The 115,343-nt window shown below is 54.5% G+C and carries 106 protein-coding genes and 3 tRNA genes (1 of these 109 running past the window's edge); 51 read left to right on the forward strand and 58 right to left on the reverse strand.

Annotation, left to right across the window (positions count from 1 at the left end; genetic code table 11):
• The 9 genes from QHG98_01625 to tmk all read left to right on the forward strand — a co-directional run.
• A partial coding sequence (locus tag QHG98_01625) for an IS630 family transposase (GenBank protein MDH7596432.1) occupies positions 1-145 on the forward strand: 145 nt, incomplete at its 5' end.
• A 665-nt stretch (positions 146-810) separates the two neighbouring features.
• Positions 811-2,208, forward strand: a complete 1,398-nt coding sequence (locus QHG98_01630; GenBank protein ID MDH7596433.1) for an aspartate kinase — start codon at positions 811-813, stop codon at positions 2,206-2,208.
• A complete protein-coding gene (gene purM, locus QHG98_01635; GenBank protein MDH7596434.1) occupies positions 2,205-3,203 on the forward strand; it encodes a phosphoribosylformylglycinamidine cyclo-ligase in 999 nt (332 codons plus the stop codon). The genes QHG98_01630 and purM overlap by 4 nt, the downstream gene beginning before the upstream one ends.
• A gap of 272 nt (positions 3,204-3,475) precedes the next feature.
• On the forward strand, positions 3,476-3,934 hold the full coding sequence (locus tag QHG98_01640; GenBank protein MDH7596435.1) for a DUF296 domain-containing protein: 459 nt from the start codon (positions 3,476-3,478) through the stop codon (positions 3,932-3,934).
• On the forward strand, positions 3,931-7,263 hold the full coding sequence (locus tag QHG98_01645; protein MDH7596436.1) for a DNA polymerase II large subunit: 3,333 nt from the start codon (positions 3,931-3,933) through the stop codon (positions 7,261-7,263). Before QHG98_01640 ends, QHG98_01645 begins: the two co-directional genes overlap by 4 nt.
• Before the next feature lie 115 nt (positions 7,264-7,378).
• Positions 7,379-8,758, forward strand: a complete 1,380-nt coding sequence (locus tag QHG98_01650; protein ID MDH7596437.1) for an FGGY family carbohydrate kinase — start codon at positions 7,379-7,381, stop codon at positions 8,756-8,758.
• A gap of 211 nt (positions 8,759-8,969) precedes the next feature.
• A complete protein-coding gene (locus tag QHG98_01655; protein MDH7596438.1) occupies positions 8,970-9,443 on the forward strand; it encodes a response regulator in 474 nt (157 codons plus the stop codon).
• A gap of 84 nt (positions 9,444-9,527) precedes the next feature.
• Entirely contained in the window at positions 9,528-10,457 is a 930-nt protein-coding gene (locus QHG98_01660; GenBank protein MDH7596439.1) for a hypothetical protein, read from the forward strand.
• Positions 10,458-10,616: 159 nt separating this feature from the next.
• Entirely contained in the window at positions 10,617-11,243 is a 627-nt protein-coding gene (gene tmk / locus QHG98_01665; protein ID MDH7596440.1) for a dTMP kinase, read from the forward strand.
• Between the two features lie 29 nt (positions 11,244-11,272).
• Here tmk and QHG98_01670 read toward each other — a convergent pair whose 3' ends face one another.
• The 10 genes from QHG98_01670 to QHG98_01715 form a co-directional block, all read right to left on the reverse strand.
• Positions 11,273-12,412 (reverse strand): DJ-1/PfpI family protein, encoded by a 1,140-nt coding sequence (locus QHG98_01670; GenBank protein ID MDH7596441.1) that lies wholly within the window; start codon positions 12,410-12,412, stop codon positions 11,273-11,275.
• 726 nt (positions 12,413-13,138) lie between these two features.
• Positions 13,139-13,771: a molybdenum cofactor guanylyltransferase gene (locus QHG98_01675; GenBank protein ID MDH7596442.1), complete on the reverse strand. Its 633-nt coding sequence runs from the start codon at positions 13,769-13,771 to the stop codon at positions 13,139-13,141.
• The gene (locus tag QHG98_01680) at positions 13,768-14,346 is read right to left on the reverse strand and encodes a DUF2121 domain-containing protein (GenBank protein ID MDH7596443.1); all 579 of its coding nucleotides are present in this window, start codon (positions 14,344-14,346) and stop codon (positions 13,768-13,770) included. Before QHG98_01680 ends, QHG98_01675 begins: the two co-directional genes overlap by 4 nt.
• Positions 14,343-15,185 (reverse strand): tetrahydrofolate dehydrogenase/cyclohydrolase catalytic domain-containing protein, encoded by an 843-nt coding sequence (locus QHG98_01685; protein ID MDH7596444.1) that lies wholly within the window; start codon positions 15,183-15,185, stop codon positions 14,343-14,345. The genes QHG98_01680 and QHG98_01685 overlap by 4 nt, the downstream gene beginning before the upstream one ends.
• Positions 15,186-15,200: 15 nt before the next feature.
• Entirely contained in the window at positions 15,201-16,451 is a 1,251-nt protein-coding gene (gene glyA, locus QHG98_01690) for a serine hydroxymethyltransferase (protein ID MDH7596445.1), read from the reverse strand.
• Positions 16,452-17,317: 866 nt separating this feature from the next.
• Positions 17,318-18,634: a DNA primase DnaG gene (gene dnaG / locus QHG98_01695; GenBank protein MDH7596446.1), complete on the reverse strand. Its 1,317-nt coding sequence runs from the start codon at positions 18,632-18,634 to the stop codon at positions 17,318-17,320.
• Between the two features lie 373 nt (positions 18,635-19,007).
• Positions 19,008-20,042: a 60S ribosomal export protein NMD3 gene (locus QHG98_01700; GenBank protein MDH7596447.1), complete on the reverse strand. Its 1,035-nt coding sequence runs from the start codon at positions 20,040-20,042 to the stop codon at positions 19,008-19,010.
• On the reverse strand, positions 20,039-20,398 hold the full coding sequence (locus QHG98_01705) for a DUF424 family protein (protein ID MDH7596448.1): 360 nt from the start codon (positions 20,396-20,398) through the stop codon (positions 20,039-20,041). Before QHG98_01705 ends, QHG98_01700 begins: the two co-directional genes overlap by 4 nt.
• A 7-nt stretch (positions 20,399-20,405) precedes the next feature.
• Entirely contained in the window at positions 20,406-21,308 is a 903-nt protein-coding gene (locus QHG98_01710; GenBank protein ID MDH7596449.1) for a hypothetical protein, read from the reverse strand.
• A gap of 9 nt (positions 21,309-21,317) precedes the next feature.
• Positions 21,318-22,517 (reverse strand): methionine adenosyltransferase, encoded by a 1,200-nt coding sequence (locus QHG98_01715; protein ID MDH7596450.1) that lies wholly within the window; start codon positions 22,515-22,517, stop codon positions 21,318-21,320.
• A 187-nt stretch (positions 22,518-22,704) separates the two neighbouring features.
• Here QHG98_01715 and QHG98_01720 point away from each other — a divergent pair, with 187 nt between their 5' ends.
• Complete coding sequence (locus QHG98_01720; GenBank protein ID MDH7596451.1) at positions 22,705-24,324, forward strand: NAD+ synthase; 1,620 nt, start codon at positions 22,705-22,707, stop codon at positions 24,322-24,324.
• Positions 24,325-24,883: 559 nt separating this feature from the next.
• Here QHG98_01720 and cas4 read toward each other — a convergent pair.
• The 7 genes from cas4 to QHG98_01755 all read right to left on the reverse strand — a co-directional run bounded on the left by cas4 (position 24,884) and on the right by QHG98_01755 (position 31,786).
• Positions 24,884-25,402 carry a CRISPR-associated protein Cas4 gene (gene cas4 / locus QHG98_01725; protein ID MDH7596452.1) on the reverse strand — a complete coding sequence of 173 codons (519 nt, stop codon included), beginning with the start codon at positions 25,400-25,402 and terminating at the stop codon, positions 24,884-24,886.
• Positions 25,395-25,658 (reverse strand): hypothetical protein, encoded by a 264-nt coding sequence (locus QHG98_01730; protein MDH7596453.1) that lies wholly within the window; start codon positions 25,656-25,658, stop codon positions 25,395-25,397. Before QHG98_01730 ends, cas4 begins: the two co-directional genes overlap by 8 nt.
• A 226-nt stretch (positions 25,659-25,884) precedes the next feature.
• Positions 25,885-27,045, reverse strand: a complete 1,161-nt coding sequence (gene dnaJ, locus QHG98_01735) for a molecular chaperone DnaJ (protein MDH7596454.1) — start codon at positions 27,043-27,045, stop codon at positions 25,885-25,887.
• 14 nt (positions 27,046-27,059) lie between these two features.
• Entirely contained in the window at positions 27,060-28,904 is a 1,845-nt protein-coding gene (gene dnaK / locus QHG98_01740) for a molecular chaperone DnaK (protein MDH7596455.1), read from the reverse strand.
• Positions 28,905-28,946: 42 nt separating this feature from the next.
• Positions 28,947-29,483, reverse strand: coding sequence for a nucleotide exchange factor GrpE (locus tag QHG98_01745; GenBank protein MDH7596456.1), 537 nt, complete (start codon positions 29,481-29,483; stop codon positions 28,947-28,949).
• 31 nt (positions 29,484-29,514) lie between these two features.
• Positions 29,515-31,131 carry a thermosome subunit alpha gene (gene thsA, locus QHG98_01750; GenBank protein ID MDH7596457.1) on the reverse strand — a complete coding sequence of 539 codons (1,617 nt, stop codon included), beginning with the start codon at positions 31,129-31,131 and terminating at the stop codon, positions 29,515-29,517.
• 487 nt (positions 31,132-31,618) lie between these two features.
• Entirely contained in the window at positions 31,619-31,786 is a 168-nt protein-coding gene (locus QHG98_01755) for a hypothetical protein (GenBank protein ID MDH7596458.1), read from the reverse strand.
• A gap of 514 nt (positions 31,787-32,300) precedes the next feature.
• Between QHG98_01755 and QHG98_01760 the strand changes: the two genes are divergently transcribed.
• Positions 32,301-33,590, forward strand: coding sequence for a hypothetical protein (locus tag QHG98_01760; GenBank protein ID MDH7596459.1), 1,290 nt, complete (start codon positions 32,301-32,303; stop codon positions 33,588-33,590).
• Positions 33,562-34,587 carry a class I SAM-dependent methyltransferase family protein gene (locus QHG98_01765; GenBank protein ID MDH7596460.1) on the forward strand — a complete coding sequence of 342 codons (1,026 nt, stop codon included), beginning with the start codon at positions 33,562-33,564 and terminating at the stop codon, positions 34,585-34,587. The genes QHG98_01760 and QHG98_01765 overlap by 29 nt, the downstream gene beginning before the upstream one ends.
• Before the next feature lie 154 nt (positions 34,588-34,741).
• On the opposite strand, the gene QHG98_01770 is transcribed toward QHG98_01765, so the two are convergent.
• From QHG98_01770 to nifU, 5 genes are all read right to left on the reverse strand, one after another.
• Positions 34,742-35,476 carry a Dna2/Cas4 domain-containing protein gene (locus tag QHG98_01770; protein MDH7596461.1) on the reverse strand — a complete coding sequence of 245 codons (735 nt, stop codon included), beginning with the start codon at positions 35,474-35,476 and terminating at the stop codon, positions 34,742-34,744.
• A gap of 4 nt (positions 35,477-35,480) precedes the next feature.
• Positions 35,481-36,818: a hypothetical protein gene (locus QHG98_01775; protein MDH7596462.1), complete on the reverse strand. Its 1,338-nt coding sequence runs from the start codon at positions 36,816-36,818 to the stop codon at positions 35,481-35,483.
• Positions 36,815-37,237 (reverse strand): hypothetical protein, encoded by a 423-nt coding sequence (locus QHG98_01780; protein MDH7596463.1) that lies wholly within the window; start codon positions 37,235-37,237, stop codon positions 36,815-36,817. The genes QHG98_01775 and QHG98_01780 overlap by 4 nt, the downstream gene beginning before the upstream one ends.
• Before the next feature lie 402 nt (positions 37,238-37,639).
• Positions 37,640-38,050, reverse strand: coding sequence for a hypothetical protein (locus tag QHG98_01785; GenBank protein ID MDH7596464.1), 411 nt, complete (start codon positions 38,048-38,050; stop codon positions 37,640-37,642).
• 60 nt (positions 38,051-38,110) lie between these two features.
• Positions 38,111-38,500: a Fe-S cluster assembly scaffold protein NifU gene (gene nifU, locus QHG98_01790; protein MDH7596465.1), complete on the reverse strand. Its 390-nt coding sequence runs from the start codon at positions 38,498-38,500 to the stop codon at positions 38,111-38,113.
• Positions 38,501-39,092: 592 nt separating this feature from the next.
• On the opposite strand from nifU, the gene QHG98_01795 reads away from it, so the two are divergent.
• Positions 39,093-39,377, forward strand: a complete 285-nt coding sequence (locus QHG98_01795; GenBank protein MDH7596466.1) for a non-histone chromosomal MC1 family protein — start codon at positions 39,093-39,095, stop codon at positions 39,375-39,377.
• A gap of 79 nt (positions 39,378-39,456) precedes the next feature.
• Here the strand turns inward: QHG98_01795 and QHG98_01800 are convergent, their stop codons facing one another.
• The 3 genes from QHG98_01800 to lysA all read right to left on the reverse strand — a co-directional run bounded on the left by QHG98_01800 (position 39,457) and on the right by lysA (position 42,859).
• Positions 39,457-39,966, reverse strand: a complete 510-nt coding sequence (locus QHG98_01800) for a rubrerythrin family protein (protein MDH7596467.1) — start codon at positions 39,964-39,966, stop codon at positions 39,457-39,459.
• 44 nt (positions 39,967-40,010) lie between these two features.
• Positions 40,011-40,673: an NAD(P)/FAD-dependent oxidoreductase gene (locus tag QHG98_01805; GenBank protein ID MDH7596468.1), complete on the reverse strand. Its 663-nt coding sequence runs from the start codon at positions 40,671-40,673 to the stop codon at positions 40,011-40,013.
• Positions 40,674-41,575: 902 nt separating this feature from the next.
• Positions 41,576-42,859 (reverse strand): diaminopimelate decarboxylase, encoded by a 1,284-nt coding sequence (lysA, locus tag QHG98_01810; GenBank protein ID MDH7596469.1) that lies wholly within the window; start codon positions 42,857-42,859, stop codon positions 41,576-41,578.
• Between the two features lie 83 nt (positions 42,860-42,942).
• Here lysA and QHG98_01815 point away from each other — a divergent pair, with 83 nt between their 5' ends.
• A complete protein-coding gene (locus tag QHG98_01815) occupies positions 42,943-43,884 on the forward strand; it encodes a HEAT repeat domain-containing protein (GenBank protein MDH7596470.1) in 942 nt (313 codons plus the stop codon).
• 4 nt (positions 43,885-43,888) lie between these two features.
• On the opposite strand, the gene mscL is transcribed toward QHG98_01815, so the two are convergent.
• A complete protein-coding gene (gene mscL, locus QHG98_01820) occupies positions 43,889-44,341 on the reverse strand; it encodes a large-conductance mechanosensitive channel protein MscL (protein MDH7596471.1) in 453 nt (150 codons plus the stop codon).
• A gap of 211 nt (positions 44,342-44,552) precedes the next feature.
• On the opposite strand from mscL, the gene QHG98_01825 reads away from it, so the two are divergent.
• Positions 44,553-45,326 carry an alkaline phosphatase family protein gene (locus tag QHG98_01825; GenBank protein MDH7596472.1) on the forward strand — a complete coding sequence of 258 codons (774 nt, stop codon included), beginning with the start codon at positions 44,553-44,555 and terminating at the stop codon, positions 45,324-45,326.
• Positions 45,327-45,501: 175 nt separating this feature from the next.
• On the opposite strand, the gene QHG98_01830 is transcribed toward QHG98_01825, so the two are convergent.
• From QHG98_01830 to larA, 4 genes are all read right to left on the reverse strand, one after another.
• The gene (locus QHG98_01830; protein MDH7596473.1) at positions 45,502-46,089 is read right to left on the reverse strand and encodes a YkgJ family cysteine cluster protein; all 588 of its coding nucleotides are present in this window, start codon (positions 46,087-46,089) and stop codon (positions 45,502-45,504) included.
• A gap of 59 nt (positions 46,090-46,148) precedes the next feature.
• Positions 46,149-46,808 carry a phosphoribosyltransferase gene (locus QHG98_01835; GenBank protein MDH7596474.1) on the reverse strand — a complete coding sequence of 220 codons (660 nt, stop codon included), beginning with the start codon at positions 46,806-46,808 and terminating at the stop codon, positions 46,149-46,151.
• Positions 46,809-47,064: 256 nt separating this feature from the next.
• The gene (locus QHG98_01840) at positions 47,065-47,247 is read right to left on the reverse strand and encodes a hypothetical protein (GenBank protein ID MDH7596475.1); all 183 of its coding nucleotides are present in this window, start codon (positions 47,245-47,247) and stop codon (positions 47,065-47,067) included.
• A 157-nt stretch (positions 47,248-47,404) separates the two neighbouring features.
• Positions 47,405-48,610: a nickel-dependent lactate racemase gene (gene larA / locus QHG98_01845; protein ID MDH7596476.1), complete on the reverse strand. Its 1,206-nt coding sequence runs from the start codon at positions 48,608-48,610 to the stop codon at positions 47,405-47,407.
• 812 nt (positions 48,611-49,422) lie between these two features.
• Between larA and QHG98_01850 the strand changes: the two genes are divergently transcribed.
• A complete protein-coding gene (locus QHG98_01850; protein ID MDH7596477.1) occupies positions 49,423-49,671 on the forward strand; it encodes a hypothetical protein in 249 nt (82 codons plus the stop codon).
• Between the two features lie 299 nt (positions 49,672-49,970).
• Here QHG98_01850 and QHG98_01855 read toward each other — a convergent pair whose 3' ends face one another.
• Positions 49,971-50,342, reverse strand: a complete 372-nt coding sequence (locus QHG98_01855; protein ID MDH7596478.1) for a winged helix-turn-helix transcriptional regulator — start codon at positions 50,340-50,342, stop codon at positions 49,971-49,973.
• A gap of 614 nt (positions 50,343-50,956) precedes the next feature.
• Between QHG98_01855 and QHG98_01860 the strand changes: the two genes are divergently transcribed.
• Complete coding sequence (locus QHG98_01860) at positions 50,957-53,191, forward strand: DNA topoisomerase I (protein MDH7596479.1); 2,235 nt, start codon at positions 50,957-50,959, stop codon at positions 53,189-53,191.
• 382 nt (positions 53,192-53,573) lie between these two features.
• Here the strand turns inward: QHG98_01860 and QHG98_01865 are convergent.
• From QHG98_01865 to lonB, 3 genes are all read right to left on the reverse strand, one after another.
• Positions 53,574-53,648: transfer RNA gene (locus tag QHG98_01865), tRNA-Ile, on the reverse strand.
• Between the two features lie 348 nt (positions 53,649-53,996).
• Complete coding sequence (locus QHG98_01870) at positions 53,997-55,310, reverse strand: TldD/PmbA family protein (protein MDH7596480.1); 1,314 nt, start codon at positions 55,308-55,310, stop codon at positions 53,997-53,999.
• 8 nt (positions 55,311-55,318) lie between these two features.
• Positions 55,319-57,199 (reverse strand): ATP-dependent protease LonB, encoded by a 1,881-nt coding sequence (gene lonB / locus QHG98_01875; protein ID MDH7596481.1) that lies wholly within the window; start codon positions 57,197-57,199, stop codon positions 55,319-55,321.
• A gap of 367 nt (positions 57,200-57,566) precedes the next feature.
• Here lonB and QHG98_01880 point away from each other — a divergent pair, with 367 nt between their 5' ends.
• Genes QHG98_01880 through QHG98_01890 form a run of 3 tightly spaced genes read left to right on the forward strand, consistent with a single transcriptional unit; the run spans position 57,567 to position 60,704 of the window.
• On the forward strand, positions 57,567-57,797 hold the full coding sequence (locus tag QHG98_01880; GenBank protein MDH7596482.1) for an Lrp/AsnC ligand binding domain-containing protein: 231 nt from the start codon (positions 57,567-57,569) through the stop codon (positions 57,795-57,797).
• Positions 57,797-59,638 carry a DNA topoisomerase VI subunit B gene (locus QHG98_01885; protein MDH7596483.1) on the forward strand — a complete coding sequence of 614 codons (1,842 nt, stop codon included), beginning with the start codon at positions 57,797-57,799 and terminating at the stop codon, positions 59,636-59,638. Before QHG98_01880 ends, QHG98_01885 begins: the two co-directional genes overlap by 1 nt.
• Positions 59,631-60,704, forward strand: coding sequence for a DNA topoisomerase IV subunit A (locus tag QHG98_01890; protein MDH7596484.1), 1,074 nt, complete (start codon positions 59,631-59,633; stop codon positions 60,702-60,704). Before QHG98_01885 ends, QHG98_01890 begins: the two co-directional genes overlap by 8 nt.
• A gap of 67 nt (positions 60,705-60,771) precedes the next feature.
• Here the strand turns inward: QHG98_01890 and QHG98_01895 are convergent, their stop codons facing one another.
• The 3 genes from QHG98_01895 to QHG98_01905 are packed head-to-tail and all read right to left on the reverse strand — an operon-like array spanning position 60,772 to position 63,223.
• Positions 60,772-61,623 (reverse strand): CBS domain-containing protein, encoded by an 852-nt coding sequence (locus tag QHG98_01895; GenBank protein ID MDH7596485.1) that lies wholly within the window; start codon positions 61,621-61,623, stop codon positions 60,772-60,774.
• 3 nt (positions 61,624-61,626) lie between these two features.
• Positions 61,627-62,070 (reverse strand): universal stress protein, encoded by a 444-nt coding sequence (locus QHG98_01900; GenBank protein ID MDH7596486.1) that lies wholly within the window; start codon positions 62,068-62,070, stop codon positions 61,627-61,629.
• A gap of 4 nt (positions 62,071-62,074) precedes the next feature.
• Positions 62,075-63,223: an amidohydrolase family protein gene (locus QHG98_01905; GenBank protein MDH7596487.1), complete on the reverse strand. Its 1,149-nt coding sequence runs from the start codon at positions 63,221-63,223 to the stop codon at positions 62,075-62,077.
• 1 nt (position 63,224) lies between these two features.
• On the opposite strand from QHG98_01905, the gene QHG98_01910 reads away from it, so the two are divergent.
• The gene (locus QHG98_01910; protein ID MDH7596488.1) at positions 63,225-63,893 is read left to right on the forward strand and encodes a 2,5-diamino-6-(ribosylamino)-4(3H)-pyrimidinone 5'-phosphate reductase; all 669 of its coding nucleotides are present in this window, start codon (positions 63,225-63,227) and stop codon (positions 63,891-63,893) included.
• Here the strand turns inward: QHG98_01910 and QHG98_01915 are convergent.
• Positions 63,880-64,578, reverse strand: a complete 699-nt coding sequence (locus QHG98_01915; GenBank protein MDH7596489.1) for a DUF169 domain-containing protein — start codon at positions 64,576-64,578, stop codon at positions 63,880-63,882. The genes QHG98_01910 and QHG98_01915 overlap by 14 nt on opposite strands.
• A 219-nt stretch (positions 64,579-64,797) precedes the next feature.
• On the opposite strand from QHG98_01915, the gene QHG98_01920 reads away from it, so the two are divergent.
• On the forward strand, positions 64,798-65,223 hold the full coding sequence (locus tag QHG98_01920) for a lamin tail domain-containing protein (protein ID MDH7596490.1): 426 nt from the start codon (positions 64,798-64,800) through the stop codon (positions 65,221-65,223).
• A gap of 529 nt (positions 65,224-65,752) precedes the next feature.
• Here the strand turns inward: QHG98_01920 and QHG98_01925 are convergent.
• Complete coding sequence (locus QHG98_01925) at positions 65,753-65,935, reverse strand: pseudouridine synthase (protein MDH7596491.1); 183 nt, start codon at positions 65,933-65,935, stop codon at positions 65,753-65,755.
• Positions 65,936-66,076: 141 nt separating this feature from the next.
• Entirely contained in the window at positions 66,077-66,673 is a 597-nt protein-coding gene (locus QHG98_01930; GenBank protein MDH7596492.1) for a thermonuclease family protein, read from the reverse strand.
• Between the two features lie 189 nt (positions 66,674-66,862).
• On the opposite strand from QHG98_01930, the gene trmY reads away from it, so the two are divergent.
• Entirely contained in the window at positions 66,863-67,453 is a 591-nt protein-coding gene (gene trmY, locus QHG98_01935; GenBank protein MDH7596493.1) for a tRNA (pseudouridine(54)-N(1))-methyltransferase TrmY, read from the forward strand.
• A gap of 45 nt (positions 67,454-67,498) precedes the next feature.
• On the forward strand, positions 67,499-68,470 hold the full coding sequence (locus tag QHG98_01940; protein ID MDH7596494.1) for a flavodoxin domain-containing protein: 972 nt from the start codon (positions 67,499-67,501) through the stop codon (positions 68,468-68,470).
• Between the two features lie 99 nt (positions 68,471-68,569).
• Here the strand turns inward: QHG98_01940 and QHG98_01945 are convergent, their stop codons facing one another.
• A complete protein-coding gene (locus QHG98_01945; GenBank protein ID MDH7596495.1) occupies positions 68,570-69,823 on the reverse strand; it encodes a tRNA(Ile)(2)-agmatinylcytidine synthase in 1,254 nt (417 codons plus the stop codon).
• A gap of 551 nt (positions 69,824-70,374) precedes the next feature.
• Here QHG98_01945 and QHG98_01950 point away from each other — a divergent pair.
• Together QHG98_01950 and QHG98_01955 are read left to right on the forward strand one after the other, a co-directional pair.
• Positions 70,375-70,998 (forward strand): ArsR family transcriptional regulator, encoded by a 624-nt coding sequence (locus QHG98_01950; GenBank protein ID MDH7596496.1) that lies wholly within the window; start codon positions 70,375-70,377, stop codon positions 70,996-70,998.
• A gap of 20 nt (positions 70,999-71,018) precedes the next feature.
• Entirely contained in the window at positions 71,019-73,184 is a 2,166-nt protein-coding gene (locus QHG98_01955) for a CDC48 family AAA ATPase (GenBank protein MDH7596497.1), read from the forward strand.
• A 665-nt stretch (positions 73,185-73,849) separates the two neighbouring features.
• Here the strand turns inward: QHG98_01955 and QHG98_01960 are convergent.
• The 3 genes from QHG98_01960 to QHG98_01970 all read right to left on the reverse strand — a co-directional run bounded on the left by QHG98_01960 (position 73,850) and on the right by QHG98_01970 (position 78,107).
• The gene (locus tag QHG98_01960) at positions 73,850-74,065 is read right to left on the reverse strand and encodes a hypothetical protein (protein ID MDH7596498.1); all 216 of its coding nucleotides are present in this window, start codon (positions 74,063-74,065) and stop codon (positions 73,850-73,852) included.
• A gap of 937 nt (positions 74,066-75,002) precedes the next feature.
• Complete coding sequence (locus tag QHG98_01965; GenBank protein ID MDH7596499.1) at positions 75,003-76,847, reverse strand: citrate/2-methylcitrate synthase; 1,845 nt, start codon at positions 76,845-76,847, stop codon at positions 75,003-75,005.
• Positions 76,848-76,850: 3 nt separating this feature from the next.
• A complete protein-coding gene (locus tag QHG98_01970) occupies positions 76,851-78,107 on the reverse strand; it encodes an ATP citrate lyase citrate-binding domain-containing protein (GenBank protein ID MDH7596500.1) in 1,257 nt (418 codons plus the stop codon).
• 294 nt (positions 78,108-78,401) lie between these two features.
• On the opposite strand from QHG98_01970, the gene QHG98_01975 reads away from it, so the two are divergent.
• Positions 78,402-79,202, forward strand: coding sequence for a methyltransferase (locus QHG98_01975; GenBank protein MDH7596501.1), 801 nt, complete (start codon positions 78,402-78,404; stop codon positions 79,200-79,202).
• On the opposite strand, the gene QHG98_01980 is transcribed toward QHG98_01975, so the two are convergent.
• From QHG98_01980 to QHG98_01990, 3 genes are all read right to left on the reverse strand, one after another.
• Positions 79,203-79,277, reverse strand: a tRNA-Pro gene (locus QHG98_01980). It lies immediately after the preceding gene.
• Between the two features lie 207 nt (positions 79,278-79,484).
• Positions 79,485-79,934 (reverse strand): tetratricopeptide repeat protein, encoded by a 450-nt coding sequence (locus QHG98_01985; protein MDH7596502.1) that lies wholly within the window; start codon positions 79,932-79,934, stop codon positions 79,485-79,487.
• Between the two features lie 65 nt (positions 79,935-79,999).
• Positions 80,000-80,788, reverse strand: coding sequence for a DUF166 domain-containing protein (locus QHG98_01990; protein MDH7596503.1), 789 nt, complete (start codon positions 80,786-80,788; stop codon positions 80,000-80,002).
• Between the two features lie 416 nt (positions 80,789-81,204).
• Here QHG98_01990 and QHG98_01995 point away from each other — a divergent pair, with 416 nt between their 5' ends.
• Complete coding sequence (locus QHG98_01995) at positions 81,205-82,161, forward strand: TerC family protein (protein ID MDH7596504.1); 957 nt, start codon at positions 81,205-81,207, stop codon at positions 82,159-82,161.
• Between the two features lie 5 nt (positions 82,162-82,166).
• Complete coding sequence (locus QHG98_02000) at positions 82,167-84,689, forward strand: cation-translocating P-type ATPase (protein MDH7596505.1); 2,523 nt, start codon at positions 82,167-82,169, stop codon at positions 84,687-84,689.
• Between the two features lie 124 nt (positions 84,690-84,813).
• On the opposite strand, the gene QHG98_02005 is transcribed toward QHG98_02000, so the two are convergent.
• From QHG98_02005 to folP, 3 genes are all read right to left on the reverse strand, one after another.
• Positions 84,814-85,545: a DUF128 domain-containing protein gene (locus QHG98_02005; GenBank protein MDH7596506.1), complete on the reverse strand. Its 732-nt coding sequence runs from the start codon at positions 85,543-85,545 to the stop codon at positions 84,814-84,816.
• Between the two features lie 549 nt (positions 85,546-86,094).
• Positions 86,095-87,288 carry a coenzyme F420-0:L-glutamate ligase gene (gene cofE, locus QHG98_02010; GenBank protein ID MDH7596507.1) on the reverse strand — a complete coding sequence of 398 codons (1,194 nt, stop codon included), beginning with the start codon at positions 87,286-87,288 and terminating at the stop codon, positions 86,095-86,097.
• A 1-nt stretch (position 87,289) separates the two neighbouring features.
• A complete protein-coding gene (gene folP / locus QHG98_02015) occupies positions 87,290-88,534 on the reverse strand; it encodes a dihydropteroate synthase (protein MDH7596508.1) in 1,245 nt (414 codons plus the stop codon).
• Between the two features lie 515 nt (positions 88,535-89,049).
• Between folP and QHG98_02020 the strand changes: the two genes are divergently transcribed.
• A complete protein-coding gene (locus tag QHG98_02020) occupies positions 89,050-89,469 on the forward strand; it encodes an NUDIX hydrolase (GenBank protein MDH7596509.1) in 420 nt (139 codons plus the stop codon).
• A 46-nt stretch (positions 89,470-89,515) separates the two neighbouring features.
• The gene (locus tag QHG98_02025) at positions 89,516-91,210 is read left to right on the forward strand and encodes a glutamate--tRNA ligase (protein ID MDH7596510.1); all 1,695 of its coding nucleotides are present in this window, start codon (positions 89,516-89,518) and stop codon (positions 91,208-91,210) included.
• Between the two features lie 503 nt (positions 91,211-91,713).
• Here QHG98_02025 and QHG98_02030 read toward each other — a convergent pair.
• Together QHG98_02030 and QHG98_02035 are read right to left on the reverse strand one after the other, a co-directional pair.
• Positions 91,714-93,480, reverse strand: coding sequence for a chloride channel protein (locus tag QHG98_02030; protein ID MDH7596511.1), 1,767 nt, complete (start codon positions 93,478-93,480; stop codon positions 91,714-91,716).
• A gap of 1,033 nt (positions 93,481-94,513) precedes the next feature.
• Complete coding sequence (locus QHG98_02035) at positions 94,514-95,965, reverse strand: hypothetical protein (GenBank protein MDH7596512.1); 1,452 nt, start codon at positions 95,963-95,965, stop codon at positions 94,514-94,516.
• A 248-nt stretch (positions 95,966-96,213) separates the two neighbouring features.
• Between QHG98_02035 and QHG98_02040 the strand changes: the two genes are divergently transcribed.
• Both QHG98_02040 and QHG98_02045 read left to right on the forward strand, forming a co-directional pair.
• Entirely contained in the window at positions 96,214-96,942 is a 729-nt protein-coding gene (locus QHG98_02040) for a hypothetical protein (protein MDH7596513.1), read from the forward strand.
• 663 nt (positions 96,943-97,605) lie between these two features.
• Entirely contained in the window at positions 97,606-97,890 is a 285-nt protein-coding gene (locus tag QHG98_02045; protein ID MDH7596514.1) for a DUF211 domain-containing protein, read from the forward strand.
• On the opposite strand, the gene QHG98_02050 is transcribed toward QHG98_02045, so the two are convergent.
• Positions 97,887-98,168 (reverse strand): signal recognition particle subunit SRP19/SEC65 family protein, encoded by a 282-nt coding sequence (locus tag QHG98_02050; GenBank protein ID MDH7596515.1) that lies wholly within the window; start codon positions 98,166-98,168, stop codon positions 97,887-97,889. The two genes, QHG98_02045 and QHG98_02050, sit on opposite strands and share 4 nt — an antisense overlap.
• A 511-nt stretch (positions 98,169-98,679) precedes the next feature.
• Here QHG98_02050 and QHG98_02055 point away from each other — a divergent pair.
• The 5 genes from QHG98_02055 to QHG98_02075 all read left to right on the forward strand — a co-directional run bounded on the left by QHG98_02055 (position 98,680) and on the right by QHG98_02075 (position 103,608).
• Positions 98,680-98,880, forward strand: a complete 201-nt coding sequence (locus tag QHG98_02055; GenBank protein MDH7596516.1) for a hypothetical protein — start codon at positions 98,680-98,682, stop codon at positions 98,878-98,880.
• Between the two features lie 301 nt (positions 98,881-99,181).
• Positions 99,182-99,583, forward strand: coding sequence for a hypothetical protein (locus QHG98_02060; protein ID MDH7596517.1), 402 nt, complete (start codon positions 99,182-99,184; stop codon positions 99,581-99,583).
• A 54-nt stretch (positions 99,584-99,637) separates the two neighbouring features.
• Positions 99,638-101,371, forward strand: coding sequence for a glycine--tRNA ligase (gene glyS, locus QHG98_02065; protein ID MDH7596518.1), 1,734 nt, complete (start codon positions 99,638-99,640; stop codon positions 101,369-101,371).
• Positions 101,368-101,994, forward strand: coding sequence for a hypothetical protein (locus tag QHG98_02070; GenBank protein MDH7596519.1), 627 nt, complete (start codon positions 101,368-101,370; stop codon positions 101,992-101,994). The genes glyS and QHG98_02070 overlap by 4 nt, the downstream gene beginning before the upstream one ends.
• Before the next feature lie 261 nt (positions 101,995-102,255).
• Entirely contained in the window at positions 102,256-103,608 is a 1,353-nt protein-coding gene (locus QHG98_02075) for a pentapeptide repeat-containing protein (protein MDH7596520.1), read from the forward strand.
• A gap of 286 nt (positions 103,609-103,894) precedes the next feature.
• Here QHG98_02075 and argJ read toward each other — a convergent pair whose 3' ends face one another.
• The 4 genes from argJ to QHG98_02095 form a co-directional block, all read right to left on the reverse strand.
• On the reverse strand, positions 103,895-105,061 hold the full coding sequence (gene argJ / locus QHG98_02080; protein ID MDH7596521.1) for a bifunctional ornithine acetyltransferase/N-acetylglutamate synthase: 1,167 nt from the start codon (positions 105,059-105,061) through the stop codon (positions 103,895-103,897).
• A complete protein-coding gene (locus QHG98_02085) occupies positions 105,058-105,573 on the reverse strand; it encodes a CBS domain-containing protein (protein MDH7596522.1) in 516 nt (171 codons plus the stop codon). Before QHG98_02085 ends, argJ begins: the two co-directional genes overlap by 4 nt.
• 72 nt (positions 105,574-105,645) lie before the next feature.
• On the reverse strand, positions 105,646-106,671 hold the full coding sequence (gene argC, locus QHG98_02090; GenBank protein ID MDH7596523.1) for an N-acetyl-gamma-glutamyl-phosphate reductase: 1,026 nt from the start codon (positions 106,669-106,671) through the stop codon (positions 105,646-105,648).
• Positions 106,672-106,710: 39 nt separating this feature from the next.
• A complete protein-coding gene (locus tag QHG98_02095; protein MDH7596524.1) occupies positions 106,711-107,670 on the reverse strand; it encodes an ADP-ribosylglycohydrolase family protein in 960 nt (319 codons plus the stop codon).
• A gap of 32 nt (positions 107,671-107,702) precedes the next feature.
• Between QHG98_02095 and QHG98_02100 the strand changes: the two genes are divergently transcribed.
• Together QHG98_02100 and QHG98_02105 are read left to right on the forward strand one after the other, a co-directional pair.
• Entirely contained in the window at positions 107,703-108,521 is an 819-nt protein-coding gene (locus QHG98_02100) for a class I SAM-dependent methyltransferase (protein ID MDH7596525.1), read from the forward strand.
• 78 nt (positions 108,522-108,599) lie between these two features.
• The gene (locus tag QHG98_02105; GenBank protein ID MDH7596526.1) at positions 108,600-109,004 is read left to right on the forward strand and encodes a hypothetical protein; all 405 of its coding nucleotides are present in this window, start codon (positions 108,600-108,602) and stop codon (positions 109,002-109,004) included.
• Between the two features lie 8 nt (positions 109,005-109,012).
• On the opposite strand, the gene QHG98_02110 is transcribed toward QHG98_02105, so the two are convergent.
• Positions 109,013-110,062, reverse strand: coding sequence for a hypothetical protein (locus QHG98_02110; GenBank protein ID MDH7596527.1), 1,050 nt, complete (start codon positions 110,060-110,062; stop codon positions 109,013-109,015).
• Between the two features lie 87 nt (positions 110,063-110,149).
• Here QHG98_02110 and QHG98_02115 point away from each other — a divergent pair, with 87 nt between their 5' ends.
• The 11 genes from QHG98_02115 to QHG98_02165 form a co-directional block, all read left to right on the forward strand.
• Positions 110,150-110,488, forward strand: a complete 339-nt coding sequence (locus QHG98_02115) for a helix-turn-helix domain-containing protein (protein MDH7596528.1) — start codon at positions 110,150-110,152, stop codon at positions 110,486-110,488.
• A gap of 539 nt (positions 110,489-111,027) precedes the next feature.
• On the forward strand, positions 111,028-111,390 hold the full coding sequence (locus tag QHG98_02120) for a 50S ribosomal protein L18e (protein MDH7596529.1): 363 nt from the start codon (positions 111,028-111,030) through the stop codon (positions 111,388-111,390).
• Between the two features lie 5 nt (positions 111,391-111,395).
• A complete protein-coding gene (locus QHG98_02125) occupies positions 111,396-111,806 on the forward strand; it encodes a 50S ribosomal protein L13 (protein MDH7596530.1) in 411 nt (136 codons plus the stop codon).
• Positions 111,807-111,817: 11 nt separating this feature from the next.
• On the forward strand, positions 111,818-112,216 hold the full coding sequence (locus tag QHG98_02130) for a 30S ribosomal protein S9 (GenBank protein MDH7596531.1): 399 nt from the start codon (positions 111,818-111,820) through the stop codon (positions 112,214-112,216).
• Between the two features lie 6 nt (positions 112,217-112,222).
• Positions 112,223-112,408: a DNA-directed RNA polymerase subunit N gene (locus QHG98_02135; GenBank protein MDH7596532.1), complete on the forward strand. Its 186-nt coding sequence runs from the start codon at positions 112,223-112,225 to the stop codon at positions 112,406-112,408.
• 8 nt (positions 112,409-112,416) lie between these two features.
• A tRNA-Pro gene (locus QHG98_02140) sits at positions 112,417-112,491 on the forward strand.
• A 27-nt stretch (positions 112,492-112,518) separates the two neighbouring features.
• Positions 112,519-112,701, forward strand: coding sequence for a DNA-directed RNA polymerase subunit K (locus tag QHG98_02145; GenBank protein ID MDH7596533.1), 183 nt, complete (start codon positions 112,519-112,521; stop codon positions 112,699-112,701).
• A 9-nt stretch (positions 112,702-112,710) separates the two neighbouring features.
• A complete protein-coding gene (gene rpsB / locus QHG98_02150) occupies positions 112,711-113,331 on the forward strand; it encodes a 30S ribosomal protein S2 (GenBank protein ID MDH7596534.1) in 621 nt (206 codons plus the stop codon).
• A 2-nt stretch (positions 113,332-113,333) separates the two neighbouring features.
• Positions 113,334-114,143, forward strand: coding sequence for an MEMO1 family protein (locus tag QHG98_02155; protein ID MDH7596535.1), 810 nt, complete (start codon positions 113,334-113,336; stop codon positions 114,141-114,143).
• A gap of 7 nt (positions 114,144-114,150) precedes the next feature.
• Positions 114,151-115,113, forward strand: a complete 963-nt coding sequence (mvk, locus tag QHG98_02160) for a mevalonate kinase (protein MDH7596536.1) — start codon at positions 114,151-114,153, stop codon at positions 115,111-115,113.
• Between the two features lie 2 nt (positions 115,114-115,115).
• A protein-coding gene (locus QHG98_02165; GenBank protein MDH7596537.1) for an isopentenyl phosphate kinase crosses the window boundary here: on the forward strand, positions 115,116-115,343 show its start. Its footprint extends 546 nt past the window's final position; 228 of the gene's 774 nt are visible here — the first part of the coding sequence; it begins with the start codon at positions 115,116-115,118; its stop codon lies beyond the right edge, outside the window.

Below are 115,343 nucleotides of genomic sequence, written 5' to 3' on the forward strand. Positions count from 1 at the left end.
AATACCTGACATCAACAAACTGAGAGACGAAATCAATATCTGGCAACAGGAACGAAATGCAATCCGCGCAACTGTACAGTGGAAGTTCAGCAAAGATAACGCCAGAGCAAAACTCAAACGACACTACAATACGGTTAAAAATTAATGTTACGGAGCACTCCAACAGCAAACTCCGATCGTCAGGATTCTCTACCATACTTTTACAGCAATTTCGGCACGCTGCCCTCAGCAAGAAACAGCACGACATCTCATGCATTCTTGAAAAGAGTCCTGAGCATGTGTAAGCCGGAGGAGATCTTTCTGGACAAAGGACCATCGTACAGAGACGCACTCTGCCGGCCTGGCATAAAAGTCGGATACGAATCTTTTGGGGCTTCAACTTTGTTGAGGCCTCTCGACGACAGTCGAGAGTGATCGAAGCCTCGTGGAGTCTGTATTCCCTCCTTCAAGCAAAGAGCAAACGCTCTTATGTATTCAGCAACTTGAAGGATATGCATACTGGTTGCTGAATGCACTCATTCGCTCGTCACGAGCGCACAGCGCGACTGGTGCCTCTTCGGGCAAGTTATCAGATTGATAAGAGCGAGAGCAAAAATATTCTTCTGCTCCATAACCGTGAACTTCAAATGCAAGGATAAGAAACCTGGAAGCCTGCGATGGACAAGAGCTATAGAATGCTGGAACAACTTCTTTAAAATGTTTATGTTCTACTACAACGCCGCGAGAAGTTAATAATGTTATTCGGACAGGTCCCCCTGTCATATCCTAAAGCTTATATCGTTGTATGGCTGGTATGGGGCAGGGTTCCAGATGGCACGCTTGGTAATGAAATTCGGCGGGGTTTCTGTAGCTGATGGCAGGCGGCTCAGAAACGTTGGGGAGCTTGTGAGGGGATTCAGCTCAGGGAATGAAATCGTGGTGGTGACCTCTGCCCTCCAGGGGGTCACCGATGATCTGCTGGAATGTGCGAGATCCTCTGCGAAATATGGCAGGGTCTCCGACGTCGAGGATTTCATAAAGAGGCTTGCTGAGAGACACGAGCAGGCAATCAAAGATGCGATATCAGATGATGCGATCCGCGAGGAGATCAGATCAGACATATGCAAGAAGATCGACATGCTTGAGAAGGCCTACGTTGGGATATGCTATCTCGGAGAGCTCACGCCGAGATCCATAGACTACATATCAAGCTTTGGCGAGCAGCTCTCAGCCCCGATACTCTCAGGCGTCTTCAGGGATCTGGGAATTGAGTCGAAGTACTATACAGGCGGAGACGCGGGGATAATCACAAACAGCGATTACGGAAATGCGAAGCCTCTCGAGAAGAGCTACGCGCTCATAGGGAAGAGGCTGCTGCCCATAAAGGGAATACCTGTTGTCACAGGATTCATAGCAAAGGATGAGAACGGCATAACAACAACACTCGGGCGCGGCGGGTCAGACTTCACAGCATCGATAATCGGCGCTGCGATAGACGCGGATGAGATCTGGTTCTGGAAGGAGACCTCTGGAGTCCTGACAGCAGACCCCAAGATAGACCCGTCTGCCAAGACCATACCCACTATATCCTACATAGAGGCTATGGAGCTCTCCTTCTTCGGAGCGAAGGTGCTTCACCCAAGGGCTATCGAGCCGGCAATAAAGAAGGGCATACCTGTAAGAGTGAAATGCACATTCGATCCCGACAGCCCGGGCACACGCATAGTACAGGAGGAGGAGCTGAAGGACGGGGTCATAAAGGCTGTGAGCCTCTCCACAAATGTCGCACTGCTCAACGTCTCAGGTGCGGAGATGATCGGCACCCCTGGAGTCGCGGCCAAGGTATTCTCAGCCCTCGCAAACTCTGGTGTGAACATAATCATGATCAGCCAGGGCTCGTCAGAGGCGAATATATCGATGGTAGTGGAGGAGAAGGACCTCGACAGGGCAGAGGAGGCCCTGAGGCGTGATCTCCCCAGGGAGATCGTGAAGGATATCACCCACAACAAGGACGTCTGCGTAGTCGCAGTTGTCGGATCTGGCATGGCAGGCACCCCTGGTGTAGCCGGCCGCCTCTTCAGCGCCATGGGGAGAGCAGGGATAAACGTGAGGATGATCAGTCAGGGCTCGAGCGAGCACAACATATCATTCGTAGTCGCATCGAAGGATGGAAAACGTGCTGTGCAGGAGATACACAGGGAGTTCAAACTCAATGGTGAGCACGCATGAAGGGGATGACCTACTCCGAGGCCGGCGTTGATATCGAGCTGGAGAACAGGTCCATCGATGCGATGAAGCGGAGGCTCACATTCTCCAGAAAGGGTTTAGGCGCACCTCTTACCGGTATAGGACATTATGCTGGCCTGATCGACATGGGCGAGTTCGCGATAGCGATGACGACCGATGGCGTTGGGAGCAAGATACTGATCGCAAATGCGATGCGCAAGTGGGACACCATCGGGATAGACTGTATCGCTATGAACGTGAACGACCTCCTCGCTATAGGCGCTGAGCCGCTGGCTTTTGTTGATTACCTCGCTGTGGAGAGGGTCGATCCTGAGGTCTCAGAGCAGATAGCTGTGGGGCTCGAGAGGGGCGCTGAGATCTCCAACATCAGCATAGTCGGCGGGGAGACTGCATCGCTGCCTGAGATGATCAGGGGCCTGGATCTGGCCGGCACAGCAATAGGCTATGTGAAGAAGGATAAAGTGATCACTGGCGAGAAGATCCGCACCGGAGATGCTGTGGTGGGGGTGCCAAGCACGGGTCTGCACAGCAACGGTTACACCCTCGCAAGGAGGATAATCGAGAGCTCCGGTTACACATACTTCGATAAAATGCCGGGCGATTCCAGAAGCATAGGCGAGATCCTGCTGACACCCACCAGGATATACATAGAGGTCCTGGAGCTCCTCCAGAGATGCGATGTTCATGGCCTTGCACACATAACAGGCAGCGGACTCCTCAAGCTTCACCGCATAACAGATCTCGGCTTCGAGATAACAGACCCCATCGAGCCGCAGCCCGTATTCCGGTTCCTCCAGGAGCTGGGGGGAGTGGATGATGCTGAGATGTACAGGACGTTCAACATGGGCATGGGTTTTGTCGTGGTGCTCCCTGAGGAGCAGGCAGATGACGCGTGCAGGATAATGGGACCTGGCTCGAAGGTCATCGGCAGGATAGTCGAGAGCGGCCTGAGGGCAGGCAGCATCAGGCTCCAGTAAGGGTGGCTTTGGGGGAGAGGACGAAACTTACGCTCTTATATTCAGCAGCGTTTGCCGAACACTCGTTCCATCGCTAGGCCTTCGGCCACGTCGAAGATAAGTCGAAACAAGTGCACAGCATGACTGCTATCTTCGGGCAAGTCATTCGACGGATAAAAGCGGAAACTTAAAGCCCGCATGAATTCAAACACGCTCGAGACGCCTCAACTGGCCTGAACTCTCGAGCGCTGTTGTGGCGGTCAGCAGCTCCTGCCTGAAGACCGGAGTTTCCGATGCCCTGCGCCCTGGCAGGTTCTGTGAAGATCCACAGGAGGTGGAGGTACATGCCGAAGATGGTGATGGTTGGGCTGCAGCACGGCTCTGATATAATGGAGGCGATAGGAGAGATGGCTGCGGCTCTATTCATAAATGCGGGATTTTTCAGCGTCATAGGAGCGTTATCGTCAGTTGATCTCGCCTACTACGATCAGAAGGAAAAGGCGTACAGGCAGCGCAGCTTTGAGGGGGCATTCGAGATCGCATCCTGCACCGGTAACATCTCTTTAAGGGACGGGCAGAGATTCGTCCATGCACACATCGCCCTCGCAGATGAGAACTACAATATGATTGGAGGGCATCTGCTCGGCGGCAGGGTCTTTGCTGCTGAGCTTCACATCACAGGTCTTGATGGAGAGCCCCCTGTCAGGGAACACGATCCCGTGACAGGTCTGTTTCTCTGGAGGAGGAGTTGAGCGCTGAGTACTTCGAGTATCTTGAGAAGGCCCTGAGAGAGGAGATGGAGATCGCCCGGAGGGCGAGATCGAAGGGCCTCGATCCGGAGCTTGATGTCGAGATACCCATAGCTGTTGACCTGGCTGAACGGGTCGAGAAGCTCGTCGGCATACCAGGAGTCGCAACCAGGATAAGAGAGCTTGAGGCGCAGGGGCTCAGCAGAGAGGAGGCGGCGCTCGCCATTGGCAGGGACTTCGCTGAGGGGCGTCTGGGGGGGAAAGGCACGAGCAGGCTCGATGCGATAGATATGGCAATAAGGACCTCCGTGGCGCTTCTCACTGAGGGGGTGGTTGCGGCGCCGATTGAGGGCATAGCCAGGGTCGGGCTGGGGAAAAATGATGATGGCAGCGAGTACCTGAAGGTGTACTACGCAGGCCCGATACGCTCAGCGGGCGGAACCGCCCAGGCGCTATCTGTGCTTGTCGCGGATTACGTCAGGAGGAGCATGGGCATCGCCCCGTACAGACCCACAGAGGAGGAGATAGAGAGGTACGTCGAGGAGATCGGACTTTACAAGCGGCTTCAGCACCTCCAGTACACGCCATCCGATGATGAGATCAGGATGATAATCAGAAACTGTCCCGTGTGCATAGATGGCGAGCCCACCGAGGAGGAGGAGGTCTCCGGCTACCGGGACCTCCCTAGGGTTGAGACGAACAGGGTTCGGGGCGGCATCGCCCTGGTCTCCGCAGAGGGCATCGCTCTGAAGCGCCCGAAGATCAAGAAGCATGTCTCAAAGCTCGGGATTGATGGATGGGGATGGCTCGATGCGCTCGGCGGTGAGAAGAAGGATGGCGGGGGATCCAGCGAGAAGTTTCTGAGAGATCTGATAGCGGGCAGGCCTGTGTTCTCCCACCCATCCAGGCCAGGTGGCTTCAGGCTGCGCTACGGGAGATCCAGAAACACAGGTCTTGCAGCTGCTGGCATAAATCCGGCCACAATGATGGTGCTGAATCACTTCCTCGCGCCCGGAACCCAGATCAAGGTCGAGCAGCCCGGCAAGGCTGCTGCCGTAGCCCCGGTTAGCAGCATAGAAGGTCCCACTGTCAGGCTGGTTAACGGCGATGTCGTGCGCATAGACGACACGTCAGCGTTTCCCTGGATATCGAGCCCTGAAGCACTAAAGAGAAACATCTCCAGGATCATAGACCTGGGTGAGATCCTGATCAGCTTTGGGGACTTCATGGAGAACAACAGGCCGCTTGCGCCCGCATCCTACACATTCGAGTGGTGGGCGGAGGAGTTCAGAAGGGCGGGCGGTGATCCTGAGGGCATGGAGCACACTGATGGAAGAACAGCGATACAGCTCTCCAGAGATCTCGGCGTGCCGCTCCATCCCGATCACACATACCTCTGGCATGATATAACCCTGGATGAGCTGGATCTGCTTGCGGATGCAGCATCAGAGGGGACAATCGATGGGGATATCCTCCTCATGGATCTGCGCGAGGATACAAAGGAGATCCTGGAGAAGCTCCTCGTCCAGCATAAAATCAGGGATGGGAGGATAATGGTGGAGGATGCGCGCCCACTTCTGCTCTGTCTGGGCGTGGACGAGAGCGGCAGGCGCTGGAGGAGAGAGGATCTGAATGCAGGTGATGCGCTGAGCGCTGTCAATCAGCTCTCCGGTCTTGTGATCAGAGCGAGGGCGCCCACCAGGATCGGATGCAGGATGGGTAGACCGGAGAAATCAGACAGGAGGGAGATGCGACCTCCACCGCATGTGCTCTTTCCGACAGGCTCTGAAGGGGGGAAGAGCCGTCTTGTGAACGAGGCTGCAGAGCATGGATTCATAGAGGCGGTTGTGGAAAGAAGAAGATGTCCATCCTGCGGGAAGGAGGGTTTCGCGTTCAGATGTGAGTGTGGAGCTCATACGGAGCGTGTGCGTGCGTGTCCATCCTGCGGGGTGCGCGCTGAGGAGAAATGCCCGAGGTGCGGCACGGAGACGAGCGCAGCCACACGGATGAGGATAGACGTGAAGGGAGCCCTCTCAAGAGCCCTGGAGTCCCTCGGGGAGCGTGCTGATAACATCAGGGGCGTCATGGGGCTCACGTCCAGGGACTCCACGCCGGAGCCGCTCGAGAAGGGTGTGCTGAGAGCAAAGCATGGCGTGTTCATATTCAAGGATGGAACCTCAAGGTACGATCTCACAGACCTTCCTCTCACCCACTTCCGCCCCAGGGAGATCGGCACCAGTGTGGGTGTCCTTCTCGATCTCGGGTACACGCATGACATCCACGGAATACCACTTGAGAGGGAAGATCAAATCCTGGAGCTCAAGGTCCAGGATGTTGTGCTCTGCAGGGATGCCGGCGACTGGCTTCTCAGGGTCTCGAGGTTCGTGGACGATCTTCTCGTCCGCTTCTACGGACTGGAGCCGTACTACAGAGCTGAGAAACCGGAGGACCTGATAGGGCGACTCATGATCGGTCTTGCCCCGCACACATCCGCAGGAGTTCTCTGCAGGCTGATCGGTTTCACGAGGGCGAGCGCTGGATACGCGCATCCCTATTTCCATGCTGCCAAGAGGAGAAACTGTGATGGCGATGAGGATTGCGTGATGCTGCTCATGGACGCGCTGCTGAACTTCTCCAGGTCCTACCTGCCGGAGAAGAGGGGCGGGAAGATGGACGCGCCTCTCGTCCTTACAACAAGAATCAATCCGGCAGAGGTCGACAAAGAGGCCCACAATCTCGATCTCTCCTTCAGGTATCCCCTCGAGCTCTACGAGGCGAGCCTGAGAAGCGCGAACCCAAAGGACGTTGAGGGGCTTGTCGATCTTGTCTCCAAGCGGCTTGGAGGCGAGGGGCAGTACTCTGGCTTCGGCTTCACTCATGATACAGATGATATCGCTGGGGGGCCGAAGAACAGCTCCTACAAGACCCTTGAGACGATGATCGACAAGATGAAATCTCAGCTGGAGCTCGCGCGGCTGATAAGGGCGGTTGATGCTACCGATGTGGCTGAGCGTGTGATAAACTCGCACTTCCTGCCAGATCTGATGGGGAACCTGAGGGCGTTCTCGCGCCAGAGCGTGCGATGTGTGAAATGCAACGCGAAGTACAGGAGGCCTCCGCTCAGCGAACTCTGCCCGAAGTGCGGGGGGAAACTGGTGCTCACGGTCCATGAGGGGAGCGTCAGAAAGTACCTCGAGGTCTCGATGAAGGTCGCGGAGGAGTACGGCGTGTCGAGCTACACGCGCCAGCGGCTCGAGCTGATCAGGATGGAGATAGAATCTTTATTCAGATCAGATAAGGTGAAGCAGACCGGTCTCGCGGATTTTGTGTGAATCGATCCCGGCACAGCAACCCCATGCAGGGCCGGTCCAGAAGCACTCATTCAGCTCGCACAGGCGCATGGCCGTAAGAATGCCTTTACAAGCAGGTTGAGATTGTGGTGTGAATATGTATCTCGGCATCGATATCGGCACCACCTCCGTCAAGGCAGGGCTGTTCACGCACGAGGGAGATCTGGTGAGGGGCGCTGTAAACCGGTACAGGCAGTTCAGGAGCCATGAGAGTTTTGTGGAGATCAACCCGGAGGTGTTCTGGAATGCGCTGTGTGAGGCGCTACGTGCGCTGAAACCACCATCCGGGATATCAGGAATATCGATCGGCGGCCACGGCCCATCCCCAGTATTCCTCGACGCATCAATGGAGCCGATCGCCCCCTCGATACTCTGGCTGGACAGAAGGGCTGAGCGGGAGGCATCTCAGCTCTCAGAGCTTCTTGGAAGACCTGTGCAGCCGTCGTGGTATGTCCCGCAGACGATGTGGCTCAGGAACCACAAACCTGAGATCTTCACAAGGTTGAGAAGAGTGCTTCAGCCGATGGACTATATCGCATGGAAGCTCACCGGCTCCTTAACAGCATCTATCGCCTCAAGTGAGATACTTCCCTGGAGCGATGAGGAGATCGATGCAGCAGGCCTGGATCCCGGGATCTTCCCGGAGCAACATATCATGGGAGAGCTGATAGGGTGTACAGGACCGGATCTCTCGCGGAGCTCCGGACTGCCTGGCGGCATTCCGGTGTTCGCAGGCGCTCCCGACTTCGTGGAGGCGATTCTAGCGACCGCATCTTTCGAGAGGGGGATTGTGTGCGATAAGGCCGGCACCTCTGAGGGCATCGAGCTCTGCTGGGATGCCCCAATCGAGGGGTTCTACACAGCTCCTCACCCGCTGGATGGAGCTCTCTGGCACACAGGAGCGTCGCTCTCGACGACGGGCCTGAGCATGGAGTGGATGGCAGCTCTTGTCTCAAAGCATCCATGGGAGCTGGCAGCAGAGGCCGGGACCTCGCCTCCGGGATCAGGCGGTCTGACCTTTCTGCCGTATCTCTCCCGCGAACGCCACAGCATCTCCGCGATGGGCGCGATGCTCAACATCTCCTTAACTCACGGACTGCCTGAGGTATCCAGAGCGATCATGGAGGGGTGCGCATGCGCGATGCGGCTGGTGATCGACAGGTTTAAGGAAATGGGCGCATACATTAAAGAGATAAGAACGACAGGAACACAGTCGGTCTCGAAGCTCTGGAACCAGATGAAGGCAGATGTAACAGGCCTGCCGGTTGTCTCACAGAGGGTGCCAGAGGGAGAGATGCTGGGCGCTGCGATGATAGCAGCATATGGGTCTGGTGATTATCACAGTCTCAGAGAGGCCTCACGATGCATGGCCCATCCGAGGGAGAGGTTTGAGCCGGATAGCATGACGGGAGACAGGATATTCGAGCAGTTCATGAGATCGGCTGGCGGCACCGTACATTCCGGAAGCATCAAATAAATATGCTGCAACGTCTGTCTCAGCCGAGACTGCATAAAAGAGATTGTCGTGTAAGATCATACGCGTCGTGCACCTGAGAAAGCCACTGAAGGATCTATCGGGAAGAGCAGAGTCGTATCAGGCATCATCATGAAATGGTAGAGAAGCAAAGGGTGCAGGCTCTGGTTCAGGGCATGCGGGAAGTCACCAGAAGTGTTGAAGTGGGTGTGATATGTCATCGGTATTGCTTGTGGAGGACGACGAGAACCATGCGTCACTCTTTATAAGATCCTTTGAAGAAATGAACATGGGAAGGATCTACTGGGTGAGTGATGGAGAGCAGGCGCTCGATTTCCTGCTCCATCGTGGCAGATATGTGGACAGCAGCATCAGCCCCAGGCCGGACCTCATCCTTCTCGATCTCAGGCTTCCGAGAATGGATGGCATGGATCTCCTCAAGGAGATCAAGCGTTCTGAGGATCTTAGGAGCATACCGGTGGTGATACTGACCACATCAAAGAACAGGCATGATATCAGAAACGCGTACATGAACCATGCTAACAGCTATCTCATAAAGCCGCTTGGATTCAACAAGTTCCAGGAGCTGGCGAGAACTGTGTGCACGTACTGGCTCACGTGGAACACCCTGCCGCCAGGGAACGATGCGCCCAACAAAAGCGCTGCAGAGAACGCCTCTTTGGCATGACTCTCTGGCGCAGACCGGATTGTCCATGCGGAGTGTAGCTGTGAGACCGAATATGGGAGTGATACCGTGATCAAGCATGTATGTATGTGGGTGTTGGTTGGGGTATTCCTGATCAGCGGTCTGGCTCTTGGCGGATACGACCTCAACCCCGGCGCAGGCGTTGTGAATATGAGCCTGCAGGATTTCAAGTCTCTTCTGCAATCGTCTGGAGCAAAAGAGGTATCTGTACCGATTCCCCAGGCGGCTGGATCCTCGGCGGTGGAAAGCGCGGTTTACACAACCCAGGCCCCGCCAGAGACTGATTTAGGTGAGCTGCTTGCGTTCGATGATATGGACCAATCGTCTTACGTCTACTACGGCGGCAGCTACATGCCCTGGGGGAGGTTCAGCGCGATCTTTCCACAGGACACGCCCCTGATGTGGATCAGACGGCATAACGGGTGGTCGTGGTATGCCACAATGCCTCTTGGCACGTGGTCAGAGATGCTGATGTTCATTCCGGATGCATCGCCTGTTTACATCTACGAGATATACCCACAGGGGTTCGTGTGGAGGTACGATTTTGGATATGTGGACCCTGGCTTCTACCGCATCTGGTACTATGCAGATATCCCTGGAAGGCATGAATGTCTCCTCTACTCAGGGGGCATGTTCAGCAACCGCGTGGTTGTTGATGTTTTCCATCAGTGGATCCCGCCGGAGCCGTCACCAGGCCCCTCTCCACGGGAGGTCTGCGAGAGCAACCCCCAGTGCAGCTGGGTCAACGGGAAGTGCTACTGTCGCGGCCTGATTCCTCCAGACGATCCGGAGAAGCAGCGATGCGAGCAGAACCCGATGTGCCAGTGGGTCAACGGGCAGTGCCTGTGCACAGGACTGATTCCAGATGATCCGGAGAAGCAGCAGTGCGAGCGCAACCCCATGTGCCGCTGGGTCAACGGGCAGTGTCTGTGCACAGGGCTGATAGGGACAGAGGCAGATGATGGCATGATTGGATCTGCACTGCCGGAGCAGTGACCTGTATGAGCTACACCCGTACACCTTGAGCCCGGATGGTGATCAGGCTCGAATGATGGATCGGAAGAGGCGTTGCGGAATCATGGATTCTGTGATGCCTCTTTTCGCGCCTCGAATGATATCGCACCGAAAATAAAACCTATCAGCAGATCCACAGGGATGCGGATAATGCGGGCTGACAGAGGTCTTCTGATCACCCTCGAGGGGATTGATGGTGCTGGAAAGACGACCATCGCAGGAATGCTAAAGATGAGGTTTCCGGATTTCGTCTTCACCAGAGAGCCGACTGAGGGGCCTGTTGGAAAAATGGCCAGGAGAACAGAGGAGCCGCTCGAGCAGCTCTTTTTATTCATGGCGGACCATGCGAACCACCTCCGCTCATGCATACTCCCGTCCATAAGCAGCGGGAAGGTGGTGGTATCAGACAGATACATAGACTCGCGCGCCGCGTACCAGGGCGCTCTTCTCAGGGAGATGATCCCGATCGATTGGATATACGATCTTCACAGGCCCTGGTCGCTGATGCCTGATATGACTCTGCTCTTCCGGATAGATCCGTCAGTTGCTTTGGAGAGGTGCACGAAGCGCGGCGCGACCTCGCTCTTCGAGATGGAGACGCTCCTGAGAGAGGTGAGCAGGAACTTCGATATCATGGCCTCGAGGGAGCCTGAGAGGTTCGTGGTGATAGATGCGGAAAGGGGGATCCCGGAGGTTGCAGAGCATGCAGCCTCCGAGATCTTGAAGCTGCTCCGGCGCAGGGACAGCCAGGGTGGAGATCTGCTGTAGACCCCCGTGCCTTATCCTCTCTGAGAGCATCACGCACGCACGAACCTATCCTTCGCAGCGCCACACTGCGGGCACCTCCAGTCTGCCGGCAGCTCATCGAAGGGCGTCCCTGGCTGGATCCCCTGGCTCGGATCCCCGACCGCTGGATCGTACTCGTAGCCGCAGACCGTGCATCTGTAATTTGGAGATGCTGATGCGCCTATACCCACAAGCGTAAGCGCGCCGCTACTTTCCTCCACCCTTCCTGTTGTGTACTGCAACTCCGATAGGGCTGATATGATGGTCTCTGCGAACTCCGATGACGCCCCGGGGTCCCTGCCTGTTATTATCGCGCCGTCTCTGACAACAGGCGCGTCTGTGTAGTTCACGTTCTTCTGGATCAGATACGTGCTGTCCGCACATGTCGCATTTCTGTTCGTCAGCAATCCTGCGCTCGCAAGTATGTTCGGAGCCAGGCAGATCGCGGCCACGATCATCCCTCTGTCATATGCGCTCCTGGCCAGGTTCACATAATCGCTGTCCTGGTGGAGCTTCAGCTCCTCTATGCCGATTCCCCCGACGAAGACGACCGCTCTGTACTTTGATAGATTCACATTTCTGATGTCGACATCCACAGACACATTCTCACCGCCCATAGAGGTGGCGGTGGTGATGCCCTTCGAGCCCACATCCACATCCAGCCCGCGCCTCTCAAATGCCTCCTTCGGGATGTTCAGCTCAATTTCCTGGTAGTTTCTGGGAGCAACGACCATCAGGACGCTGCCACTGAGATTGTAGAGACCTGCCGCATCGCTCTGCGCATGCGAGCCCAGCTGGGATGTCTCGAGCGTCTGAACAGGAGCCATCTCCTCGCCGGTATCCTCGGTGACATATCCAGTCTGTTCTGTGAGACCCTCGCATGGAACGAGCACGAAGTTTCCAGCGAAGGTGAGCGTTCCGAGAGTGTAATAGCATGTAGGACAGTACCAGTCAGGGTTATTCGGATCTAGGCTCATTATGCTTCCCAGAGCTGTCTGGTAGTACTGAGCCCCGGCCGGCACGCTGACTTCGAGCGAATAAACACTGCCGCATACAGGGCACACCCAGCATGATGTTGTGCCAGAGATCTGTCCAGATGCGGACACGATAAGAGCCGCCATGACGGCCATATGGAGAAGAGCGTATCTCATGTGAGGTCCTCCCTTAGGGAGCAGCAGGATTCGAAAGGTCAAACAGATAAGATCCTTCCTTCCCGCCCTGGCCCGGCAGTTCAGAGCCACAGCCATCATCAGCCTTTGTAGTATGTGCTGTAACCTCCCTGAGGGACAGGGCTCCCTGATTGTCTCTTTGGAGATCGAGCTACATATACTTTTTTGGATGTCACATGCCATCCATGCAGCATTGTGCCAGTGAATGCTGAGTTCTGAGAGCACATCAGTTTATTCGAGCACACGAGCATGAAAAAGAAGCTGTTCCATGCGTCATCGGTTAAGATCGACATGTGTAGAATTGGACTTAATAGTCTTATCTCGCCTCAGTACTGCTATCAGGACTCAAGTCCACAGGCTGTCGATTTGAATCAAACTCTCCACTATGGGGAGATCTCAATTTGTCAAATTTCATGATCACTATATTTTCATAAAATCCTTAACCGATGACCAATGGAAGCTGTTCTGGTCCTGGAAATAGCTTTCATGTATTCAGCAACTTGGAGGTCATTCGGGAGGTTGCTGAACACACTCATTCGCTTGTCAGGCCTTCGACGCAGTCGAAGATAAGTCGAAACGAGCGCATAGCATAACTGATGCCTCTTCTGGCAGGTCATCAGATGATAAGAGCGCTGGGAATTTCATACCAACCCCCGATCTTCGGAAAACGAGACGCACCACCATTTGAATATTCTCCCGATGTCTTCGTCACAGCAGACTGATGCGCCTCTCAGCGGTCCTCCCTCTCAGGATGCTCTCCGCCCTCCTGAGATCATCGGGAGTATTGACGTTGAAGAAGCTCAGGAGCTCAGGATCCACACCTCTGAAGATACCAGCATCCACAAATCTGATGTCAAGCCATGCCAGCGGCGCTGATACCCTGCGCGCACCTCTCACGATCGCGATTCTGCATGCCTCCTCGAGCTGTCTCGCGAGGTAAACCGCATGGAGCCTCTCAGGAATGTCATTAAGAACAGGAACTGCGCCGTCGTGGCCATCAGCGAGTGAGAAGAGACCATCTATTATATCAGAATTCAAAAAGGGCATGTCGCAGCCTGCTGCGAATGCGTAGCGTCCGCGCGCTGCATCCATTCCGGCCTGGAGGCCTGCGATCGGCCCCACGCCATGTGCGCGATCTATCACCACCCTGCAGCCGGAAGTCGCACATTCAAGCCTCGCAGCCTGCGCCTCATCTCTCATGACAACAATGAGATCATCGACCACATCAGATATTCTCTCGATCACATGCTCGATAAGGGGTCTGTTGCAGAGCATGACGGACGCCTTCTCTGCGCCCATCCGTCTTCCTTCTCCTCCGGCAAGTATAACAGCAGACCTCATAACCTCCAGCCCATCTTCTCGCAGTCCCTCGAGAAGGTCTGCATGAGAACGGATGCTGGGTCTTTATGAGACGCAGTCACCCTCAAAAGCGTGTGCTCTCTGCTCATGGTCGCGGTTCCTGCGCTGACCTCCTTCATCACTCTCTCTATCGCATCAGCGTTGATCCTCCCCAGTCCCTGAAGCGCCCTTCCAGCAGCATCTCTTGTGTACCTGTTCCCCAGAACGATGAGCGAGGCACCACCCCTCCCGGAGATCCTGGCGTTCCCGTCGATCACATCCACGATGAGATACGCGCCGGATGTGACATACACCCTTCTGCGTTTGCTGCTGGAGACTGAGACCTCAGTCACCTCTCCAGCAAGCACATCCCCCTCACGCCAGACCTTCTCCCTGCCGTCAGATATGTATATCGTCGCAGAAAGCTCTCCGGCCCTCCTGAGCAGCTCCTCATCATCGCGTATCCTGCCAGAGTACAGCTCCTCCTCAAGCGACCTGCAATCACCGGCGAATGCTATGCTCCTCTTGTCGCCTGCGATCACCGCCTCCCTGCCGGAGAACGCGATAATCAGGCTCATGATCTCCGCCTCTTGAGCGAGAGCTCTGCAGCCATCACGGTCTGACTCATGAGCATTGCGACGGTGAGCGGCCCAACACCGCCTGGCACCGGCGTTATCCCAGCTGCCTTCTCCCTGACGGCATCAAAATCGACATCTCCTACCGTCTTGCCATTCACTTTATTTATGCCCACATCGAACACGTATGCTCCATCTCTGACCATATCTGCCTTTATGAGCCTGGGAACCCCTGCAGCGACCACGAGTATCTCAGCATCTCTGGTGTGCTCTTTCAGATCCCTGGTGTAGACATGGCAGACCTGGACTGTAGCGTTCCTGTTCAGGAGCATGGCTGCAAGCGGCTTTCCCACAACGTTGCTGTGCCCAACGATGACAGCCTCTGCACCCTCGATCTTCACTTCCAGCCGCTCTAGCGCATATATTATCCCTCTGGGGGTGCATGGAACAAGCCGCTCCGAGCCGAGCAGCAGCGCGCCCATGTTCTCCGGATGGAAGCCATCTGCGTCCTTCTCAGGAGCTATCGCCATCATCGCCTTCCTCGGATCGAGGTGCCCCGGCAGCGGCAGCTGTAGGAGTATCGCATGCACATCCTCTCTGCCGTTCAGCTCCATGATCGTTTTTATGAGGGTGTCCTCATCCGTATCCCCGGGAAGCACGATGTTCTCCGATCGTATGCCAACACGCTCGCATGCAGCATGTTTAATTCTCAGGTACATCTGAGAGGCAGGGTTGTCCCCGACGAGTATCGTGGCCAGGCCCGGAGTGAAGCCGAGCCTCCCGACCCTCTCCCTCACCCCGGCCTCGATATCTGACGCCAGCGCCTTTCCATCTATTATCAAGAGAGGATCACCTCATCAGAGCTCTGGATACAGCGGGAACCTCTCGCACAGGGCCCTGACCCTGGAGCGGACCGACTCTATGGTGGCGGGGTTCCTTATGTCCCGAATGACCTCTGTTATGAGATCCGCTATCTCCCTCATCTCGTTCTCCCTCATGCCTCTGGTTGTGACAGCTGGCGTGCCGATCCTGATCCCGCTTGTCACGAATGGAGTTCTCGGATCGAATGGAATCATGTTCTTGTTCAGAGCGATGCCAGCGCTCTCTAGGGCCTCGTCTGCCTCCTTTCCGGTTATGTTCTCCTTCAGAAGCTTGACCAGCATTAGGTGGTTATCTGTGCCTCCGGATACGAGATCAAATCCGTTCTCGATGAGCCTGCCGGCGAGAGCTGCTGCGTTCCTCACTATCTGCTCCTGATATCTCCTGAACTCAGGTGTCATCGCCTCCCGGAATGCGACGGCCTTCGCAGCTATCGTGTGCATCATCGGTCCGCCCTGTATTCCCGGAAAAACTGCTCTGTCTATCGCCTGGGCGAGCTCTTCCCTGCACATTATCACGCCGCCTCTCGGCCCGCGGAGGGTCTTGTGTGTTGTGGTCGTCACGATATCTGCATACGGTATCGGGCTTGGATGGACACCCGCAGCAACCAGACCTGCGATGTGTGCGATGTCGGCCATCAGGAGAGCTCCGACCTCGTCGGCGATCTCACGCATCGCTTTAAAATCTATGATCCTCGGATACGCAGAGGCGCCGCATACTATCATCCTCGGTCTGCATTTCCTGGCGATCTCCAGGACCTCTCCGTAATCCAGCATCTCCGTCTTCCTGCTCACCCCATATGGAACAACACGATAGAGCTTTCCTGAGAAGTTGACAGGGGATCCGTGAGAAAGGTGACCACCATGATCGAGGTTCATGCCCATTATGGTGTCCCCGGGGCTGAGCGTGGCGAAGTACGCGGCCATGTTCGCCTGAGAGCCGCTGTGCGGCTGTACATTAACGTGCTCAGCGCCGAAGAGTTCCCTGCATCTATCCCTTGCAAGGTTCTCGGCCTCATCCATGAATGTGCAGCCGCGGTAGTACCTCTTTCCCGGATAGCCCTCAGCGTACTTGTTGGTCATCACACAGCCCTGTGCCTCCATCACCGCAGGGCTGGTGAAGTTCTCCGCGGCGACAAGAACCAGGGTGTTTCTCTGCCGGTCCAGCTCCTTGCGTATCACCACTGATATCTCCGGGTCGACATGATCTAAGAGGCTCAATCGAATCACCATTATGGTTTTGATGGCAAATACGCTATGCAGATATAAGTCTATCTAGTGCTCAGCGACAAACTCGAGGAGATGGATGGCCGAGAGATCGAACGCTCTCATCCATCTGATGACCTGCACGAAGAGGCATCAGTCATGCTATCGTTCGTTTTGACTTAGTCGAAGGCGTGGCAATGAATGCTTTCAGCGACCACGTTGCATGATCTATAAGTTGCTGCTTACATAACTTTGACATTTTCGCTCTTATGTGTTTGGCAACTTGCGGGTCGTGCAATATGGCTGCTGAAAGTACTTATTCATTTACCTGGAATGTATAGCAAGCCCAGTGCTTCTATTGGGCAAGTTAACATATGGATAAGAGCGAAGCCAGAATCTCTGCCAGAGAATCGCATCATCGAAGATCTGCAGCATCGTCCTCTAAATAGTAGTCATTTGTCATCGGTTAAGGATTTTATGAAAATATATTGACCATGAAATTTGACAAATTGAGATCTCCCCATAGTGGAGAGTTTGATTCAAATCGACCGCCTGTGGACTTGAGTCCTGATAGCAGTACTGAGGCGAGATAAGACTATTAAGTCCAATTCTACACATGTCGATCTTAACCGATGACGCATGAAATAGTAGTAGGAGATGACAATGTCAGGTTATTCATCTGGACTAAGACGGCATATTCAGCCATTCGCGCCCGCGCCTGTGAACAGAAGCAAAAGCCAGTGGGACGATGGGCATCCCCGCATGTATGCAGTATCTGAGGGCAGAGGAGCAGCTCAATAGATGGTGAAAAGGAGATCCGGGCAGAATCTCCTGGATAGAGAGCAGCAGGGAGCAAACTCCGGTCTCCAGGCCGGAGTAAGCCTGTGTGATCACTGACCACTTGTTATGACCTTTACCCCCACAGGGGTCTTCGCTATGCTCCCCATCTTCGCTCCAATCAGATAGTCCAGGCCTTTTTCAGCCGCGATATCGAGAAGCCTCTGGGTGACCACTCCATCGAATATCACGCCATGGACGCTGCCGTTTGACTCCTTCAGCTCTTTTGCGAGGTCGCGCACAGCCACATCCCTTATCGGGTTGTTGTTTCTGTCGAAAAGCCTTGCCGTGAGCGTCCCGTCGAGCTCTTCGACGTGATGCTTGAACCACTCCCCGGCCTCCTCGGCCTCGATCTCCGGCTCCTCGTAGTGCTCATGGGCATCCTTCTGAAGCGCTCTGGTCTGGATCTCTGGCGGTGGAGCTATCTCAGCACGGTGCGCTATTGGGACCACCTGGGCGACAGTCCTGACAGAGACAGGTCTCTCCTTTATCAGGCTCTTACGCTTGGTCACGATCTCCCGCTTCTTTCTCGCAACCGGCTTGATCTTGTACATGTCCATGACCTGCTCGACCGGGATCTTCTGGCGGAGTGCGCGAATGATCTCCTTCTGCGTCAGCTCCTCCACGCACTTGCCCTCCGGCGCACGTGCGACGTAATCTATATCCGCGACCTGCAGAAGCTCCTTGACGATGAGCTCCCCGCCGCGGTCGCCATCTGTGAATGCTGTGGCGATCTTCTTCGAGCAGAGCTCTGTGATCGTGGGAGGTATGTTCGTACCGCCAACAGCGACGGCGTTCTTTATGCCGTACTTGAGAAGGTTCAGGACATCAGCCCGTCCCTCAACAACAAGAATCGCATCTGAGTCCAGCACGTTCGGACCCGCCGGCAGGTTGTCCTTGCCTATGTAGGTGATCTCCTCCACCCTCACAGACTGCTTGATCTCCTCAGTGATCTGCTCAGTCTCAAGGATGTTCTCATCGAACATCTCCACCAGTATCCTCTTCGCCCTGTCGATGATGTACTTCCTCTTCGCGGCTCTTACATCCTCTATCTTTGTAACCTGTATCCTTGCCATGCAGGGCCCAACCCGGTCTATGGTCTCAAGAGCTGCAGCCAGGATCGCGGTCTCGACCTTATCGAAGCTTGAGGGTATGGAGATCGTGCCCATCGACTTCCCGCCACTTGAGGATATCTGGACGTCTATCCTGCCGAGCCTTCCAGTCTTCTGCAGATCCCTGAGATCGAGATCGCTGCCCAGCAGCCCCTCCGTCTGGCCGAATATCGCTCCCACAACATCGGGCCGCTCCACTATGCCATCTGCAGTGATATCAGCGTAAATTATATATTTTGTTGTGTCAACATTCTGCATATAAGACACTCCAAATTTTAAAATAGTCAGATAAAAGTCACGCAGACCTTCACCGCCCGACAGGTCGACCTACCCACACTGTATCGGCGTCGCCCAACTGCTTCACCCTGCACAGTCCTTCAGCCAAAATACCCTTCAGGTGCCCTTCCTATCGAGCTGTAATGATCATGAACGTGCATTTATCCAACTATTCCCATGCTCATGTATCAGCTTTATGGATTATGTGATAACTGCCCACTGTGGTCCTACCGAGCTCTCATGTGAGATACAACGCTCTTACAATAGCTCCCACGCGAGCATCTATCAAAAAGTAAGGGGCAAAACTAGTTTAATAACTTTTTGGTACCACCCGATCGGCATACAATTTATAATACTAATACAATAAAAACATACCCCTGTCTGTATGCAATACTTTCACCTCTGCTCCAGACTCGAGCTTCATTCCAGCCGGGCGAATCGTGAGCACGGTCCGGTAGCTCTCCGGATCCAGAACCTCCACCACGCTCTCGTCAACGGAGATCACCACGCTCTTCCTGGCCTTCGAGCTGTCTCCTATGATCTCCGCAGCATCAGCCTCATCCTCAGATATGAAGAATCGCTCGCCCTTGTCCAGAGAGACAACCGCCGTCCTTCTCCCCTCAAACCCCACCACCTCCATCACCGTACCCTTTGAGTATATCACATCGCCCTTCCTGAGCCTGGGAAGGCGCACAAGCATGGTTGTCCGGAAGATGTCCTTCCCGTCCCTGCATCCCACAAGCTTCACAGATTCCTGGACCCTGCCGCCGAACCTCTGAGCGATGGTTTTTGCTATATGCCTTCCAAGCTGTGTGGAGCCCACAATGATGTCTATGCCTCCCCTGACGTCCTTTATGTCCTGTATGAATGCGAGCCGGTCGCCCTTCTTATATCCAGCCGCTGCAAGGCTCTGGGCGATCTCCCTCGCCTCTGAGAGATCGCTCTCTTCCGGCGGCCTCTCACTCCTCCTCACCTGGACTATGCCCTCAAAGTATCTGCCGGAGATCCTGCTGCACCTGTCGCATGTGCGTCTTGATACCCTTACCCTGATCTGACAGTCAGAATGCACGATAGCGCCCCTGAACATGCCGCTCAGATGGACATCTGCCACAAACCTCGTGGATCCCCTTGGATGCAGGAGGATCTCCAGCTCGACATCCTCAAGCTCATGGTGTACAGAGATCTTCTTGAAGAGAGCATCTCTGATGAGCTCATCCAGATCCGAATCTGACTGCCTCCACCTTCCCCTGTCCAGGATTGAGCCGCAGACCGGGCAGACGACAAGCTCGATCTGATCCGGGCAGACCATGAACTCTGTCGTCTCGAGAATGCAGGAGAGGCAGAGCCCGTCATCAGATGCCCCACCGCATCTGGGACATATGCTCTTCACATTCGCACCATCTGGGCGCACGGAACCCCATCGATATGCAGAACGTTCTCGCTATCGACATACTCGAATGCTATCGCCCATGCGACCGCTCTCTCGCCGACGAAGTTCGCCATCGTCGCCTCCTCGAGAGCTCTCTCGAGCATCGCCGCCGATGCCAGCTCCTGACCGAAAAAGCTCACGCTCACCTCGAGCTGGAGCTCGTTCTCCGTGAACCGCTGTCCGAGCAGTTCGCTGTCGCAGACAGCCACCAGGACCTCCCCGCCGATCGTGTACGTCCTGAGACACATCGACATCTCATCGTAATCGCCTGGTGCTCCATCGTTTCTCATCATACCATCAATCCCTTCATTTGTCATGCCTGATTTATATCTCCTCCTGCGCGCCAGGTGTTTCCAGGTAAACAAAGCCGTGGTTTGTGACCCTGGTCGTGAGCACTATATCAAGAGAGCCGCCCGGGCTGGATGTGTTTCTTGTGAAGCTCCTGGACTCGCCAGGGCAGAGCCGGAACATCTCGCCCATGTGCGTCATGTGCACACAGCCATCCTCAATGCCCAGAATACCGAACCGATCGGTCTCGTTCGTCTCCATCGTTGATACCTCTGCTGTGTACGGCAGCTTCACAGCATTGAGAATGCTGCTTGCACCTCCGCCGAGATCTCCGGAGAGCGATATGCCCGTCCCGACTATGATATCTGCATCCTCCACGCCATCGAGGGGCATCATCGATCTGAGCGTGCCATCATCCAGCGAGTATGTGGGGAAATCGATCATGATGCGCGGGCCTGGCCCTGTTCTGGCGATGCCGTGCTCAACTGTCCATATCTCGAGAAAGAGATGCCTCCCCGTGTTTACCGTCAAATCCTCTCCATGCCTGCCTATTCCGAGCACCCCACCATCGACCGCGACAAAGATCTGATCCCCAATAGCTGCTATCGATCCCGGGTTGTTGAGACCTCCTGCAATATCACGGATGCTTTCGCCCCTGATCGAGGTTATCCTGTCCGAATGTGAGACCAGCAGCTCACCATTGTTGAAGGCAAGCCCTCTGACACGCCCGTCGACCTCAAATCGGCCCAGAAGCTCCCCATCAGGAGATATCCTCAGGATCTCCGTTGTATCATTGCCGGCTCTGTAGACCGCAGCATAGATCTCATCGCCGGAGCTTGTCAGCACATCCGGCCTCTCTCCGCTCCAGATCAGTGTGCCCGCGGCATATGAGATCTGTGGTATAAGGACAAAAAGAAGAGCCATGGCCAGCGCTCTCATAACTCCACCTCAGTATGTCTGGAGCTCCCCGCGGAATATCATCTGCTGCACCCTGGGGATGTCCTCGAGCCACCTGTCGGTTATCTCCTGCGCCCTGGAATGTGCCGAATTCATACTCACCCCCTCCTTCAGGACGAGCTGCACAGATGCGATGTGCGGCTGGCTTATTGGCTTGCCGATCTGTGAGAGTATCTTCACGTAAACCTCCTCCACACCCTCCACCTCCTCAGCGATCTCCTTTGCTATGAGGTTTGAGAGGAGGTTGTAGATCTTGCCGACGTGGTTGATCGGGTTCTTCCCTGACGTGGCTTCCAGGCTCATCGGTCTGTTCGGTGTTATCAGGCCATTTGCACGGTTGCCCCTGCCCACAGCGCCGTCATCCCCCATCTCTGCAGAGGTGCCTGTGACAGTGATGTACACAGAGCCGGTTGCTATGTTATCGCCCACGTTCATCTGCACGCTGACCCTGCGCCTTGTCATCGACTGCGCCTTGGCGGAGATCGCCTCCACGATCTCTTTCTTCGTCTCCACGTAGTGATCCAGATCATCTATGTACCTGTCGACCATCGCGCATGCGATCGTCAGATAGATCGTATCGTCATCCCTGAGACCCATGACCTTTATGTCCTCGCCTATCGCGGGTATTCTGCTCCTGAGCGAGAGAAGCTCCTGCTCTGTGCTGTACACTATCCTCTCGGTCTCAGATAACGGAGCATATCCCACACCGTATGATGTATCATTCGCGCTTGGCACAGTGGTAACATCTCTGTCGAATATATCACACAGATCTGCAGAGCCTGTGCCTATCTTGCAGTCTATGATGACATGTGTATCCAGATCGAGGTTTCTCAGAGCTCTCCTGAGGTGGTTTCGTGCTGTTCTCAGCGCTATTGCGTCCACAGGCACCTCAACATCTCCGCATGTCCGCGTCGCTCTGCCTGTGAGCAGTATGTACTGGGGCTGGATGACCTCCCCACCGCCGAACGCCGGCCTGGAGCGTCCCGCCACTATCTGTATCTTGTCGGTGTTGTGGTGAAGCACCCTGCCGAACCTCTCGATGTACTCTCTGCAGAGGGCCCGGCTGATCTCCTCCGCGATGCCATCTGCAACGCTGTCCGGATGCCCCAGTCCCTTGCGCTCCACAACCTCTATCTTCTGCTTCTCAACAGGCCTCTGGGTTAGCTCCTCGACCCTGATATTTCTGGTCATGACCCCATCCTCGGTTCAGATCTTCGAGCTCAGATCCACCAGCTCCCTATTAATACTTTGGTCGGTGGAATGGAACTCCGGTTGGCTCATTCATTGATGAAGATGCCAGCTGGTTTTAATCATGCCTGAAGAGCAGCTCGCTCGATCCAGATTGGTATATATAAGAGATGTGCCATACGCTGATCCGATGAGAGCAGCTCTTCTACAGATCAACACAACCGTCGGGGATCTCGAGGGCAATGCGTCTCTTATCAGAAAAGCTGTGGAGTCGCTTGATGCAGACCTGGCGATAACCCACGAGATGTCCCTGCTGGGATATCCTCCGCGCGATCTTCTTCTCATGCCCGGCTTTGTGAGCAAAGCCTGGGATGTTCTCAGGAGGCTCGCGCTCGATCTCAAAGATTCTCCGCCCGTGCTCGTCGGGATACCGGAGCCGAATATATCCGATACCGGGAGAACACTCTTCAACTCTGCTGCCCTTTTAGCAGATGGATCTGTGAAGCAGATCTTCCGCAAGACTCTGCTCCCAGCATGGGATCTCTTTGATGAGGAGAGATACTTTGAGCCTGCATCAGGACCTCAGATGCTGAACATAAAGGGGAGAACGTTTGGGATCTCGATATGCGAGGACATCTGGAACGACAGATCTCCCTTCGGGCGCAGAAGGTACCAGAGGGACCCGCTGGAGGACCTGCGCGGAGCTGACTGTTTTATAAACATGTCCGCATCGCCTTTCACTGCGGGAAAGCACCTCAGAAGAGAGATGATGCTCAGCACCATCGCCCGCAAGTACGGAGTACCTCTCATCTATGTGAACCAGGTCGGCGGCAATGACGATCTGGTCTTCGACGGCAGAAGCTGTGCTTTCACACCTTCAGGAGAGCTGATGGCGAGAGCTGCGGCGTTTGAGGAGGATGTGCTGGTAGTGGATATGGATTCCCACAGCGGACATGTCTCCAGAGACGACTTCTCTCCGGAGTCTGAGATATGGAGGGCGCTTGTGCTAGGCACCAGGGATTACGTTCGCAAATGCGGGTTCACATCGGCTGTGATCGGGCTATCCGGCGGCATTGACTCGTCCCTCACAGCTGCGGTTGCCGCTGAGGCGCTCGGCCCCGAGAATGTGACTGGCGTTCTCATGCCATCTCCATACACCAGCAGGGAGAGCATGGAGAATGCCCTGGAGCTTGCAAGGAACCTCCGTATAAAAACCATCACCATACCGATAACTGAGATAATGATGGCATTCGAGCGCACCCTGGAGCCGGTTTTCAGGGATGTGAAGAGAGATGTGACAGAGGAGAACATCCAGGCGAGGATACGGGGGAATATACTCATGGCACTCTCGAACAAGTTCGGGCATATCGTTCTGTCGACGGGAAACAAATCCGAGCTTGCAGTTGGATACTGCACGATCTACGGGGACATGTCAGGTGGTTTTTCCGTGCTATCAGACGTCCCCAAGACCATGGTCTACAGGATAGCGAGGTGGATCAACAGGAGAGGAGCTGTGATACCCCCGAGGGTTCTTGAGAGGGCGCCGTCTGCTGAGCTCAGGCCTGGGCAGAGAGACCAGGACGTCCTTCCCCCATACGAAATCCTGGATGAGATTCTGCACAGGCACATAGAGCAGCACCAGTCTGAGGAGGAGATCGCGAGCGCCGGTTTTGATCCTGAGCTTGTGAGATACGTCCTGAGGATGATCAAAACCGCGGAGTTCAAGCGGAAGCAGGCGCCACCAGGTATTAGGGTCACAGACCGCGCCTTCGGGAGCGGTTGGAGGATGCCGATAGCCTGCAGGATGTAAGCCAGATTTCTGCCGCAGTAAACCTCCGGGCACAAACGGCCGGGTATTCATGCCAGCCTGCCCCATGAATTGTGCAGGTGTAACACTCGTGCTTACCTGCTGGAGGATTGAAACATATGAGGGGATCTCCTTCACGGCTTGACCAAAAGCCCATCACACATGGAGAATCACAGGCTCTCTGGCGCCAAGTACTTGATTGCAAAGGCCACAACCTATAGTATTCCGTATAAGTTGATATAATATTGCACGTCACATAAAATCATCTGTGAAGTATGACACATCCAGTAAATTTTAAATGGATTTACATGAAGTGACGCAAAAGGCTATAATTGGTTGCTCTCCGGCATGATCGCTCTTATGTGCTTAGCAACTTTGATGCCCGCAAGCCCATTGCTACCAGTCCTCATTTATAGTCCTTTGCGTCACTCCATGTAAACTCATTTAAAAGCTACTGGATATGTCATACTTCATAGACGATTTTATGTGATATTCTATATTATAGCAACTTATGCGGAATATTATATTCGACAGGCGTTCCCGATGCCATCGTATCAAGGCGTCAAAGCGCCTGTTTGCAGCCCCTGCGAAAGGAGCACCTCAAGCATCTCGCCTTCTGGCTGTGATTCCTCTTAGCATGCCCCCTTATCAGCGCGCGCCTCATCTCATCCAAAGCGCTCAGGACCTCAGCCCTAAGATCGTCATTGAGCTCTATCCTGTAGCGCCTGTTCCTGTAGACGATATACCCGTACGGAACATATGTTCTGTAGATCTCTTCCATGATCAGGCCGTAGGCTGCAAGCTGGAGCTGGTGGCTCCTGTACGGCTTTTCTGCCAGGCTGCTCTTGACCTCTACGGGTATCAGATTCCTGCCCTCTTTTATTATGTAATCTGGCTTTCCTGAGAGATGGTAGCGCTCGGAACGCAGGACCCTTCCAGATCCGGACAGATCTGAGTAGAGGGCATCTCCATCCAGCAAACCGTATCTCACTTGTAGGGATCTCGCAGCCGAGGATATCTTGATGGACAGAAGCAGAGATGCAGTGCCCAGAACAAAGAGGAGCGGCGTGATCTCATTCATGAACAAACCATCCAATAACTGATAAAAGCATCATAAGCCCTCCTGCGATCCGCAGGATACCCGAGATCCTTTTCAGAAGATGCGATCTCGACAGGGACGCGCCTGCTGCTCTGTGCATCTCCCTCCCCTCCATCATCTCCCTGCGCACGTGTCCGGAAGGTCGCATTCCCATCCTGCTCTGGTACCAGGCCACAGGACAGTATGCGTACTCCGCAACCTCGGATGCCGATATCCACTCCCTCTTCCGGCGGAACATCGCTTACTGAGGTCAGACCGTTTATTTATAAAATTGACGGTATGCTCAACAGGTGGCCTGTTGATCTGAGCCATCTGATACATACAGAGCTGCAGCGCGCCGGTTATCCCGGAGCGCTGGGCGCTGCTCTCTTCAAGGAAACAACGACAACCACCGGATTTTTCCCGCAACGCCTGATTGATCAGGAACTGAAATGTCAGGCGCTTTGGATCTCCTGAATCAGATCCTACCGCACAGCGCCCTTTACCTCATCAACTATCTTCTCGAAAAAACCGGATTTCCCATGATGTCTTCTGCCCTCTGTCTCGCCGAACTCCCTTGCGAGCTCCTCGAGGAGCTGTCTCTGCCTGGGCGTCAGCGATGTGGGTATCCTCACGTTCGTTCGCACCAGAAGATCCCCTGTGCCCGTGCCATGGAGCCTTGGCATGCCCTTGCCCTTGATCCTGAAAAGCGATCCGCTCTGCGTTCCTGGAGGTATCTTCAGGTGTGCTCTTCCATCCAGGGTTGGAACATCGAGCTCTGTGCCGAGGGCAGCCTGCGTCATGCTGATGTTCATCTCGTGAATCAGGTTGTCGCCATCCCTGAAGAACAGCGGGTGCGGCCTGACGTTGATGAATATGTACAGGTCCCCAGGCTCAGCCTGTGCCCCAGGAGAGAACGGCGGAGCCTCACCCTGGCCTCTCAGCTTGAGGTGATGGCCTGTGTCCACGCCAGGCGGGATCCTGACGTTTATCTTTCTGTACCTCCTCACCCTGCCGGTGCCATCGCAGTCGTCGCAGGGCGTCTGTATCACCTGCCCCTTCCCGCCACACCTGGAGCATGTGGTCGATGTCACTATCTGACCGAACGGCGTCACCTGTGTCCTCGTTATCTGTCCTGTGCCATGACAGCTCTGGCACCTCACCGGCGATGTACCCGGCTTTGCTCCCGTACCCGAGCAGGTCCTGCAGACCTCTGTCCGGGGCACCTCGATTGTGGTCTCCAGACCTGAGGCAGCCTGCTCCAGCGTTATCTCCAGGTCGTATCTGAGATCCCTTCCCCTCACAGGCCCGCGGCGACCTCTGCCAAAGAACATGTCGAAGATGCTATCAGTGCCGAACCCGAACCCTCTGAGCAGATCCTCGAAGTCGACGGATCTGAAGAGATCCTCCTGGGAGTACTGGCCGATGCCGGCATGTCCGAACTGATCGTACTGCCTCCGCTTCTCAGGATCTGAAAGTACAGCGTACGCCTCCGAGATCTCCTTGAACCTCTCCTCTGCGTCTGGGGCGTCGGAGCGATCGGGATGGTACTTCATCGCCAGCTTACGATAAGCGCTCTTGATCTCCTTCTCTGTGGCGTTCCTGTCGACGCCGAGGATCTCGTAGTAATCCCTCTTCTCCGCCACCCCGACCGCCTCACTCAGCGCTTATCGTCGTTCACGACCTCGTAGTCCGCTTCAACTGTCTTGCCGCCAGATGTGGATCCAGATGAGCTAGAGGCAGATCCGCTCTGGCTCTGTGCAGCCCTCTGATACATCGCAGCCGAGAGCTCATAGACCGCATTCTGAAGCTTCTCCATCCTGCTCTTGATCTCCTGGATGTCCTTACCTGAGAGCGCGTCTCTGAGCTCAGATATCGCCTTCTCGATCCTCTCCCTCTGCTCGGACGTTGCCACATCTCCGGCTTCCTTCAGCATCTTCTCAGTCGTGTATATCAGGTTGTCAGCCTGGTTCCTGGTTTCGATCTCCTCCCTGCGTCTAGCATCCTCCTGCGCGTACCTCTCCGCTTCCTTCACCTTCTGCTCGATCTCCTCCTTCGAAAGCCTGTGAGGCGCTGTGATGGTGATCCGCTGCTCCTTCTTCGTAGCAAGATCCTTCGCTGAGACGTGAAGTATGCCGTTCGCATCTATATCGAACGTGACCTCTATCTGCGGAATTCCGCGGGGCGCTGGGGGTATGCCCACGAGTGTGAACCTGCCAAGGGAGATGTTGTCCTTAGCAAGCGGCCTCTCGCCCTGGAGCACATGTATCTCGACGCTCGTCTGATTGTCCGCTGCGGTTGTGAAAATCTGGCTCTTCCTGGTTGGGATCGTTGTGTTCCTCTCTATCAGCTTTGTCATGATCCCGCCGAGGGTTTCAACGCCCAGTGAGAGCGGCGTGACGTCCAGGAGCAGGATATCCTTGACCTCGCCCGCGAGCACTCCTGCCTGTATGGCCGCGCCCATTGCGACGCACTCCATCGGATCAACGCCGCGCTCGACATCCTTTCCCATGACGCGCTTAACGAACTCCTGTACCGCGGGCATTCTCGTCGGCCCACCAACCAGGATTATCTTATCGATATCACTCTTGCTGAGCTTCGCATCGCTGAGAGCCTGCTCCATCGGGCCGCGGCACCTCTCCAGCACATCCTGGATGAGTTCCTCCAGCTTCGCCCTCGTTATCGTCATGTTCAGATGCTTCGGACCGCCGGCATCCGCTGTTATGTATGGGAGGTTTATCGTTGTCTGGAGCATGGATGAGAGCTCGATCTTTGCGATCTCCACGGCCTCGCGGAGACGCTGCATTGCCATCGCGTCCTTCCGCAGGTCGATTCCCGTCTCCTGGCGGAACTTCTCAACGACGTAGTTGAGGAGCCGCTCGTCCATGTCCCTGCCGCCGAGCTGTGTATCGCCACTTGTCGACTTGACCTCGAAGACACCCTCGCCCATCTCCATTATCGTGACATCAAGCGTCCCGCCGCCGAGGTCGAAGACCATGATCTTCTGCTCGCCCCCCTTGTCAAGACCATAGGCCAGCGCAGCAGCCGTCGGCTCGTTGATTATCCTAACAACATCAAGCCCTGCTATCGTACCTGCATCCTTCGTCGCCTGCCGCTGGTTGTCATTGAAGTACGCAGGCACCGTGATCACGGCTTTCTCGACCTTCTCACCCAGGAAGGCCTCTGCATCCTGCTTTATCTTCCTCAGAATATGGGCAGAGATCTCCTCGGGAGTATACTCCTTTCCGAAGACCTTTACCTTGTAGTCGGTTCCCATCTTTCTCTTAATACCAGTTATCGTGCCCTCAGGGTTTGTGATGGCCTGCCTCCTGGCCGGCTCCCCCACAAGGACCTGGCCATCCTTTGTGAATGCAACGTATGATGGGAACGCCTTTCCACCCAGGCTCGTGCCCTCAGCGCTGGGTATTATCGTCGGTCTTCCTCCAATAAGCACCGCAGCGGCGGAGTTGCTGGTTCCAAGATCTATGCCTATGATCTTCGACATGCTACCATCCCCTAAACATAATTATGCAATTAACATTTAACCTTATCCACGTTTTGCGACAGCGACCTTCGATGTTCTTATGACCTTTGAATGAAGTGTGTATCCCTTCTGAAACTCCTGAACGACAGTCCCGTCCTCAGCCTCCTGGGACTCGACCTGCATCATCGCCTCATGCACAAACGGATCGAACTTTTTCCCCAGAGCATCTATCGGCTCCAGCCCCTCAGATCTCATTATATCCAGGAGCTGCTCGTACAGCGCCTTGGATCCATCATCGTGCTTCGCTGCCTGCTCCAGGCTGTCCAGGAAGACCAGGAGTTTTTTTATGATCGTCTCAGATGCGAACCTTGCGAGCTCCTCCCTTTCACGGGAGTTTCTTTTTATGACGTTGTCCAGCTCTGCCCTGCATCTCAAAAGCTGCTCGAGCCGCTCATCTGCGAGCCTCCTGGCATCCTCTAGCTCCTGCCGGAGTCTCGCAATTTCATCCACAGAAATGTCTTCAGAGGAGCCCCCGATAGATACTGCCTCTATCTCCTCCTCAGAGCCCTCAATGATCTCCTCTGAAGGTTCATCTGCCATCGCGCTCACCTTCAAAAGAGGATGTGACTGCTCACATCCTCGTGTAGTCGTGTGGACTCTGCCCTGGCTTCGGCTTGAGCTCCTCTCTCTTAGCAGCTATCACATCATCCACCCTGAGGACCATTGTGGCGGCTTCTGCAGCTGACTTCACCGCCTGAAGCTTCACCTTGAGGGGCTCCACAACGCCGCCGTCGAGCATGTCCGCAGTACCTCCTTTATGGATATCGACTCCATATGTTCGGAGACCTGCACCATGCTTCGATCTCAGGGACACAATGGTATCTATCGGATCGAGACCTGCGTTCTCTGCAAGCGTCTTGGGTATGACCTCGACTGCATCTGCAAATGCTCCCACCGCGAGCTGCTCCCTGCCGCTGAGCGTCGCAGCATATTCTCTCATCCTCTCAGCGACCTCAACCTCAGGAGCGCCTCCGCCGGGAACTATCTTTCTGTAGGAGAGCACATCACCAACAACCATCAGGGCGTCGTTAAGAGCCCGCTCCATCTCATCCAGGAAGACCTCGGATCCACCGTGGACGACGATCGTCACTGCCTTCGGGTCCTTGCAGCCCTCGACGAAGATCATGTGCTTGTCCTTCTTGATCTTCCTGTCCTCAACGACTCTGGCATGCCCGAGATCCTGCGGGGATGCCTGCATCGGATCGCCTATTATCCTCGCGCCGGTCGCAAGTGCGAGCATCTTCATGTCCTCGTCCTTGACCCTGCGTGCAGCAAGCATGTTGTGCTTTGCCAGGAAATGCGATGCAGCAACTCCGATGCCCTTCTGGCACAGCACCACATTTGCTCCGGCCTTTGCAAGAGCCTCCACCTGTGCCTCAAGGACCCTCTTCTCGCCCTCCTTGAAGCTCCTGAGACCCTCGACCTCTGAGATCGTTATCTTTGCATCCGTTCCAAGCTTCTTCAGCTCGAGCGTTGCATCCAGCAGGGCGATCCTCGCATCCTCGACCCTTCTGGGCATCTCGGGATTCAGGCGCTCCAGCTCAAGAACGATGCCGTGCACGAGCTCTGTGTCAGCCAGACTTCCGCCGGTGATCTTCACTATCTTCACTCTGTTCTCCACATCCACCTTTCCGTTGTCCTCGATGGCGAGAGCTGCATCCACCACAATATCCGCCAGCTTCTCCTTCATCGCCTCGATGCCCTTACCGGTCATCGCGGTCATCGCTATCTTTCTCAGCACATCCCTGTTCTCCCTGGTGACCTCGAGCGACATGCTCTCGAGAATTTCGCTGGCCTTCGCCTCAGCTGTCTTGTACCCCTGAACTATCGTTGTGGGATGGACGCCCCTGTCAAGAAGTTCCTCTGCCTTCTTCAGAAGCTCTCCCGCGAGGACAACTGCTGTTGTGGTCCCATCTCCCACCTCATCATCCTGCGCCCTTGCAACCTCCACGATCATCTTGGCAACTGGATGCTCTATGTCCAGCTCCCAGAGTATCGTGGCGCCATCGTTCGTGACCACCACATCTCCATTGTTGTCCACCAGCATCTTGTCCATGCCCTTCGGGCCAAGGGTTGTTCTCACAGCCTCTGCCACCGCCCTCGCCGCTGTTATGTTTTTATGCTGGGCCTCGCGTCCCACATCGCGCTTGGCACCTTCCTTTAAAATGATGATCGGATAGCCGCTCATTCCAGCCAAATCAACTCCTCCAAAGCCTGGCTGGGCTTAAAGCTGTTTGAGGTTCTATATAAATATTCCGATAGCAGGTGATGGATAGGGCACTCACCGTCTCCGACAGGCAGCGTTACAAAAGGACGAAAGCATTGCGAGCCGGGATCGGGCTGCTGAAGAGCATTTCGATCGATTCCGGTGGCAGTGGTCGTGTACTTGATTCGTTGAAAACCAGAGCGCCAGCCCCTCCAGATTCAGGGGATATCCCTTCATGGATCTCGATTCCAGCAGAACCATTCAGTGATACGAGCTCACGATCGTGGCAGTATGCCTCGTGAAACCTGCGAAAATACTGGAGATATATGCAGGTACACAATCAGTGATGCTACATGATTGCGTGTGCGGATCTCGACGATCCGGGCAGCAATCCGCAATCATCTGCAATACGGAATCAAACAAAAAACAGGTCGAGAAATGAGTTTGGGCGCCTCTCAGCGCGTGGATCTCATCTCACCCTTGCGGGCCTGTGTTTCTGATAGCACTCCTTGCAGTATACGGGCCTAGACCCATCGGGCTTGAATGGAACCTGTGTCTGTTTACCGCAATCCGAGCATACCACATCATGCATCTCTCTTGGGCCGTGGTTGAAGCCACCCCTATTACCAAATCTCATATATTTCACTTCTTATTCGACTCGAGAAGAGCCGCTCTGCCACAAAAACATCTCAACAAAATCAATTGAATCGATGTAATGCAGCACTCCAAGCAAGGGCAACCCAGTATATATAGTTATCCCCAGGATCGCGCTGGTGTTGGGTCCTGAAGCTATTTCGCGTCACATCCAACGCCATAGGTCGTGTACTCGATTCATTGGATCCACAACGCTCAATCCAGACTCATGGAACATCTCGCTCATAGCTGTTGATTACAGCAGGTTCACTCAGCTATTCGAGTCTCCGACCCTGCGATCTACTGCGATATGTGATTCGCAGCGACTCTGTCAGTACCCCATGCAACCCTGTGAGATCCATCTGGAATCATGTGAGAGCATGCTTTCTGGACTGCATTTTCAGTTATTCGATCCTGAGGAACTCCAAGTGATCCGAGACCATAAAGGTAAGGACTGATGGCACAGCGCATATATGACGCCATGAGCAGTCAGTGGATTTTTCCAAAAATTACTTATCATGGTCCGCGCAGCTACAGATACGATGGATGTCTCCTTCTCATCGTGGAAGCTCGCAAATGAGAACAAAGGCCCACTTCCGCTCAGCGGAGATAGCTTTTCGTTCCTGTTTGACAGGAGGTACACGAACAGGCTCAACAGGATGAGCCGGGTATTCTTCGAGGCCTATGCGAAGGCGACTGCAGAGCTCGCCGTATCAGAGGACCGTTTCCCCAGCCTGAGCGAGGTCGAGGCGAAGATGGAGAGCGGGGCAGTCTATGCCTTCAAAGACAGACTCATGAAGAACACCCAGTTCTTCGATGAGGTGAAGATCTCAGGTGTCTCATACCTCGTTCCGAGAGCATATCATTTCGTGGACTCATCCGGCATATACACCGATCTGATCTTCGATTTCGAGAAGGGATCGGTCACGCTGCCAAGCCGGCGGAAGGTTCCACTTCTGAAGGACAGGACTGAGATCAGAGAGCCACAGGCAGGGGAGACGGCCGGAGAGGAGAAGAGGGCTCCAGAGCGAGAGGTGGAGCCGGCCGGGATGGAGGTGCCAGGGGGCAAGCCCGCTGCAGAGGAGATCCCAGAAGCGGAGGAGGCGGCGCCCGTGGGGCCTGCAGAGCCGTCTGAAATGCAAGCCCCTCCCAGACATGATGTTGCTGAGGCACTTTACATGGAGGAGGCCGCGGAGCCATCTGAAAGAACACACCCCCCGATACCACCGGTGCCCCAGGCCACTCCTGGGGAGAAGGCCGGGGCTGAGGAGGAGATAGCTGCTGAGAAGGGGCCCGGATACTCACGGACTCAGATCGGCATCCTCCTGGCGGCTCTGCTCATCGCGGCCGGAATCGGTGTCTTTTTCATTTACTCGCCATTTCTCGCCCCAGCCCAGATAGATCACGTGATGTATGCCGCGTACATCTCGAACAGCACAAACGAGAGCATACTCAACTTCGATATCGAGAACTCGGCTGGCATACAGCATGAGGTGGAGCTGATCCTGCCGGAGAACATCGACAGATCCGTAATCGCCAGGGGCGGCACTGTGACCGTGTCCCACTACAGAGGTACTGTCGTCAGGATGTCATCATCCGGCGACTCAAGCATAAAGGTGTACCTCTCAGACAGGAGAGATTATGTTCCGGTCGTGCTGAGCGTATCGGTGCCAGAGGGCTACGACTCAGGCATAGTGGTACATGGCAGGAGCTATGAGGTAATCAAAAAGGACAGAGAGCTCGAGCTCCGACTGAACGTCACATCCGAGAGGGTGGAGTTTGACCAGAGCTACATGCGAACGCGATAGGCTTGCTGTGGTGGTCGGGAGCTCTGAGGCATCCAGTGCCATCGGAATGCTCCGGGAGAGGGGGCTGCTCGATAAGCGCAGGAAGATCGTGCGCAGGGGAGAGCTGGTTGAGATCCCTGTACTGAAGGAGATTGCAGGGATGCAGATCGTCGAGCAGCAATCCCCGGAGAACTATATCAAAATGCCGGAGCTCTCAGACCTCCTGGATGGATCGATTCCAGAGCCACTCAAGAAACTCCTCCCGAGGGGGTGGTTCATACTGGGAGACACGATAATCGTCAGGATCCATCCCGATCTCTCGGAGCACAAGCGGATGATAGGTGCCGCTCTTCTCAGGCTCTATCCGAGATGCAGATGTGTTCTTGCGGATCAAGGGGTCAGAGGCCAGTTCAGGGAGCCATGCAGGGAGGTCATCGCAGGGACACCTGCGGAGACGATCCACAGGGAGAACGGAGTTCTCTTCAAGCTCGATCCGATGAGAATAATGTTCTCGCAGGGCAACGTGAAGGAGAGGATGCGGATGGCCTCTCTCGGTAAAGATGAGATCGTTGTTGACATGTTCGCTGGAATAGGCTACTTCTCCCTGCCGATGGCAGTGCACTCGAGACCGTCGAGGATCACAGCAATCGAGATTAATCCGCTCGCTCACAGATATCTGGTGGAGAACATCAGGCTGAATCACGTTGAGGATATCGTCGAGCCGGTGCTTGGAGACTGCGCTGTTCTGACACCTGAAGGAGACGCGAACAGGGTCATAATGGGCATGGTGGGGATAACCGACAGATACCTGAGGAAGGGAATAGAGGCATTGAGACCCGGCGGTATCCTGCACTACCATCAGAACGTGCCCGCGTGGCAGTATCCCGACGCTCTGATAAAACCACCTGTGCATGCTGCAGCGTTTCTGGGGAGATATGCAGAGCCTCTCGGATGCCACAAAATCAAAAAGTATGCCCCGGGGATCATACACGGCGTCGCAGACATAAGGATATGCTGATCGCCAATATGCATCTGCTTGAAGCAGAAGCACCAGTTTGGCATGCGATCTTGCGAATGAGCGAGTGCTTCAAGCAACGTCTGCTATTCGCTCATGAGGAAGCCTTCAATGCCCCTGCACTCCAGGTCTGCAACCTGAAGTTTAGATAATGGAATCACAGCATCCTGGAGACGGCGCAGCTCTTCACCCCGCATATTCCGATCATCTCACACGAATCGCATTTCTCGTTCCTCACATCAGGCATCTCTCCATCGCGTATCTTGCGCACACGGTCCCTCACCCAGAGCGCCCTCGATCTGTCCAGGCCTCTGATGCGCACGCGTCTTATCTCCCCCTCACGCACGTACTCAACCTGCCCCGTGGATACCTCAACCCCAAAGCGCTCTTCGAGGAGCATGGCGTACCCAGCGAGCTGTATCCTGTCCCTCCTCCACACCCCCTCTCCTGGCGGTCTCCCGGTGCGGACCAGTGATGGAATCATCTGAGCATCTCCGCCCAGCAGCATTCCCAGCAGCCCCCGCCGTTCTGGCTCAGGCCTGACCAGCCTGTCCAGAATCCCGGAGAGGCCCAGCCGCTCTGAGCGCAGCTCCACCTCGATATCACATGGTGTTACGAGCTCCCGTGGAACAGATGCGATCCTGGAGATGGATCCCCTCATGCTATCGATGGATCTGATGACATCTTCCTCTGGGATTCTGTGGACCGTAGCCACATCCTGCACGACCTTTGAGAGATCCCCGCGCAGATCCTCTGGTGCTGAGTAAAGCGCGAGATGGCGGAGAAGCGTGCGCCCTCTATCAGCTCTGAAGCATTCTCTGCCCATCGACTCCAGATAGACAAGCATCGGGCACCTCAGGTAAAGCCCTATATCGTGAATCCTGACGAACATGAGCTCACAGCCTGAACATCGCCCTGAAGCTCTTGGACCCCATCTCTCCCTTTCTGCTGATGGACGTCATTCCATCCGGACCACTGAGGCTATCTGAAGACACGTGCGGGGCGTTTCCGGTGGCGTTCGGCGCCGGTGGAAGCGACGATGAGATGTTGCCCTCGTCAATGCGTGGCTCAGGCGCCTCCAGCGATGAGGGCATGCTGCTCCAGAGTGGGATCCTGAAGCTGGCGACGAAGAGATCCTCCTGCTCAAGATCCCCTGCGGGTATCATGCCGATAACCACGCATTCATCCCCACTGCACGCAACAGATGTCGCTATGCCCCTGCCCAGATTGTATGATGTCAGCGGCACCCCGTTAGGATCCGTGACAACAAGCATCATGCTCCAGTCGTTTGTTGGCCCGCTTCTTCCAGCTATGACATAGCCATCATCGGACTCTGCGACCGCCATGCCCACCTGGTCCCCCTCGCCTCCAAAGCTCCTCCACCACAGGAGATCGCCCTGCGGTGATATCCTGGCGAGCAGCATGTCCTTGTCCCCTCTTTTCGTCTCTGTTCTTCCTGCCAGAACAAAACCATCCCCGGATGATATCATCGAGAGCGCTGCATCGCTCCCCGTACCCCCAAAAGACCTGTTCCAGATCTCTGATCCCAGATGATTCACCATGACGATATACACATTCTCATTGCCTGCGTCTGTCCCATACCCGGCGGCTATGTACCCGAAGGCTGTGCGCTCCACCGAGAATCCGACATCATCCTGAGATCGGCCGAAGGCCTTCGACCAGAGAACCCTTCCATCCCGATCCAGCCTGATCATCCAGAGATCCTTGCCGCCCGCGCCAAATGATCTGGTCGATCCGGCTATCACAAAACCATCACCCGTGTCCCTGACAGACCATCCAGCCTCGCCATCTGTGATGAAACCACCCAGCACCCTGTCCCAGAGGAGATCTCCTCTCTCATCGAGCCGCAGCACCCAGAGCTTCTCGCCCCCGGGGCCGAAGGAGTCGGTGGTGCCGACTGCGATGAAGCCGCCGCCCTCCACCTCATCTATCCCGTAGCCCATATCATCGCCAGGGCCGCCGTATGTCTTGGCCCATTCGATCTCCCCGCGGCTGTTGAGCTTCAACACCCACAGATCCGTATCGTTCCTGACAGTGTACCCAATAACTGCATATCCACCGTCGCTCGTTTCCCTCAGAGACCACCCACCATCTGAGTACGGCCCACCGTAAATATGCATCCAGGCAACATCTGGTGGCAGGGGCTGTGGAACGATATCCCCATGCGCATCTGCTATCAGAAGAGCTATCAGAACCAGTGGTATCGATCTCATGCTGCAGGCTCGTGAAAGATCACAGACTTGTCGACCTGGAAGTCCCCGCTCAGCGAGATTCTGGACCATATGCCCTCTCGGCCGAAGGTCCTTTTGCTGGCCTCCATGCTCCAGAAGCCCCTGATATTCCCGCTCACAGAGGATGCAACATCACTTCCAACACTCGTAGTTCCAATTGTATCATTGGATGAGATGGCAGAAGCTGTTGTCTGATTCATCGTGCTGTTTGTATTGGGCGCTGATTCATTCAGGCTGGCAGTGCTGTTATTCGCCGGCAGAGACCTTGTGTTTATCAGTATCGCTTCCAGCGATGACAGAAGGCGCTTCTCCATCACCGAGGGAGCTTCCGAGGAGACGCCGAAGTTGAGGGCTGAGGACAGACCGATCATCAGAACCACCACTGCAGCAATTCCCTTCAACACACCACCCCTGTGGAGGGAAGGTGCTCTATCGATTTTAACCTTTCCACTGTGCATGAGACGCGCTCGAATCTCCGGCACACCCGGAGAGACGTTGAAAAACTTTCATAAGATGTCAGAGCCAATTGCCAGTGAAATCCATGCGTCATCGGTTAAGATCGGCATGTGTAGAATTGGACTTAGTAGTCTTATCTCGCCTCAGTACTGCTATCAGGACTCAGGTCCACAGGCGGTCGATTTGAATCAAACTCTCCACTATGGGGCGATCTCAATTTGTCAAATTTCATGATCAATATATTTACATAAAATCCTTAACCGATGATCAATGCAGTGAAATCTGATCCTGCATCTCCGGTATCTGAATGCTGGTCATGACCTCTCCCTGAAAGGGCGAGGAGTGAGTCAGATCACGCTTCTGAAGAGCACCGGCCTGCCTGAGACCTGGGCGATCATCCACGGGTCGTTCAGCATCTCCGGAGACGCGAAGTCAGGTGCATTTTTTGCGCTCAGGCTCGCGTTCTCGATGATAGGCGTGCTGTTTGTGGGAAATGCTGGATAGAACCACGCCCCTGAACCCATGTACTCGAGCCTGCCGCCCACGAGCATGTGCCACTTCGGAACCGAACCCCAGGACCAGAGCCCATCCGCAGTTGTATTGGTCCTGTTTACCCCAGCAGACTCCATCAGCTCCAGGCTCTGGAGCCAGGCTTTTCCAAAACCGCCTCCGACCTGCTGTGTGCCCTCTCCAGTTATGGAAACAGCAGGCGGGACTGAAAGCATGAGCATAACGACAGCCAGCGCGATAATTCTCATACGCAACCACCCTGCCACCGAACTTTGAGCGCACATGGGCTGTACCTCCCAAGCCACATCTTAATGCTTTTGCTTTTTCGAGAGGTAATCGTTGATGGCTGCGTGCAGCGCATCTGCCGCGAGGTTGGAGCAGTGCATCTTCTGTGGAGGCAGGCCATCGAGAGCATCTGCCACGTCATTTCTTGTTATCCTCATCGCCTCCTCCAGGCTCTTTCCTCTGGCCATCTCTGTGATCATGCTGCTCGTGGCGATTGCTGCCCCGCAGCCGAAAGTCCTGAACCTGATGTCCTCTATTTTCTCATCCTTCACCTTTATGAAGATCTCCATGAGGTCCCCACAAACCGGATTTCCGACTCTGCCGTATCCGTCGGGATCCTCTATGACCCCAACATTTCTTGGGTTCATGAAGTGCTCCATCACCTTTTTGCTGTAGCCAGTCTGCTGAGTCATGAATGGATTTATGCAGGCTGCAGGAGATTATATTTTCGCTGACATTTATGCGTTCGATCGCTTCGTTTTCCCGCCTGATCGTGATCCGTCATGCTGGTGTGGTGGGGCAGTGTGCCGAAATTGCTGTAAATTGACCTTATGCTGGCGCGAAGCATACCGATCAGTTTCGAATTTACAGCGAATTCCATGCGTCATCGGTTAAGATCGACATGTGTAGAATTGGACTTAATAGTCTTATCTCGCCTCAATACTGCTATCAGGACTCAAGTCCACAGGCGGTCGATTTGAATCAAGCTCTCCACTATGGGGAGATCTCAATTTGTCAAATTTTATGGTCAATATATTTTCAGAAAATCCTTAACCGATGACAAATGCAGCGAGTTCGATACACTGCCTGCTGGTTCACGAGATGCCATTGAGCGAATTGCGCACGCGATCGATTTCTATAGTCTGACCGCATCGATCGAGCAGTTGCGAAGAGGTACTTTCACCAATTCCTGAGATGGAACAAAAAATTAATATAAGGGTATTTGATATATACATGCAGGAGTACTTAAGAGCCCATGGATATGGATAATCCGAGGTATAAAAAATGGCTGAAAAAAAGTCTGAGAAAAGGAACTTCGCATTGAGGGATGCCGAAGGAAACGAGATCGGTGTCTTCAGCGGGAAGCAGCCGAGGCAGGCGGCGCTCAAGGCTGCCAACAGAGGGTTCACGGATATCAGGCTGAGGGAGAGAGGAACGAAGAAGGTCCACATCTTCAAGGGCTGGAGAACACAGGTGCCGAAGCCGCCCAATGCGCCCGCGTGGATGCCGGACATGATCTGGAAGCCGAACGTCAAAAAGATCGGCATAGAGAAGCTGGATAAGATTTAAGGGGGCGAAGCGGAGTGCCCGCCATTTCCAGGGCGCGGGAGTTGCTCATTTTTACCGCCCCGCGAACTGGAGATTCACCTCAGTCTATTCGCCTGAATGACGAGCCCTTGGCTCCGCAGATGGGGCATCTCTCCGGAGGCTCCCTTCCGACGGTCATCCCGCATACCGGGCATACGAAGTAGGGATACTCCTCCTTTGACTCGCCCAGCTTTGCCAGTGCTTCCCTGTAGAGTTCCGCATGGACCTTCTCCACCTCGTTTGCGTAGCGGAACGATATCTCAGCTGCCCTCTTTCCCTCATCCTTCGCGGTCTTCAGCATCTCCGGGTACATATCCTTGAACTCATGCGTCTCGCCTGCCACTGCCTCCTCGAGATTCTCCCTCGTTGAGCGTATGGCGTTCAGCGCTCTTAGATGGTTCATCGCATGGACTGTTTCAGCCTCGGCTGCAGCCCGGAAGAGCCTGGCAACCTGCAGATACCCTTCCTTCTCTGCCTTCTCAGCAAATGCCAGGTACTTCCTGTTCGCCTGCGACTCTCCGGCAAACGCCTCCTTCAGATACTCCTCTGTCTTGGACATTTTCTCACCCAACAGCAACATCATCTCCGGCAGTATTTGAGCCAGACCTCTGATCTTCAGGATCCCAGCACCTCGCCCTTGAACCTCTCGAAGCCGATCTCCTCGATGAACTCCCCCAGGCGCTGCTTCTTTGCATGCGCCTTGTAGTAGTTGATGATCCTGTCCACGAGATCTATCGCCTCCTCGTCGTTCAGGTTCTCTGCCAGAACCTGCGCGATCCGCGGCTTTGCGCCGGCGCACCCTCCGACGACGACACGCCAGCCCTTCGATGTGCCTATGAGCCCGATATCCTTGATCCAGGGCTCGGCGCATGAGTTGACGCACCCCGAGACGCCCATCTTGAACTTCCAGGGGAGCTGATACCCATGGTACCTCTCGTCTAGCTTCAACCCGACTCCAACAGAGTCCTGCTGCCCCCTCTTGCAGAACGTCGTGCCCGGGCATATCTTGACGCTCCGCACACACATCCCTATGGCATGGCCAGGACTCATGCCGAGATCCTTCCAGGCATTGTCTATATCCTCAGGCCTGATGCCAACTATCGCTATCCTCTGAGCAGAAGTGAGCTTCAGCACCTTTGCGTTGTACTTCTCAGCAACGTCTGCTATCTTTCTCAGCGTGGCCGGGTCGATTATGCCTCCAGGTATGTGAGGAGCTATGGCGTATGTCTCCTTGTCGCGCTGCACAATTGCACCCTTCTCCAATATGTCCTTGGACAAGACAAAACCCCCATACGAGATCGAATCTTTTCTTATTTCAATTATGCGATCCGATGAGAACAGCCGGAATGAAAACCGCTGGGCATTCAGAAAATCCAGAAAATACACAAACTAATAAAAAATATATTTTCCTAATTAGAGTGCTTCCCGGACGAATGTGCCAGGGCTTATCTCGACCTTCTCGGCAGCTCCTCGGACCTTGATCTCCTGGAGACCTCTGTGCTTCTCGATCTCCTTGCCACATCAGATCGTGTCCTTCTTGCTATATCTGACATACGTATCACTGCTCCATACTTTTCGTAAGGATAAAAACCTTTTGTATAGGATTGATACGATCGCTGCAATATGTCACATATGAATATACACAAAATAAGAAAAATCATGTGCTCACGTGGTTGCATCTCAGGAGACGCACCATCCACAGGATCTTGGAGATGATGCATGCAAGTGCATTGGTCGTCGGTTAAGGATTTTCTGAAAATATATTGACCATAAAATTTGACAAATTGAGACCTCCCCATAGTGGAGAGTTTGATTCAAATCGACCGCCTGTGGACTTGAGTCCTGATAGCAGTGCTGAGGCGAGATAAGACTATTAAGTCCAATTCTACACATGTCGATCTTAACCGATGACGCATGCATGCAAGTGCTGTGTTCCATAGTGCACCAGGTGAGACCGTGTGCCCTCATTGTTGAGATCAACAGCGTGTGTCTCACCGAATTCAGGAAGGACATGCTGAACGATGCTGATTCCCTGGAAACTGCCAGCAATTCGAACCTGCCACCCGGATGAATGCCTCAATGATTGGTGCACATTCGCTCTGAGAGACTCGCATCAGCCTCCTGCTATGCAAACTCAAACGTCCACTGTATCTCAGCCGCCCCCATTCGTTCTGAACGACTCACATCAGCCTCGGCGGTATGATCTGGCAGGCGAGAAGCGCGCTGATGTCCTCTGCCTTTCTTATGAGCTCCACATCTCCGCTGTGGACCAGAACCTCTGCAGGCCGCGGCTGGCCGTTGTACTGAGATGACATCGAGAACCCGTATGCTCCTGCATCGAGAAACGCCAGGATGTCGCCCCTCTTCACCACAGGAAGCGCTCTTTCACGCGCGAGGACGTCTCCGCTCTCGCATATCGGCCCCACAACAGTGTACCTCTCCGAGATCTCGGCATCTGCCCTGTTCGCCACGACAATGTGATGATAGGCGTCGTAGAGCATCGGCCGTGCGAGGACATTGAAACCTGCATCAACACCCACAAATGTGACGTGCGCCCTTTTGACAACATTCACCCTCGTGAGCAATACAGTGGTATCCGCGACGATGCTCCTCCCGGGCTCCAGAATCAACTTCATCTTAACACCAAGCTCCTCCGATCTTCTCTCGATCACAGGGAGTATGGCATTCGCGAGATCCTCAGGAGATGGCGCGGGAGATGCCGCAGGATCGTACTGTATCCCCAGGCCTCCACCTAGATCCAGTATCTTCACATCACCACCGATACCAGCGATCTCACCCACCAGGTCCATCATCCTGGCAGCTGCCTCTGAAAAAGGCGATACATCGAGTATCTGGGAGCCTATGTGGCAGTGTAGACCGATCGGCTTCACCCCATCCATCTGCATCGCCTTTTCGTACATGCTCCTCACAGACTGCGCAGGTATGCCGAACTTGGAGCTTCTCAGACCCGTGGCTATCTTCGGATGCGTCTTCACCGAGATATCTGGGTTGACCCTGAAGAGGACCTCGACGCTCTTACCCACCTCTGATGCAATCCTGCTCAGGCTCTCCAGCTCCTCCTCAGAGTCAACAGATACCCGAACCCCTGCGGTCGCAGCCATCCTGAGCTCATCATCCCTCTTGGAGTTCCCGTTGAAGAGTATCCTCTCCCTGGGGACGCCTGCGAGCCTTGCGAGGTAGAGCTCTCCCGCGGAGAAGACATCCGCCCCCGCCCCCTCATGTGCGAGAATTCTTATTATCGATATGTTGCCATTCGCCTTCACAGCGAAGTACTTATCAGCATCCGGAAAAGCTCTGTGATACCTCCGAATGTTCTCTCTGAGACGATCCTCTGAGGTCACGTAAACTGGAGTGCCAAACCGCCTCGCTATCTCGACTGTGTCAGCGCCTGAGATGTGGAGATGCCCGTTGACAATCTGGATGTGATCCTTGCCTCCAAACATGATCCACGCATGGATCGGGATATAGGTAAACCTTATCATCCAATCATGCTCGATTGATTGTGCGTGATTCAGAGAGGTGTGGCATGAACAGCGAAAATCCCCTCATGATGCTCAGGAGCGAGAATTACTTTGAGAGCCAGAGGGCCGCATGGGAGCTTGTGGGTATGGGAGAGAGCGCGGTTCCCGGCCTTCTCGAGGCTCTTGATGATCCTGCACCCCATGTACGCTACAGAGCCGCATGGGCTCTCGGAAAGATTGGCGATACAAAGGCGGTTTACGCTCTATCGAGGTGCCTGCTCAGCGACGTGGACCGTGCGGTGAGAGAGTGGTCTGCAGCCGCGCTCGAGGCGATCGGCGATCCATCTGCAGTTCCGGCCCTCGTCCAGGCCATGAGATCCGATTCGGCGAGGGATGTGCGTTTGAGAGCTGCTGCAGCACTGCGCGGCCTGCGTGCTGAGGCTGCGCTCATAGATCTGCTGAATGACACAGATCCCATGGTGAGGGGCATGGCGGTCACAGCGCTCGCCAGGCTGAAGTCGAGGGATGCGCTCCCTGCAGCAGCAGATCTCCTGCGCGACGAGGATCCGGAGGTGAGGAGGAGAGCAGCTGGCTTCATGGGAGAGCTCGCGATCGAGGAGACAGAAGATCTCATCGCCCCGCTGCTCGGCGACGAGTATCTGGACGTCCGGGTTGAGGCGATTAAGGCTCTCGGGCGCATACGCACAGATCGTGCATGCGATCTTGTCGTCTCAGCTCTCAGCGACGATAACCCTGAGATACGGCTCTGTGCCGTGACAACGCTGGGCGAGATGGCGAATCCGAAAGCCCTCAATCCGCTCGTAGATGTCATGCTCAGCGGGGATCTGGAGGAGATCAGGGCATGGGCTGCATGGTCTCTCGGAGAGATAAACGATAAGAGGGCCATAGAGCCTCTCAGGAAAGTCTGCAGCTCAGACCGGTTCCCGGAGATCGTCAGGGAAAAGGCCAGAGCATCGCTGGTAGAGGTTTATGGCCTGAATCTCTGAGTATTCACGTTTTAAGATCGGACGTGCAGTACGGGCATTTTACAGCTGCCAGAGGTATGGTCTCCCTGCAGTACGGGCACTCCTTCGTGTTCGGCTCAGGCGGGGCTGGCGCCTTCTTCATGGCATTGATGCGTCTTATGACGATGAATATGGCCAGCGCCACTATTATGAAGTTTATTATAGTGTTTATGAACAGACCATAGTTTATGGTCGGAGCGCCAGCCGCCTGGGCTGCTGCCAGAGATGGATATGCCTTTCCGTCCAGAGCTATGAACAGATCCGTGAAGTTCACCCTTCCCAGGATGAGCCCCAGCGGCGGCATTATTATGTCCTTGACAAGCGAGTTGACGATCGCCCCGAAGGCCGCTCCGATTATTATGCCCACTGCCATGTCCACGGCGTTGCCCTTCACCGCGAACTCCTTGAACTCATCAATAAACCCCACAAAGATCACCATGATTCTTTAAGTCGGTAGTATGATTAATAGCTTCCCAGTGGTTGGCCTGCCTCAGACGCGTAGATAAACGAAAAAGCAATAAATTCGGGCAGTTCCCAACCATAAAACAGGCTGTGGGGTTAGAGAGATAGCAGAACAGCTTTCCGGATATTGATGCTTATATAAAATATCGTCAGTATTGTGTGATCTTCGAGGGCGAACTTTATTGGCAGTGAAGACAATCTCAAACCAGAACATCATGAGAACTGTGAGCCAGACAGACATCGCGCCGAGCATAGCGCGATCGCTTGGATTTCAGCTCCCAAATCCGGATGGCAGGCCAATAGATGAGATCGAGCGGTGGAGATGCCGGGGGGCGATTCTGATAATAGTCGACAGTCTAGGGTATGAGCTTTACAGATCATTTCTGCCGCACCTGAGGCACATGAGGGAGATCGCTGCCTCGGGCTTCCTCTTCAGAGCTATTCACGTCTCGGATCACACCTCTCCTGCCATAGCATCAATACTCAGCGGGCTCACGCCAGAGCATCACGGCATATACGATACAGAGAGCGCCAAGAGATCGCCGATTCTGAGCATACCTGAGATGGCGAGCTCAGCCGGTCTCAGATCCGCGGTAATAATGGAGAAGGGTGGCGCAGAGGTCTACGACGGGCTGATAGAGTACATAGGAGCTGTACCGAGAACACTACCACCAGATGAGTTTGATCATCATATCTGCCAGCTCACCATCGAGGCGCTATCCATGGATCCGGATCTCGTTGTATCATACTTCATAGGTCTGGATAAGGCTGCGCACAACGGTCTGCATCTCGATGGGTTCGTTAAAGCTGCCGTCTCCATAGACGCCCACATAGGAGAGATATTCAGAAGAGCTGGCTCAAAGACAATGATGGTGATCGTCGGAGATCATCCGGTTCACGCCGGGCATATGAAGAGTGATGACGACCAGAATGTGGCTTTGATAATTGGAAGGAAGATGTGACAGAGAGCGAACTGGAGTCACAGCGAATGATCGCGGTTCCAGGACCTGTACCCTGATCGATATCTCAGTGTCTGCCCTGGAAGCTGGGATCAGAACAGGACGATGATCTCTCCTCTCCACATACCAGTGGATCTCAGAGGAATGATGTCCGTGGAGGAGATCCCTGCCTGATGGCTTACTCTGGCGAGAGCCTCAGAAGAGCATCGTCGAACCATCTTCTCGCCCTTCTCACAGCATCCGGATCATCTGTGCTCCTGTAACCGCTCTCCTTCAACTCGCTCAGCGCCTGTGTGAGGGCTCTGACAGCCTCAATCGAGCCCGGGCAGCTGGTGTGTACCTTCACAGCATCCTCAGATCCGTAAATCCCCAGGAACGGAAATATCCGGCAAGACCACGGCCTGGCCTCGTAGATCCTGCATCCCTTCGCTGATGGATCATAGAACCTGCACGGCCTGGTGTGCTTCATCGCAAGAAAACTCTTCCCGGTTTCTGAGACCCTGCGGGCAGCATACCGCTTCATGGCCCTGCTGGGCGTTATCCGGAGATGTCTGGCGATCCTCCTGATGTCGTCCTCCCTCAACTTTATTGGATCGCCCGTTGTGCAGCAGGTGCCGCATCGTCTGCACACGAAGAGCATGTGGCACGCGATCCGGTAGTAGTCTGCCTGGGAGAGCGCTGGAACGAGCGGATCCTCTGCCCTCGGGTCGCCAAGCATCGATGTCGCCTCGATCAGCTTTATCGCTATCTCTCTGGGAGTTGTCATCAAAACCTCATATCTTTCGTACAACACATGAGATCTTCGATCACTGTCTTGCTCTCCACTCAGACCTCTGCCCTCACGTATCCCCCCGCAGTCATCTCAGCCCTCCCTGTGAAGATCGCGTCTTCCAGCACATCTGAGAGGTCAGGCTCGCTTATATCTATCCCGTACAGCATCCTCAGACGAAGGCGTATCTCCTTCATCCCAACAGGATTGCCTGACAGAACGCGCTCGACAAAGCCGAGCATCTCCTCATGGAATGCCCATGGGTATACGATCCACCTCCATCTCTGAACGATCTCAGAGCAGTAATCTGGCTCCACCCTGCTGGAGACCTTGTGATGCAGGACACCTGTTTTGACATCAGCAGGCCCCAGGCTCCAGAGATACTCCAGCGCGGCGCTCAGCGTATCCCCAGTGTCGGTCACGTCGTCTATTACAAGAACCCTCATGTTTGAAATGTCCACAGATAACGGAAAGCGTATCGTGGCCTTTTCGAGCTGGTGAGCCGCGACCCCCCATCTCTCGATCCGTATGCTTGTGAGCTGCGTGTGCAGAAGGCGGTCGCAGACCACCCTTGCGGGAACGAACCCGCCACGACCTATCGCGATCACGAGATCCGGACGGTATCCGGAGGATTTTATACGAGATGCAAGCTCCCGCTCCAGCCTGTAGGCCTCATCCCATGATACGACCTGGCAATCAAACCGCTCTTCGGGCATCAAAAAGATAAGATGCTCTTATGGATAAAATAGCTTGCAGAGATGAAGATACGTATTTGCTCAATATCGTGAGCGTACTTGAGTTACTGATCAAGTGAAACCGCTATTGGCACAGTCGTTCATCCAGAAATCTTCCATGAGGGCAATTTATCCCTACGTATTGAGCATGTTCAAAGATACCCCTCTCGCGATCGGAATGGGAGGAGATGCGATACAGAAGTCCTGCGCATATCAGAGAGAGCATGCGTGCCCAGAGCTATGCGGTCTCCGCCTCCTGCCTCAGCCTTTCGATCAGGCTTCTTATCATGCTCTTCGTCCTCTCAGCGCTCTCACAGTGCGAGGCTATCTTCGGGCTGCAGATGCTCAGTATATCCATGACCCTGTCCGCGAGCCTGTACTGACCTGCGTCCTCCAGCCGCTCAAGCAGCCTGGCGAGCATGCCGCCGAATCTCCTGCACTCCTCGATGTCGCAGAGCGCGGCATCATGCCTCTCGTACAGATCCTCAAGCTCCTTTATGAGACCCAGCAGGAACTCCCTCTCATCAGGATTCTTACCTTGTGACAGGCCCGTCGAACCACCGCCCTGAAGCTGCTCATTACTGCATCGCCCTTGTCAGCGTGAGGTCTCCATGGGGGATCAGCACAGTCCTGGCATCCCTCCCATGCGTGCTCCATGCCAGCTCCAGCGCCTTCTCAATGCTTCTCACTGGCGTGAAGAAGCACCTTTCAGCCACGTCTCTGGGTATCGATGATACCAGAACAAGGTTGTTCCTGAGGGCCAGCTCTGCGATGTAAGCTGCCTTGTGCCCCCCAAACTCGTACTCTCTCGCAAAGCGCTCAACACACTCCTCTGGCGTGGAACATTCCCTCACCCACCTTTCGAATACCCTGTCGCCCAGACCCTCGGCGCACTCTGCCAGGAGGATGATGGTCCCTCCAGGAGCTGCAGCGCCCTTTGCATTCTCCAGCGCCTTCACAGCCTGGTAGAGGTTGATGTCCTTCGGCCTGCCTCCTGCGCATGTTATGACTACCTCCGCGGGCTTCACCTCCCGCAGGTACATCCTGTCCACAACCGCTGCGCCTGCGCGATGCGCCTTTATGTAATCGCCAGCCACAGCTGAGACGATCTCCTTTCTGCTGTTCAGCACCACATTGAGTATCAGATCGAGCCCTGCTATTTCTGCAGCCTCCTCCATGTCCTGCCTCACAGGGCTGTCAAGAAATCCAGAGCGAGCCCTTGGCTCCCTCATCATCATGTGGTTGCGGTGTATGGATCTCTCAGATGATACTCCTGGAAGAAGAGCCTTCGCACCACCGCTGTAGCCGGCGTAATAATGGTACTCTATGTTGCCTGTGCCTATCACTAGATCTGAGGACTCCACCAGATCGAAGATCTCGACCGGCGTGCCGCGGCTGGTCTCACCAAGATGCACGCATCTCGATGTATCATGCTGGAAATGCGGAAGTCTCACACATCCGCGCAGAAGATGCCTGACCTCATCCTCGGTCATGCGCCGGTGTGTCCCAAGGGCAAAAACAACCCTGAGGTCCTTCACCCCTATTCCCTTAAGCCTGCGCACGAGGGGCGGAAGTATCCTGTGGCTCGGAGATGGTCGGGTGATGTCGCTCACGATCACCGCTGCACTCCTGCCAGAGAGATCCTCCAGGCCGGCGCCAATGGGCGAGTCCAGAGCTCTCTCTATCTCACCATCATGCGCCGGAGGCAGCTCGTTCGGCTTGAGAACCTCCCAGCCATCCTTCAGCTCAAGCCTGATAGATGAATTTCCATAGCCGAGAAGCATGTTAATTAACACCCTGAGATCCGGGATAACAACGACGTCTCTACCTCGAGCTTTATGAAGTTTTCAATCCACATTTTTCCTGGAACTCGGAGGGTGGTTTTGAGCTGATGTGAGCTTATCGCACGCGTCATCGGTTAAGATCGACATGTGTAGAATTGGACTTAATAGTCTTATCTCGCCTCAGTACTGCTATCAGGACTCAAGTCCACAGGCGGTCGATTTGAATCAAACTCTCCACTATGGGGATATCTCAATTTGTCAAATTTCGTGATCAATATATTTACATAAAATCTTAACCGGTGACCAATGGAGCTTATCGCCTGGTTTATCAGAGCCGGATATTTTCACGCATCGTACTTCCCTCCCAGTGCTGTGAGAGATTCGATTGCGTGGTTAGCGCATTTATGTGAACATGCATCACACCGCATGACGACATCTGCGAGCACTGCTGTGAGAGATGGTATTAGGAGAGGAGGCGCCTGCCCCAATGCAAGCGCCAGATGGCATCGCTCGAGCCTTTCTCCAGCATATCGGGAAAACCTGAGATGTCAGGTAAAGGAGGTCAAGTCGCGTGCCAATGCTACCTCATCTTACTGGGTAATAAAGATTTTGATTATAGTATTACAGAACCGTGGATGGATTACCATGTAGCTGAGAAAATCAGCGTTAGACCACACGGTAGGTGTTATGCAGGCGGGGCAGATTCCTGACAGGCATTCTGTGATTTGACAGCCAAAATCTGGCGCACCGCCTGTCCGCTGTTCCCGACAGCTGCGACAACCTATAAGTAGTATGCATTCCCTCTGGAAAGCATGCTTTCTCCTGTGCTCCTGGATATCGCGGCAGCTCTGATCGGGGCTGGCATACTGATAAGCGTAATAAACAATCGCATGGGCTCTGTGAGCATAGGTCTTGGATCCGTGACTGTGGGCGTTGTGCTTCTGTCGAATGTGCCCCAGGGCTGGGAGATTGTTGCTCTGGGATTCTTTGGCATCGCTGTGCTCGCAGGACTCTGGATGATCTCAGTCGGCTTAAAGCGAACTGGTGGAGAGCATTCCTGAAGAGGACTCCATCCCGGTCATACCGGAGCTGGGGTCGTCTGATCAGATCGAATTGAGCCTCGCGTGAGATCCATGCGACCGCGGCAGCTCCGGGCTCAGCTCTGGCTGACCGAACATGCAATAACTGCGCCCGATCAATTCGACCCCGATGCCCATGCCGCCCTGTCTGAATGAGTGGGTCATTCCCGGACGCACAGCTTACAAAAGATGCCCATCGTTATATCAAGCATCGCATTGATGCCGCGTGTCAAATAAAATAATGGCGGGCATCGGGATGCCGGACATTCTGTCAGCAAAGGCTATGGTGAGAGTTCCCCGCTGTTCTGCATTCTCTTTATCTGATTTTTGACGGCCGCCTGCGAGTACCCCACCAGGCTCGCGATCTCCTTTACAGATGGTCTTGGATCAAGTTTCCAGAGCTGCTTTATCTTCTCCAGAGCCTCTTTATCATCTGAAAGCCGCGTCCTTCTCGAGATGCTGCCCCTGGTCATGGGTTTGCCTGCAAGATCTGACTCCTCATGGACAAATCTCAGAGCCTTCGGAGAGATCCCCTGGAGAATCAACTCAGATGCCAGCCTCTTGAGGGTCTTTCGCTGGAGTATAGCCTCCGCCTCAAGTCCCATGTAAGCCTCGGGCGTTATCTCGATCCTGGTATATCGACCACTTGGCATCGAAACAGATCGCCTCTTGTAAACTGGAATATAACAGAGCTAACAGATTACCGATAATGGTGCAGGATGGATATGATCTTTTTGGTTGGACAGGTATCCTGTCTAGTCCCGAAACCTCTGACCTTATATAGTCGACGTTTTGAGGGGTGTTTCAACATGGTTCACGCCTGGAGGTTCCTGAACGTAATCAATCCCCCGGAAGGAGCGCAGAGCAGGAGCGGTGTCTCTTTGGGCAAGTCATCATATGGATAAGAGCGAAGTCAGCTCTTATGTATTCAGCAACTTGGAGGTCATACAGGCCAGTTGCTGAGTGCACTCATTCGCTCGCCAGGCCTTCGACTTCGTCGAAACTCTTCGACGTAGTCGAAGATAAGTCGAAACGAGCGCATAGCAGGGCTGATGCCTCTTCAGGCAAGTTATCAGATGGATAAGAGCGATAAAGTCAAGACTTTTGGGACTAAACAGCCATCACGCTGGACGGGCTCGAGCTCCATGAGCGACTGTTCCCCACGGGCATATTCTCTTCACATCAATCCAGAAAATCATCGGGAGTTCATGATCCACCGTCGATCCCGACAGATTCTTATATTTCCTGTAAGAGTCTCCGGAGATGAATGCACCTCATCATTGCTGAGAAGCACGATGCTGCGAGGCGTATATCTGAGATTCTTGCCGGCAAGAAGCCAGCTGTTGCGAGGGTCTCCGGGGTCGATACATTTCGTTTTGATGATCGTGTTGTCATAGGCCTCAGCGGCCATATCGTGGGCCTTGATTATCCTGAGAGCTACAACAACTGGCAGAGGGTGGATTACAGGGATCTCATCAGGGCGGAGATTGTATCAAAACCCACACAGGAGCGGATAGTCTCTGCGCTCAGAAAGCTCGGCAGGGAAGCGGATCATGTCACGATCGCCACAGACTACGACAGAGAGGGCGAGCTCATAGGTGTTGAGGCTCTACGCATACTGCAGGAGGTCAATCCCTCTGTAAAAGCTGACAGGGTGCGGTTCAGCGCCATAACAAAAAGCGAGATTCTCAGGGCGTTCGCCCAGCCAGGTGAGGTCGACTTCAACCTTGCCGCATCTGGCGAGGCCAGACAGATCATAGACCTCGTGTGGGGCGCAGCCCTGACGCGGTTCATATCAATCACATCAGGCCGGCTCGGCAAGGAGTTCCTATCTGTGGGAAGGGTCCAGTCGCCAACACTGGCCCTGATCGTGGATCGCGAGAAGGAGATAGAGTCGTTCCAGCCGAAACCCTACTGGGAGATTTACGCAGATCTCGAGAAGGGTATAAGGGCGAGGCACGCGAAACCCAGGATCTGGAACAGGGACGAGGTCGATCATATACTGAATTCTCTGAGCGACGTGGCACGCGTGAGATCGATCTCGAGAGGGGAGAGAAGGGACAGGCCACCAACGCCCTTTGATACCACCAGCTTCATCAGCGCAGCTAGCAGCATTGGCTTCACAGCGGCAAACGCGATGAGGATCGCAGAGGATCTTTACACAAACGGTTACATCAGCTATCCCAGGACAGATAACACCGTTTACCCTCCATCGATCGATCTTAGATCGCTGCTCGAGATGCTGTCATCAGGCCCGTTCCGCGAGGATGCCCTGGAGCTGATGAATGGCAGCCTGATACCCACAAGGGGAAAACGCTCGACCACGGATCACCCCCCCATATATCCGACGTCGGTAGCTGATAAAAACGATCTCAAAGAAGATCAGTGGAGGATATACGAGCTCGTTGTGAGGCGGTTCTTCGCGACGCTCTCAGGAGAGTGCGTCTGGGAGACGACGAGCATAAGCTTTGATATCGGTGATGAACTCTTCAGGGCGAACGGCTCCAGAATCCTGGACAAGGGCTGGAGGAGGTACTATCCATACAGCAGGGCAGAGGAGAACGTTCTTCCCCCGCTCGAGGAGGGAGAGGAGCTGAAGGTTCTCGGCCATGAGGTTCTCTCGAAGGAGACCCAGCCTCCGGCTAGGTTCGGGCATGGGCGTCTGGTCAGGCTCATGGACGAACTCGGCCTGGGCACAAAGTCCACCAGGCACGATATAATAAGCAAGCTCTATGCGAGAGCTTACATACACGGCAACCCTATAAGACCGACGAAGACAGCGTATGCTGTTGTGGATACGCTCCAGCGTCACGCCCCTGCGATCACGAAGCCAGAGATGACACGAACCCTTGAGAATGACATGCTCAAGATTGCGGAGCAGAAGATCACAAAGGGGGAGGTCATCGAGGAGTCGAGGCAGATGCTCGAGTCTGTATTCGATGAGCTCCTCGCCCACAGGAAGGAGATCGAGGATTCGCTGAGGGAGGGGCTTCGCGTCGACAGGATAGTGGGCAGATGCAGCCTCTGCGGTTCGGATCTGATTATAAGACGCGGGAGGCGTGGTGCCAGGTTCGTGGGATGCTCCGGATATCCTGAATGCAGGTTCACGCTTCCTCTTCCCAGAGGAGGCATGATAGTGGTCACAGAGCGGAGATGCGAGACACATGGCATGAACCACATCAGAATCATAAATCGCGGTAAGAGGCCATGGGACCTCGGATGTCCATACTGCAACTTCAACAACTGGCAGGCGAAAAAGGAGTCGGAAACGCGGCGTATGCCCGAGCTCGGTGACATCTCGGGAATAGGTCCGAAGAGCAGGGAACGCCTCGAGAATGCGGGAATAAAGACGCTCGAGGCGCTTGTGTCCACAGATCCTGCCAGCATCGCAGAGTCGACCGGCATCAGCATCAAAAAGATAATCGCCTGGCAGAAGTCGGCCAGGAGCATCATCTCCGGAGGTGAGCCGGGCGGCGAGGTGCCTGGATCGTCCACGTGCTGAACATTGATAGAATCGTGTTCGCTTCAGAAGCCACCTGCGATGCTCAGATGCGCTGCAGGTATTTGCTCGATATTGTGAGCGTACTTGAGTTACCGATCAAGTGAGGCCGCTGTGGCATAGTCGTTTATCCAGAAATCCGCCAAGGTGAACTCTACCTCAACGTATTGAGCATGTTCGCTCTGCAGGATCACCTATCGCAATATTGATGCGGTTTTGAAGGGACCTATCAAAATGCTCTTATGTGCTTTGCAACTTGGAGAGACTGCAGAGCTTGCTGCTGTAAGCGCTCATCAACTTGCCGGAAGCGCATAGTGTGGCTTTTCTTCGGGCAAGTTAGCACAATAGCGATCAAAATTTCAGAAACCATCATGCAAGGTGGACATGGGCCTGGCCGGATTTGAACCGGCGACCACTCGGTTATGAGCCGAGCGCTCTAACCGGACTAAGCTACAGGCCCGCAAGACCACAGGAACTCGATTTTATGCAACCACCGGCGTTATGCCTACTTTCCACTCCTGTATTTATAGCTTGTGTTGTGCAGCCAGATTATCATATAAATAATAAAATACTCAAACTAAAATCCACAGCTTTCGAGCAGACTGCCTGAGACACAGCCATTCGGTCACAGGTGAGTGTGCCGAGATGTACGATATAAGCAGGCGCAGGGATGAAAGCATGAACGCTCTTGTCCATCTGATAACTTGCCCGAAGAAAAGTCACGCCGTGCGCTCGTGGCGAGCGAATGAGTGCATTCAGCAACCAGCCTGCATGTTCATCGCTTAATATATAATATCTGGAATGAATTCTAGCCGGCACCGCCGACGACTGCCTCCTCTATCAGGATGTGCGGCGCCCCATCTCCCACAGGCACGACCTGTCCACCCTTTCCGCATCCGCCGCTGTTGAACCTGAGATCGTCTGCAACCGCTCTCACTCCCTGAAGAATGCTCAGAGTCTGCCCAGATAGGGATACATCTCTTATGAGCCCGGCGAGCTCTCCGTTCCTCACAAGATAACCTCTCCTGGCATTGAACTGGAAGATCCCCTCAGCGGTGTTGACCTGTCCACCGCGGCTCCCTATGAGGTAAACTCCATCTTTCATCTCCTCAAAGATCTCTTCCAAACTCCAGTCGCCATTGGCCATGTATGTGTTTGACATTCTCACTATCGGCCGGTTGTAACCCTGAGCCCTGGCGTTCCGTGGATCTCCACCCAGCCTTCCAGCGGTCTCTCTTGTATGAAGATACGATCTGAGTATACCATTCTCAACGAGAACCGTCTCCCTCGCTGCGGACCCCTCATCATCGAAGGGATAGTGGCCGTAATGCATGAGAGATGGATCGTCCTTCACGGTTACAAGCTCAGAGCCTATCCGCTCTCCGATCCTCCCCTGGAGTACTGAGCCGCCCTCAAGAACTATGTCTCCTTCTGTCGCGTGCCCCACTGCTTCGTGTATGAAGACCCCACCCAGCTCCTGGTCCAGCACGACCGGAAACCTTCCGCCCTTGGGGACCCTCGCGTCCAGCAGATCGAGGGCTGTTCTGGCTGCACTGCGTGCGAGCTCAAATGGATCCTCCCGCTCGATCAGCTCCAGCCCGCAGACACCAGCTCTTATCTCGCTGCTTGACTGGAGGAGGCCTGCCCTTGTGGCAACGGCACTTATCCCAAAGCCCGTTCTGGTCACGGAGCTTCTCAGCGATGCCCCATCCGAGCTGCTGTACTCTGTCTCAGTGAGAATATCTGTGTAGAAAACACGCGTGCTTGAGATCCCGGGAAGCCTCGCTGCCCTCTCTATCTCCCTGACGAGATCGACCTTCTCCTCCAGGGAGACCGATGATGGGTCCTTCTTCACCGGTACTCTGCAGCTCACCCCCCTCTCCCCCTCGGCCAGATGCAGTATCTCACGGCCATCGACCGATCTGGCGATCCTCCGGGCCCTCTCGACGCTCTTCTCCAGGTCTTCGATGCTGTCGCTCTTCACAAAGCCCCATGCTCCGTCCACGAGAGCTCTGACAGCCACGCCCTGGAATATGCTCTCCGAGATCTCCTCGACCTTCGAGTTGTCAACAACTATGCTTATCCTCCGGCCCCTGACGATCCTGGTATCGAAGAACTCCATGCAGATCACTAGAGTATGCTCATCGCTGGGCTTGGAATGCCGTCCGGCAGTGAGATCCCTATCTTCTTCTCCGTCGCGAACCTCCTGAGCTTCTCGAGGAGCTTGGACCTCTGCCCGGCCAGGCTGTATTCGAAGACCTCGCTGATATTAGACACAGGTATGATCTCTATCTTATCTCTTATAGATTCATCCACCAGCACATCACCCATGTTGGATCTGGGTATCAGCACGGTCTTTATCCCTGCTTGCGCAGCAGCCTCTATCTTCTGTGTTACGCCTCCAACCGGGAGCACATCTCCTCTGACCGAGAGGGAGCCGGTCATCGCAACGCTCTGCTTCACGGGTATACCCTCAAGAGCAGAGACAACCGCTGTGGCTATCGATATCGACGCGCTGTCCCCCTCAACGCCCTCGTATGTGCCGATGAACTGAATGTGGACGTCCTTTGTTGTTATATCCTCTCCCTGGAGCTTCTTGATCAGCGCAGAGACATTTGTAACCGCTTCCTTCGCGATCTCCTGGAGCCTGCCGGTCGCGATCACCCGCCCCTCCTCCTTCGACTGGGCGGGGGTCACCTCAGCCATTATGGGCAGGACGATGCCCGAGTCGCCGACGACAGCGAGCCCGTTCACCCTTCCAATCTCATCGCCGGAGCTCTTGTACATGCTGTACTCCTTTCTCCTCTCGAGATACCTGTCGGCCATCTGCTGCTCCAGCGATCTCGCCATCCTCTTCGCCTCTATGACATGCCTCGCCTCGGTCAGTGGAGCGCCCTCAGATCTCGCGATATCGCCGGCGACGCGTATCAGCCCTCCAAGGTCTCTGAGCATCAGTGTCAGATGCCCCTTTCTGCCGGAACGCCTCTTAGCCTCTCTGATTATCTCAGCCACCGCATCCCTCGTGAAGTGCGGGATCTTGCCGTCCCGCACGACCTCCTGGGCCACGAACCTTATCAGCTTGTCCCTGTTCTCCACGGTGTCCTCCATTGTGTCCCTCATGTAGACCTCGTAGCCGTAGCCCTTGATGCGGGATCTGAGCGCCGGATGCATTCCCTGCACCGCATCCAGGTTCCCCGCGACGACCATTATGAAGCTGCAAGGCACAGGCTCCGTCCGCACGAGAGCTCCTGAGGATCTCTCACTCTGCCCTGTTATCGGGTAAGCGCCTTCCTGCAGGGCTGTGAGGAGGCTCTGCTGCGACTCCAGACGGAGCGTGTTGATCTCATCGATGAACAGCACACCCTTGTGTGCCCTGTGGATGGCGCCACACTCGACCCTCTCATGGCTCGGGGTCTCCAGGCCACCTGACTGGAAGGGATCGTGCCTGACATCACCGAGCAGTGCTCCGGCATGCGCACCTGTTGCATCAACGAATGGAGCGGTCTTCTTGCCGCTGTTATCCACCAGAAGCTTTGGGATGAACACATCCTCTTTTGGTATGAGATACCTCATTGAAAGGAAAATGAGCGCTGCTGCGATTATCCCGAAGAGAAGCTGGCCCGTGTAGTAAGCGTATACTATCAGCCCCATGACGATGAGCATGAAGAACATGTTCCTCGTCTGTACCTTCTTCCTGGCCTCCATCTTGTGCGCATCCACGATCTGCCTGCCTCTACCTGCCGGCACGACCCTGATGCGCGGGTTGTTGTTGTCCTCCGGATTGTGATAGACCAGGATGTCCTGCAGCTCCTCCACAGGAAGCAGCTCGCTCATGGCCTTTCCAAGCATCGATTTGCCGGTGCCGGGCGAGCCTATGAGCATCACGTGGCGGCGCTGGTGTGCCGCCTTCCTGATCACCTCCACCGCCTCCTCCTGGCCTATGACCTGATCTATAAGGCTCTCGGGGACGGCGATGCTGCTCGTATCCTCGAACTGAATGCTGCCAAGCAACTCGTTCGGTTCTTCCATACTCAATATCTGCCTCTAAATCTGATCGTTATCCTTCTGATCTATATATTTGATGCTTGCCTCGCGCGGGCGTCCCAGATCACTGCGAGTAATTCTGTGGAACAACAGGGTGTGGGTCCAATCCGCTGGGGGGCATCTCCGGAACCATTATGTACGCAGGAGACCATATGACTCCTGTACACGCTGCTGATCAGCGAAGACCATAATGCTCGTGAAGACCAGCCACAACTCATGCGTACATGAGTCGTGGCAGCCTGCGGAAAGCACAGAGTCCTATCTGTGATCCGGGGATACGGCTGGATGTAAAGTTAATATAATATGCGGTAGCGTGTGTTTATGGTGAGCGCAAATGGTGATTGGAGTAACAATGGTCAAGGTAGTGCCTGGACAGGAGAAGCCGGTTTACAGCGCGCTTCGAGAGATTGATGGCATAAAGAACGTTTATCACGTCTTCGGAGAGTTCGACTTCGTTGTGATCATAGAGGTCGATGGTCTGAGCATGCTGAACCGCCTGGTCGATACGATTCGTGAGATCGAGAACGTAACAGCAACACAGACCGTGGTTGGGGCAGAGCTTTAATGGACACAGCCGAGGAGCTGGCAAAGCATCAGAGATCGATATCTGTTGCGGAGTTCTTTGAGAAGAACCGCCAGATTCTTGGATTCGACTCAGCCCCTCGCGCCCTCATCACATGCGTCAAGGAGGCTGTCGACAACTCCCTTGACGCATGTGAGGATGCCGGCATACTTCCCGATATTTTTATACAGATTAGGCGTGCAGGTGAGCTTTACCGTGTCATAGTCGAAGACAACGGTCCTGGCATCGTGCCATCTGAGATCCCCAGGGTCTTCGCAAAGCTGCTCTACGGCTCCAGGTTTCACGTTCTCCGGCAGAGCAGGGGGCAGCAGGGTATAGGCATATCTGCAGCTGTCCTCTACTCACAGCTGACCACAGGGAAGCCGACGAGGATCACATCAAGGACATCTCCTGAGAGGCCAGCGAGATACGTGGAGGTCATGATTAACACAGCGAAGAACGAGCCGGAGATCATCAGGGAGGAGGATATCGACTGGGAGCGGCCAAGGGGCACACGGGTGGAGCTTGATATCGAGGGATCGTATGTCCGTGGCAGGAGGCAGTCTGTTTACAGCTACCTGAAGAACGTCGCGATAGTGAATCCGCATGCCAGGATAACATTCGTGGAGCCCGATGGATCCACAGAAAGGTTCGAGAGGGCCACAGAGCTTCTTCCAAAAAGAGCATATGAGATAAAGCCCCACCCCGCAGGTATAGAGCTGGGCGAGCTCACGAAGATGCTGAGATACACTGAGAGGAGAAAGCTCTCCAGCTTCCTGAAGGAATCGTTCTCATCCATCGGCAACATCGCTGCTCAGGAGATCATTCAGAATTCGGGCCTTGACCCATCGATGGATCCCAGAAGCCTTGACTACGATCAGTCCAGGCGACTCTTCGAGGCGCTCAGACGGATGAAGCTGAAGTCACCTCCGGTCGACTGTCTCTCGCCGATAGGAGAGGATCTGATAAGATCCGGCCTTGCAAAGGAGTACCGTGTGGACTTCATCGCGACCGTCTCAAGACCCGTCTCAGTCTACTCCGGAAATCCCTTCGTGGTCGAGGCAGGGATGGGCTTCGGCGGCGAGCTAGATCGGAACGGCAGGGTGGAGATCCTGCGGTTTGCGAACCGCGTGCCTCTCATATACCAGCAGGGAGCCTGCGCCATAACCCATGCGATAGAGGGGGTGTCCTGGAAGAGCTACGGCCTGGACCAGCCTGGGGGGGGATTGCCGGTCGGGCCTGCTGTGATACTGGTGCATGTGGCATCCACCAACATACCATTCACATCTGAGTCAAAGGATGCTGTGGCAGACATCCCGGAGATCCTGACAGAGATGGATCTCGCGATGAAGGAGATCGGCAGAAAGCTGAGGAGATTTCTCGCAATCCAGGAGACGCTCTCTGAGCGCAGGGAGAAGGAGGAGATCATAGGCAGGATACTTCCGAGGATGGCGGACAAGCTCGCAGATATGCTCGGGCTCGAGAGGCCTGACATAAGCAGGGTCGTGGCCAGGATCATGGGCAACATTCTGGTCAGAAGGGAGATCGAGCAGGAGGACGGTCGATTGAGGGTGTGCATAGAGATAGAGAATAACACATCCTCGCAGAGAAGCTTCAAGCTGCACGAAATCCTCCCTGTGGAGGCAGAGGATCTTGATCCGCCAGCGAGAAGGGTCGCTATGGGAGACCGCTATGATCACCAGTGGAAGATAGCAATCCGGGCAGGTGAGAAGGTGATCCTGAGATATGCAGTAAAGAACCATCTGCAGAGAATGCCGGAGGCTGTTGTTGAGGGGCTGGAGCCTGAGATTGTGACAGGGGCGAGGGTGCTTTCTGATGCATGATCCGGAGAGCAGGCTTCTCGGCATAGCAAGGTCACTCTACGACCAGTTCAGAGAGGGCACTGTCCCTCATCTTGTGCTTCCGACGAGGACCAAGAAGAACATCGAGTACAGCACAGAAGATGATGTGTGGGTGTATGGCGATCAGGAGAGCGTGAGAAGCGTCAAGACGATACGCGGTGCGAAGACACTGCTCAAGACCGTGCATCTGATAGATCTCCTGGTAACAGAGCATCTCAGAGGGAACCGGGCTTCAACTCTAAGGGAGATATACTACATCTCCGAGAACTGGGATCTCGCCAAGTTCGCAGAGCAGGCCGAGAGCGACCGTCTAATCGAGGATCTCGAGATAATCACAGGCCTTCAGCGGGAGGATTTTCATGTCAGACCTGAGGAGGACGGAGCCGCTGTATTCGGCCCCCTCCGGATCAGGGAGCGGACGCGCCGAGGCGAGCGTGAGATACACTGCCAGGAGGATATAGGAGAAGCAGGCTATCAGATACCGTTCAATGTCGACTTTGTTGAGTTCCTGGAGCACGATGCCAGGATGGTCATAGCAGTGGAGACCGGCGGAATGTACGCCAGGCTGATCGAGAACGGGTTCGATGAGGAGTTTGATGCAATTCTGGTTCACCTAAAAGGCCAGCCGGCGAGGTCCACCAGGCGCTTCATAAAAAGACTCAATACAGAGCTTGGTCTGCCCGTAGCAGTCTTCACAGATGGGGATCCGTGGAGCTACAGGATATACGCGAGCGTCGCGTACGGCGCGATAAAGAGCGCGCATCTCTCCGAGCATTTAGCCACCCCGGATGCGAAGTTCCTGGGCGTGCAGCCCACAGACATCGTTGAGTACAACCTCTCCACAGACAGGCTCACAGACAGGGATCTCCATGCACTGAGAGCAGAGCTCACAGATCCGAGGTTTGGAAGCGATTACTGGCAGAAGCAGATACAGCTCCAGATAGACCTGAAGAAGAAGGCAGAGCAGCAGGCTTTCGCCGGCAAGGGTCTGGACTTCGTCACGAAAAGGTATCTTCCGGAGAGGCTCTCAGATCTGGGGATGGCATAGAGCGCCAGATATGACCCTCAGACCATCAAAGGAGCAGTGCTGGCTCTCAAACCAAACGCCATCGCGGTTACCTTCCGTATGCTGAGATGAAAGGAAGCAGGAGGTTGTAGTCGTTCAGCATGCCGATGAGCTTCCTGTGAGCATTGACGACCGGCATCTGGTCGATCCTTTTCTGTGACATTGTCCTTGCGCACTCGCTGACCCTGCTGGATCTCAGGGCGGTTATCGCCTGGACCATGGCCTCCCTAACCCTCACATCCTTCAGCCTGATCTTCGATACCTGGTAGTACCTGGATATGGCCTCCTTCTGGCTCTCCCAGCTCCACTCGTCCATCTCGGGAGCGGTGTCTGCATCTGCCCTCTCCAGGGACTCCTCGACGACGCTCTTTGCTATCAGATCCCTGTCCGTGACTATGCCGACAAGCTGCAGATCTGTGTCGATCACAGGGCATGCCTGGACTCCGGCATACTCCATGATCGCGCCCACCACCGGCAGCGGCATCTCCGACCAGACAGCGACAACATTCCTCTCGAAGTACTTATCTATGGTCTCATCGATGTTTAGGGTCGCGATCACCCTCACGATATCCGCCACGCTGATGATTCCAACCAGCCTACCGTCTTCGACCACAGGCAGACGTCTCACACGCTTCTCAACGAAGAGCTTCGCAGCATCAACCAGACGATCTTCAGGACGCACGACATAGGGGTTCCTGGTCATGAGCATGGCGATCTGGTCCTCCTCCGGGTTCCGGAGGAGATCTGTCCTGGTGACCATGCCGACAACCGTGCAGTTCTTTACGACAGGAACGCCAGAGACATGCCGCTCATTCAGGACCTGCAGCACCTTATCCCTGGTGCCCGGCAGGCTCACATAAGCGACATCCCTGACCATTGCATCTCTGACCAGGATATCCAAATGTCAACCCTCCTTCCTCTCTCCGGGCACTGTTAAAACTGGAACCCTGGAGTGCTGAACCACCTTCTCCGCAACACTTCCGAGGAGGAACCTGTCGAGGCCGCTCCTCCCAACGCTTCCCATGACGAGCATATCCACGTTTAGATCACGTGATAGCTTCAGTATCTCATCAGTCGGCTTCCCCTCGACAACCCTCTTCTCGCACGCCACGCCCGCGTTCGATGCAATCGACTCCACGTATGATGTGGCATCCTCCCCCTCCTTGAGGAGCATATCCCTTATGCCAACCAGGATCATCTCATCCGGAAGGTGGCTGAGCCTGCCCGTGTCTGCCACGTAGACCGCTATGACCCTGGCCCCGAGATTCCGGGCAAGTTCCACACCAAACCTCGCGGCCCTCTCGCTCGTCTCAGAGCCATCCGTTGCTATCATAATCTTCTCGATCATGTTTTCAGATCCTCAGCATTATGTCAGAGGGCTCAGCCCTTCTCACAATGCTCGCCAGTGGGTTCAGCGACCCCTTCAGATTGCGGGATCTCCTGTCGAACACGATCACCCGTGCCTCTTTCCCGGGATCGATGGAGCCGAGCCTCTCATCCATACCCAGTGCTCTTGCTCCATTTATCGTGCACATCATAAAAACCTGTCTGTCGTCTCTGACAAGCGCTTTTGAGATGAGCTCCATCTCCCTGAAGATGCTGGCCGAATTTATCATCAGGTTGTCCGTGCCCACGCAGACATTGATCTCCAGGGAGAGCATCGCTGCGACATCAGGAAGGCCGGCGCGGGTGAAGAGATTGGATCTGGGGCACACGACCACAGAGGCGCCTGATTCCGCAACATCCCTGAGATCGGAGCGCTCCGCTCTGGAGAGATGTATCAGAATGTCAGGCTCGATGGCCAGCGCGCCCTCTATATCATCCCTGCCAGCCTCACCAGCGTGTATCGCGATGCACCTTCCCTCTCTTCTTGCGATCCTCACCACCTCATCGACGAAGCCCCAATCGTAATCCCTGGTGCTGCTCAGCCCGACACCCCAGCATGCTGGATGTATATCCCCAGGGTCTTTCAGAGGCCTGCCGAATATCCTGCTCTGAATTCCCAGACCCTCCAGAGCTCTGAGGAGAAGATCCACCCCGTGAGGGCCGCCCTCCCTGAAATCGCCGAAGGCACAGGTTCCGGTATTCAGCATCTCCTCAGCTGAGAAACGCATCGATTCGACAAGGAGATCATCGCTCGCGCTCTCAAGAATCCTGTGCTTGAAGCCCCCTGGACCCACAAGATCAGCCAGACTCATGAACGGCGGATCCTTCGCGATGGAATCCGCTACATGCGTATGCGCGTTGACAAAAGCAGGGCATATGATGCCCTCGAACTGCCCCCTCTCCCTCCCCTCGCAGACCTCTTTTATGATGCCGTTCTCTATGACGACACATCCATCGAGGACAGCCATATCCTCACCCGCGATAACCGTTCCGGAGAGTACCAGCTCATCCGGGAGGCCCGCAGCGTATTCCGCATCTGGGGTCCTTTTCAGGCCGGAGGCATCGCAGCTATTGGGAACCCTCAGTTTATTAACATCCTCCTTGAGTCTATGCATGATGAGACCCTATGTTTTCATCAACAGCGCGATGAGCGCTGACGGGAAGATAAGCTCTTTTCTGAGGAGACAGGTGCGCATCTCCGGATCTGAGGATCTCCTCAGGGTGGACAGGCTCCGGGCGGAGAGCGATGCGGTGATGGTTGGAGTGGGAACTGTCATTGCAGACGACCCGACGCTCCGAGTGAAGTCTGAGGCGCTGCGATCATGGAGGCTGGAAAGAGGTGTGCCGGAGAACCCTCTCCGGATCGTGGCTGACAGCAGGGCCAGAACGCCTCCGGAAGCCAGGGTTCTGGGGCCGGGATGCATCGTGGCTGTATCGAGATATGCCCCTGAGGATAGACTCAAAGAGCTCTCTGAGAGGTGCGAGATCGCGATCTGTGGGGAGGATCGCGTTGATCTCAGAGAGCTTCTGGAGATGCTGTACAGGAGGGGCGTGAGGAGGTTGATGGTCGAGGGAGGAGGCACCCTGAACTGGTCGCTCATAGAGCAGGGGCTCGTCGACGAGATTTGCGTCTTCGTGGGGCCCATGGTGATAGGGGGTCAAGATGCTCCCACGCTCGTGGACGGCAGAGGCTTCCCGGAGAACTTTCAGAGGCTGGAGCTTGAATCCGCGGAACGCATCGATGATGGTCTTCTCCTGAAATGGAGGGTGGTCAGGAGCGCATGAATCTGTCCCAGCCCTCGTGCCTCTCCTTCAGAACCCTGCATATGTCTTCGAGCATCTCGAAGGGTATACCGACGACGACATCGTTATCTGCAAGGCCGGTCTTTTTCGCAGAGCCATCGCATCCAAGCGATACGTTGACGTCTCCCTTGAGGATCGGAGATGCTGTGGCATCGACGCAGAACGACTGGATGCCAGCTGTATCAATATTCATGCGCCCACCGCGCCTGTACATGACAGCCTGCACTATGCGGCGGGCCTGCAGGGCATTTCCAACGAAGATGACCACATCAGGATCCATGTTCAGTTTTGAGAGAGGCGCGACGAGAGTCGCAACCGTGCTGCCTGCTGGCAGCCTGGGCATGCTCGAGGCGATCCTCTGCCCCACCGTCTGTGTGGCGCTCTTGTTCAGTTTTGAAAAGTACAGCTTTCCTGTTGATATGTTCTCGGGGCACTCCACCAGCCCTATTCCGGAAGCTCCTCCCTTGCAGTCATGCTTGTCCAGACGGGCGAAAAGCACCTCGCCCCTCCGGGCACGCTGGACCATCCCGCAGTAAGGCATGGGCTTCTCAATCTCCTTCAGATCCTTCGGGATATCCTCCTCACTCTTGAAGAGAACCACGCCAACAGGCTCACTATCGAGGCCGAGCGTGCTCTTCAGGATATCTGACATCTCAGCATAATCCATAACGACACCTCATCAGATCAGATACTATCATGAGATTTCTCTGTTGCGCTCCGCTCATTTCAATTAAATTCTTCTAATTATTGCGAAGTTTATATCAAAAATAATCTCAATAAGATGGTATAAACGTGATTATAATCTCAAAAACCAAAAATTATCTAGAAAAGTTTAAATCTTTGCAGCTAATCGTAGTAGTAACCTCTCAAGGAGAGGTGGGGAAGTATGGTGTGGATCACAAAAATGTGCCTGGGACTGGCCATCCTGCTGGTCCTGATGGCATCCCCTGTACACGGGGATGGAAATGTATCGAGCTCTGAGAAAAGCCCTGTGAGGATCTCAAACGTCAGCTTTGTGGCACCAAGCCCGGAGAGAGTCAACCTCAATGAGGAATGGGTGGAGATCGAGAACACCGGAAAGATTGATGTGGATCTCACCGGCTGGAGCATATCTGATGAGCAGGAGCACACATATGTGTTTCCTGATGGCTTCGTGCTCAGATCAGGCGCAAGGGTTAAGGTGCACACAGGCTCTGGCAATGATACCAAGGAGGACCTCTACTGGGGGAGGAGTGTACCAGTCTGGAACAACGACGGCGACAGAGCCACGCTTAGAGACAGCTCCGGCAGCATCATCGACAGCAAGCCCTGAGCCGGGGCAATATTTTTTTGGCTAATGCCGGTGATAGATGGTTTACCTTTGTTGAGTTGATCCGATGGGGCTGGCTCCCCCATGTGTTTATTTTGAAAGATGACAACATCGAAATCGATAGCTATTGGTCTGTTATTTTTCCGAAGCCCCACCGCCTGGTTGAGGGCTATAAACACTTTTATGTATTCAGCAACTTGAAGGATATGCAGGCCGGTTGCTGAATGCACTCATTCGCTCGCCACGAGCGCACAGCGTGACTGGTGCTTCTTCGGGCAAGTTATCAGATGGATAAGAGCGTGAGTTTTTTGGCGCACATGAGTTCCAGTTGCTCTGAACGTATCAGAGAACATGCTCAATACGTTGAGCTAAATTGCCATCTCGACGGATCTCTGGATGAACGACTCTGCCATAGCAGCTTCACTTGATCGGTAACTCAAGCACGCTCACCATATTGAGCAAATACGTATCAGACAGCCAAAATGAGATAAGAACAGCCAGGACGCCATCGGCGCCGCTGTTCTGATGCATTTTAATATGCTTTTGCAACTGTTATCACCCTATCGTTCCTGTCCAGCACCAGCACCTCGTCTCCCGGGCTCACGTCCGGATCTGCCCTGAGCACCAGCTTGGAGAATACGCGCCCGCCTCTTGCAACAAAAGGTACAGCGCCATCAGAGACAACAACTCTCTTGGGCCTTGTCGCATCACTCATGCATTCTCACCCCCTCTGTACTGTCGCAACTGCTTTGATATGAATCTTTTGGTTAATAATAACAACAAATGCTATTAATTAAACCAAAATCACATCGTGCAGGTCTGTGGGCTGGAACTCTGCGCGATGGCCATGACACTATCACGGAGGTTTGCAGACGCGGCACGGCATGTATCCCTTCGAGCGCGCCTCGGATGGGCTGGAGAAGCACACGAGGTTATCAGGGGAGATCTTCTCCGCCCACTCGCAGTCAGGATAATGGTATCTGCTGGATCTCGCAGAGCCGACGTAGGCACAGCCGACCGGCTGGAGCGAGCTGAGGTTCCACCACTCGGCTGGATTGAACTCATTGTCTTTGAAGTCCTTCACAACAGCGTGGCCGCTGTCAACGATCATCCTGTTAAAGTTCATCGCCCGATTCGGCGCGCCATTCTCCTCCAGATAAACAACACTGATCCATCTCCCATAATCGTCTCTGCCTCGCCGGTCGTCTATGTCCAGCCAGACGGTGCGCCCGAAGAGCCAGTAGACCGTGTAGTTCGCGGCAGCTCTTCCAGCCTCCGTGTCCATCTCCGGGCAGTCGACGTCTGCAAGCCGCACCCTGCCAAGACCCTCAACATCAAAAGTATCGCCATCCACCACCTTGGTGACCCTACCACGGAACTCATCCGGTGGGGATGTGACACAGCCCATCAGGATCACAAGCACAAGAATTGCAGCAGGCTGGAGCTGCATCATATTTGTCGTTATATCATGGCATCGATTTATTGCTTACGATGATCACTATTGCCTGATGCATCATACGCGCACTGGAATGAGCACCTGGTGTCTCTCTGAAGTTCTCTCCCGAAGCGATGGATGCACATGCTGAACCAGTCGATCTGAGATCCTGCATAGTTTGAATACCACTGATGTGAGGATGCGATCATGCGAGACTTTGTTGTTGTGGGTCATATCGCGAAGACCACGCCGGATTTCTCCCTGGAGGATCTTCCCGGCACCTCCGGGAGAATCGATGTGCTTTGCAGATGCGTCAACTCAGCATTCATGCTATCACACGGGATAAGAAGAGACGTCAGATGCAATCTCCTCCTCATGGGAGGACCCGAAACCAAGATACTTCGTTTTGATGGAAGAAGGCTTCGCCATCTGAACCCGGACGAGAGGAGCACGGCTGCACTGATGAAGAAAGCACTCTCCATCAATGCCGGTCCCCTCTGGAGGGAGTCCACGCCCGGCATTTACATCAGGAAAGGTGATCTCAGATCGCTGATCGAGTCTCTGAGGGATGAGGGGCAGAGACTCTATTACCTGAGAGAGGATGGAGCTCCGCTCAGTGGAACCGTTTCAGAGGGTGCATTCATACTCGGGGATCACACAGGCATGACGGAAGATGAGGAGCATCTGCTGGAATCAATGGGCGCTGAGATTGTGAGCATAGGCCCGCTGAGCCTGCACGCAGACCACTGCATAGTGATAATAAACTGGATGTGCGACAACGCTGCTCGAAGCAGATGATCAACAAGGAAGGGGTTAAAAAGCAGCGAATCAATACTTCATGGGATGATCCGGACTCTTGTGGTTTATGATAGCAGATACGGCTCGACCGAGGAGGTCGCACGGACACTATCGCTGATACTCGGCCCCTCTGATGCTGTGAAGGTTGGCGAGATCCAGCCGGAGCACAGGAGGTTCGAGCTCTTCGTTCTGGGCGCGCCTGTGTACAAGGGTGTTATCAGCCCGAACCTGTGGAACTTTGTGAGGGAGAACCTGAGCTGGCTTAGGGAGAAGAGGATCGCGCTCTTCACCACCTCCATAGACAGGAAGGATGGCGAGACAAACCTGGAGAGCCTCAAAAAGATGATCGGAGACAGCGTGTTTCTCTCGAGAGCCCTCGGCGGGAGGATGTGCGTTGAGAGGCTGAGCTCGAACGATCTCCTCGGCATGGAGTCGTTCTGCAAGAGGAAGGGATTTCTCTTCCAGGATATAGACACACTGGTCACAGAGGAGGTTGTTGAGCTCGGCCTTGAGATCAAGAGAGCAAGAGACATGATCTCGCCCAGGATGCCTGTTAACGAGCTCCGGAGGCTGATAGATGCGTTTCTGGCATCTCACAACACATGCACACTTGCAACAGGTTATGGATCAAGAGTCAGAGCGACGCCCCTTGAGTACCTCTACAGGAATGGCGCCATCTACTTCCTGAGCGAGGGCGGGGAGAAGTTTGCCAACATCATGCTGAATGACAGGGTCTCGGTTGCAGTTTACGATCCATATGAGAGCATGAGGGATGTGGCAGGCATACAGCTCTCAGGAAGGGCATGCTTTGTTGATGCGGGAAGCGATGAGTACACCGATGTGCTCAGGCAGAGGGGAATAAGCCTGAGCACAATATCATCGCTACCCGTGCGGCTTCACCTGATCAAAATCGTACTCGAGAGGGCCGAGCTTCTCTGCGCCAGGCTGAAATCCAGGGGTTACGAGATAGCGCAGATCTATGACTTTCCTGAGTTCGGGGCGAGTGGATCTGAGTAACTCAAGTCACCCTCTCGCAGAGATGCAGGGGCGTGAATGACAAACCGGCATCTTGCGGGAGCGACACATGAATACAAAGAGAGTTCTGCTGAGAGTTGACTACCTGCTTGGGTGCGCTCTCGGGTCGCGCATTCTCACAAGCGGTTTGGCGAGATGCCTTCTCGCGGATGGTGGGACCTCGTAGAGGCCCTCCTCAATATCCCTGGGCAGCTCAACGATCTCAGCCTCCATGGATCTCATCTTGCATCTTCTGCACCTGTATCCCTGGCCGGATCCGGCCGACTTCATGCGCCTGCCACATGCGCACAACGGCGGCCTTGAAGTTCTCTGCTTCTCCAGAGAGATCATGTCGATCTTCTCCAGGTTCAGTGTGCCGGACTTCATTGAGCCGTAGACCTCTATCAGATCTCCAGGTATCAGCGATCTGACGATCTTTCTGAAGCATTTCGTCGGCTCGAATGCAGCACATTCAATGTTTCTCTCGCCCAGATCGATGGGGAAGAATACGTGCCCTCCCTCGATCACGCGCGGCTCCCCGGCAACCCTGCCCTGCAGCCTATAGCTTCTGTCATCATGAAGAGAGGCATCTTGGCCCCTCATATCTATGATGTGCGCGTCCGTCCCCTGGTTTGTGATGTACATCACGCATCTCTCAGGCGCCTCAGATCTTATCATGCTGAAAGCCCTTCTTATCGCCCCGGGATCGTCACCGCGAATGCCGAACAGCACCGGATCAGGTGAGTGGGGGGAGAAGACTATCCGCCTGTTCGAGTAGTCCACAGTATCCCAGGTTGCAGGATATGTTGCTCTATCGGCATCCCATACCGAATCCTCGTCCAGGGTTCGCGGCGTGCCCCAGAGCTCTCTCCGCCTGTAGGCTATGAGCTCATATGTGAAGTCATCGAACTCCGAGCCGACAGCTGCGAGCGCGCCGATGAGGCCCCGCTGGTTCTTGAAGCCGCGGTGCCATATGCCCTCAGATGAGAGTATCCTCCTTGCATCCTCGATCTCCAGGATCTCCGTGACCGCTCTTCTGTAAAACTGCCTCATCTCTGCAGTGATCCTGTCTGCGATCACGAGCCCCGGGTTGGTGTTTATTCCGGAGAGATCCGAGAGCTCCAGAAGGGTATTAAGGGTTATCTCTCCGATCTCCTCAGGGTCATCAGCCTCCACCGGTATTGCGATGGCTGCATTTCCCCTGGTCTTGTATCTCGCACATGGATTGAGGCGCACCAGTTTTGGTGCGCCAGTGTGGTGCCCGCTCGCTCTGAGCCTCTCTATCAGTACTGCTGCGAGATACGTTGTGCAGAACCCTCTCTCCGAGTCTGTGTCATCTATACCTACGATAAGCATCCCGAAATCACATCTGTCAATTCCAGAGAATTGTCACTGCCAGCCACAGAATCGAATGTGCTACATAAATAAGCCTTTGGCTCAGGATGCCGTGTTGAATAATTAAGGCCTATAAGGTCGAACGCCATCGTTTTTACTACAATTACATTTTTACTACAATTACAATTTGTATGAATTGGGTCCATGCTATCGGATTCTCAGACATTATTCAACACCGCAGCTCAGAAGCATACGGAAGTCGCTCTTAACCATCTGATAACTTGCCCGAAGAGGCATCAGTCATGCTGTGTGCACGTTTCGACTTATCTTCGACGTAGTCGAAGGCCTGACGATCAAATGAGTGCATTCCATGCGTCATCGGTTAAGATCGACATGTGTAGATTTGGACTTAATAGTCTTATCTAGCCTCGGTACTGCTATCAGGACTCAAGTCCACAAGCGGTCGATTTGAATCTGCTGAATACATAAGAGCGTTCCGTGATAAGAGGTCGAACCAAAAGGCTTATATCTAACTTTTTGTTACTAACCATCAGTTATGATTTCGCAGCAGGGTGTTCGGCTTGGATCCGGTCGAGCTGCTTGATGTTCTGGGGAACGAGAACCGGAGGCGCATACTTCAGCTTCTATCGTTCCGGCCATTCTACTTCAACGAGATAGCCAAGAGGCTCGATGTCGGACCGAAGGCTGTGATCGATCACCTTGGTGTCCTGGAGGCAGCCGGACTGATAGAGTGCTACAGGGATGAGAGGAGGCGCAAGTACTTCCGGCTGGCCAGAAATCTCGTCCTCGAGGTCGCGCTTGCGTCGCACTCATATGGAGTGAGAGCTTATGCCCTCTCAGATCCATCCATGGAGAGGGAATCCGACTGCCGCGATCTCAGAGCGATACACGAGGAGCTCTCAGCGCTAGCAGCCGAGATGGACAGGCTGAGGGTGATGATGGCGGATGTGGCAACGAGGGAGCTGGAGCTGCGCCAGAAGGCGATGAGGGCGATAGAAGAATGCGTGAGCGATGAGATCGAGGCGGAGCTGCTCTTCTCCCTTCTATCAGGCAGCTCCACCGAGGATAAGCTCGCCGAAAGGCTGAAGATGCCCGCAGCGGTTGTGAGGGAATCGCTCGCAAGGCTTGAGTCGAGAGGGCTGGTGCGCTTCGAGAATGGCTCCTGGAGCATTTGAATCTGTGAGGAAGATCGCCGATGAATGATCAGATAGTTCTCAGAGTGGCAGAGGCATACCACAGGGATGCGGGTAAGAGCATAGCCAGAATCAGCCTTGATATCATCAACAGGCTGGGCCTGAAGAACGGCGACGTGGTTGAGATACAGGGTAGGAACAAGGTATGCGCCATAGCATGGCCCGGAAACCCTGGCGATGCGCCTGACATAATAAGAATAGACGGAAATCTGAGATCAAATCTTGGGGTGGGGATCGACGACAGGGTCTTCGTCAGACGCACTGAAGTAAAACCTGCGAGAAGGGTGCTGCTCGCTCCGACCAGAAGCATAAGGCTGATAGGCGGGCCGCAGTATCTCCTCAGGATCCTGGAAGGGAGGCCTGTCACAAAGGGCGAGCAGATAAGGATAGAGATGATCACGAACTCCCTGGTGATGGTGGTTGTGAGCACAACCCCCTCAGGACCTGTTGTCATAACAAGAGACACAGTCATTAACATAACAAGCGAGCAGATCGAGGGATTCCAGTACAGAGATGTCACCTACGAGGATATCGGCGGCCTGAGCAGGGAGATAAGAGCGATACGTGAGATGGTTGAGCTGCCTCTCAGGCATCCTGAGGTATTCCAGAAGCTCGGCATAACGCCTCCAAAAGGAGTCTTGCTCCACGGCCCTCCTGGCACCGGCAAGACGCTCATCGCCAGGGCTGTAGCAAGCGAGACCGACGCGACATTCACAGCCATATCCGGACCGGAGATAATGTCCAGGTACTACGGTGAGAGCGAACAGCGGCTAAGGCAGATCTTCGAGGATGCGCAGAAGAGCGCGCCATCGATAATCTTCATCGATGAGATAGACTCGATAGCCCCCAAGAGGGAGGAGGTTCTGGGCGATCTCGAGAGGAGGGTTGTCGCACAGCTCCTCTCACTCATGGATGGGCTCACATCCAGGGGAGAGGTGATCGTGATCGCTGCGACAAACCGCCCAAACGCCCTCGATCCTGCTCTGCGGCGTGGCGGCAGGTTCGACCGGGAGGTCGAGATAGGGATACCAAACAAGAACGGCAGGCTGGAGATCCTCTATGTGCATACGAGAGGCATGCCGCTCGAGGAATCCCTGGATCTGAGCGAGATCGCCGAGATGACTCATGGATTTGTTGGAGCAGACCTCGCATCCCTCTGCAAGGAGGCTGCGATGCACACGATAAGCCGTATCCTTCCAGACCTTGATGTCGAGGAGGAGATCCCGCCTGAGATCCTGGATCAGCTGAAGGTGAGCCGCGAGGATTTCCTCGCCGCGATGAAGAAGATCGAGCCGAGCGCGATGCGCGAGGTTCTTGTGGAGATCCCCGAGGTCCACTGGTCTGACATCGGCGGCCTGGAGGAGGCGAAGCAGGCGCTGAGGGAGGCTGTGGAATGGCCGATAATGTACCCTGAGGCGTTCGAGGCCGTGGGGATAAGACCTCCCCGGGGCATCCTCCTCTATGGTCCTCCAGGTACAGGAAAGACCATGATCGCCAGGGCGGTCGCAACAGAGTCCCAGCTCAACTTCATAAGCATAAAGGGACCGGAGCTCATGAGCAAGTGGGTGGGCGAGTCAGAGCGCGCCGTCCGTGAGGTCTTCAGGAAGGCAAAGCAGGCAGCGCCTGCGCTGATATTCTTCGATGAGATAGATTCGATAGTCCCCGCGAGGGACTCCGGCAGGGACTCTAACGTCACAGAAAGAGTCGTGAGCCAGCTGCTCACCGAGATCGACGGCCTTGTTGAGCTGAAGGATGTCGTGGTTCTCGCAGCCACGAACAGGCCGGATCTGATAGACCCATCGCTCCTGCGGCCCGGAAGGTTCGACAGGATGATATACATACCGATGCCTGACCGCGCTGCGCGAAAGAAGATATTCGAGATATACATGCGAAGGATGCCGGTGGCGGATGATGTGGATATCGATGAGCTAGCTGCCAGAACAGAGGGATACACCGGCGCGGACATAGAGATGATCTGCAGAGAGGCAGGCATGCTCGCCCTGCGGGAGAGGATCCAGCCAGGCATGAAGCGTGAGTCACTGCTGCTTGCTCAGATCCTGGTGAGAAGGGATCACTTCGACAGGGCATATCAGAACATAAAACCACACATGCCACCGGAGACGCTTAAGGATTACCTGAAGATAATGGAGATGTTTGGCGGCAGCTGAGTGGATTTCATCCGCGGCGTAGACCTCAAATCTTGCTCTGGGGTTTACGGCGTGGCTTCCAGATCGAGAAGACCGTACTCACAGGCGACGAAACCCGGTGAACCTCTCTTTTGATCCTTAGCTCCCCACATTTGGGCACTGAAGCGTCTGAAACCGGGATACCATCCCAGGTTTAACCCGAAATTGAGCGAAGCCTGATAGGCATCCATGCGTCATCGGTTAAGATCGACATGTGTAGAATTGGACTTGATAGTCTTATCTCGCCTCAGTAATGCTATCAGGACTCAAGTTCACAGGCTGTCGATTTGAATCAAGCTCTCCACTATGGGGGAGATCTCAATTTGTCAAATTTCATGGCCAATATATTTCAGAAAATCCTTAACCGATGACCAATGGATAGGAATCACGAATCGAGATGTCCCGACTCCATACTCCTAAAAATGGGGAACTCAGGTAGATCGCATGGTGCCACCGAATACTTTCGCACTGCATGGCTAATGGCTTCATATCTGTACAGCTACTACTAGCTTAACCGCTCGTCACCGCTGCTATTGCTACTCCCGGACGGGCGGATCTATCCCCTTCTTCATACCAGTTTGAGTTGCAGGCTCGAATCGCTGGTGGTCTTGGCAGATCTGGAGGCTCCCTCTATCTTCATAAGCCTCTCAGATTATGGGTCTGTGGAGCACTGACTGGAACCTTGCGTCCAGGCCAGATGCGACTTTGATCAAAATTTTCAAGATCTCCAGAGAGATCGCTGATATCGCTGCTCCTGCTCTGGTCGCGAGCTCTCCGAGCAGATTGCAGCCCACGCCTATGATATGTGATGAAGCACTCTTTGAGACCTCAAGAAGGCGCGCAATGGGCAGAACTGTGCTCAATTTTTCACTGTTCTGTGCACAGATGCAGAGGCATAATATCACCACCATCATGACAAGAACAATAGCGTGTTTTCTCATTCAGGAGACCTCTTCATTCTGACATGATGATTTCTGCAGTTTGATGTATAATAATTTTTTGTATGGCATTATATTTGCCATGTGTGTAACCCCGGCCGCGCCATTGGAAGAAGGCCGTGTTCTCGAATCACCGGACAGCCTTGCAGGAGTCGCTTTCACAGTATCATGCTGCCGGGCAGCCATCCTGCTGGACTCAGCGATATCTGTACATGGAGAGGCCATCTGTGAATTTTAAAACTCTATCTGAATCATAATACATTGGTCATCGGTTGAGGATTTATGTAAATATAGTGATCACGAAATTTGACAAATTGAGATCTCCCCATAGTGGAGAGTTTGATTCAAATCGACAGCCTGTGTACTCGAGTCCTGATAGCATTACTGAGGCGAGATAAGACTATTAAAGTTCAACGCTCTTATCCATATGTTAACTTGCCCAATAGAAGCACTGGGCTTGCTATATATTCTAGGTAAATGAATAAGTGCGTTCAGCAGCCATATTGCACGACCCGCAAGTTGCCAAACACATAAGAGCGAAGTTCAATTCTACACATGTCGATCTTAACCGATGATGCATGAATCATAATACTGAACGCTCTTATCCATTTGATGACTTGCCCAAAGGGAGCAGGGGTCATGCTATGCGTTCGTTTCGACGAATGAATGCTTTCAGCGACTACATTGCATGCTCTGCAAGTTGCTATGCACATAAGAGTGATACTGAAATGGCTTCTGGAGAGAAGGAAAGACTCATATGGTTGGGTCGCCGGAGAGGCGAGCTCTGCCAACCGCTTCAAAGAATAAGCGTGAACCTCAGCAACATCTCCTGGAGGGCGCCTTGCATAAAAACCGCCAGAGCCTAGTGCTCTGGCAGCATGAATGCTATATCCTCTGACGGATGGCGGTACAGCCTTGCGCCCAGGCGCTTCTGATCCAGGATGTGCCCTATGATCCCGATCGTCCTGCCCAGCGCGAAGAGCCCGTTGAGGTATCCGTACTTCAGGACATCATCTATATCCTGCTGTGTGAATACCGGGCAGGATGCCATCAGATCCAGGAAGAGTATGCCTATGCATCCATCGACATTCAGGATCAGATTGCCCTTCTTAGCTGTGGTTATCGCCTCGACCTGGAGCGCGTAGTTCAGGAGATCCGTCCTGGCGAAGTGCCTCTTTGCGTAATCGATCAGGAGCTGTACCCTCTTGTCAGGGTTTTTGACGCTCTTGATCCTGTGCCCGATGCCCGGTATGTTCACGCCCTTCCTCTTCATCTCATTCACAAACTGCTCGGGGGTGAGACCGGAGTCGTATGCCCTCTTGAACTCCCTTGCTGCATCATCAATCGCTCCTCCGAACCTCGGGCCTATCGTGAGCAGGCCGCTTGCCAGGGAGGATATGAGATCCTTGCCAGCGCATGATGCGACGATTGCATTGTGCGCCGCGGAGACAGATGGCCCGTGATCTGCGACTATCTGGAGAACGAGCTCTATGAACCTGGCTGCATAATCAGGGAGCACCTTCTTGAACCAGAGGAGGCCGATCACCCCACCGATCCCCATATTCCTCTCGAGCACCTCGCTCAGAGGAATTCCACCGTAAAGAACCTCCTCGCCGCGATCGTCCGAAATCGTGCAGATGAACGTTGTGGGCCTTCTTATCATTCCGGTCGAGAGGGCCTTGCTGTAATCCACCGGTATGCTCGGAACCCGCGGCTCGACAACCTCTCTGACCCTGCCCTCTGAAAGGAGCTTCTCGTAAACCTTTCTTATCTCATCACCATATCCATCGAAGGACTCGGGGACATGTGCTCCTGCCTCTTTCAGCGCGCGGTTCTTCTCCTGTGCGGTCTCCTTCGCTGTATCTGCTTTTGCGCCAGCATGCCCGAACTGGACGCTCGCAGGCAGGAATGGCGCGCATGTTCCTGTAACCCACGCGACAAGCGGCTTTGTTATCCTTCCCTCGTTGAGAGCATCGACGATCCTGTACTCGTCCTCACCTCCGAGCTCGCCCAAACACGCGATCATCGCTATATCCGGATTTGCCTCATACCTGAGTATGTGATCCAGCATGCTGGAGCCGGGGTACCTGTCGCCGCCGATCGCTATTCCCTCATAAACGCCATTCGAGTTCCTGGAGATGATGTTGAACGCCTCGTTGAGCATGCCTCCTGACTTTGAGACGAACCCCACACATCCAGGCCTGTAGAGCTTGCATGCGATGATGTTCTCTATCGTTCCCGCGGTGTTGCCTATCCTGAAGGCGCCTGCTGCCAGGCCTCCAACAGTGGCAGGCCCGATTATCACCTTACCCGCTCTTCTCGCGGTCGCCCCGATTATCCTGGCGTGTCTCTCAGGCACTCCCTCTGCTATAATCGCAACAGTTCTTATTGTGTTCTCCCTAAGAGCATCCATCGTCGTATCGAACGCGGATCTGTGGGACGCGAAGTTGACCATCACATCAGCATCTGGATGCTTCTCAGCAGCTTCCGCGATCGTCCTGTACATCGGAAGGAGGATCTCCTTCGTCCCCCAGAAGGCCTTGTGTATCCCGGACCTGCTGGGGTTTATTATGGCCGCGATGCTGGGAGCATCTCTCTGACAAATGTAATCGAAATCAAGCATTCTCTGGATTGCGTTCACCTGGTAACCGTAAACGAAAGCCTTTGTGTTTCTGTCGAAGAGGATGTAATCAGGTCTCGAGCTCATGTCTCATTCCCCCCTCAGTGCCAGAGGCACGATCCTGGTCATGTGCGTCTCAGGGCCGTAGACCTCTATGGGTATGCCAAGCTCGTTGCCGAGCTCCCGCATCATCCTCAGGCCCTCCTCGTAGTTCGGCCCGCCTCTGCGCACATATATCCTGACGTTGTTCTCCCTGAGCCTGTCTCTGTACTCCCTCAGGGCCATGACGACGCCCTTGAAGGTGCTCGCGACATCCGTGAAGTTCGCTATCGCACCGCCGATGAGCAGCACCTTTCCCCTCGGATCCTTCTCCCTGGTCATGAGATCGAGTATCGTTTTTGTGTAATGGTATGTATCCTCAGTGCTCGGATCGCCGCTGTACTCGCCGTAGTTCGCCAGCTCTCCAGCAAAGCCGAGATCGCATATCGTATCAGTGTATATCACACTGGCCCCGCCGCCTGCAACCATCGTCCACACCCTTCCCTTCGGATTCAGTATCGTGAGCTTCAGTGATGCGCCTGTCTTCGCATCTATCTCCTTTATGAAGAGCTCCTCAGGTGTCAGGCTCCTGCCGAAGGGCTCCGGAAATACGAGATCACCCCACTTCTTCCTGCACCAGAACTCCTCCGCATCATCCAGCTTCGCGACCATGTCGAGCGGAATTATCTTCCCATCCACGACTGTGAATGGGTTGATCTCCAGGTAGGCAAATCCGAGATCAACATAGAACCTGAAGAGCGCCTCGATGAAACCTGCCATCATATCCACATCAAGAGAGGCCGGGAGTTTTGATCTTATATCAGCGGCATCGATGCCATCCAGAATGTCGACGTGCATCTGAACGACCCTGTCCCAGTTCTCCTCCACGCAGACGCCTCCCTGTGTAGAGAAGTAGATGGTGTCTCCATCGCGATCCGAGCTTATGGCCACATAGAACTCATTCTCGTGAGGCACATAAGGCTCAACCAGAAAGTGGTCCAGGATGCCCCTGACGCCGCCTATTGTCACCTCTCTCTTCATGTTTTTGCTCAGATACTCCCTGACATCGTCCCATGAGGCGTTAAGCAGGACAAGCCCGTGGACACCCCTCTTTCCGAAGAGCTGGTCGGGCTTCACCACAAGCCTCTTCTCGAGGATCCAGGGATTCTCGGAGACCGTGCGGTCCAGATCGGTCTCCGGCCCGATCAGGGCAACCTCTCCCTTGTAGTCGAAATCATCGAGGTATTCTGGGAGGAACCTGGCCAGCAGCCTCTTAGCATCAAACTCCCTAATGCCTCTCTGTGCCATCTTACAACCACCTTCTTCGGGCCTAAGCGCTTCGTATTTAGAAATCTTCTGGTCTGGAGCCAGGAAAGCGTTACATATCTGCATCGATCAACTCTCTCCATGGACTGCCCATCATGTGGAGGACGATGCGTAAGGCCGGCGGCGCATGTTCTGAAATCCATAGATCATGTTTACATGGCATGTTGTGAATGCAAAAATGATCCGCATATTGATAAAAAAGCACCACGAAGATCTCTCCAGACAAAGGGGCTGGAGAGGTGCGAGCATTGCGGAAAAGCTCCGCTGGATCTGGTCATGCTCGAGGCGATGGATCTCCTCGTGGAGGAAGGTCTTCGCGACGATCGCGAGCCTCTCCGGAGCGTGGGCTCGCCGATGACAGAGATAGGCTACCCTCTGCCGTATCCTCCACGCCTCGGTGATTCCCAGCTCATACTGCTGATGGACAGGGTGAACAGAACTGCTGCATCAAGACTCCTTGAAATCCCTGAGGTCAAGGGCGTGATCAGGCGCAGCAGACACATACCTGGCGTTGTCGATAAAAAAGGACACACATGGGAGCTGCTCTCCGGCTGCGACATGCGCTGTGACGTCATCCAGAGCATCTACGGCGACCTGGTGATATACAAAAACCAGTCGAAGATACACGTGGAGTTCCCCAGAGAGAACTACCCGAAGATACGGATCCTGGAGGACCTGAGGATCGTGGGAAGAAGCGTGGTCGATGGTCTCTGTGGGCCCGGAACTCTTGGTCTTGTCTGCGCCCTAGCTGGCGCGAAGAGGGTCGTGATGAACGACATATGGCTGCCAGCGATCGAGAACGTGCTTATCAACCTTGAGGCCAACAGGGATATCCTGGGCATAGACAGCATAGAGATCTTCAATCGTGGAGAGAAGCAGGTGCAGGTGGGGAGCATTCCCAGGCTTGTCGGACGCGCAAGGGGTGCATGCGAGATAGAGGTGTACCATGGAGATGTACGAAAGCTCTTCTCGGCTGTGAGTCCCTCAGATATATGCATCCTCGATCACTTCCCGGGCGCACCTCTGGACGATATCAGGAGAGCCTGCAGCCCTTGCGGAGAGATTGTGGTCATATGATGGGACAGCGCGGATTCGAACCGCGGTCCAAGCGTCCCAAACGCTCGAGGATGGACCAGGCTACCCTACTGTCCCGCAAAAGGGCAACGCAGTATAGAATCAAAGCATGGATATATAGCTAATCCTGAAGCCCCACCGATGGGCACAGAGGCTGCAGACGCTCTTGCAGCAGCTTGAAGGCCAGTGCGACTGATTGTGAGCACTAATTCACCCGAGAGGAGCGCATGAAAAGGCAGTGCTTCTGCGGACAATTCATCAGATGGCCGAGAGCAAGACTGTGATTCACCTGCATCTTTTCGCTGCGCTTTCGAGGGTCTTTGCTGTGATCATCGCAGCCCGCGCCTCCCTTGCTCTGCCGAGAGCTGCCATGGCATGGCTTTTGTTGTACCACGCGCCTATGAAGTACGCATCGATCTCGAGGGCCCTGTCGAAGCAGGCGAGAGCCTCCTGGTACCTTCTCATCGATCCCAGGGCCATGCCCTTGTTGTTCCAGGCGAACGCATGGTTCGGATCGAGCCTGAGCGCCTCATCGTAGCTCTTCAGAGCGTCCTCATATCTTCCCATGTACGACAGAGCGATGCCGCGGTTGTTCCAGGCGTCCACGATTGTCGGGTCTCGCTCTAAAGCGCGATCGTATGCCTCCAGAGCCTGTTCATATCTTCCCGAGTTGAAGTGCGAGTTGCCCTTCTCGAGCCATCTCCTGGCCTCCGCAGCGCCTTCGCTCACAAGCATCACCGCGAGAGCATGTTGAATTTGAAATATCATGATTCTGCATACCACAGGATATTACAAAAATCTTACCCGGACACGGCTCTACTGAGCGCCTCCTCGACCTTATCCCTTATTATGTACCCAGCCCTGTGCAGCACGGTATCTCCAATCTCAGGATCCCGGTCCATGCTCGCGGTGCATGGATATGCATGGTGGGCCTCCGAGATCCTCTCATGCAGCCTGGGATCGTCCTTCTCCACCCCGATCAGCCGCTTGGCCACGAACCACGTCGATCCGCATGGGGCAGATCTGATGACATTGGCTGCGGCAATCACATCCTTCCCCTCTCTGCCCTTCTGGAGCACAATCTCCAGCTCAGGCTCGCCGATCATCGCTCTCTTGAGGAACGCTGCTATGTTCGGCTTAAGAGGATCAGGCCGCATGGCACAGAACGGCTTGGAGAATGCGGCCTCCAGCCCCAGCTCCTCCGCAGCCCTGGATACCTGGAGTCTGAGCCCCATGGGCATATCCTTCGGGCTCTCTGAGCATCCGATTATCCCCTTGATCCCGGCATCCTTCATTTTTGGGAGCAAACCGAAGAGTATGTCAGGATGCACATTTATGACTATCGCGATATCCGCCTCTGGAACCGCAGGAAGCAGCGGCTCGACATCGTCTATGAAATCTCCGAGAGATGATGGATCTGGCATCTCAACAACCGCCACGATATCCTCGGCTCCGCTGTACTTTCCGCTTCTGCACTGAGTGCACGCCTCACCACATGAGATGCAGAATCCAGGGTAGTTGAGAAGATTGCCGACTACCCTCTCGCCGAACTCTCCATTGTAGTACACCACAACCCTCAAGAAGGTCACATCCTGCGCATACCTGCGACAGATCGCTATGTAACAGTTTCGAGCGGTCCGTGTTATGAGAGCACGGTCTCGGGTACTCAGCTCGAATAACTGAGTTTCACATCATTCGTGGCCGGAGAGACCATCGTTTTGATCACATCCTCAACAGGTGGAATAACTGAGTTCCAATCAATCATTCGTGCTGCATCCCACCAGAGTACTGCGACCCAGCGCCATTTCCTCAGTGATTCGAGACCATGAGCTGGTCACGTAGTGCCAAGCATACGTGCGGAATGACTGCAGCCGGCCTACGTGCTGTAAGAGGCCTTCGCATAGTTTTCCTGCGCTGTACACTGACCGCAATGGAAAGGTCTTAAATATCGGCGAATACGTATTGTGGTTTCGTCAAATCGCAAAATTCCGACGGATGTGTCCCCTTGACATCGAACCAGGTTGTGCTTTGGATCGGCTTTGGCGTTTTCGTCATTCTGCTTCTCGCAGTTGATCTGGGAGTCTTCCACAGAAGATCGAGCGTTATAACGGTGAAGGAGTCGCTGATCTGGAGCGGGATCTGGACAGCAATTGCGCTCTTGTTCAACATAGTAATATTTTTCTGGCACGGCCAGGACAGGGCGATCGAGTTTCTGGCAGGCTATCTCATAGAGAGATCGCTGAGCGTCGACAACCTTTTTGTCTTCCTGATGATATTCAGCTACTTTCAGGTACCCGAGACACATCAGTACAGGGTCCTCTTCTGGGGCATCGTCGTTGCGCTCCTCATGAGAGCATTATTCATAGCGACCGGTCTGACACTGATAGAGCACTTCGACTGGATCACCTACCTGTTCGGGGCATTTCTCATCGTGACGGGGATCAAGATGGCCCTGCAGCGGGAATCCAGCGTGCACCCTGACAAAAACCCGGTCGTGAGGATGTTCAGAGGCGTTATACCGGCGACAGATCACTACGAGGGGGGCAGGTTCATCACCAGAGCATACGGCAGAACCATGGCCACCCCGCTCCTGATAGTCCTGATCGCGGTTGAGGTGACAGACCTGGTATTCGCAGTGGACTCGATCCCTGCAGTCTTTGCTGTCACAGTTGATCCCTTTGTGGTCTACACATCAAACGTCTTTGCGGTGCTCGGGCTGAGAGCCCTCTACTTTGCTCTTGCCGCCTGCGCGCACATGTTCCACTACCTCAACCACGGTGTGATACTCATACTGATATTCGTGGGCATCAAGATGCTTCTATCAGATGTGTATGAGATACCGGTCACATTCGCCCTCGGAGTTGTCGCGCTGGTTCTCGTGGTCTCGATGCTGGCATCTCTGGCGAGGACCCCTGACAGAGAACGGCTCATGAGCTGCCTGAAAAGCATCTCAGGCAAGTGATTGGCATGGAGATCAAAGCTGCAGGTCTCTCGGCAGCTGAGGCGGAGAGGAGGCTTCAGGAGGACGGTTACAACGAGCTCCCCTCTGAGAGGAGGCGTGGGCTTGCGTCCATCGCTATGGAGGTTCTGAAGGAGCCGATGATATCCCTGCTCATGGCCTGCGGAGGCATTTACCTTCTCCTGGGAGACCACAGGGAGGCGCTGATTCTGATATTCTTCGTGATTGTGGTGATCTCCATAACACTCTACCAGGAGAGGAGGGCAGAGGGCGCTCTGGATGCTCTGAGGGCTCTCTCGAGCCCGAGGGCTCTGGTGATAAGGGATGGGCTGCCGATGAGAATCCCCGGGCGGGAGGTCGTCCGCGGAGACCTCATCGTTCTTGAGGAGGGGGACAGGGTGCCGGCGGATGCTGCAGTGATCTCCTGCACCAGCCTCCTGGTGGATGAGTCGATACTGACGGGAGAATCGATGCCCGTCAGGAAGATCTCCTGCGAATATCAGGAGCATCTTGAGGTCATGCCCCCTGGTGGAGACGGGCTGCCCTTCGTCTACTCCGGCACGCTTGTCGTTCAGGGCAGGGGGCTGGCCAGAGTGGTCGCCACCGGCTCCAGGACGCTGATGGGAAGGATAGGTGCGTCTCTCAAGAGCATAGAGATCGAGGAGAGCAGGCTCAAGGGTGAGATGCGATCGATGGTCCGCAGGCTCACAATTTTCGGGCTCGCCCTGAGCACAGTCCTTCTGATAGCGTATGCGCTCGAGACCGGCGATCTTCTTGGCGGTATTCTGGCAGGTATAACGCTCACCATGGCGATACTTCCTGAGGAGTTTCCTGTTGTCCTCACTATCTTTCTCGCTCTTGGCGCTTGGAGGCTCTCCAGGATAAATGTCCTGACCAGAAACCTCTCGGCCATAGAGACCCTTGGATCCGTCACCGTCCTTTGCACCGACAAGACCGGCACTGTGACCCTGAACAGGATGCGTGTAAGGAAGATATTCGCCAGAGGCAGGATCTACGATGTGGATGAGGTGCTTCCTGAGGAGGTTCACGATGTCGTTGAGTTCGGGATCCTCGCCGGCAGGAGGGATCCATTCAACCCGATGGAGATCGCACTCCAGGAGCTCGGGAGGAGGAAACTCAACGGGACGGAACACATCCACGACGACTGGACCTTTGTACAGGAGTATCCGCTCACAGATGAGATTCTCGCGATGTCGATGGTCTGGATGCGAGGGGATGAGTATGTCATAGCTGCAAAGGGAGCGCCGGAATCGATATTCGATCTCTGCCATATCGACAGGGAACAGATTGAGGAGCTCAGCGAAGTTGTGGAGAGGATGGCAGCAGAGGGGCTGCGCGTTCTGGGGGTTGCCCGAGCCGCGATCCCGGAATCGAAGCTGCCGGATGGACAGCACGGGTTCGACTTTCAGTTTCTGGGATTGCTCGGCTTCTCAGATACCATCAGGCCAGGCGTCCCTGATGCGGTAAATGAATGCCAGAGAGCGGGCGTGAGGGTGATGCTGATCACAGGAGACCATCCTGTCACTGCATCTTCAATCGCATCCGCCATCAATCTTCACCCTGGCTCTGTGCTGACCGGACCTGAGATCGAGTCGATGAGCGATGAAGATCTCTCAAAACGCCTGAGAGAGGCAAACGTCTTCGCGAGGATGGTTCCCGAGCAGAAGCTCAGGCTTGTCGAGCTCCTGAAGAGAGATGGGGAGATAGTTGCGATGACCGGAGATGGGGTAAATGACGCTCCTGCTCTTAAAGCATCCCACATAGGCATCGCCATGGGATCGAGGGGCACGGATGTGGCCCGCGAGTCTGCGGATATCGTGCTTTTGGACGACGACTTCTCCTCAATAGTCAGAGCGATACGTCTGGGCAGGAGGATCTTTGACAACATCCGAAAGGCGACTGCGTACATACTGGCGATCCATGTTCCGATCGCGGGCATGTCCATACTGCCTGTGGCTCTCGGCCAGCCACTGCTCCTCCTTCCGATTCACATAGCCTTCCTGGAGCTCGTGATAGATCCTGCCTGCTCGATAGCATTCGAGGCTGAGGCTGAGGAGATCGATATAATGTCCAGGCCCCCTATGGATCCAGAAGCCTCTCTCTTCAGCACCAGTGTGATCGCCCTGGGTGCTCTTCAGGGGATCAGCGTTCTTGCAGTGCTCTCTGCAGTTTACCTTATGAGCTCCGGGAGAGATTTGGACGGGGCCAGAGCTCTGATCTTCACAACACTTGTTCTGGCAAATCTCTTTCTCATACTCATAAACAGATCCTGGTCTCAGACGATAATCCAGAGCATGAAGAGCAGAAACTCTGCGCTCTGGATGATCTTTGGGGGGACTGTGCTTCTGCTCTCGATGATACTATACGTGACACCGCTGAGGGAGATGTTCCATTTCGGCCACCTGCACCCAAACGACATCGTGATATGCCTCGCTCTGGCCTTCGCGAGCGTGCTCTGGTTCGAGGCTTGGAAGCTGATATTCAGAAGAGGACGATCCAGCCTGACATGAAGAGAGACGCTGGCATCCCGGCGCAAGAACTCTGCATTCACGATATGCGATCACATCAGGCACTTCACAACTCCACATTGAGCAGTCCTCTGAAGGAGGTGTTTCTTCGAGATGGTGACTGGGATCAGAGCATGCGATCCATCAGATCCTCTATGTGGCACATCTCAGAGATATCGGTGAGCCCCGATATGGACTCTGTCTCGATATCAAGACCGAGCTCGACCGCGGCCGCAGCAGGGTTTGTGCCGCCAACGAGCGCCATCCCGAGATGATCGCGCTCCACAGGCATTCCCAGAACCTCCATGTTCGGCTCGCCGAGCTCCACAACCCCCATGATCCCTGCCTCTCTCAGTTCATCAAGCAGATCCTCTATCGTATCGCGGGAGAGCATCGGAGCCTCATGCAGATTTCCGAGTATTCTTCCGGTTCCGGTGCGCATCATATCACATATGCCGGTCAGCTCCTGAGCTATGAGAAGGTCAAGTGGGTCTATGGTCGTGGCCCAGTACATTATCATATCCGTGAAACGCACCGTCTCTCTGTCTATCACCTCTATGAGCCCGCCGCCCTTCGGGCGAACAGGTATCCCGTGCTTTATGAGATACCCGTCTATGGTCATGCTGCAGACTGTGTATATCCTGAACCTCTCCCCAGCTTCCTCGAGCCTGATCAGGGGAGAGACCGCAAGATCGCTGTCTATCGCATCTTTGAAAATCTCAAGCGTCTCATGAAGATCCTCCCTGGCCACAAGGGACCTGTTCGTTATAACCCTGCCAGCGCCCCTCTCCGGGTCTAGACTCACATGATGGATCAGATTCTCTATCCTGCCCAGGGCAAAGACCAGCGGTTCCTGCATTGCAGGAAGGATCCGCCAATGGTTGATAAATACCTGCGCATCCTTCTGAAAAGCTGGCGAGAACTGAACAGGGCCCTTCATATTTCTCTGCGGCTGATGTCCACGATTTACAGGGATCTCGATCGAGCATAATTTTCGTGACATAAAGGCATTCCATTGGTCGTCGGTTAAGGGTCTTATGTAAATATATTGACCATGAAATTTGACAAATTGAGATCTCCCCATAGTGGAGAGTTTGATTCAAATCGACCGCCTGTGGACTCGAGTCCTGATAGCAGTACCGAGGCTAGATAAGACTATTAAGTCCAAATCTACACATGTCGATCTTAACTGATGACGCATGAAAGGCATTCGCTCTTATCATCTGATGACTTGAAGAGGCAGCAATCATGCTATGCGCTCGTTTCGACTTATCTTCGACTGAGCCGAAGGCCTGGCAAGCGAATGAGTCCATTCAGCAACCGGCCTGCATGGCCTCCAAGTTGCTGAATGCATAAGAGCGATGGTATTTTCCCATCACACACCCACAACCCAGCTAAATCACTGGGATCAGCCATATCTGCGGATGCTTCCCGGATCTGAGCATCTCGATCCGCATGCGAGGGTGAAGGCGTCCGGCAGCAGTTCGCTCGCCCTCACCATCAGCGCATCGCCATCTGATCCGACCATCACGACGTCCATATCCCCAAATTCGACCATCATCTGCCTGCATATACCACAGGGCGTGATGGGCTTCGGCAGCTCTCCGGCGATGGCAAGCGCTACGAGCTCCCTCTCACCCGCAGCCACTGCGCTGGCTATCGCGGCCCTCTCAGCGCATATTCCGACGCCAGATGATGCGTTCTCCACATTTGCGCCTTTGTAGATCCTGCCGCTTCTGCACAGGACTGCAGCTCCGACCCTGAACTTCGAGTAAGGGGCGTATGCCTGGTTCCTGGCATCGATAGCTGATTTGATGAGATCATCGTACTCGCCTGTGTACGGACGCGGTATCGATCTCAGAACGCCGATGTACATGCACTCGTGCGGCGGTATGTTCGGTATCGCAACCGGTCCCGAATCAGAAAGCTCAACCGGCGCTCCCCGTATCACGACCGCAGGAATCCCCTCATCCCCCTCGCCCATGACAAGCTGCGCAGCAGATACGAGGTTGTCGGCCACAGCCTTGACCGTTATTTTCAGAGGTTTTCCGTAGAGATCCTTTCTTCCGCGTGCGTCCTCCACAGGGAGAATGCCATCGCATGCGAGCGCAACGCCGACGCATCCGAGACGGAGTGGGTGTGTTCTGCTGTCCCCTATGATCACGCCTATCCTGGCGCCGTTCGAGAGAGCGTTCCTTATTCTTGAGGCCGCCTTCTTGGGGTCTGATGGCAGGAGAACCACATGCCCTGGAGGCGCATTTGAATGATCAACTCCTGCGTTCGGGTAAAGAAAACCGTCTTTGAGTGTCAGAACGACACCAGGTATTCCGCCAAGTATCTCATCGGACTCCCTGAGGATGAGCTCCATCTCTGCAGGATCCTTTTCGTACCTGGAGGCGAGGGAGATCGCACGGGCACTGGGGGTGATACCGGCGAGAGAGACCACGCGTCCCTCACCGGTCGCAACGAAGCTCTCAGAGACGACGATCACATCTCCATCCATGAGCTTTATGCCGGCCCCATCAAGCCCCCTCCTGAGAGATTCTATGATATCCTCGCCGGGCTTCAGAAGACCGGTCTTTATCCCGAAGATCTCCAACATCTCACCCCATGCGACTGGAGGGCGTGATTTGATCGTCAGCGATCCTGTATTTGCCTACATCTGTGCAGAGGACGCGCTCTATCTCGCTCGCGATTGCCGGTAAACGGAACGGCTGAAGCCTGAGCTTTCTCACAAGCCTCTCGATCTGAGCCAGCGTTCCGAATATCACAGCTCTGTTTGCTGAGTGATCACACCTCAGAGCACCCCTGGGCACCGCAGCATCTCCACCCGCAGCCAGCATCTCCTGCTTTATGACCAGAGCCTCCATGGGTGTTATGCCCTCAACAGCAACCGCCATAAAAGAGCCCTTCTTCCAGAGTATATCATGAGCTCCCGGATCGACATCGACCCAGTCAAGGAGACACCTCAGCTCCTCGGCCGAGCCTGCGACCTGGAGCAGCTCCACACTTCCGGAGCGCATCTGCCTTCCACGGGCAGCCTGGGCGATCCTGACCGCGTCCCTGCAGGCAGCGACGTCGTGTGTCCTCACCACATGTGCCCCGTTGTAAACAGCTATGGCAGTTGCAGCTATCGATCCTGTCAGCCTCTCAGCAGGGTCCCTCAGATCGAGAACAGCGCCGATGAAAGACTTCCTGGAGACGGCTGCGACTATGGGCTTCCTAAGTGAGCGCAGGCTCCTCATCCGGTCCAGAATCGCGAGATCGTACTCGTATGTCTTTCCAGGGATCCACCGACCGATCCCCGGATCGACCAGAATCTTTCTGGGATCGACTCCCTTATCCACAGCGGTGCTGACAGTCGCTGCGAGCCTGGGAATTATATCTTTCAGCTCCAGGAGATCCCCGGGCCTATCCTTTGAGGCCATGACGAGCAGCGATGCATCATGCTCCGCGACGACCTCTGCCATCAGGGGATCCCTCAGACATGAGACATCGTTGATGCAGCTTGCGCCCCTCGACAGAGCAAGATCTGCTATCGATGCTCTCTGGGTGTCAACGGAGACCTCGACATCTACATTATCCAGGATGTTCTCAAGAGCGGGGAAAAGCCTCTCGCGCTCCACATCCTCTGAAATGAAAGGAGAGCCGGGCGCTGTGGATACGGCTCCGACATCTATCACCTCGGCGCCTTCCTCTGTCATCCTCCTGGCGAAGGATGCCGCGCTCTCAGGCGTGGAGACGGATCCCTTGTAGAAAGACTCAGCGCTCAGGTTGATTATCCCCATGAGCCTGACGGGGTACACATCTCCGACCTTCAACCTGCCCAGCTCGCCCTCTATTGTCAATCGGAACGCCTCTGATCTCAGTGGCGTCCTTTTGTATTACCTACTATATGGCATATTCTGTTGTGCATGTGGACCTGTCCGAATAAGAGTTCTGAGCCAGATATTCGAGAGGCTTGTGGATGCTATTATTGTGAGCATATCTTCCTTATTCGGACATCTCCATCCAGGGGATCGTGCTCGATAGGCATCACAATTGCCATGGTGCTGCGCGGCCCTGAATCGGCCTCATGTGCTGTGTAGAATAATTGAGACCTAAAAGGTCGAAAGCTATCGATTTTTACTGTAATTGTAATTTGTATGAATTATAGTCCTTTGCGTCGCTTCATGTGAATCCATTTAAAAGCTACTGGATGTGTCATACTTCATAGATGATTTTATGTGAAGTGCAATATTATATCAACTTATACGGAATACTATAGGTCCATGCTATCGGATTCTCAAACATTATTCAACATAGCACCTCATGGGAAAGAAATGCTGATATTCCATATACAGGATCTAGTGGAGATGGTCGAATGGCCGATATCCGTTCAAGAACACAGACGCCGCTGCTCGCGGTTGATGTTGTATTGAGGATGGATGATGGGATAGTCCTCATCCGTCGCAGGAACCCCCCGTTCAGGGGGTGCTATGCGCTTCCTGGGGGTTTTGTTGAGATCGGTGAGACTGTGGAGGATGCCGCGCGGAGAGAGGTCATGGAGGAGACCGGGGTGGACGCATCTCTTGTGAAGCTGGTTGGCGTTTACTCCGATCCTGACCGCGATCCCAGGGGGCATGTTGTCTCAGTATGCTACCTCGCTGATGGCAGTGGTGAGCTCAGATCCGGATCGGACGCGGCTGATGTGCAGCTATTCAGGCCTGATGAGCTGCCTGAGCTTGCATTTGATCATGCGAGGATGATACGCGACGCGCTGAAAAGCGATGGTCTAAAGTAGGTGGCAATTTCTAGCGGAGGCCAAGAGCAAAGCCAGGAGGAGTCCGGTGACAGAAGAGATCAGGGAATTGATAGAGAAGTTCGCGCTGCAGAACGCTGTCAAATACAGATCAGCACCCAACCACGGGGCTGTCATGGGCAAGCTCATGGGGGAACGCCCCGATCTCAGGCCCAGAGCCAGGGAGATAGCTCCGCTAATAGCCAGCGTGCTCAGGGATATAGAGCAGATGAGCCCTGAGCAGTGGGAGGCCAGGCTCAGAGAGATCGCGCCAGAGCTCATCGAGGAGATAAGCGCCAGAAAGGAGCCTGCAAAGGGGCTGCAGCCTTTAGAGGGAACAGAGGGGGGAGTCGTCATGCGTTTCGCGCCGAACCCGAACGGCCCCCCAACACTCGGAAGCGCACGCGGGATAATAATCAACTCAGAGTACGTGAAGATGTATGGCGGGAAGTTCATCCTCCGCTTCGACGATACCGATCCTGTAAACAAAAGACCGATGATAGAGGCGTATGAATGGTATATAGAGGACTGCAGATGGCTTGGAGCAGATCCCCATGAGATAGTCGCTGCGAGCCAGAGGGTTGAGAAGTACTATGAGGTTGCTGAGGAGCTGATCCGCAGAGGGGGCGCATATGTGTGTTTGTGCGAGCAGTCGGCATTCAAGGCCCTTAAGGACGCGGCCAGAGCTTGCCCGCACAGGGATCACACCGTCGATGAGAACCTGGAGCTCTGGAGGAAAATGCTTGATGGCAGCCTCAACGAAGGCGAAGCCGTACTGCGTGTGAAGACAGACATAAAGCATAAAGATCCGGCCATACGGGACTGGGCTGGCTTCAGGATAGTGACGAAGAGCCATCCGCTTGTGGGCGACAGGTACCGCGTCTGGCCGCTGCTGGACTTCGAATCCGCTGTGGAGGACCATCTGCTGGGAGTGACACACATCCTGAGAGGGAAGGATCTGATAGACAGCGAGAGACGGCAGAGATATCTCTACGATCACATGGGCTGGGTCTATCCCAGGGTCCTCCACTGGGGGAGGGTTAAGATATTCCAGTTCGGGGCATTCAGCACCAGCAAGCTCAGGAGGGCGATAGAGGCGGGCGAGTACAGCGGCTGGGACGACCCCAGGCTTCCGACCGTGAGGGCCATAAGGCGCAGGGGCATCACCGCGGAGGCTCTCAGGAAGTTCATGATAGATCTCGGCGTCGGGGAGACGGACATCAGCATCAGCATGGATTCGATATACGCGGAGAACAGGCGGATTGTCGATCCGATCGCAAACAGGAGGTTCTTCGTATGGGATCCGGTGGAGATCGAGATCGAAGGAGAGGTTCCTGAGGTCGCAGAGGCCCCCCTCCATCCGACGATAGATCGCGGCATGAGACGGATCAGGGCAGGAAAAAGGGTCCTGCTCTGCAGAGAGGACGTGGAGGGGCTGGGGCCCGGGAGCAGGATCAGGCTGAAGGATCTGTGCAACATAGAGATAAAGGAGACCTCTCCGCTCAGGGCAGAACTCATCGATCTGAGCCCCGAGACCGCGAAACGCCTCAAACTCAGGATAATACACTGGGCTCCTGTCGATGGCATCCCTGTCCGGGTCCTCGGCCCTGAGAGGATCGATACCGGCATTGGGGAGCATGGCATCTCCGATGAGCTCGACAGAATCGTCCAGTTCGAGAGGTACGGTTTTGTCAGGATAGACTCTGTTGGGGAGGAGGTCGTCGCGTATTTTGCGCACAGGTGATCTCTCTGGGCGCCCGGCTAATGTTATGCGATTCCCACCCTTCCCGAATCCAGGATGCGCGGAACAGGAACAGCATCGCGGTCTCGTCGCCGCTCCGAGTCAGCGCGCCATCTGCCACCCGGACCCCTGCCGCATACCATTGGATAACTATAAATATGACGAGGTGATGGTGTAACCGGAAGGTTTATATTCGACGAAAGTCGGATATAAACCTCGGCAAAAGTCGATTATCATTACAATCTCCCTCCTTTACCCTACATCCAATCGACTTTTGCTCTCTTCTCAATCACATTGATTTCATACCTGCAGCGGGCTGCTGCCCTGCGCCAGATCGTGAGTTCGTATCACTGAATGGTTCTGCTGGAATTGAGAGCCATGGGAGGGATATCCCCTGAATCTGGAGGGGCTGGCGCTCTGGATTTCAATGAATCAAGTACACGACCGGAATTTTGAGTCACGTCCAGATCTCGCTCAGAGCATTCACACCGCCGCTGGCTCATTGCTTACTCTTTAAGTTTCGCCACCTCTCTTGCATGGGCCTTGATTATGTCGCTTCTCGTAATCAGACCTAAAAGCATTCTGTTCATTTTTCTGTCAACAACAGGCAACCTTCCCACATCTTTCTGAACAAGTTTTATCAGAGCATCCTCTAAGCTCTCATCCGGGTAAGTTACAATCAAGTCTCTCATCATTATGTCTTTAACAAACTTGTTCTCCCTCTCTCCAACCGGAACCATCTCGACATCCCTGAATGTCACGATTCCAATCAGCTTACCATTTTCAACAACAGGGAAACCTATATGTCCCGTCTTCTCTATCAGAGCGAGAACGTCGCTCACCTTCTGGCTGGGTGAGACGCTGATCAGCCTATCTGCCGGAACCATCGCCTCCTCCACTCTCACATCCTTAAGAACATCTACTGACATCTCCATTCTGTGTGCCGGACTTTCCGCTCTCGTTGCAACCTGCTCCGAGTAAATTGAGTAGTCACCGCTAAGACAGTAGGCCAACGCAGAGGAGATCATCAAAGCTGGAAGCAGTGTGTAACTTCCACACATTTCGAGGACCATCAAAATCGACGCTATCGGAGTTTTTGTCACGGCTGCAATGAATGCCGACATGCCGATAAGGACAAAAGCTTCTGGCTGCACAACAATTTCAGGAAAGAGTTGATGGAAAAGGTATCCCATCAGGGCGCCGACCATACTTCCAGTTACAATCGATGGTGCGAATACCCCACCACTCCCGCCGGAACCGACTGTAAAGGATGTGGCAGCGATCTTGCCCAGAATCAGAAGGAATATCAGAGAAAGTGCCAGCTTCCCATCTATGGCCATCTGAACGTACCCGTACCCCATCCCAAGAACACCAGGGAGAAACATGCCTATAAATCCAGTGAGAAGCCCGCCAAGAGCTGGTTTTAGATATTGGGGCATTTTTTGGGATTTAAAGAGATCACGAACGGTATAGAAAGTCTTTATGTAAACAACTCCAAAAAAAGCTGCCAAAACTGAAACCGCTGCATAGAGAGGGAACTCAAGCGGTGAGTGGATTGCAAGCGGTGGGATTTTGAAAATGGGAGGAGAACTGAAGGGGATGCCTGCAAAGTAACCGGTCACAACATTGAAGGTGATGAAGGCGATTATTGAAGAGACAAATGCAGGAACTATTGCTTCGGTCTCATAGTCCTTTTTGTAAAGCACTTCAATGCCGAACATCGCCCCTCCAAAAGGACTCCGAAAAATACTCCCTATCCCACCCGCAACTCCGCATACCACAAGCAGCCTTCTATCTCTGTCCGATAGTCTCAGAACATCTGCAACAAAAGAGCCGAAACCGGCTCCAATCTGAGCTATTGGCCCCTCCCTGCCAGCACTCCCCCCACTTCCAATTGTTATTGCAGATGCAATTGTTTTTACAACCGGCACTCTCGCCCTTATAACCCCCCTCGCTCTGTGGAAGGATCTGATGACCGCATCTGTCCCATGCCCTTCCGCTTCCGGAGCGAATTTGTAAACTATTAACCCGCTGAGAAGTCCTCCAAGCGCTACGACAACGGGAATGGGAAGCATGCCGATATGGAAGTCGATATTAACCAACTCCACATCTCCTGCTTTTGGAGGACTGTAGCTGTCCAGGCCTGTCAGAAAGATCTTTGTCGACAGCTCGAGGAGAAAGTAGAAAACAAACGCACCCAATCCGGATATCGCACCAACAAACACTGCTAAGAGGATTGTATATCGCAAGCTCAAAGGTGCCCTTCTACCCATGGTCTCGATGTCAGTTGGTGGCGATAAAACATCTTCGCTCATATCCATATACAACTGCCCGTATCCATCTGATAATCCACCTGCAGAGGGCGTTGGTCCTGCAATGCAGTCCTGCCGGATGGATTGGTAGAGGGCGTCTCAAATTGTACCAAGCAATCGACTGTGTTATGTGATCCTGCAGCGCCTCTGTGTGCCAGGATCCAAACGCGATCATCGATAGTGGCTGGATATTTTTGAAACCGCTTCTGCATACAGCAACATGCGGTCATGTGCTCAAACACCTGAACTACATCCTGGAATCGATGACCACAGGCGAGATGTCCCGAGAGTCTAGTAGACTGAGCACTGTGAATTACACGAAGGCATGAGATGGATGTTCAGGTCGCGTACTCAGATCATTGAACCAGCAGGCATCGCAGGATTTGCGATCTGTTGTGCTGTGTATGCAGATCCGGAATCGCTCTTATCCATCTGATGACCTGCCCGAAGAGATACCAGTCATGCCATGCGCTCGTTTCGACTTACCTTCTACGTATAGTATTCCGCATAAGTTACTATAATATAGCATTTCACATAAAATCATCTATGAAGTATGACACATCCAGTAGATTTTAAATGGATTTACATGAAGTGACGCAAAGGACTATAGTTGAAGGCCTGGCGAGCGAGTACTCTCAGCAACCGGCCTGCATGTCCTTCAAGTTGCTGAATACATAAGATCGCCCCGAATTTTCATTCATTGATCCGCACACAAGACCGAGGTTTAACCTCTGGATCGAGCATTTATGGGGATGAATCAACCATCCTCAAACGGACAGGAGCGTTCCCATATTCAGAACACTGCCTACTCTCATTCATGCGTGATGCATCTGACATAGATGAGATCCACATGAGATATAGCTGAAACATAGAGATATAAGGAGAACCTGTGTACGCTTCACTGGCGCGGGTAAGAGAGTGGGATTATCCAAGCGTCCTCCATACCTCCTGTAAGATGCGGGGGAGGTACCCTCCCCTCCCCCGCGGCATCTCCCTATCGGCTTTTCTTCTGCACAACACCCTTAGAGCCGAGCCTGAAGCTCCCGTAGAGCCTGGTCCCGACCTCAGATCCTCCGGTCATGTATCTCAGGTCCGCCATACCCTCGACGCTTCCTCTGCTCTCAAAGGTGGACCGTGTGCTTCTCATGATCCCCATGCTGCTCAGATTTATAAAATATCCATAATATATCTCCCTCATGTAGCTCGTAAGCTTCTGGTTCTCGCAGCTCCAGCGCAGCCCCCATGTGCTGTTGTAGTCGATTGCCCTCATGCTCAGGTTGAGGGTAACTGGTGAGCGGTTCGCGAGCGATTCTCTCTGAAAGACCATGGAAGTCGTCGAATAATCCATCTCCTCAGATGATGCATAGCTTCCAGATCCATGCTCTTCAAATTCAAAAACAAATCCGGACTGGGATCTGACCTTTGTTGTGGCTGATGCGCTCCGGTTGAGACCGCCACCATCGATCCGGACGCTGTTTGTCACATAGTATGCCTCCCGCTCGGTTGACAGCCTGCGGTACACCGATGCGTAACCGATGCCACTCACGCTCCCATCGAACCCGGCGGTACACGATCCTCTAAGCGTCTTCACCTTTACGGTTATCTGTCCGTGCTCCCCTGGCCTCAACCCTCTTATGGTCCAGACGTTTGTGGTCCCCGGATCCGGGAGCGGGTATGCCTCAATAAAGAGCGTTCTCGGATCGTAGAACTCCCGTATCACAATATCCGCTGGAATCTCCAGGTTATTTCCGTATGTTATGGTGTAGGTGATTGTGCTACCGGGGCTGACACTGCTCTGCTTCGCTTTCTTTATGGAGTTTCTCTCAAGAGGCTCGAAGCTTATCACCTCGCCTGCTATCCTGACATAATCCACATAGCAGGAGACGCCCTCGTACTTCGTCGCGCCCTTGAGGCGTATGTAGACCGTGACGACATCCATCCCGCGAAGGAGATGCTGGGCCTCAGACCATGAGACATCCTTTCTGCTCTTCTTAGAGTCCCTGCTCTTTATGTCCACCCTCGTTTCTGATGCATCGAACTCGCGCCAGCCATTGGAGTTCTTGCCTGTATCAAGCCACCTGCCATCGCTCCATGAGGCCAGGCTGATCAGAATGCTCGCGTCGTCCGAATCGGTGGTGCCCGATTTCCCATCGCTGTCACCATCCAGCCTCAACTCCAGCTCGATTGAACCCCTGTTCGATGCCGGGTGAAGCCAGAAGTTGAGTGGGTCGAGCGCTTCTATAGGCGTGGGGCTGATGGTTATCGGCACGCTCTTGGACGACCCACCCGGATACACGCTGAGGCGCGCGGAGTGGGTTCCATGGTATCCCATGCCGGATATCTCTGCAGCGCTTTTCTTCGATTTGGTAATGCTGTAGTCAGCACCGGTGATTGCACTGGCTGTGCTGACCAGCAGCAGCAACATAAGGACGGCTACTACTCTCATGATTACCACTATTAACAGGAAGTACTAAAATAATTCGATTTGATTTATTAATTTAATTCCAAATATTTGGCCACCATCTATATCAGCTCCACTAACAGCACCGGCGTATACATTGAGCTGATATTGAACCTATGTGAAAAATAGGAATTTAAATCAGCCACAGATACGGTTTTCTTGCGGGTTGGGGCGTGGGGGAAACTCGCCGGGCGGGGTCCCTTTCTGGGGCCCCGTAACCCGCAGGTGATGATATGAGATACATTGCATTGATGCTGGTATTTATGATCCCGCTTGCCTCCGCATATCATGGGGGCAATACCGTATCGCAGTCCATAGATATGTCCGCGTCTGGCGGCTATGTGAGCCAGAGCGCCTCGAATGCTGCAGTGGTGGTCGGAGATAACAATAATGTCAACCAGAAGATAACCCAGAGCGCCTCCGGAAATTATGTGACGCAGAGCGCAGCGAATGCAGCTGTTGTCATAGGCAACAGCAATACAGTTGGGCAGAGCACATCCCAGAGTGCGAATGGCAATACAGTTTCACAGAGCGCGGCCAATGCTGTCGCTGTGGTCGGAGATCTCAACACCATTAACCAGCTCGTCTCGCAGACCGCCACAGGCAATGAGATCTACCAGAGCGGCTGGAATACAGCCACGATAGTGGGAGATGGCAACACCCTGACCCAGCAGGTCGTCCAGACGGTAAACATGCTGCCTGCACACGTCGACCCAAGCCAGACGATGAGCAACTCAGCATACATCATGGGCAGCTACAACACAGTTGATCAGGGGCTTTACGGCACAATTCTCGCAGGCACGAACAACGCCCCGATGTACCAGTCCGGCAGGAACTACATACAGACAAACGACCCAAGCAGCAACAGCTACACTCAGAGGATCAGGTTCTCCGTCAGGGCAGGGCCAAGAGCGCCGGTCTCCCAGTCAGGCCAGAACGAGATACGCATCGGACCTCTCTGAGGTCCATCTTTACTGCCTCAGCTCCCCATTTTTAGGTATATAGTCGATACATAGAGCTTCATGATGCCTGTCAGGCGGCGCTAAATTTTAGGTTGGCCCATGTGGTCAAATCTTTGGAGATGCGGGCTCCTGCAAACCAAACCAACTTCAAGCCACACCACATATTGAGACCATCGATCCGCCGAATCACCGGAATCACCGGCATGAGCCCCTTGGCTTATAGTCTTACGCTAAACTTAATATAATATATATGAACGTGTCTGTACTATGAAGGGTGTTAGATTATAGAGAATCCCTAAAACCTGCTTTTTGATATAAAATGGTATTTATACAATTACTTAGCGACATGGGCAGATCGCAGAAAAGGAGGTTAACAGGAATACTCTATAGTATTTCGCATAAGTTGATATGATATCGCATGTCACATAAGATCATCTATGAAGTACGACATATCCAGTAGCTTTTAAATGGATTCGCTCTTATGTGCGTAGCAACTTGCAGAGATACAATGTGGTCGCTGAAAGCATTCATTTGTCGAAACGAACGCATAGCATGACCCCTGCTCCTTCGGGCAAGTTATCGAATGGATAAGAGCGAATGGATTTACATGAAGTGACGCAAAGGACTATAATATACGACTCAATCCAGAAGTCTGGAGGTATTATGATAAGACGCATAGTTCTGGATGTGCTGAAGCCGCACAAGCCCACGATCATAGAGCTCGCGAACGTGCTCAGCAATCTCAAGGGCGTGAAGGGGGTCAACATGAGCCTCTTCGAGGTGGACAGGCAGACAGAGACCGTGAAGGTCACCATCGAGGGCGACAACATAGACTACCTCGCCGTGGAGAAACTCATCCAGGAGTTCGGCGGTGCGGTTCACAGCATCGATCAGGTTGTGGCTGGCAGGGAGATGGTGGAGGAGATCGATACCTGCCAGGAGCCCTAGGATCTCCTTTTCTTCAGCGCCCTCGCTATGCTCCTCAGAGTCTTAGTTTTGCTGCCCTTCTTCAGGACTAGCACCCTGCCGGGCTGGTCGTACCAGCTCTTGGGATAGCATTTCTCCCGCTCCACCACAGGATCCAGGTTCAGATCTGCGGAGACGCGGATTATATCCTCCAGCTTCGGGTTGTGCACCGCATCAGCTGTTGCGACCCTTCTGCCCTGATCCCTGCTACGATCCAGATCAAAGTAAGCCGGCCAAATCACGAGCCGATCCTCAGGCATGTTAGCAACTCTATCCAGTATCCACTTAAGCTTTTGGGCAATCAAACCCAGAGTTACATAGGTGCCTGCATGTCATGCATTGTGGATCGATAGCATGGATGACACTGCAGGCATGCCACCCATTCTTTTGGCAGCCGGGTCGTCTCAAGACCGCAGAGAACTCGACTGCTGCAGTACATCAGGGTTCAAGGGTTGCATGTGCGACCAAACGGCGGCATCCGTCCGGCTGTCTACAGGTTCAAGCTGAAGTGCATCAGAGTTTCAGGGTGGATATGCGACCACATCGAGGGCCTCTGGCCATCTTGAGCAGGATCAATAAGAGCGTGGCCATTTACTGTCATGACGACATGATTTATAGGTATTTGCTCAATATCGTGAGCATACTTGAGTTACTGATCAAGCGAAGCCGCTATTATCGGGCATGTTGTTCATCCAGAAATCCGCCAAGAGGGCAATTTACCTCAACGTATTGAGCATGTTCATTTATAGTGGTGGTTGTATACACCCTGCCATGGAGATGTGGAAGATCCTGCTGATCTGTCTCCTGATGCTGCCTGCATTCTTTGCCCTGAACTACCTGGTGGTTGTCTACATGGCCAGAAGCAGGAGGGAAAGGGAGATGAGAGTTGAGAGGTTTGTGGGGGATTCTGTGGGCAGGGACTACAGAGCTCACAGATTTGTCACAAGACGGTACCGGCCGAGGAGAAGGTGAGCTTATTGCACGGCAGTGGTCTCGAAATGACCGAATGACCCGTAAAATCGCCGTTCGCTGAGTATTCACCACATGGATCTCAAGGCCAACATGCTCTTGGTCTCAATGGTTAGAGACCAGCAGACCGCAGAATATTTGGATGACGCTCTTATCCATCAGATGAATTGCACTAAGAGGCAGCAGTCATGCTATGCGCTCATTGCGAGGGGACGAGTGCATTAATCAACCAGCTTGCATGTCCTTCAAGTTGCTGAATACATAAGAGCGTTGGATGAATGCAGACAGGAGGGGGTTTCAGATCATGACCAGCATCAAGAATGCGCCGAGAACCGCGACCACAATCAAGGTGAGATCGAAGCCGGAGTACATGATAAGCAGATCCAGGGATCCGTATCACGAGCTGATGCTGCGTTTATTCAAGGATGAGACGACCGCGATGAGGGGCAGGAGGTTCCTGGGCATCATAGAGGAGAGGATGCGTGAGGGAAATCCGCTGAAGACGAACGAGTGGGAGAGCATGATCAGGGAGCTTGAAATAAGCAGGTCGGCATTCTATGCCATGAGGAACAAGCTTCTGGGTGCAGGGCTGATCTCCATAAGAGGAGGCGAGTACAGGCTCTCAGGAGCGTTCAGCAAGGATCTTGTGGACATGGCGAGATGGTGGTGGACCGCTGTTCTCGGAAACAGCCTGGAGAACCTCTAGCCCAGGATAAAGGTTAAATTATCACGTGCGATCCTACCATCGGAGGATTTTGGTATGGACAGGTACGAGCAGGTGACCGAGCTGGCGAGAAGACGTGGCTTCATGTGGCCGTCCTTCGAGCTCTACGGTGGTGCTGCTGGCTTCTACGACTACGGTCCTCTCGGAGCCAGGCTGAAGAGGAGGATAGAGGACATCTGGAGGAGGTTCTTCGTCATAGGTGAGGGGTTCGCAGAGATCGAGTGCCCGACGATAGGCATCGAGGAGGTGTTCAGAGCATCAGGCCATCTGAGCGGCTTCTCCGATCCCCTAACAGAGTGCAAGGAGTGCAAGGAGATCTACAGGGCAGATCATCTCATAAAGCACATCGTGGAGGTCCCTGACGCTCTCTCCGCAGAGGAGATCTACAGGGTGATGAAGGAGAACGACATCACCTGCCCGGAGTGCGGCGGAGAGCTCTCTGAGGTGTACGAGTTCAACCTGATGTTCAGAACCGCGATCGGTCCTGGCAACAGGCATCCCGGCTACCTCAGGCCTGAGACAGCACAGGGCATGTTCATAAACTTCCCCAGGCTTCTCAGGTACTACCGCGATTCTCTGCCGTTCGGCGCTGTCCAGATCGGAAGATCCTACAGGAATGAGATATCCCCGAGGCAGGGTGTGATAAGGCTCAGGGAGTTCAGCCAGGCCGAGGCAGAGGTCTTCATAGATCCCAGAAGCAAGCGGCACCCGCGCTTCTCCGAGGTGAAAGATCTCCGGCTGAGACTCTACTCCAGGGAAGCACAGGAGCGCGGCCAGGTCGAGGAGATGAGCGTCGGAGAGGCCGTGGAGCGCGGGATCATAGCACACGAGATCCTCGCATACTTCGTCGCAAGGACCTATGAGTATCTGGTGGCGGTTGGCGTTGACAGGGATCGCCTTCGGTTCAGGCAGCACAAGGCGGATGAGATGGCGCATTATGCAGCCGACTGCTGGGATGCAGAGGTCCTGCTCGACCGTCTCGGCTGGATAGAGATCGTCGGCATAGCAGACCGCACGGATTACGATCTCAGGTCACACATGGCGCTGAGCAAGGCGAACCTCAGCGTGTTCGTCCATTACCCTGAGCCCATCAGGCGCAAAAGGGTCGCTGTGAAGCCTGATATGAAGGCACTGGGGCCTAGGTTCAAGGGCAGGGCAAAGGCGATAGCAGAGGCCCTCCAGTCGATGGATCTCTCAAATCTCAAAGACGATATCATAAAGGTCACTGTGGACGGCGAGACGTACGAGATCGAGAGGAGCCTCGTATCCGTTGAGGAGATCGAGGAGGAGATACGCGGCGAGGAGGTGGTGCCGCACGTCATCGAGCCGTCCTTCGGTATAGACAGGATCCTGTACACAGTGCTCGAGCATTCTTACCACGAAGAGCCTGTCGAGGGTGAGATGAGGGCGGTCCTGAGGTTCCTGCCCGGCATATCTCCTGTGGACGTCGCTGTTCTCCCCCTCATGGACAAGGATGAGCTGGTCGGGCCCGCGAGGAGGATCTTTGATGCGTTCAGGAGATGCGGCATGCTCGCGGAGTTCGACACATCAGGATCCATCGGGCGGAGGTACAGGCGCAACGATGAGATAGGTACTCCGTACTGCATCACCGTTGATTACCAGACGCTCGAGGACGGAACGGTCACAGTGCGGGACAGGGACACGATGCAGCAGATCAGGATTGCAGAGGACAGAGCGGTTGATGTCATCAGGGGTCTTCTATCCGGAGCTCTCTGCTTCTCAGAGGCCGGTGCACCTGTAAAGGCATGATGGCTGCTGAGAACTGGCGCTCCTGTCTGATCAGGGAGATCAGAAGGAAGTCCATACATCTCACCGGCCTGTCTGTGCCAGTCCTCCTCCTCAAGGCCGGATGGTGTATGACTGTTGGATTTGTCGCCACAGCTCTGCTTGTTGCAGTCGTTCTGGAGGCGCTCAGGCTCAGAGGGATGATACGGCTTCCGGAGGTCAGAGAGAGCGAGCAGGGGCGTGTGGCAGGCTATTTCTTCTACATATCAGGTTGCCTTTTGACTGTGATTCTTTTCAGCGAGATGATTGCGGCTCTCGCCATACTCATGCTCTGCATAGGTGATGCAGCCAGCGGCATTGTCGGATCTGTGATCGTGGGATCAAACGTGCGCGATTCGGGCATACCACGAAAGAGAAAGCCTCGGATTGTTGCAGCGGCCATGCTCTCGGTATGCACGCTCCTTGGCTTCATTTTCTCCGGCGCCATGCACCTCCCGCCACATGTATACCTGGCAGGTGCAGCAGGTGCGACTCTTGCCGACTCGGTGCCGATTTTTGTAAGGGGCAGATCTGTGGACGACAACTTCACGATACCCCTGATATCAGGCGCCCTGATGACCGCAGCATCGATTATCTTGGGGGGTTAGCTGCGGAGCCATCTCTCTCCTTACCCCTCTCTGGAGCAAATGCGCATGGTTCGGCCACTCCGGGTGAAGAGGAGTTTTTGCTGCCACTGCACCCCCGGAGGTTGAAACTGCAACGCCCTGCTGCACATTCCGCCAGATTTAGATAGGTGGCCCGTCACTTTACAAACGATGATCTGCCGGCCCGGACGTTCGATTCTTCTTCTCCTGCTGATCAGCATGCAATCAGACTCGTCGGCAGTTACAGTCGCGGCTGATGAGATCATGCAGAAGGTGATCTCTGGGGAGCCCGTTATGCTTGATGGCGTTACCATCTCGGGATCCCTGAATCTCTCCGGAATAGAGCCGCAGATCGTGAGGAGGGAGTTTGTCATCACGAACTCGGAGATGTGTGATGCAGACCTGAGCGGACTGGTGTTTGAGGGTGCTGTGAACCTCACCGGCACCAGGATCGGGGATATGGATTTCGCATCAGCTGTATTTTCCCAGGACGCGATATTCGATCTTATCGAGGTCTCGGGCGATGCCAGCTTCGAGGGCGCTCACTTCAGGCGGGATGCGAGCTTCTCCGGATCCAGGTTCTCACGCGCTGCTGAGATGAACTTCACAGCATTTGACGACTACGGGTACTTTGCTGACAGCGCATTTCATGGAGGTCTGCACATTTCAAGCTCCTCCTTCCAGGGGTTTGCGGATTTTTACGGAGCCCGCATCTCCGGAGATTTTCTCGGTCTGAACACAAAATTTGGTGATGGGGCTGGCTTCATGAATGCGGAGTTTAACGGAGATGCGAACTTCGGCATGTCGAGCTTCGCTGGATACACTTCCTTCGAGGGGTCGGCGTTCAGGGGCGTTGCTAACTTCGCCCTGGCAAGGTTTGATAAGGCTGTTTACTTCGGCGATATCACATTCGAGGAAGATGCGGTCTTCGGGCTGACACAGTTCGAGGGTCTCGCAAACTTCGCGGGCACGTATTTCATGGGCGATCTCAACCTGAACAGCGCGCGCATCGATGCCTTCGTTCTCGACAACACCACATTCGGGAGCGCATCCAGGATAAACCTTAAGGGCGCTGAGTTCAGAAGGCTGACAGCACCATGGTCTCAAATAAAAGATCATCTCCTCTACGACGGTGCAACCTATCTGGCTCTGGTCAAGAACTACCAGGACCTGGAGTGGTTTGAGGATGCAGATAACTGCTACTACGATTACAGAAGGGAGGCACAGCTCAGAAAGCCTTTCGGCTGGGGAAAGACCATCGATTACCTCGCATGGATAACATGCGGCTACGGGGTCAGGCCGAGCTATCCTTTCATCTGGTCGATCGTGCTTATAGTACTTTTCGGAGCGGTGTTCTCTCTCGGCAAAGGCGTTTACAAACAGACCACAGTGCTGGATCAGAATCCTGAAAGGCTGAGGGAGCAGATCAGTGTTGAGAGAAGGCCGATCTCGCTCCACGAGAGCATGTACTTCAGCGCGCTCATATATCTTTATGCGGGTCCGGTAGAGTTCAGGCCCTCCGGCATCTACAGGTACCTTGTGATCCTGGAGGGCATCCTGGGGTGGTTCTTCCTCTCACTGTTTCTGGTGAGCCTCGGGAGGGTTATGATAAGGTAGCCTGCGCCCTGAACGGCCTCTGCTGCAGCAGTGCTGAGGCATCATGCTTTCGTAATGGAGCGCCTGAATGACCTCTGCCATACCAGTGCTGAAGTAGCATGAAACTGGATGTCATCAGGGAATCGCAGGCATAACTTCCGGAACGCTTCCATCTGACGACCTGCCCGCAGAATCACCGGACCTGTTATGCGCCATGGGGTGAGTGCATCCAGCAACCGGGCATTACCTTCAGGTTGTTAAACAGATGAGAGCGTGATCTTTAAGGGTGTATTTTTCCCATCCCGCTCTATGTCGTGTACTTCGCGTTGATGTTCACGTACTCGTGAGTCAGATCGCATCCGAAGCTGCGGGCGCTCACGGTTCCTGCGCCCAGGTCTATCTGGATTAAGATCTCATCGCTGGACATGACCTTTTTCGCCTCTTCCAGCACGTCATCGACTATTATACCCCGATCCACAAGCACCACGGAGCCCTTGCTGGAGCTCATGCTCAGAGAGATCCTGGAGGGGTCGAACTCAGCCCCGGATCGACCTGCTGCACACACGATCCTCCCCCAGTTCGGATCCTCACCGTACAGCGCTGCCTTCACGAGATTGCTTCTCGCTATGCTCTTCGCAGCCCTCCGCGCATCCTCGATGGATGCTGCTCCGGTGACCTCCACCTCCATCGCCTTTGTCGCGCCCTCTCCGTCCCTTGCAATCATTTTAGCCAGGCTAACGCACACGTACTCCATTGCCTCCCTGAATGATTCTGGCTCGCATTCCACCGCCCGGGTGCTGGTCAGGAGCACTGTGTCATTTGTGCTTGTGTCTCCATCGACTGTCAGCATGTTGAAGCTCACATCCACAGCATCTTTCAGGAACGTGTAGAGCTCCGGGCCGACATCAGCGTCTGTGTAGATAAAAGCCAGCATCGTCGCCATATCAGGTTCTATCATGCCCGCGCCCTTGCATATGCCCCCAACACGAAATCCCTCATGCTCGACAGCGACCTCTTTGACTTTTGTATCGGTCGTCATTATCGCCTGCGCTGCCTCCCTGCTCGCGTCGGGGCCTGAGCGGAGTGCTGGAGCAGCCTCTTTTGCGAGCGATGAGATCAGATTGAGATCAAGGTAGCGGCCTATGACACCGGTCGATGCGACGCCGATCCGCTCAGGGCTGCATCCGAGCATCTCAGCCATCATGCCGGCCATCCTCTCCGCGTCCCTCATACCGCGCATACCGGTATATGCATTTGCGGATCCGCTGTTCGCGATCACCCCCTCAATTCTTCCTCCAGATCTTCTGAGATGACCGATGGTCACCTCTATTGGCGCAGCCCTCACCCTGTTTCTCGTGAAGACACCAGCCGCATATCCGGAGCATGAGATCATCGCGACGCCGTACCTGCCGCGCTTAACACCGCAGGCTCTCACTCCCGGCACGGCGCATATACCGCCATCAATCACTCTCATGATACCTCCGCGGAACCCAGTCCGCTTATGATGTCGCCGCGGGTCAATATCCCGACCAGCCTGGAGCCCTCTACGACCGGCAGCCTGTTTATTCTGTGCTTCGTCATTATCGCGGCGGCCTCCTCTATGGATGCATCCGGGCTCACTGTTATGGGCTTCCTGCTCATCACATCCGAGACGCGCATTTTTGTTATCTCCTCCAGCGACCTCTTCATCCGCTCCCACCGTATCACATCTCTCACAGGGACCTCAAATATCTCGAAGGGGCTCGGGAGCCAGAGCTCTCCCCGATCGTCCTCTGTCGATAGAAGCCTCAGGAGATCGGATTCAGATACCACGCCCACAAGCTCATCCCCATCGAGCACAGGCATGCCGCTTATTTTGTTCTCCCTGAGCAGACGAGCTGCCTCTGCTATCGGGTCGCTCGCCTGGCAGGTGACAGGTTTTCTGTTCATGATGTCCTTAACGAGCATTGTGACCTCCCCTCCAGCCAGGGTGTTGCTCTGAATCACGCCTGTGTGAGACCTCTCATAATACTATTTATGCGATCTTCTCAGCCCGGATGCTGTACCCTGGCGCTACAATCACGGGGCACCGCCGGGGAACCAGAGACCCGTTGTCTCATCCAGACCCATCATCAGGTTCATGTTCTGAATTGCCTGGCCGGAGGCACCCTTGACCAGGTTATCTATGGCGGATATAACAACTATGCGGTCGCTGTTCTTTTCGATCTCAAAACCGATATCGCAGAAGTTCGAGCAGCGGACGTTGCCCAGCATCGGCACACCATCCACAAGCCGGACAAACCTGGCTTTGCTGTAGAAATCGCTGTAGAGCTTTGAGACAAACTCCCTGTCCTGTATCTTATCTGAGAATGAATCCTTCACAAAGACGTGAGCTGTTGTGAGAATACCGCGAACCGCCGGTATCACATGCGGTGTGAAGCTGATCCTGATGTCGTTCTGCAGACGGGATAGCTCCTGCTTTATCTCAGGCACGTGCCTGTGGTTCGTCACCCTGTAGCACCTTATGTTCTCCGCCAGGTTCGGGTAGTGGCTGGTCTCAGTCGGCTCAGCGCCTGCGCCGGATATACCTGACTTGGAATCGAAGACCACGCGGTCTATCATTCCGGCCTTCGCGAGCGGGGCGACAGCCAGCGTTGCACCTGTGGGATAGCATCCTGGATTCCCTACAAGAGATGCGCCTGCAACCTCCGGGTGCAGCTCCGGCAGGCCGAAGACCGCTTCCCTGGGAGCTCTGTGCTTTATCCCGTATGTCTTCTCGAATACATCTACCGGAAGCCTGTAGTCAGCGCTCAGATCTATCACCTTTGCGCCATTATCGAGCAGCTCCGGAACCCAGTCCATTGCAGTTCCGTGAGGTACTGCCGTGAACACGACATCACACCTCTGGGATATCTCAGCAGGCGAGGGAGCCTCGAACCTGAGATCGAGCATGCCTCTGAGATGCTGATGCACCGATACCACCGGCTTTCCGGCAAGCTTTCTGGATGTGACGCAGACCACATTTGCAGATGGATGCACGGAGAGAAGGCGGAGCAGCTCACCGCCTGTGTAGCCCGAACCGCCGACTATTCCTATGTCTATCATGCTGCGTGAGGACCTCTCTGCTGATATAAATCTGCGGCGCTAGACCCTCCTGGAGAGCCTCAGGCTGAGCTGGCCGAGATCTCTTCCCAGCTCCTCGATCCTTTCTCTGTTCTCGAGATGCGAGAGCCATCGTTCAGGTATCCATGAAGTTCCGTATCTTGCGCCTGCGAGTGCCCCTGTGATCGATGCCACCGAGTCTGTATCACCTCCAGCATTGACCGCCTCCACAATGGCCTCCTCCGGATCAAGGCGCACAAAGCAGTAGAACGCAGAGGGCACAGCATCATGCACAGACGGAGATGTGCCAAGCATATCCAGCGCATCTGATGGATCTTTATCCAGGAGCAGGATCGACCTCACCTCCTCCAGCTTTCTTCCGAGCTCCGGGGAGATCCTCGAGGCGTTCTCTGCTGATACCTCAAGGATGGTCATGCGCGGGAGGTCCAGAAGAGATAGAGCAACACCAACAGCGACCGCAACAGCTCCAGCCCTGGCTGCGCGGCTTCTGTGTGTGACGATGCTCTGGAGCTCAGAGTACCTGGATACCATGCTCAGATCCCAGTGGTACACGAGACCGATCGGCGCAGCCCTCATCGCAGCCCCGCAGGTCTCTATACTGACACCAGCCTCCTGCCAGGGCTTTCCGGAGAGCATGTTCTCTATTGCGGATCTTGTTGTGATCCCAACACCTCTGTTGAGCCTCTCGTTCAGTATCCATCTGGATCCCCATCTCATCAGATGCTCAGCAAAAACATCACCTGAGAAGCCCTGAGCCTCGATGATGGCCTCCGCCAGGATCAGGGTCTCCTCAGTATCATCTGTGTACTGGCCTGCCTGGAGCCCGTGGTGGAAATGGTGCTCAGGCGCAGGAAGCATATCGACGACCCTTCCAAATGCTCGCTGTATCTCCAGAGCAGAGAAACCCTCAAGCGGCATCCCCAGAGCATCTCCGACCGCAGATCCTAGAAGGGAACCGATAAATTTATCGAGAAGATCCATGCTGTTAAATTAAAATGCAGAGGACAAAAAGCTTGGCCAGCCTGCTGCATGATATGATGTGGCCTGTGGGGCCAGGTACCCCAGATCCGGCAGTGCCATCAAATGCGCCTGCATCTACCATAATGTCGCCCGGGGGATGTAAGAGCGCGTCGGATAGGCCTGCAGCACCACACTGCACGCAGAACCCGCGCGATAGCTGGGATCTGTTTTACCGCCGGAGGGGGAGATCATGGGGTGGCATCACGCGGGATATCCCTGAGCTTCCCTGCGGCTCAAGGGTCCTCGAGCTCGGCTGTGGAAGCGGGAAGACCCTCCGGGGGATGATCGGGAGAGGATGGCACATCGTGGCCATCGATATATCCCCGAGGGCGGTCATGCTCACAAGATCCATCATTAGGGAGATTGCAGCATCAGGTCAGAGAAGTGATTGCAAAGATACATGCTCAAAGGGCCTCACAGAGGATGTGGAGCCTATCGCAGCCGACGGCAGGTTGCTCCCTTTCAGGGATGGAGCATTTGATGCTGTCTTCGCCTTCCATGTCCTGGGGCATCTGCTCGGGCCTGAGAGATCTGTGATGGCTGGGGAGATCATACGGGTCACCCGCAGGGGTGGCCTGGTCTTCTTCAGAGGATTCTCATTTGACGATCTAAGAGCTGGAGGCGATGAGATCGAGGAGAGGACCTTCATCCGTGGGGATGGGACGATCACGCATTACTTCACAGAGGAGGAGGTTCTTCAGATCTTCAGGCAGCTTTCGAGCACATCTGTCACTACTGTGAGATGGAGCATGAGGGTCGGAGGCCTTGATCTCATCAGATCCGAGATAAGAGCAGCATTCAGGAAAGAGTGATATGGAATCACCTCGTAATAAGAAATGATGCCGATGGTAGCAGGGTCTTCGAAGGAGCGGCAGGGAGGGGGCGCCTGAGTGCCGGCTGACCCGCGCCTGGAGTGCGTCAGGGCGCTTTCTGAGCACCCGGTCTTTCCGCTGCTTGTGCGCGCTGCGCTCCGCGCGAGGGTGTCGAGAATGCAGCCCGGCGAGGTCTTTCATTTCGAGGGGGAGGAGATCTTCGTCGAGGAGGATGAGCGGAGCCGGAGCGTTGTGGTTCAGGTTGTTCTGGGTGAGGAGAGGCTGATCGAGATGTTCCGAGGCGCAGCTGAGACGGCCGGAATCCCTGACGCGAGATCATGCCTTGGGGATATCCTGGATCTCGCTCGGGATGATCTCAGAAGACGATATGGGATAGAGCTCACAGTCAGAGGGGGCATCGCGAGAGCAGAGGCGGTCGCTTATAAAGTCGAGAGGTGGAGCTGGAGAGACGGGCCGCTTTAGCTGAGATATCAGAGATCTGCACGATCAGCAGACAATTCCTGGGCGATCATGTACCTGAGTGTCAGGAGTATCACAATATTGATCGCGAGGGCGGTGAGCGCGGAAAGCTGGTCCCTGTAGAACGCGAATGTCTGGACCAGAAGGACCTGGACAAGCATGGCGCTCTTGAACCGGTAGTATGCTGCCAGGCGATTGCGTCTGATCATGAGCACTCCGGAGAGCACAAGGATGGACGATACTGTTGCAGCGAGTAGCTCAGGCCAGCTGGCCATGCTTATGGAGATCAGCCTGAGCTGCAGCAGCGAGTCTGCCAGCTTGAGCATAACCAGCAGCGAGGCCTCACACAGCGTCAATACAGACTGGATGATGAAGAACGCGATTACCGCATTAACGAACCACTTTCTGCTGACAAGCCACTCGTAAACCCTCCTCGCCCCCTCCCTGCATCTTGTATAAATTCCAGGATCTGGTTTCTGGATGCACTCCATCCCTGCCAGCATCTCTCTGAACACCCTGACGAGAGGATCGGATGGATCGCACCCGTCCAGCAGATCAAGCGCCCTCTTTCTCTCATGGAGATCGAGATCCTTGATTACAGCATCCTTGACAAGCTCTAAGGCATTTAAAAGGCACTCCTCATGTGTGAGCTGCTCGCCGTTTATCATCTGGAAGAAGATGTACAGAAGCACGAATGTTATGTAGATCAGCGCCACAGTTGGCTGGAAGAAGTAGTTGTTGTCCATTGTCACGAACTTACCCAGCTCATCAACGAACGCGCCGAAACCGATCCCGCCTACAACGGCTGCGAGATCCGAGGAGTATCGGTCTATGAATGCGAGGAGTATGACAATTGAGAGCACCATCAGGGCCCCGCCGAGGAGCACATGTGCTATATGGAGGCCGCGGATTGCGAGCTGCGGGTAGCCGGTGGCATGCAGAATGAACCTTATGCATAAAATGGTCGCCACAGAGGTTACCATGAACAGCTCAAGCCGTTTATCTGCCTCCGCGCTTCTTATGAGATGCTTTGGGACCAGCGATGGCGATCTGCAGCTCATATAATGCTCGCAACGCTCCATGTGGAGAACATTTATCTGCCAGAGATCGCCCAATGGAACTATCGTCATGATAAAGGTTCTGATGGTATGAGATCGCCATGCGAGGAGATTGTGTGGGAGGTTCTCCCTGGAATACGGGCCACGATAGCACAGGAGCTGGTGAGGCGGGGCGTCTCTCAGAGGGAGGTATCACGGCTGATGGATGTCACGCCTGCGGCAGTCTCGCAGTATGTCTCCGGAAAGAGAGGCTACAACATCGTGTTCAGAGACGATATCAGGGAGGAGATCTCCAGGCTTGCAGAGGATCTTATGGACGGAGATGCTGTTGACCTCATAGAGAGGATGTGCGAGATCTGCAAGAAAGCGCGCGGAGATGAGCTCTGTCCTGTGGAGATCAGGGAGGAGCAGACAGGCCCGCCAGGATAGATCTCAGGGCGTGTATTCAGAGTTCAGACGCATGCGACATCGTAATGTCATGTTATGGCTCTTATTCATCTGACAACCTGCCTGAAGAGGGCATCATTCGCGCTCGTTTCAACTTATCTTCGACTACATCGAAGGGTTTCGACGAAGTCGAAACTGTCGAAACCCTTCGATGTAGTCGATGGCAAGGGGATGAGTGCGTTCAGCAACCGGCCCGTATGTCCTTCAAATTGCTGAATACATAAGGGCGCATGCAATTATGCCAGTGCATGCCGATTCCTGGCATCCCCTTCAAGTCGCAGCCGGATCTTCAGGCACGTCTCAATATCCAGACACGGTGCACATCATGCGATCTGTTGATTTCAAGACTTCAACTCGGGTGTTCAAGACCAAATATCGGGGACGTGAAAACCCTTATATACTGGCGAATTGTTCGAGAGTGATATCCGCATGAGGGCCGGGTGGCCCTTGGCGCATGAACTGATGTTCGAACGCGCTGGGCGCGTGAGTCGGTCTCTAGCGAGGCTTTGCGGAGGATTTGGATGAAGATTATCAAGAAGACTAATCCGAGACTGGTCCGTCTCATCAGCGACCTCAAGGCTGCCTCACGTGAGAGCAAGGCCGCTATCTGGCGTGATGTTGCTGAGAGGCTGGAGAAGCCGAGGCGAAACTACGCCGCGGTCAACCTGAGCAGGATCAACAGACACACTGGAGATGATGACACGGTGCTGGTCGCTGGCAAGGTTCTTGGGGCCGGAGAGATAGATCACAGGGTAACAGTTGCTGCGCTTGGTTTCAGCGAGCAGGCGGCGTCGAAGATAATTTCCGCGGGTGGAAGATGCATGAAGATAGAGGAGCTCATGAGGCTCCATCCCAAGGGTACTGGCATAAAGATTCTGAGGTGAGTGCGATGATCTTCGATGCGACCGGTCTGGTTATGGGCCGTCTGGCCAGCATAACTGCGAAGTGTCTTCTCCAGGGGGAGGAGATAAGGATAGTGAACGCTGAGAAGGCCATAATCTCCGGAAGTAAGGAGTCGGTCCTCCGCGAGTATCGCGAGATGCTGGAGAGGGGCACCCGTGAGAAGGGGCCGTACTTCCCGAAGCGCCCTGATCGCATCCTTAAAAGGACTGTGCGGGGAATGCTTCCCTATAAGACCGGCAGGGGTAGAGAGGCGATGGCTCGCCTCAGGGTCTACGTGGGCGTACCTCCAGACCTGAGCGGCATGGCCTTTGAGCAGCCGGATGGGGCCAAGGTAAAGCGAGCCACAAGCTACATTGAGCTTGGCGAGCTGAGCAGGATGCTTGGCTCGGAGTTCTAGGGAGGATCTTCATGAAGGTGGTCAACTCCTCGGGAAAGAAGAAGACTGCGATCGCCAGGGCAACATTCAAGGAGGGCAAGGGCAGAATTCGCATAAACAATGTGCCGCTCGAGATCGTCGAGCCTGCTCTGGCCCGGATGAAGATGATGGAGCCGGTAGTCATGGCGACAGAGGCGTTTTCGAGCGTCGATGTGGACGTCTCGGTTAGGGGCGGTGGCGTCATGGGTCAGGCGGATGCCGTCAGGACAGCCCTGGCCAGGGGCATACTCGAGTGGACTGGTGATGCCGCTCTGAAGGAGGCATACGCTGAGTACGACAGAAACCTTCTTGTAAGCGATCACAGACAGAAGGAGAAGAAGAAGTTTGGCGGACTTGGTGCCAGAGCAAAGTACCAGAAGTCCTACAGGTGAGGTGCCTTGATCCCGGTAAGATGCTTCTCCTGTGGGAAGGTCATCTCCAGCGTGTGGGAAGAGTACAGGGAGCGGATCAAATCCGAGCCACCTGGAAAGGTGATGGACGACCTTGGGATAGAGAGGTACTGCTGCAGGCGGATGCTTCTATCCCATGTTGAGGTCGTGGATATGCTCCGCAGGTACCAGTAGAGAGAAAGGGGGTTGTAGGGTAGCCTGGTCCATCCTACAGCGTTCGGGACGCTGTGACCTGAGTTCGAATCTCAGCAACCCCATCATACTCTTCCTTTTGAGGTGGCTATTTGAAGGGCGAGAAATATACTCGATTTGAGCGAGCCAGGATAGTGGGAGCACGTGCTCTGCAGATTTTCATGGGAGCCCCAGTGTTAATAAGGACGGAATCCATAGACCCTCTCGAAATAGCTCTTGAAGAGATGAGGTTGGGTGTTATACCTATAACCGTGAAACGTGATCGCAAAAGGTAGGTGAATTGATTGGTTGAAGAAGAGGTGATAACCGTCGAGGGCGATTATGAGACCCTGATCCCCATAGACGAGTATCTTGCAGCTGGTGTTCACATCGGAACGCAGCAGAAGACCAGCGACATGATGAAGTACATCTACAGGGTCAGGACAGACGGTCTTTACGTTCTTGATGTTCAGGCGACAGACAAGAGGATACGGCTTGCAGGGAAGTTTCTGGCGAACTATGAGCCCTCGAAGATACTTGTCGTCTCTGCCAGGCAGTACGGCCAGAGGCCTGCCACAATGTTCGCGAAGGCCGTCGGCGCCAGGGCGAACGTCGGGAGGTTCATACCGAACACTCTGACGAACCCGTCCTTCGCGGGATACATAGAGCCTGATGTGCTTTTGGTCACAGATCCGGCAGGCGATGGTCAGGCTGTCAAGGAGGCAGTTGATATCGGCATACCTGTGGTGGCGCTCTGCGACACCAACAACATGACCTCAAATGTTGATCTTGTGATACCCACAAACAACAAGGGCAGAAAGGCGCTGACGCTGATCTACTGGCTTCTTGCGAGACAGGTCATGCGCGAGCGCGGCGAGGAGGAGAAGTTCAGGTACACCGTGTCTGACTTCGAGATGGAGTTCTAGATATGAGGCCACCAGCTGCCGCCGGTATGTTCTATCCTGCAAGGGCCGAGGCGCTGCTCGCGGAGCTCAGCTCTGCATTTCGCGGGCTGAAGCGCGAGCCCATGCCGGTTATCGGTGCAGTGGTGCCACACGCCGGCTACATCTACTCAGGCTCTGTTGCAGCCGAGGTGTACGCGAGGCTTCCTGAGCGCGAGACATACGTTCTGATCGGCCCGAACCACACCGGCCTCGGGCTCCCAGTCGCCGTCAGCAGGGAGACCTGGAGAACCCCGCTGGGCAGTGTCCCTGTGGATCTTGAGCTCGCCGATGCCCTTGAGGGGTCGATAGTGGCGCATGATGAGCTGGCACACATGGAGGAGCACTCGATCGAGGTCCAGCTGCCGTTTCTCCAGAGGTGCTTCTCAGGCTTCAGGATACTCCCGATCTGCATGGGCATGCAGGATCAGGAGACCGCCATCGAGGTTGGTGAGGCTGTGGCGGATGCGATCATGAGGCTCGGAAGGAGCTGCAGTGTGATTGCATCCAGCGATCTCACGCATTATCTCAGACACGAGACCGCCAGGCAGCTTGATACATCGATACTTGAGTCGATAATCAGAATGGATATCGACGATCTGTATTCAAAGATCGAGATGCTCGATTCCAGGTACTACGGGCACGGGGTCTGTGGCTACGGGCCGATGGCAGCGACGATAGCAGCCTCCAGGCGACTGGGCGCGAGCATGGGGAAGCTTCTGCGCTATGCGACCAGTGGAGACGTCTCCGGAGAACGCGGACAGGTCGTGGGCTATGGGGCTGTGATATTCACCTAGGAGGAGTATGACAGCGGCATCAGCCCCGGGGAAGGTCATACTCTTCGGGGAGCATGCTGTTGTGTCAGGCGCCCCCGCGCTGGGCACCGCGATAGATCTGCGCGCCAGGGTCTTGGTTGAGGATCTCCCTGGAAAGACGGAGATCAGCATACATGGGCTGGGACTGAGGCTCTCCGGCTTCTCGGTCGATTCTGATGGGAGAGTCGTGTCTCTCGGCAGCTCAGATGAGGCGGCTGCTGCTGCCAGGTATGTGTCTGCTGTTGTGAAGACGCTTGGTGTGAGCGACGTGAGGATAACGGTCTCCTCTGAGATACCTGTGGCATCGGGTCTCGGGTCCTCCGCTGCCATAGTCGTTGCGACGCTGGCTGCACTGAGCCGCCACATGGGCATCGATATGGATGTCAGGAGTATCGCGGCAGAGGCCCACAGGATCGAGAAGATGGTGCAGATGGGCCTGGGGAGCCCGATGGACACAGCGCTTGCCGCATACGGCGGGTATGTACAGATCTCAGATGGCGTAACGCCCGTAGAGCTGCCCCCGCTGGATCTTGTCATTGGCTGCACGTCAGTTCCACATGATACAAGAGCAGAGGTCGCGCGGGTCCAGGAGCTGAGGTCTAGGTATCCGGAGATAGTGGACCCGATATTCAGGGCCATAGGTGCGATATCAAGAATGGCGGTGCCGTGCATAAAGAAGATGGAGCTCGAGGAGCTCGGTATGCTCATGAACATAAACCACGGCCTTCTCGAGGCGATTGGTGTCGGGACGAGGGAGCTGAGCGAGCTCGTCTACGCTGCACGGGGCGCTGGAATGGCGCTGGGAGCAAAGCTGACAGGCGCCGGTGGAGGTGGCTGCATGATAGCTCTTCCAGGAGAGGACGCATCCCTGAGAACCATCACCGCGATATCCCAGGCCAGGGGCAGGGCGTTCAGGGCCAGGACAGGATGCAAAGGCGTTACTGTAGAATAATTATGCTGAAGATACTGAAGCTGGGCGGGAGCATAATAACGGATAAGAGCAGGCTGGCCACCGCCAGGCTGGACCAGATATCCAGGATCGCTCATGAGATCGCGGGGAGTGAGGATCTGATAGTCGTGCATGGCGCAGGATCCTTCGGCCACATTCACGCCAGAAACTTCGGGCTGCCTGAGAGGTTCACCGTGGAGGGTCTGCTGAAAACACATCTCTCTGTATCAGAC

Source organism: Methanothrix sp., from assembly GCA_029907715.1.
In the GTDB taxonomy this organism is placed as follows: Archaea; Halobacteriota; Methanosarcinia; order Methanotrichales; family Methanotrichaceae; genus Methanothrix_B.

Excerpts from the sequence above, each read along its gene's own strand:
- QHG98_01630 (MDH7596433.1), top strand. The coding sequence starts at position 811 with ATGGCACGCTTGGTAATGAAATTCGGCGGGGTTTCTGTAGCTGATGGC.
- purM (MDH7596434.1), top strand. The coding sequence starts at position 2,205 with ATGAAGGGGATGACCTACTCCGAGGCCGGCGTTGATATCGAGCTGGAG.
- QHG98_01640 (MDH7596435.1), top strand. The coding sequence starts at position 3,476 with ATGCCCTGCGCCCTGGCAGGTTCTGTGAAGATCCACAGGAGGTGGAGG.
- QHG98_01650 (MDH7596437.1), top strand. The coding sequence starts at position 7,379 with ATGTATCTCGGCATCGATATCGGCACCACCTCCGTCAAGGCAGGGCTG.
- QHG98_01655 (MDH7596438.1), top strand. The coding sequence starts at position 8,970 with ATGTCATCGGTATTGCTTGTGGAGGACGACGAGAACCATGCGTCACTC.
- QHG98_01660 (MDH7596439.1), top strand. The coding sequence starts at position 9,528 with ATGTGGGTGTTGGTTGGGGTATTCCTGATCAGCGGTCTGGCTCTTGGC.
- tmk (MDH7596440.1), top strand. The coding sequence starts at position 10,617 with ATGCGGATAATGCGGGCTGACAGAGGTCTTCTGATCACCCTCGAGGGG.
- QHG98_01670 (MDH7596441.1), bottom strand. The coding sequence starts at position 12,412 with ATGAGATACGCTCTTCTCCATATGGCCGTCATGGCGGCTCTTATCGTG.
- QHG98_01675 (MDH7596442.1), bottom strand. The coding sequence starts at position 13,771 with ATGAGGTCTGCTGTTATACTTGCCGGAGGAGAAGGAAGACGGATGGGC.
- QHG98_01680 (MDH7596443.1), bottom strand. The coding sequence starts at position 14,346 with ATGAGCCTGATTATCGCGTTCTCCGGCAGGGAGGCGGTGATCGCAGGC.
- dnaG (MDH7596446.1), bottom strand. The coding sequence starts at position 18,634 with ATGCAGAATGTTGACACAACAAAATATATAATTTACGCTGATATCACT.
- QHG98_01705 (MDH7596448.1), bottom strand. The coding sequence starts at position 20,398 with ATGACAAATGAAGGGATTGATGGTATGATGAGAAACGATGGAGCACCA.
- QHG98_01710 (MDH7596449.1), bottom strand. The coding sequence starts at position 21,308 with ATGAGAGCGCTGGCCATGGCTCTTCTTTTTGTCCTTATACCACAGATC.
- QHG98_01715 (MDH7596450.1), bottom strand. The coding sequence starts at position 22,517 with ATGACCAGAAATATCAGGGTCGAGGAGCTAACCCAGAGGCCTGTTGAG.
- QHG98_01720 (MDH7596451.1), top strand. The coding sequence starts at position 22,705 with ATGAGAGCAGCTCTTCTACAGATCAACACAACCGTCGGGGATCTCGAG.
- cas4 (MDH7596452.1), bottom strand. The coding sequence starts at position 25,402 with ATGAATGAGATCACGCCGCTCCTCTTTGTTCTGGGCACTGCATCTCTG.
- QHG98_01730 (MDH7596453.1), bottom strand. The coding sequence starts at position 25,658 with ATGTTCCGCCGGAAGAGGGAGTGGATATCGGCATCCGAGGTTGCGGAG.
- dnaK (MDH7596455.1), bottom strand. The coding sequence starts at position 28,904 with ATGTCGAAGATCATAGGCATAGATCTTGGAACCAGCAACTCCGCCGCT.
- QHG98_01745 (MDH7596456.1), bottom strand. The coding sequence starts at position 29,483 with ATGGCAGATGAACCTTCAGAGGAGATCATTGAGGGCTCTGAGGAGGAG.
- thsA (MDH7596457.1), bottom strand. The coding sequence starts at position 31,131 with ATGAGCGGCTATCCGATCATCATTTTAAAGGAAGGTGCCAAGCGCGAT.
- QHG98_01755 (MDH7596458.1), bottom strand. The coding sequence starts at position 31,786 with ATGAGATTTGGTAATAGGGGTGGCTTCAACCACGGCCCAAGAGAGATG.
- QHG98_01760 (MDH7596459.1), top strand. The coding sequence starts at position 32,301 with ATGGTCCGCGCAGCTACAGATACGATGGATGTCTCCTTCTCATCGTGG.
- QHG98_01770 (MDH7596461.1), bottom strand. The coding sequence starts at position 35,476 with ATGTTCGTCAGGATTCACGATATAGGGCTTTACCTGAGGTGCCCGATG.
- QHG98_01775 (MDH7596462.1), bottom strand. The coding sequence starts at position 36,818 with ATGAGATCGATACCACTGGTTCTGATAGCTCTTCTGATAGCAGATGCG.
- QHG98_01785 (MDH7596464.1), bottom strand. The coding sequence starts at position 38,050 with ATGAGAATTATCGCGCTGGCTGTCGTTATGCTCATGCTTTCAGTCCCG.
- nifU (MDH7596465.1), bottom strand. The coding sequence starts at position 38,500 with ATGACTCAGCAGACTGGCTACAGCAAAAAGGTGATGGAGCACTTCATG.
- QHG98_01795 (MDH7596466.1), top strand. The coding sequence starts at position 39,093 with ATGGCTGAAAAAAAGTCTGAGAAAAGGAACTTCGCATTGAGGGATGCC.
- lysA (MDH7596469.1), bottom strand. The coding sequence starts at position 42,859 with ATGTTTGGAGGCAAGGATCACATCCAGATTGTCAACGGGCATCTCCAC.
- QHG98_01815 (MDH7596470.1), top strand. The coding sequence starts at position 42,943 with ATGAACAGCGAAAATCCCCTCATGATGCTCAGGAGCGAGAATTACTTT.
- mscL (MDH7596471.1), bottom strand. The coding sequence starts at position 44,341 with ATGGTGATCTTTGTGGGGTTTATTGATGAGTTCAAGGAGTTCGCGGTG.
- QHG98_01830 (MDH7596473.1), bottom strand. The coding sequence starts at position 46,089 with ATGACAACTCCCAGAGAGATAGCGATAAAGCTGATCGAGGCGACATCG.
- QHG98_01835 (MDH7596474.1), bottom strand. The coding sequence starts at position 46,808 with ATGCCCGAAGAGCGGTTTGATTGCCAGGTCGTATCATGGGATGAGGCC.
- QHG98_01840 (MDH7596475.1), bottom strand. The coding sequence starts at position 47,247 with ATGCTCGCCAGGCTGCTTGAGCGGCTGGAGGACGCAGGTCAGTACAGG.
- larA (MDH7596476.1), bottom strand. The coding sequence starts at position 48,610 with ATGCTTCTCGGCTATGGAAATTCATCTATCAGGCTTGAGCTGAAGGAT.
- QHG98_01850 (MDH7596477.1), top strand. The coding sequence starts at position 49,423 with ATGCTTTCTCCTGTGCTCCTGGATATCGCGGCAGCTCTGATCGGGGCT.
- QHG98_01855 (MDH7596478.1), bottom strand. The coding sequence starts at position 50,342 with ATGCCAAGTGGTCGATATACCAGGATCGAGATAACGCCCGAGGCTTAC.
- QHG98_01860 (MDH7596479.1), top strand. The coding sequence starts at position 50,957 with ATGCACCTCATCATTGCTGAGAAGCACGATGCTGCGAGGCGTATATCT.
- QHG98_01870 (MDH7596480.1), bottom strand. The coding sequence starts at position 55,310 with ATGGAGTTCTTCGATACCAGGATCGTCAGGGGCCGGAGGATAAGCATA.
- QHG98_01880 (MDH7596482.1), top strand. The coding sequence starts at position 57,567 with ATGGTGATTGGAGTAACAATGGTCAAGGTAGTGCCTGGACAGGAGAAG.
- QHG98_01885 (MDH7596483.1), top strand. The coding sequence starts at position 57,797 with ATGGACACAGCCGAGGAGCTGGCAAAGCATCAGAGATCGATATCTGTT.
- QHG98_01890 (MDH7596484.1), top strand. The coding sequence starts at position 59,631 with ATGCATGATCCGGAGAGCAGGCTTCTCGGCATAGCAAGGTCACTCTAC.
- QHG98_01900 (MDH7596486.1), bottom strand. The coding sequence starts at position 62,070 with ATGATCGAGAAGATTATGATAGCAACGGATGGCTCTGAGACGAGCGAG.
- QHG98_01905 (MDH7596487.1), bottom strand. The coding sequence starts at position 63,223 with ATGCATAGACTCAAGGAGGATGTTAATAAACTGAGGGTTCCCAATAGC.
- QHG98_01910 (MDH7596488.1), top strand. The coding sequence starts at position 63,225 with ATGAGACCCTATGTTTTCATCAACAGCGCGATGAGCGCTGACGGGAAG.
- QHG98_01915 (MDH7596489.1), bottom strand. The coding sequence starts at position 64,578 with ATGGATTATGCTGAGATGTCAGATATCCTGAAGAGCACGCTCGGCCTC.
- QHG98_01920 (MDH7596490.1), top strand. The coding sequence starts at position 64,798 with ATGGTGTGGATCACAAAAATGTGCCTGGGACTGGCCATCCTGCTGGTC.
- QHG98_01925 (MDH7596491.1), bottom strand. The coding sequence starts at position 65,935 with ATGAGTGATGCGACAAGGCCCAAGAGAGTTGTTGTCTCTGATGGCGCT.
- QHG98_01930 (MDH7596492.1), bottom strand. The coding sequence starts at position 66,673 with ATGATGCAGCTCCAGCCTGCTGCAATTCTTGTGCTTGTGATCCTGATG.
- trmY (MDH7596493.1), top strand. The coding sequence starts at position 66,863 with ATGCGAGACTTTGTTGTTGTGGGTCATATCGCGAAGACCACGCCGGAT.
- QHG98_01940 (MDH7596494.1), top strand. The coding sequence starts at position 67,499 with ATGATCCGGACTCTTGTGGTTTATGATAGCAGATACGGCTCGACCGAG.
- QHG98_01945 (MDH7596495.1), bottom strand. The coding sequence starts at position 69,823 with ATGCTTATCGTAGGTATAGATGACACAGACTCGGAGAGAGGGTTCTGC.
- QHG98_01955 (MDH7596497.1), top strand. The coding sequence starts at position 71,019 with ATGAATGATCAGATAGTTCTCAGAGTGGCAGAGGCATACCACAGGGAT.
- QHG98_01965 (MDH7596499.1), bottom strand. The coding sequence starts at position 76,847 with ATGAGCTCGAGACCTGATTACATCCTCTTCGACAGAAACACAAAGGCT.
- QHG98_01970 (MDH7596500.1), bottom strand. The coding sequence starts at position 78,107 with ATGGCACAGAGAGGCATTAGGGAGTTTGATGCTAAGAGGCTGCTGGCC.
- QHG98_01975 (MDH7596501.1), top strand. The coding sequence starts at position 78,402 with ATGCTCGAGGCGATGGATCTCCTCGTGGAGGAAGGTCTTCGCGACGAT.
- QHG98_01985 (MDH7596502.1), bottom strand. The coding sequence starts at position 79,934 with ATGCTTGTGAGCGAAGGCGCTGCGGAGGCCAGGAGATGGCTCGAGAAG.
- QHG98_02000 (MDH7596505.1), top strand. The coding sequence starts at position 82,167 with ATGGAGATCAAAGCTGCAGGTCTCTCGGCAGCTGAGGCGGAGAGGAGG.
- QHG98_02005 (MDH7596506.1), bottom strand. The coding sequence starts at position 85,545 with ATGCAGGAACCGCTGGTCTTTGCCCTGGGCAGGATAGAGAATCTGATC.
- cofE (MDH7596507.1), bottom strand. The coding sequence starts at position 87,288 with ATGTTGGAGATCTTCGGGATAAAGACCGGTCTTCTGAAGCCCGGCGAG.
- QHG98_02020 (MDH7596509.1), top strand. The coding sequence starts at position 89,050 with ATGGCCGATATCCGTTCAAGAACACAGACGCCGCTGCTCGCGGTTGAT.
- QHG98_02030 (MDH7596511.1), bottom strand. The coding sequence starts at position 93,480 with ATGGGTAGAAGGGCACCTTTGAGCTTGCGATATACAATCCTCTTAGCA.
- QHG98_02035 (MDH7596512.1), bottom strand. The coding sequence starts at position 95,965 with ATGAGAGTAGTAGCCGTCCTTATGTTGCTGCTGCTGGTCAGCACAGCC.
- QHG98_02040 (MDH7596513.1), top strand. The coding sequence starts at position 96,214 with ATGAGATACATTGCATTGATGCTGGTATTTATGATCCCGCTTGCCTCC.
- QHG98_02045 (MDH7596514.1), top strand. The coding sequence starts at position 97,606 with ATGATAAGACGCATAGTTCTGGATGTGCTGAAGCCGCACAAGCCCACG.
- QHG98_02050 (MDH7596515.1), bottom strand. The coding sequence starts at position 98,168 with ATGCCTGAGGATCGGCTCGTGATTTGGCCGGCTTACTTTGATCTGGAT.
- QHG98_02055 (MDH7596516.1), top strand. The coding sequence starts at position 98,680 with ATGGAGATGTGGAAGATCCTGCTGATCTGTCTCCTGATGCTGCCTGCA.
- QHG98_02060 (MDH7596517.1), top strand. The coding sequence starts at position 99,182 with ATGACCAGCATCAAGAATGCGCCGAGAACCGCGACCACAATCAAGGTG.
- glyS (MDH7596518.1), top strand. The coding sequence starts at position 99,638 with ATGGACAGGTACGAGCAGGTGACCGAGCTGGCGAGAAGACGTGGCTTC.
- QHG98_02070 (MDH7596519.1), top strand. The coding sequence starts at position 101,368 with ATGATGGCTGCTGAGAACTGGCGCTCCTGTCTGATCAGGGAGATCAGA.
- QHG98_02075 (MDH7596520.1), top strand. The coding sequence starts at position 102,256 with ATGCAGAAGGTGATCTCTGGGGAGCCCGTTATGCTTGATGGCGTTACC.
- argJ (MDH7596521.1), bottom strand. The coding sequence starts at position 105,061 with ATGAGAGTGATTGATGGCGGTATATGCGCCGTGCCGGGAGTGAGAGCC.
- argC (MDH7596523.1), bottom strand. The coding sequence starts at position 106,671 with ATGATAGACATAGGAATAGTCGGCGGTTCGGGCTACACAGGCGGTGAG.
- QHG98_02095 (MDH7596524.1), bottom strand. The coding sequence starts at position 107,670 with ATGGATCTTCTCGATAAATTTATCGGTTCCCTTCTAGGATCTGCGGTC.
- QHG98_02110 (MDH7596527.1), bottom strand. The coding sequence starts at position 110,062 with ATGAGCTGCAGATCGCCATCGCTGGTCCCAAAGCATCTCATAAGAAGC.
- QHG98_02115 (MDH7596528.1), top strand. The coding sequence starts at position 110,150 with ATGAGATCGCCATGCGAGGAGATTGTGTGGGAGGTTCTCCCTGGAATA.
- QHG98_02120 (MDH7596529.1), top strand. The coding sequence starts at position 111,028 with ATGAAGATTATCAAGAAGACTAATCCGAGACTGGTCCGTCTCATCAGC.
- QHG98_02125 (MDH7596530.1), top strand. The coding sequence starts at position 111,396 with ATGATCTTCGATGCGACCGGTCTGGTTATGGGCCGTCTGGCCAGCATA.
- QHG98_02130 (MDH7596531.1), top strand. The coding sequence starts at position 111,818 with ATGAAGGTGGTCAACTCCTCGGGAAAGAAGAAGACTGCGATCGCCAGG.
- QHG98_02155 (MDH7596535.1), top strand. The coding sequence starts at position 113,334 with ATGAGGCCACCAGCTGCCGCCGGTATGTTCTATCCTGCAAGGGCCGAG.
- mvk (MDH7596536.1), top strand. The coding sequence starts at position 114,151 with ATGACAGCGGCATCAGCCCCGGGGAAGGTCATACTCTTCGGGGAGCAT.